This is a genomic window from Clostridium amazonense (genome assembly GCF_056431285.1).
Genome location: NZ_JBWKMH010000033.1, coordinates 172,512 through 287,854, shown reverse-complemented (window position 1 = coordinate 287,854; position 115,343 = coordinate 172,512). Strand labels below are relative to the sequence as shown.

Here is a 115,343-nt window from a genome sequence, read left to right as displayed (position 1 = left end):
GAGAAAACAGCTTATAAAATACTTACGGAAGGTTTGATATTTAATGATACTGAGTATTTACCACTTATAACAAGCCCTACACTAATGAAGCAAGAAAATACAGAGTGGGAAGAAGATAGTAAAATAAGCACTAAGTGTACATATTTATTTATTAAAAAAGAATACATAGAATTTAAAGAGATATTTGAAAATTGTATTTCGTTCGGAAAGTTAACTGACAAAAGAAATAAACAAGAAAAGTTATGTATAAACAAAGACATAATCGCACGTTTAAGTTTAGCATTATCAGGATCTTACAGAATAGCATATCAGCCTAACATAGTGATATTGAAAGAGAAAAAATATAAATACACAAGTAGATATGTGACTTTTAACCAAGACTTTGAATTAACACCAGTAGCAGACGAAGAAAAAGACACACTAACACAAGAGCATGCTTTTGCTGATGGAGCTGGTTTTATGAGTCCAGGCATGGCTAGAATAATTCAAAATGACCTACATGTAGATTATCCTGTAGATTTTGCAGTAATTAGACACTATGCAGGTTTGGCAGTCAAGGGATTGGTAGTAAAAGCAGACTTTGTTAAATACTTTAATGATAATTACACTAAAGATACAGATACTTTTTGGAAAGATGAAAAGGGGGATTTTTGGGTACTTGATTATTTCGGACAATCTAAAAATATAAGTAAAGCTGATTTAATTTTAAATGAAAGTCAAGTTAAGTGGGCCAAGTGGTGGAAAGAAGACAATAAAATAGTTGATATAGATAAAGAAATAAATAGATGCTTAGAAAATCCATACTGCGATAATTACAGAGGTCTATTAAATAGCTTATATGTTACTAAAATAAATAAGAAGGAACCTAAAAAATACAGTAGAACAAACTATCAGTTAATTTCAAACTTAGCACTTACACCAGCAGAATTAAGGCAATTATCAGAACCAACAGAACAGTATTTTAAAGATATAGTAAGTAATCAAGATATAGATAAAATGAGATTATTCCTTGGTGATATAGCAAGAAATGAAGAACAACAATTAAGTGCATCAACTAAAATTCACTATTTGCTTCAAGCTAATGAAGATTTTGCTAAGACTAAAATTTGTAATAACGTGATGAATAAATTAACTAGAAAAAAAATAAAACAGATACAAGGTGGTAAGTTCTATGTGCGAGGTAATTTTAAAATATTAGCACCAGATCCCATTGCATATTTAAACCTAATTATGGGAAATGCAGAAGAATATAAATTACATGGAGCATTAAAAGAGCATGAATTTTATGTACCACAAGAAACAGGAAAAAGAACCTTATCAAGAAATCCATTAAATTCATTTTCAGAGATTCAGAAAGCAAATTTAGTTAAAAATGAAACTTTAGATAAATATTTTGGCAATCATACAAGTGAATTATTGTTTTTAAATGCAGTAGATGATACAGCAATGTTGATGTCAGGTGCAGATGAAGACGGAGATATGGCACTTTGCGTAGATAATGATATTATTTACAATGCAGTGGTACCTAAATTAAATATAGATGGAAATGAATATGATTTTATAAATCCTGCAGATGGAGATAAAAAAGAAGAAATATTCACAGAACAACAATTATTAATAAGTTCATATATTGCAAGTGGAAATAAAATCGGCAAATTATCTAACCTGGGGATAGTTGTATCTAATGCAGCACAGGAATTTAGTTATAAGATAATTAAAGAAAATGGTGATATTGAATTTAGAACTTATAATCAGATGTATAAAAAATATTTGGAAAAACATGTAGATGATACTGATTATGATAGTTATAACAATGAAATAAAAAAATTAGCAAAAGAAATGCAACAGTATAACACTAAAGATGAAATAGAAAGATACACGGATAAAATATGTGATATTAAAGAAAAACGAGATAAAAAAATTAGAAAAGCATTTAGTAATAGAATTGAAAAATTAGTTGAAGTGGGAAGATTACATCAAATAGACACATTGTCAGATGATGAATATAAACAACAAATAATTAAACAATTCCATAAATATGCACCTATATCATATTATGCTTTAAAATTACAAATGATGGCTATAGATGCACCTAAAACAGGAAAATTCGATGAAGTAGCTGAAGGTGAAAAACTATTAAGCAATACAATTAAACAAGCCTTTGAAAAAATAACTAAACCTACTTTCATTCAATACAGTAAAGCTAAAAAAATATTAGATGAAAAAGAAAAAGAACGAGATAATAGAAAATACAGATATACACACTCTTTATTAAATATGAATATACCACAAGTAAGAAAAAATATTTATAATGCGGATATAACAGATGATGTTGCGGAAAAAATAAACAAAAAATCTAATGATACTAAAACAGAATTACATAAAACACTTCTATTTAATAATGCAGATATGGATTTTACTTGTTTAGCAGAAGTAAGACAAGCATTTGATAATTGGAAAAAGGCTAGAAATAAATGGACAACTAAACCAGTAAAATATAGAACTCAAGAAGATTTGGATAAAATTAAAGAAATAAAGGACAAGTATTTAATAGAAGATAGAAGCCAATACTTGGATATAATCGATTTGAACACAATAAAATTAGTTGATGCATTGCAAGAAAAATACAATATAAATCAAATTGCGAAAGGTTTAATAAATGCAGATGCAGATTCACAATTTATTTTAAATTGTTGCTGGGATACTTTAAAACCAAAAATAGATGAACAATATGATATTATTTCTCAATACATTGAAGATGAAAATGGTAAGTATGAATGGCTATTTAAAAAGTATAAAAAAATAGATGCAACTAGAAAAGGGGTAGATTTTACGAAAGAACAAATAGAAAAATTAGAAAAAAGGCTAAGTATCAAACTAAATTTTAAATTAAATAGCAATAAAGAACTTACACAATTAGAAAACATAACAGTAAAAGCAGAAGATGATAATTACAATGTGTATGTAGATTTAGAAAACGTAGGCACATTGTTTGAAGATCATAAGAAAAAATTCAATGTTGAATTACTAGACACCGAATTACAAATAAAAGAATTTAAAATGCATGAAAGTGTAAGTAGAAAAACAAATAAAAAATATTACTGGATTGAATGCTATTATTTATTATTAGATCAAGTAGCTTAATTGATATAAGGGGGTGTTGATTTAATGCCCCTTGCTAAAAATAAAATTGGTGATGGAAATAATATCCTTTTAGCGAAAATACAAATAAAAAATGGAGGATTATTAATATGGAAAATAAAGAAAGAAAATATTGTTGGATAACTGATAAATACCTAGCCGATTGTATAAAGTATATATCAAAAGAGAATTATTTTACTTTTGACGATAGGTATAATAAAGGTGAAAAAGTGTATAGTTTTAAAAATACATTTAAAGTTAAAAAAGCATTAGAAATAATATTAAATACAAAACAAGAATTAAATAATTAAGAAAGAGAAAGGATAGAGAAGAATTATGAGAGAAAACGTAACTAAAACAGTTGAAGTAGGTTTGAGTGGACATACAATAGTAACAGCAAAGAATACAACTTATAATGAGTTAATAACTATGAAAGAAATTGAATCATTTAAAAAAGATAAAGTACAAATTTTAATAGGTGGTACTGGAACTGGAAAAACATATTTTATAAATAATAAATTGGTTAATTTTTGTAGAAAAAATGATTATAAAATATTGTACTTATGCAACAGAAGAAGATTAAGAAAGCAAACAGAAGAAGATGTGAGAATGACTAATAATAGCGATATTATAACAGTTGTAAGTTATCAATGGTTAGAAAATAAAATAAATAATAGTGAAAGCATAGAAAAATATGACATAGTAGTTGCGGATGAATGTCATTATTTTACAAGTGATAGTCAATTTAATGATGTTACAGATTTAAGTTTTAACTGGATTTTAAATCAAACTAATTCAATTAAAATATTAATGAGTGCTACTTGTGAAGAATTACATAATAAGTTATACAATAAAGGATTAATTCAATATACATATAATATTAAAAAGAATTATAATTATGTTACAGAAATAGGATTTACAAAAGGTAAAAATAACATACAATATTCACTTGAATCATTATTATTAAATGCACCTGAGAATGAAAAAATAATTTATTTTTGTAGGACTAGCCAAGATGCTTATGATTTATATAGAAAATATGAAAAAGATGCTTGTTTTTATGTAAGTGAAAGTAATAAATATTCTAAATATAATACATATGTAAACAAAGAAAATAAAGACATATTTATAAGAACTAATACTGAAGATGGTAAGCAACTTATAACATTTTCTAAAAGACTTTTAATAACAACTTGTGTTTTAGATAATGGAGTGAACATTATAGATAGAAATGTTAAGCATTTAATAATAGATTTAGTTGACATAGAAAAATTAATACAATGTTTAGGAAGAAAAAGACCAATTGATAAAGAAGATACTTGTAAATTTTATATAAGAAATTGGAGCAAAGGAGAATTAAATCAATATAAAGGTGGACTTTTAAAAGATTTTTTACCTGCTGCTTGCTTTAAAAAAGATAAAGAAGAATTTTATTCTACATATTTAAAAACTGAAATACAAGCAAGAAAATTTAAAAATAGTTTAATGTATAACAATAAAGATGGTTATCAATTAAATGAAATGAAATATGATAAATGTAAACAAGATATAATTAATATATGTTTTATGACAAAAGACGATGAACATCATTCCTTTAAAAAAACTTTAATCAATACAATGGACAATGAACTATGGGATAGAGTTGTGGATTTTGATTTTATAAAAGATAAGGAAAAAAATGAACTGGAAAATTATTTAGAATCAATCACAGGTAAAAAATTATTTAAAGAAGAACAACAAGAATTGAGTAATTTAATAATAAAAGAATTAACAACTATAGGAAATAATGTTGATTACAGGACTAAACTTTTAAAACCTTCAAGTATAGAAACTTTATTAAGAGAACAATTAAAATTACAATATGCAGTAAGTAAATCAAAAAAAGAAAGTAAAGGTGAAAATCGTGGAAAAAGATATATAATGATAACAAAAATAAACTAAAATGTTCCACTTTTACTACAAAACTATATATAAGGTAAAACAGTAAAACTGGAACAAACTATAATTATAACATTTTAAATAATAATAAGTCAAGTATAATGAAGTTGATTAATAAAAAAAAGAAAATTAAATCAATATACGCGGGGGTGTGGGGGGTGCGTTGGTAGGCTATAATTTAGAGATTGTAGGAATGTTAATGACGTACAAGCTCTTTATAGGCTAGATGGTCAACCCCCCACTATATAAGTAAGCAAGTAAAAAAATAGTTTAAGAAGTGACAAGTTTTATTTAATAATCTAAGTCGATTTAAACGACCGAAATATTTCGTTTGATAGGTTTTTAAAGGAACTATCAAATAATAAACTCTTATAAATGGCTTAGATTGGTAGGGCAATCTCACGTACAGACGATATTAGAGTGCTTCAGTAATAAATACTCATAAAGGGTTAAAAGAATGGCTGTAAATGAGATATATTTTAATTGGTAACGGTGGTTTATATTCACCGTCTTTTAAATATATTAATTAGTCTTAAACCTTCCGAGGGTTTTATAGTCGTTTTAAAACGAACGCTTCATTGTATATTAGATAGATGGCACACCGCTTACGCTACGCTGCTAAGTGCCGTTATGTGAAAGATTATTGTGATGTTAAATTCTTTCAAAAATTATGTTGATATGATTGTCGTATATGAACTGGTTACGACTAATAAAATACTAGTTCTTTTTTTATTTATTTGTAAAAGCTTCAAAATATAATGGTATGCTTGTCCTTAAAGCACGAAAAGGAGAATGAATATGAAAAAAACAACTATTACAAAAATGACTAAAACAATTGAAGAATTAAACGAATTTTTTGATGCATTAGAAAAGCAAGAATTTACCAATTTTATAACTGTTTGCGATTATAATAAAAAAAATAATATATTTGAATTTGCAACTGCATATGATAGTGAACATACTTTTAAAACTGTAATTGAAAATGCGAATAATATGAACTTATATGAAATATTAAAAGAAATTATAAGTGAAATATATGATAATGAAATTAATATATTAAATAGATCAAATAAAGGTTATAATGCATTTTTAAGAAGAAAAGCTAAGTCATTAATTCTATGGAATAGTAGAAATAATCAAATTAAGGTATCTGGAATATTGACAGAAATAACTGAAATGACTAATAAAATAGAAGAAAATAAATCTGAAATTTGCATATGGAAAGATATTGTAAGATTATTATTTAAAACAATAGATGGATTTTGTGCTAAAGAAAAAATAGCAGATAAAAAATTAAAAGTGCAAAAACAAATAGATCAACTAGAACGTATAAAAGATAATGATGATATATATTTCGTAGGATAGGGTGTATCTTGATTGGTACATCCTTTTTTATTTGTAAAATTTTATAGATTAATTAAGATGGGGAGTGATTAATAATATGACTTATATATATGGAATAGTTCAATCAGGAAAAACAATTTACATAGGTAGTACAAATGATGTAGATAAAAGATTTAAACAACATAAAAAGGCATTAGAAAATGGAAAACATACAAATAAAACACTTCAAAAAAAGTTTGATGAAAATAATAATATTAAATTTGTTGTGCTTTATGAATTAAATACAGATAATACTTTAATTAAATTTTTTGTGGAGAGTTTAGTTAATAGTGTACATAAGCCAGTTTGCAATAAATGTATAATCGCACAAGGTAGGAACAGAGTTATATTGCAGAGATTGGAAATTAAACAAGCAAAAGAAATATTAAATAAAATTGTTAGTATGTATTAGATAGAAGGCACACCGCTACGTTACACTTCGCTTTCGTGCCGAGGTGTGAAAGATAATTATTATTAATTGTTATTTTTCATTTTTACAACATTCCTTTTTAAATTATTTTTATACAAGAGAGATTAGAACAGAGAAACAAGCTGATGAGTGAGAGAGTAATCAGCGTATTTTATGTATGCTTAATCAAGAATCTAAATTGATTTTTGAATTTATTTCATGATTTTCCTCCTGGGTGGTGAGTGATTATACTTGCCACTCTATTTCAATTATTTGGATTTTTAAATAAGTATATATACAGTATTTAACACTTTTATAAAGGTAGATTTCACCGTCTATCTTACCTTTCACATTCACTTTATTTTTGAGCGAAGGTAGGTAGGAGACATTTGAGCAGTTTCAATACTGCCTATCTTTATAAGAGTGTTATTTTAATGCTCAGAAATAAAAAATAAGAAAGGGTTCGATAGAAAATCGGACAAAGGTGAATTATTATGATAAACAAATTTACTAAAGGACATTTAATTAATGCATTACTATTTAACGAGGATGAAGCAAAAATAGTAATGAAAGCTCAAAGACAATTTCCAGAAACTTTAACACTTGATGTTGATATGGAAGGATTTATTGTAGATGCAAGAACATTATGGGTACAATTAGGGAAACCACAAGGTGAATTTAATAAGTGGAGTAAAAGAAAAATAGTTGAAAAAACATTCTTTGAGGAAAATAGCGATTATTTACGTGTAGACAGAATTGTCGACATGCCAAACAACGCTAAAAGATTAGATATGAATTATACACTTACATTAGATTGTGCTAAAAATGTATGCATGATGGAAAATACTGAAAATGGACAATTGTGCAGAAACTATTTTATTTTGATGGAGAAAGCTATTAGAAAAGGTATCGACTGGGAGAAGATAAGACATCCAGAGAAACAAAGTTATAAGGAAATGTGTAGAATATTGGATAAACAATACTTAGAAACACATCCCAATGTACAAAAAACACCACCATATATCTATTCAAATGATGCAGATATGATAAATAAAGCACTATTTGGATATAAAGCTAAACAGATTAAGGCAATATTTGGTGAAGAAGTTGGTGTTTATGAGGATGCAACTAGAGATAATTTACAACTGGAAGCAAATAAGGCTATTAATTATATACAAGAAAGAAACATTGATATGATTTTAGATGGAATTGCATTTACAGAAAGAAAAGAAACAATTGAACGTACTTGCAGAAGAAGATATGAAAATTTAAAAATGAATGTTATAAAAGAATTTAATAAAGAATTAAAAGTAGCTTAATTCATATAAGCTACTTTTTAATGATAATTTTATAATGTATATGTATAGTTATGTTATTTTCTACTTCGCAACTAGATTATAACATAACTATTTTTGGTATTCAATTTATTTTAATAGGATGGAGGAATGGTTATGTGTAAAAAAGCAGAAAATGGAACAAAAAGAATTGATGGAATTTATTTAATTAAAAATAATGTAACTTTAAGATGTAGAGTTGGTAGTGCTAAAGATATAAAAAAACGTTGGAGTAACTACTTAGCCAATCTGAGAGCAGGAAACGGAAATAAACTAATGCAGAAGGATTTCAACGACTGGGGAGAACAAAGTTTCGATTTTATAATTTTAGAAGAATGTAATGTAAAAGATTTACTAAGTAGAGAGAAGTATTGGCTAGAACAGTATTCAGATGTAGCTATGTACAATTCAAATAAAATACATAAAACTAAAAAATCATATAGGACAGGCAAAAAAGCTAAGGATTATAAAGAAAAGAGAAGTCAAATAACTTCTGGAGAAAATAACGGAAATAATACTAAACTGAGTGTAGAAGATGTAAAAGAAATTAAAATGTTATTGTTAAAAGGCTGTAGTATAAAAGAATTAGCAGATCAGTATTGTGTAAGTAAAACGTTAATTTACAATATTCAAAAAGGTAAAAGATGGGCTAGTGTAGAAATTGAGGAGGTGCAGTAATATGGATATGGAGATTTGGAAAAACATTAAATTATTTAATCCATCAATTTTTTGGGTGGCTTTTGTATTATTAGCATTTAACTTTACAATATTGGAAGCTGTAGAGAATAAGTATTATAAAAAGAAATAAACATACATAAAAGAAGAATAGTTCTAAATTGAATTGGTAAAAATATATATAATATTAGAATTAAATATATTTTTATTTTTGGTAATGAAGTTTGACAATAATAAAGAAAAGTGTATAATATATAGTAAGAAATGCAATTAAGCATTTTGATTATAGTAGATAATTACTATAACAATTACGCTTCACAATGTGCGACAAAGAAACATTGTTAGATACAATTACGTTTTTCGGTGTACGCCAATAAACACAGATTGACACAATTACGCTTCACAATGTGCGACAAAGAAACATTGTTAAACCTTATGTTTTTACATAGGGTTTTAATTTTGTAAAGGGGTATAAAATGGATAAAAATGGGATTTATTTTGCTAAAGCAGATATTTATAAAAAAATACGAGATTGCGATGGCAAATGGAATGATAGCAAAGAAAGACCAATTGTTTGTCTAATTAAATCATTAGAAAATGATAGATTATACTGGGCTATTCCTATGGGCATGTTAAGTCATAGAGATGAAAAAGCAATTAATAGAATAAAGTCTTATATGAATAAACCCAAGAGTTCAATAGAATCTTGCTATTACCATATAGGAAGAACAGATAAAAAATCTATATTTTTTATAAGTGATGCAATACCAATAACTGATAAATATATAGAAAGAAATTATAATATAAATGGCGATAATCATTTTATTATAAAAAATAAAAAACTAATAGATGAATTAGAACGTAAATTATTGAGAATATTAAGCTATGAAAATTCAAAACCAAATCATTTTAGACAACACATTACTAGTATAAAAAATGTTTTACTTAATGAATTAGAAAAGGATGCTAATTCACAAAATGAAGCAGCAATAGAAGTAGAATCAAATAATGAATAATACATATGAACTTAGTGGACAAACTAAGTTCTTTTTTATTGTCCAAAATTAGAATAAATATAGAAAGGAAAGTAAAAATTATGAGTTTTATGGGAGTGCTAAGTTTAATACTTATTGTTTTAAAATTATTAAAGGTTATTGCAATCAGCTGGTTATGTGTATTTATGCCTGTTTTAATTGAAGTAGTATTGTCTATTTTATTAGTAATAATAGCAGCGGTTGTAAGTTATAAAGTTAATCGATAAATATACATAATTATCTATTTAAACCTATTTTTTGAAGAAAATAAGTGATATAATATAGATATAAAGATACAGAAGTATAGAGATAATTTTCAATTAGGAGGTGGTAGTTATGGGATTACGATTTAATAGAAGAGTTAAAATCTGTAAAGGTGTTACATTAAACTTGGGTAAAAAGGGTGCTAGTGTATCAGTTGGAACTAAAGGTGCGAGAATGACGTTTGGGAAAAATGGAACTAGAACGACTGTGGGAATTCCTGGAACTGGCATTTCATATACAGACTATCAACCTCGAAAAAAGAAGTATAAATCAAAGAATAAAAATAGTTTAAAAAATGATTATGAAAATATTAAGGCAAATAGTAAAGAAATAAAGGCAACTATAGATAAGAAGATAGATAAATTTGAAACAGAAGCAAAAAGTCTAAAAGATACTACATTGCTAAAAGAATATAAAGTATTTTTAGCTTTAATGTTTAGTGGATTTGCTTGTGTAATACTTGGATTATTTAAAGCACAATTTGAACTAATAGCAATGTTACTATTAGTTGGTGGACTTATTTATATGTTAGTTAATAGACAAGTGTTGCAATGTCAATGTGCTATTTATTATTATAACTATAACAAGTTTGATAAGAGTTTGAAATATTGTAATAAGGTATTGAATCATAGAAATAGCAAAGAAGAATTAGTGAATAAAGCTAATGAGGTAAAAGATAAAGTAATTTTATTAAAAAAGAAATATAATTGTTAGAATACTAGGTGAATAATTTCATCTGGTATTTTTATATGTTGTAATAAGTTTTTATATGAAGAAAGTTTATCGATAAACGATAAAAAGTGTAATGTTGTTAACTGCTAATAAATATAAAATTTAATGAAAGTGAGGTGCAAATTTATGTTAGATGAACGTAAACGAAAAGTGTCTGAATTGGTTGCAAATGGTGAAACTATAATGAATGTAAGCAAGATAGTAGGCGTAAGTAGAAACACAGTTTATGATTGGCTTAAAGATAATGAATTACAGGCTGAGGTGGACAGGTTGATTGGAGAATTTAAAAAACACGCAGAAAGAAAAATTGATAGTAAATGTGACTTGTACCTCGGTGAATTAGAGAAGTTAGCATTAACAAGTAAGAGCGAAAAGATACGACTTGAAGCTACAACCTATTTAATTAATCGTATATATGGAACTCCTACAACTAAAACACAAGACATAACAGAGAATAAAGAAGGTATTAATAAAGTAATAGACTTAGATACTATAAAAAATGCTATCGTTAATGTAGAAAAGAAAGAGATCGTAGAAGCAGAGATAGTACAAGATACAGATAATAACCCAGCTGATAATAATAAGACTGAATAAAATGTTTGTTTTAATTCTATTACTTCATTAGTGTATTGCAATAGGATATATCTTAGTGAAATACTTTTAACTTATACTTAATGTATGTCAATAGAGTTGATTAATAGTAATTGAAATATTTCAAATAAAATAATAACTTCATTGACATACTTATGAGATTAGATTATAATAAAATTATAGATAGGGTGGGTATACTTCTAAATCTTAAAATGGCAAATACCAGTTTTTCGGTTCTATAATTTTTTTTATAATTTTTTAATCTCGGAGGTATGTTAAAAATGAAAGTAGGATATGTTAGAGTTAGCACAAAAGAACAGAATACTGCAAGACAAGAAGTTCTGATGAAAGAACTAGGGGTAGAAAAAGTATATATTGATAAAGCAAGTGGTAAAAACACCGATAGAAAACAACTAAATGAAATGATGAATTTTATCAGAGAAGGCGATGAAGTAATAGTAGAAAGCATAAGTAGATTTGCAAGAAATACAAAAGATTTATTAAATCTAGTAGAGCAACTAACAGAAAAGAGTGTAAAATTTATATCCAAAAAAGAAGCAATTGATACAAGCACAGCTAGTGGTAAATTTATGCTAACTGTATTTGGAGCAATGGCAGAACTTGAAAGAGAATACATCCTAGATAGGCAAAAAGAAGGTATAGAAATTGCTAAAGCAGAAGGTAAATACAAAGGTAGACAAAAAATAGAAGTAAATAATGATGAATTTGAAAAAGTTTATAAAAAATGGAAAAGTGGAGAGATAACAGGTCGTAAGGCTATGGAACTTTTAAACTTAAAACCTAATACTTTTTATAGAAGAATAAAAGAATATGAATCAGATAACGAATGTTCCATAAAGATGTAGAATAAAATTCTATGTCTTTTTTTTATTGTCTATAAATGGCTTAAAAACTATACCCAATCTCATCTACAGCCATTCTTTTAACACTTTACTTATAAATACTCATTTAGACCAAAAAGAATGAATTAAAACACACTTGTACGAGAGGAGGTAATAACATATTTGAAATAGATAAAAATGAATTTAATACTAATGATGAAATGAACTTATATTTGCTTTATAAATACTTACTATTGGACTTTGAAAAGCAAGGATTAACAAAAGAACAAGCACAGCAGGCAACAGATTTAACTATTAATCAATATAGTAGTAATTTGTGGGGAATGAATGGTGTAGCTTTTGAATTAGGTAAAAAGAACTTAGAATTTTTCTGTATGTATTTTTTGCAAGATACATTTATTCCTAAGCCTAATAATACCGCAAGACAACTAGGACAACTACACTTTGATGTATGGAAAGAATTACAGAAAATGTTTATACATGATTTATATGATAAAGAAGAATTTATTCAACCTCGTGGAAGTGCTAAAAGTACAGTTATAAATAAAGCTTTAAGTTGCTATTTGCATTGCTATAGGAAAAGTATTTATACAATTGTTCTAGGCAATAAATCAAGTGATGCAGAGCAGTTTATATTTGATACTAGAAAAATGCTAGAGAATAAATATATAAAGCAATGTTTTGGAGTCTTAATTGATAGAAAAAATAGGACTTTAAATAAACAAGAAATAGAACTTACAAATGATACTAAAATACAAGCATTCTCATGGGGAAGTTCTGTAAGAGGTACTACCTATAATGGAACTAGACCAAGTACAGTTATTTGTGATGATATTTTAAGTGAAGAAGACATTTTAAGTGATGGAGCTAAAGAAAAAGTAATAAATAAATTCTATAAGGAAGTTGCAGAGGTTGGAGATACAGAAGTAATAAGAAATGGTAATAAAATTAAAAGTGCTAGTAAATTTCTAATCTTAGGAACTCCACTTGCAGCAGATGATTTTATAAATACTATAAGACAAGATGCTACATTTAAAGTATTCCATAGGAAAGTTTGTGATTTTGATGTTGATGAATACTTTGAGAATAACCATCATTGGCAACACTATAGAAAAATTCTATTGAATAATAAAATTGATAAAGAAGAAAAAGATATAATGCTTAAAGAATACTATTCAACACATAGAACAGAAATGGAATTTAAGACAATATGGTCTAAATATAAATGTGATGAATTAGCACAGAAATATTTCACAAAACGTACTGCATTTATGCAAGAGTTAATGTGCGACTGTGAAAATATAGGTGAAAAGTGGTTTAAATCTATTAGAACCATGAGTGTTGAAGAAATTGAAAAAATTGCATTTGATAAAACTATGTTATGTGTCGATGTAGCTACAACAGTAAGTGCTAAATCTGACTATACTGCAATGGTAGTAGGTTCTGTTAGTAATTATACAGGCTTTAAATATGTAAGAAATATGGTGCTTGATAAACTAGAATTTAATGATTATTGCAATAAAGTCATAGAGTTACTTATAAAATATGAGGATATAACTCATATTTACATAGAAAAAAACAGTTATCAAGGTGCTGATGTAATTAAGATTAAAGAATTAATTAATCAAGAACCACTTCTAAGAAAAAGACGATTTGAATTTATAAATGAAATGCAAAAGAAAAATAAAGACAATAAAATAAGCATGATAGTGGATGATGTTAACTGTGGAAGAATTATTTTTGCAGATAATAACGAGGATTTTATACAACAAATACTTGATTTTAGTGGGCAATTGTATTCACTTCACGATGATGCTCCTGATATTGTAGCTGAGTTTATTGCACGTATTGATGATATTAACGTAATAAAAAAGATAACTTTTTTAGATAAAAGATTATTATTTTAATGAAAATTAACATTTTAGTTAGAAAGAGGTGATAATAATAGATATTGAATTGTTAAAACAAGCATATCAGGATTTTAATAGTAAAAAGGCTGAATATATAAAAGCATACAATTATTTTAAGGGCGATACTGACGCACTTAGAAATTACAAGATGGTAACACAAAGAAGTAATAATAAATGTAGAGTTAATTTTGTAAAAAAGTTAGTTAATGAAGAAGTATCCTATTGTTTTGGAAATGATATAACGTACATAAGCAATAGCAACGATAATGAAATATTAAATAGAATAAATAATGGGAATAAAAATATAAATGAAAACATAACAACAGATTTAGCTAAGTATATGTTAATTTGTGGTATTGCTTATGAAATAGCATACATAGATAAGAACGGTAATTTTAATCTTAAAACTATAAAAGGACATGAAGGTTATTACTATGCTGAAGGTGATGTTGAATTTTTCTTACATATATATAAGAAGAAACTAGACAATAAAACTTACATAGATGTTTACACTAAAAATGCAATATGCCACTATGATGAAGAGTTTAAAGAAATAGCACCAGCTTCAGTACATATTTTTAGTAGAGTTCCAGTAAGTGTGGCAGTATTAAGTGAAGAAGAAATAACTGATACTATTTATTGGGATATAAAAGGACTTCAAGATTCTTACGAAACTAATCTATCTGACATAAGCAATGAAATATCTGATTTTAGAAATGCTTATTTAAAAGTAATAAATGCACAGTTAGATGATGAACAATTACCCAAGATGAAAGAATTAGGAATTATACAGGCTGAAAGTGCAAACAACAATGTAACAATTGAATGGCTTATAAAAAATATAAACGATACTTTTATTCAAAACACTTTAAATACAGTAGAAGATAAAATATATCAAACTTCTTGCCATATTAACCATAACGAGAAATTACAAAGTAATCTTAGTGGTGTGACTTTAAGAAATAGGCTTATAAGTTTAGAAAATAAGTGTAAATTAATAACTAAAAGTTTAACCAATGCAATAAAAAGTAGACTGCAACTAATGATAGAATATATTAATCTAACAGAGAATAAAGAATATGATTGGAAAGACATTGATATTAAATTTACACCGAATATTCCTTCGGATGATCTCATGACAGCTCAAATAATTAGCCAATTAAACGGTCTAATAAGTGAAGATACTGCATTAAGTCTATTAAGTTTTATTAATAATCCAGCAACTGAAAAAGATAAAAAATCTAAGGAACAAGAAAATGATATAAATAACATAGGAAAGCAATTATTAGATAATGTAGGTGTAGAAGATGAACAAGCCGAAGATTAATAAGAAACTACAAGAATTATTACTATCTATAGTTACTGATAATGTGGCTTTAACAGAAAATCTGATGCAAGAAGTTTATAAACAGTATAAGATTACTAGAGATAATTTATTACAACTAATGTTTGAATTATATATGGAGTATGGCAAAGAAGGTTTTATTAACATAGCAACTAAGGATAAGAAAAAAGTAGATAATCTTATAAATGATACACTTGCAAAAGAAGTTAAAATCATAGGTATGCTGGAATTAAAGAAAGTAAATGAATTATTAGAGCAGGTTTATGAAGATACTTATTATAAGACAAGCTATATTTTAAAAAATGGTATTAAAAAAGCTGATAAATTGAAATTAGTTAAAAAAGAACATATAGAAAGTGTTGTAAAAACTAAATTCCATAATGAAATGTACTCAGATAGAATATGGAAAAATAAAGAACAAATGATTACAAGTCTAAAAAAAGAATTAGATAGTGTAATGACAGGTAAAAAGAATTTAGACCAAGTAATAACGAATATAAAAAAAGAATTTAATGTGAGTACGTATGAAGCTAGTAGACTTGCACGTACTGAAATGGCAAGAGTACAAACACAAGCAAATGAGGATATTGCTAGAGCAGAAGGTGTTGAATACCAAATGTATGATGCAACATTGGATGGAAAGACTTGTGATAAGTGTAGAGATTTAGATGGTAAGGTTTATAAAATTGATGATCCTAATAAACCTATTCCACCATTGCATCCATTTACGAGGTCACATTTACTTGATTTACCTTCTAAAGAATGGCGACCTACTGCAAAATGGGATAATGAAAACAGAAAAATTATTAATTATAAAAATTATAAAAACTGGTTAAAAGAGCAAGGTGTAGAGTAATTTATTCTATGTCTTTTTTTTATTACAAAAATTTAAAAAATATTATGTGTCGTGTGTCCAATATTGGGTACATGGGAAAGGAAGTAAAAACATGACAAAAAAAGAATTATTAAATTTATTAGAAACAGTAAAAGAGGAAGAAAGTATTGATGAATTAATTAAAGGCACAGATTTAGCTAAGTCTATGCTAAGCTTAGACAATTTTAAAGGATTAGTTGCAACTGACACTAATTTTAAATCTTTTATGGATAGTGAAAAGGATAAACACAGTAGTAAAGCATTAGAAACTTGGAAAGGTAATAACTTAAATAAGTTGATAGATGAAGAAATTAAAAAAAGATACCCTGAAAAATCTGAGAAAGATTTAGAGTTAGAGAAATTAAAACAAGAAATTGAACAAATGAAAACTGAAAAATTAAAAGAACAATTAACAAATAAGGCTTTAAAAATAGCAAATGAAAAGAAATTACCAGGAGAAATAATTGAATTTATGCTAGGTAATGATGAAGAAACAACAGTTAAAAATATAGAAAAATTTGAAACTATATTTAATAATAGTTTACAAAATTTAGTAAAAGAAAAGGTTAAAGATAATAGTTATACACCACCTAAAGATGGCGGTAATACAGGAGATAATCCATATTCAATAGCGACTTTTAACTTAACTAAACAAATGGAACTTGAAATGAAAGATCCAGAAAAGGCAAAACAATTAAAAGAACAAGCAAAAATACAATAATAAATTAAAATAAGAAAGGGTTCACATTGAGGATGTGGACAAAGGTGATTTAAATGAAAACTAAATTAGAAAATATGATAATTCCAGAAAATTTTACAGCTTATACATCAGAAAAGGCTACTGAAAAGAATGCATTTTTTAGAAGTGGAATAGTACAAGCTAACCCACAACTAGCAGAATTGTTAAGAATAGGTGGTAAAACAATAGTTATGCCATTCGTTAAGCCATTAAGTGGAGATTCTGAAATACCAACCGAAGATGGAGATTTAACAATAAATAATATTACTACTTCTGAAGATATTGCAAGAAGACAATTAAGAGCGAAAGTATTTGGAGAAAATCAACTAGCTTCTTTATTATCTGGTGATAATGTAATGGATAGAATAGCAGATGGAATAGGTGATTATTGGTCTACTGAATACACTAAAATATTATTAGCTACTTGTAAAGGTGTGTTTGCTAAATGTACTGGAAAAGTAAATGATATAACTGGTAAAACAGGTAATGCAGCTTTATTTAACACATCTGATGCAATAGATACTAAATTTTTATTAGGTGATGCAGCAGAAAACATAGGAGCAGTTGCAGTAAATAGTGCAGTATATGCTTATATGCTAAAACAAGATCAAATTGACATTGTTCCAGACTCTATGGGAAATGGAACTATAAAAGTATATAAACCATTGATGGCAGAAGTTATAATCGATGATGCTATACCATTTGACAATACTTCTAAGGTAGCAAGTATGTATATGTTTGGTAAAGGTGCTTTTGGATTCGTTGAGGATTTAACTGGAATAATTGGACATGAACTAGGTAGAGAAAAACTAAAAGGATTAGGTGATAATTACTTAGTTACTAGAAAACAATATGTATTACATCCATTAGGAATTAGCTGGAAAGAACCATCAACTAGCCCAGTATCTCCAACTAATGCAGATTTAGGTACAGCTGCTAGATGGGACATGGTTAAAGATGCTAAGAATATTTATTTAGCTGAATTTAAATTTAAAATTGCATAGTACATAAGGAAGGGTTAAGTCCCTTCTTTTTTGATTGGAGGGATAAAACTTGTTAGAAAAAATAAAGATTTTATTAGATTTAAATACAGATAAACAAGATAGTAAATTAAATTTATACATTGATATTGCAGTAGATAGTATTAAAAGCTATTTGAATAATTCTAAATTTGATAGTGATTTTATAAAAGAAAACTTCCAAAGTGCAATTATAGAATTGACTTGCAAGGCTTATATGAGTAAAAGCACAAAAAATATAAAACAAATGAGTCAGGGTAGTAGGAGTATAACTTATAGCGATACAAATTCTAATTTTAAAATAACAGATGATATAGCTGAATTACTTCCTAGTCCATATATAAAGTTGAGGTAGGTGATGCTATGTTTTACAATAAAGAAATTGAAATTTACAACAAAGGTAAGTATAAAGATGAATTTGGTATAACTCATAATGGTGGTTATAAACTTGCAGATACATTAATGGTAGATGTACAGCCTTATAGTTCAGAAAAATTAAAAAAAGATTATGGGTATGACCTAGAATGTACTAAAAGAATATTTTGCGATATGAATGAAAATATAAAAGAAAGTTCCATTATAAAATATCGTGATAAATTTTTTGATATTAAAAAGATTGTTGAATGGGATGATTATTTAGACATTGCAGTTATAGAGCATAAAGGAAGTGTTGAAATTGTCTGATAGTGAAATATATGGATTTGATGAAATATTAAAAGCATTAGAACAATGTGAGGTTGAATTTGATAAGGAAAGTGATAATTTATTAGATAATACTGGTAAGAAAATGAAGTGTGAAACGCAAAGTAGAACTGCAATAAAAAATAATAATTTAAGACCTAGTTGGGATTATGGAGATATAGAAGGTATTGGATTAGATAAAAAAGTGGAATTTGGATCTAATATAAATTATGCGATTCTATATGAGGAAGGACATAAAACTAAAAATGGTGGATTTGTAACTGGAAGATTTCCTGTGAGAGATTCATTTACTATTGTAGAAAAGGATTTTAAAAAGAGTTGTGATGATTTAATAAAACAAGTAATGGGAGGTTTTAGACTATGACATATGCAGATATTCAAAATTGGATTTGTAAAAAGTTATATGAGAATTTTCCCAATGCCGAGATAGTAGTTGAAAGAAATACAGAAGAAATTATTAAAAATAGTTTTTATGTAAGTCTAAGACCACTAAAATCTTATAACTTTAGTGAATGTATTCAAAATAAATTAGTTAACGTTGATATTTACTATTTTAACCAAAATAATACACACTTAGAAAACTTAGAAATGACTGATAAACTAGAAACTATTTTTAAGTCTGTAAAAGTTAATAAAGATGTATTTACAATTAGTGATATTACAAGTAAGGAAGTTGATGGAGTATTAATTGTTAGCTTTACATTAGATTATTACTTAGAAACTAAAGAATTAAATAAACCTAAAATGGGAGATTTAAATTTCAAATTAAATTAAAAAATAGAAAGGAAAGTGATATTTATGGGTATGCCTGAGATACTAGTAAACTATACAAAAAAAGCTATTCAAATAGCAAATTATAAGGGTACAGTTTGCATAATCGTAAAAGAAACAGAAACTAAATATAAAGAATATAGAAAGACAAAAGATATAAAGGAAAATGATTTCAAACCTGAAAATATAAAATATATAAAAATGACAATGGAAGGTAAAGTAGGTAAATGTATGGTAGTTGGTGCAGTTGATTTAGATACTGCCATAGGAATTATAAAAGATAAAAAATTTAGATACTTAGCAATGCCACAAGCTGAAGAGGGTGATATTACAAAATTAGTAGCTTTTAATAAGAAACGTAGAAGTGAAACAAGTAAAAAATTTAAATTCGTGATAGCCAATCAAAAAGCTGATTATGAGGGTGTGATAAATTGGACTGGTGAAGGTACTATTAGAAAAGATGGAACTGTTATAACAGCTCAAGAGTACACTTGTAAAATTGCTGGATTATTAGCAGGATTACCAGTTAATGAGTCTGCTACATATTATATTTTAGATGATTTAAAATCTTGTACAAATAAAGAAGATATGGACTCTTGCGTTGAAAATGGAGAGTTTTTTTGTTTTGATGATGGTGAAAAAATTAAATTAAGTAGAGCGGTAAATAGTAAAACTACTTTAAAACAAGATGAATCTAAAGAATTGAAAAAGATAAAAATTGTAGATGGCATGGATATATTGGAGGATGCTATAGTAACTAATTTTGAAGATTTTTATATTGGAAAAGTTGAAAATAATTATAACAATAAAATGCTTTACTATAGTGCAGTAACTAATAAACTATTGAAAGATTTAGCAAGACGTGGAATTTTAAACAAAGATGTAGAAAATATTTGTGAAATGGATTATGAAGCACAAAGACAATATTTAGAAGACAACGGAATGGACACAGATGAAATGGAAGAAATTCAAATAAGAAAAGCAGATACAGAAACTAACGTATTTGCTAGTGTGCGTGTTAGATTTATAGACTGTATGGAAGATTTATATGTAAATGTAAATATGTAAGAAAGGATAGTGATATAAATGCAAGATAATAGAGATGTATTAAATTTAATAAACGATCAAAAAGCTGTAATTTGGATTAATGGAGAAGAAATTGCAGAAGCTGTATCTTACGACTTAGAAGCAAGCGAGGAAATAGAAGATATCGATACTTTCGGTATGCACGGGGCAGTTTCTAAGGGTGTAAAATGTACGGGTAAATATAAAATATTAAAACGATACAGTAGAAGTTTAAAAAAAGAAGTAGAGAATATGAAAAATAGAAGACTTACATACTTCGATATAACTGTAAAAGTTGAAAATGATGAAGGAAAAGAAGAGAGAATAGTTGTTACTGATTGCTGGATGACAAAGCACGATTTAGCAAATATAGAAAAAGGTAAGGGAAAACAAGAGAAGGAAATTGCATTCGGCTTTATAATCGATAACGTAAGGGTAGAAAGTACAATAGATGCTTAATTAAAGGGTGTGTCCAATTTGGACATGCCTTATTTTATTAAAATTAAAGAATTAAAGAATTGAAAGGAAATGATAGTATGACAGATAAAAAAGAATTAGAAATAATGAATAAACAAAATAAAGAGAGTAAAAAGGATAATAGATTAACATTAGATTATTTTATTAAGAATAAAACAGATATTTTAAAAAGTAAAGAAAATGCCATTGAGACAGTAGAATTGGAATTAAAAAGACTAGGTAATAGAAAATTAACCGCAGAGATTCCAGATTTTGAACTTATGGAAGAAATACAAGAAATGGAGGAAGAAGAAGCACAAATACATATACTTTACAATTGTATAATCGAACCAAGCGTAAAATCTAAAGAATTACATGAAGCATATGGAATAGGAAAATACGATGGCAAAAAAATAATTAAAAAATTATTTAAAGATATTGAAATAAAAGCAATGGCTAATAATTTAGTTAGTAAAAGTGAAATTTTTAGCGTTAAGGTTGTAGAAGATATAAAAAAAAATTAAAAACAGATAATGATTTTGCACTTATAGGATGGATGATTAAAAAAGGACATAGTAAAAGCGATGTTGAGAATTTAACATATACAGAAAAACTAATGTACAAGGCATGCATGGAAGATGAAATAAAACAAGAAAATGAAAAAGTAAAGCTAATTATGTCCTGCCTAGGTGTAAAAGTAGATGAGTAAACTCCGATAGAAGGGAGGTAAATAAATGGCTTATGAATGTGGAGCTACGTTTAAATTAAAAGATGAAGTTACAAGTAAAATGACTGAGATTAAAAATAGTTTTAGTAATTGTAAAAGTGGAATAACTGATTTTAAAGGACATTTAGGTGGATTAACTGGAAAGTTTAGAGAACATAAGACGAATGCAGATAGCAGTAGCAGAAGTAATAGAGAATTTAATAATAGTTGTAGTGTAAATAACATAGATGCTTTAACAAGTAAATTGAAGGATTTAGCTAAAGGATATTTGGGAATTAAAGCTGCAACAAAAGTATTTAGAAGTGCTGTAGATGGTGCAGCATCATTTGAAGGTATGAGAAATACTTTAAATATAGTTATGAAAGACAGTAAATTAGCTTCTGAAAAGTTTAGAGAAGCTGTTGAATTTGCTAATGCTACACCTTTTGAAACAGAAGAAATAGTTAATGGGTTTGTTAAGCTTGAAAGTTATGGAGTTAAGACCACAAAAGAAGTAACTACAGCAGTAGGTGATATGGCTGGTGTTATGGGAAAAAGTTTCGACCAGGCAGTTGAAGCAATCGCTGACAGTCAGACTGGCGAGTTAGAAAGGTTAAAAGAATTTGGAATAACAAAAAATCAAATTATCGAGCATGGCAATAAAATTATGGCAGATAAAGAATTAGTTAACCAAAAAGGACAAATAGTAGATCAAGAAAATTTCAATAAAACATTATTTTCTTTAATGAAAGAACGTTATTCTGGTGGTATGGAATTACAGAGTAAAACTTTTAAAGGTGCTATGTCGACGATGCGTGGAGAAATTAAAAATACTATGGCAACACTTGCTGGAGTTGATATAGAAGGTAATGTAATAAGTGGTGGTCTATTAGATAAACTTAAAGATGGGGTTCTAGGAATTACTAGCGTAGTTAGAAGTTTTGCTAAAAGTAATGTATTTAATGTAATAGGAAATGGTATAAACAAGGTATCTAATATTGGGGCAAGTGTATTTAGTGGTATTAAAAGTATAGGAGTACCAGCTTTAAATACAATTAAAAGTGGTATAAATGCTTTATCGCCTTTTGTATTATCATTTATGCATTCTCTAAAAACAGGAGCTAAACAAATAAAAGGAACTTTAGGAGTTGAAGGTGTACTAGCATTTTATAAAATTAAAGAACATGCTAAAGATGCATTTAGTGTTATAAAAATAGAATTAGGAAAAGTTACTGCAGCTTTCGGAAAATTTGTTGCCAATGGCGGTATGGAGAAAATCGGAGAAGTTATAGGAAAAGCTATGGAAATAGCATCTAAGGGAATTGATTTTTGTTTTAAAAATATGGATAAAATAGTACCTGTTTTAAAAATAGCATTAAAAGGTTTTTTAGGATTTAAAGCTTTAGAGAAAACAGGAAGTGTATTTAACAATGTTTCAAATGGGATAAGTACAATGACTGGTGCTTTTAAAAAGGCACAAGGTGCTAGTAGGTTTATACATAGTGCATTTGATTTTAAAGGAATTAATATTGCATGTAAGGGACTTAGAACAGCAATAACCGGAACAGCTAAAGTAAGTAAAACAGCAATAATTGGAGCAACTAAAGGTATTAAAACTGGAGTAATAGGAACTGCAAAAGGAATTAAGATAGGAGTAGTGGGAGCGGCTAAAGGTATTAAAGTAGCAGTAACTGGTGCTTTTAAAGGTATCAAGTTAGCGGTAACTGGAGTTAAAATTGCATTTTCTATGTTAACACCTACTAAGCTTATTATAATGGGAATTGTGTTGGCTGGAGTATTGCTGTATAAAAACTGGGATAAAGTAAAAGAAATATGTAAACCCGTTACAGATGCTATAGTTAAAGGCTGGGGTAAAGTAAAAGAGTGTTGGGATTCCGTAAGCGAAGGTGTGAGTCATTTTTGTGATTTAGCGGTAAAAAGATGGGGTGAAATTAAAACTGCATGTTCGAATATAGTAGATTCTATAGTTAAAGGATGGAATAGTGTAACAGATTGTTGGGATAAAGTAAAAACAACGGTTGGCGATATGGTAGATAAAGCATTAGGAAAATGGAACGATATGAAACAAGCATGTAAAGATGTTGTCGATGATGTATTGCAGAAATGGCAATCTGTTAAAGATTTCTTTTCTGAGCCCATCGTAGGGACTATTAATTTTGTAAAAGATAAATTAGGTTTTGGTGGAGATGACACAGGTGGAAGTAAAGTAGATGGTATACATAAAACTGGATTAACAAGAGTTCCATTCGACAATTATACTGCTAAATTACACGAAGGCGAGAGAGTACTAACTAAACAAGAAACTAATTTGCTAGACCAGGGTAAACTAGGTGCTAACAATGGTGGAAGTTCTCCAACAATAAATCTAAATATAGCAAATATGACTGTTAGAGAAGAAGCTGATATAAATAAAATAGCAACTGCATTAGCAAGAATAATAAAAAATGATGGATTGAATTATGCATAATGATAAAAACTTAATAAAATTGATTATAAGACTAGGTAATTTGCAGAGATGTAATTATATTACTTAGTCTTTTATATTGCATTTAAAACGATTTTGTGGAGTTGATTTTAAGGAAGGGGGTGTCGAAAATAGCAAAAAGAGAAGTTTGGTTAAAAAACAATATTGAAACGTTCCAATTTCCAATTATAACTGGTGAGTTTGATGTAAGTTTTGGATCTATGAATAAAACTATAAATCTTTTAAATTTTGGTGAAGTAAATATAACTGGACAAGGAAACAAATTAAGAGAATGGTCTATACCTGGTATATTTCCATCGCAAGAAAGCCCAGCTTGTGCTTGTACACCTAAAAGTGATCCATACCAATATTGTAAATTAATCGACCAACTAAAATATAATAGTGAAATTTGTAGATTTATTATAACAGGAACTCGTTTAAATAATGCCTGTACCATAGAAGATTTCAACTATGGAGAAAAAGATGGAACGGGTAATGTTTATTTTACTATAAAATTTAAAGAACATAAGCTGGTAGGACAAAAGAAGGTGACTGCAATATGATTAGAATTTTTAATAATTATAAAGGTCAAGTTCAGGAGTTAACACAATTTTGTACCAGTGTGAATATAGGTGGAAGTCTAAGCGAGGTTGCTAGGAAACTAGAAGTTAACATGTTCTATAAAATTTGGGATAAACATCAGACAAACAAACAGGTTGGAGTTGGAAACATTGTTTGGGTAACTTTAGATAATAAAGAAATATTTCGAGGTGTTGTTATAGATAGAAGTATCGGTGCTAATGAAGAATTAAATTTTACTGCTTTGGATTTTGCTTATTATCTTACTAAAAATAAGGTAACTCGTAACTTTAAAAACACTACTGTAATGAGTGCAACTAGGGATATTTGCAAAGAAGTAGGTGTAAAAGTTGATAGTTTAAGCAATAGTAACATTAAAATTAATAGGTTAATAGCACAAAAAACGGCATATGATGCAATTATGGAATTGTATACCCAAGTAAGCAAACAAACAGGTAGACGTTTCTATATTCTAATGACTGGAGTAGGTCTTAATGTACCTGATATTGGGACTTTTAAAGCAGATAAAGTTATAAAACCTTGTCGTGATATTTATACAGCTGATGGAAATTTATTAAATCTACGCTTTAAAGACACGATGGGTGATATGATAAATCGGATTAAAGTCTATGATGATAAAAATAATTTAATAGATACTATTCAAAATGCCAATATGATAAAAGCTTATGGGATATTGCAGGAGAACTACGTAAAAGAAGAAGATAAAAACTATAAAATCGTTGCAAATAATATGATACATGGTGTTGATTATGAAATTGAATGTGAGGTGCTAGGAAATTATGAATATCTTACAGGCAAAGAAGTAACAGTACAAGTTCCTTTTATAAGTACACTCGCAAATAGAAAAATGTATATAAATGCTGATTCTCACACCTGGGATATTGAAACAGGTACATTTACAACTAATTTAACTTTAAGTTATACAAAGGATATGGATTTAAAGGAAGGTGATTAGATGAATGAACTGAGTAAAGTTTTATTTGAAAACATGAGAAGTAAAGGTGCTTTAGATAATCCATCAAGTTTACAACTAGGAGAAGTCATAAGTGTAAATCCATTGGTTATAAAAGTTGGTGAATTGCAACTAGATAAAGATAATTTATTGATTGCAGAGCATTTGTTAACACATAAAAGAAAATTTGCTTTAAATACAACAAGTGCAAGTGGTAGTGTGAGTTGTAGCAATGGAAGTGGAACATTAAATAACATATCTATACAAGATGGAGAATTTGCATTTCAAACAAATTTAGAAGTCGGAAATACAGTTGTTTGTTATCCTGTTTTAAAAGGACAAAAATATTTAGTTTTGGAGAAGGTGATATAGTGAGCATATTTCCAGAGTTGAACGCAGAAGAAATTTACATAGAAAACAATGAAGAATTACCAGTATTTCGAGAATATGCAATAGATTTCTCAACTGGTTCTTTTTTATATACTGAAGATGGAAAAAATATAATAGTTGAAAAAAATGAAGCACTTAAAGTATGGATATGGAAGGCTTTAAAAGTTAAGAAAAATAGATATGAAATTTACAGTAATGAATATGGACAAGAATTTGAAGAATTATATATGAGTAAAGAATATAGCAAAGATTTAATTGATACGGAAATGTTGAGGCTGGTTGAAGAGTGCTTGTTAATTAATCCTTATATAAAGTCAGTTGATGAACTAGAGAGTAGTTTTGATGATGAAATATTAACAATAAATTTAAAAATATTAACAATATATGGGGAGGTGGAACTAGATGTATAAATTTAAGCAGAGTAAAGAAGAAATTTTAAAACGTATGATTTCTAACATTGCCAATGAAGTAAATTGTAATGAAGGTACTTATACACAAGATGTACTTTCAGCAGGTGCTTGTGAATATGAAAAGCTACGGGAGGATTTAGATAATATACTTGATATAGTATTTATTCAAAATGCCTATGCAACTGGAAATTACAATGCAGTTGAAATGCGTTGTGCAGAGCAAGGAATATATAGAAAAAAAGGTAATAAAGCAATTGGAAATATAGATTTTAAAACTGTAGTTGGTACACAAATACCTAAGGATTTTATTGTACAAACCAAAGGTGGATTGCAATATAAAACATTAGAAGAAGTTACTACAACAACAGAGATAACAACAATAAAGGTAGAAGCTATAGAAGTTGGAAGTAAATATAATGTAATGGCTAATACAATTGTAGAAATGCCTATACAGTTAGTTGGCATATTGGAAATTAATAATGCTAATAACTTTACTAATGGAATTGATAAAGAAAGTATTGATGATTTATATGAAAGATATTTAGTTAAAATACGAACTCCTGCAACTTCTGGGAATAAGCATCACTATTATTTGTGGGCTATGGAAACTAATGGTGTAGGTGGTGCTAGAGTGCTGCCTGAAAAGGGAAAAGTAACAGTTGTAATAATAGATGGGAATAAAAGAAAACCAACTGAAGAAATTATAGAAAACTGTAAAAATCACATCAATGAAGAAAGACCAGTTCTTTCAGGACAACTTATTGTACAAGGTGCAGAAGAAGTGGCTATAAATTTAAGTGTACAGTTAGCAATAGATGCTAGTAGAAGTCTTGAAGATGTGAAAGAAGATATAGAAAACAATGTTAGTGAGTATATAAAATCTTTAGCATTTAAAGATAACACTATAAGATACAGTAGAATTTGCAATTGCGTATTAAATGTAACTGGTGTAAAAGACTATAGTAATTTAACTGTTAATGGTAAAACAGAAAATATAGTTATTACAGATATACAAGTTCCAATACTAGGTGAGGTGGTAGCAAGTGTTTAATGTTAAAATACCTCCATTTATAAGTGAGGAACGAGAAAATTTAGCAATTAAAAAAGCTACAGATATAGAAGATAAAGAGTGTAGGGAATTTATACAAGATATAATTAACCAATGTTTCATAGATACGGCTACATGGGGACTTAAATATTGGGAAGAGGTGTACGGTATACCGACAGATATAAACAAGCCTATTGAATTTCGTAGGACAGTAGTAAAGGCAAAAATAAGAGGTGCTGCAACAACTACAAGAAGCAATTTTAAAAATGTATGTGAGAGTTTTAGTAATGGAACAGTTGAAGTAATAGAAGATGAAACAGGGAATTTTGAATTAACAATTAAATTTGTAGGTACTGTTGGAATACCACCAAACTTAGAGGATTTAAAAGATGCAGTAGAAGAAAATAAACCATGTTATTTACAGATAAATTATCAATTTAAATATAATACTGTAAAAGATTTAAGAGAATTAGGAATAACTGTAAAGCAATTAGCAGATATGAATATAAGAGTTAAAGATTTAATAGAAACTAATTTACTAGAATTAAAATTTCAAATAACACAGAAAGAAGGTAGATAGAATGAGTAAAACAACAAATTATGGACTTGAAAAATATGATGATAATATGAATTGTGATTTTAGATTTATAAATGGTAGTTTAGATAAAATAGATGAAGAATTAAATAAAATAGATGAAAATTTAAAAGATGCTATAAAAATAATAAGAAATGTTACCTTAACATCATCAAATTGGACTTTAAATAGTTCAAGTAGACTTTATGAATACACATATAGCAACTCTAACATTACAAGTAATAGTATTGTAGATATAAATATACAATTAGATAGCTTAGAAATTGCTAAAAAAATAAAGCCAATAACAAACAGCTACACTGGATATATTAAATTATATGCAAAAGAAAAACCAACTAATAATATAATGTGCGATATTAAAATAATAAAGGAAGTGATCTAATTGGCTACTGGTAGAATTAATATAAACAATAGTGATTATAGTATTGGCGACATTGTAATAAATGAAAATTTAGAATCTTATTATGAAAAGAAAATTCAAGATTCAGTTCAATTGGCTAAAGACTTTAATATAGAAATATACTCTTCAATAAGTGATGAAGAAAATTTCTATATATCGACACAAACAAATAATTATTGTATTGATACTAATACAATGAATATTAAATGGCAAAATGATGCATCCATAGGAAAATTAAAATTATATGGAAATTATCTTTATTCAATTGCCGATGATAAAATATTAAGAAAATATAATAAAAACACTGGTAGCATTGTAAGTAGTTATGCATTAGCATCTATTATTACTGATTCTATAACTGATTATGTCATTTTGAATGAAAGCGAACTAGCTAAAACAGGACCATATAATTTTCAAAAAGTAAATTTTATAACTGGCAAAAGTGAATGGAGTGGGAGCCAAGGCAATTATACGGGATATTATATAGAATATCTTAATGGTTTTATTTATGAGGTTAGTAGAAAATCTTCCGGAAGTAATTATATAAATCGAATAACTATAACTAATGAAAAAGGTATTGATTTATATAATGGTAATCCATATGGAGAAATATCACTATATGTCACAAGTATTCAAGCTATAGATAACAATTATATTTTAATTTCGATTGGCACAACTTATTCAGGTTCAAGAGGAATTATTTCAAAAGTATATATTGAAAATGGTGAATTTAAATTTAATAATAAAAATATTCAACGTGGATATAATCAGATAATAAAAGATAGCAATAATAATATGTATGGTATATTTTTATTATCATTATATAAATTAGGCACTTTTGAATCTATTAATGAAGTTTTGTTGCAAGAGAGTGATTCCGATTTTAATAGAATTATAATTAAAGATAATGGAGCAGCTTCAATTGACCGAAAAGGTAAAATATATTCAAAATACAAAATTAATCAAATAGGATACAAAATATTAAGATAAGAAAAGAAAGGGTGATAAAATTGCTAATTATATATGATGAAACAGGAAAGATAATAACAGAACAAACAGAAAAGCATAAAATAATAGGACAGCTTAAAGCTATGGAATTGCCTGATGATAAAGATAAAATAGTACAAGCTATAGATGTAAGTGATGAATTGCATAAACCAATATATGTAGATGCTCCACCAATAAAGCTAGAGAATTTGCAGGAACAATTAAGTAGATCTACGCAAATGTTAGTGGCTAGAGATTTAGCACATGACAAATTAATAACTGATTTGCAATATAAATTAGAGCAATTAGATTTATTTATAAAACAGAATATAAAAATAGAAAATAAAGAAAGTGAGGTTAAATAGTATGGATTATTCAAATTTAGCATATTATAAATTCTTTTATGACATGGGAATTTTACATGACCAAGAGATTTATGATGCAACTAGAAATGGTGTATTAACTAAAGAAGAGTATAAAATAATAGTTGGAAAAGATTTTGTACAATAGAAAAATAAGACGACATAAAAAAGAATAAATTAAAAGGCAAAGTAGGGACTAGAGATTTTCAAAGAAATGATAGTCTTTTTATTTTGCCTTTTTTAAGATGAAAGCGAGGTAATGTTAATGGAAGAATTATTAAAAATGGCAATGTCACAAGGAATATGGTGTTTAGCATCGGTTTTATTGGTGGTGTATGCGTTTAAAACTAACCAAACCAGAGAAGAAAAGTATCAAAATACAATAGAAAATAATCAAAACGTAATATCAAACTTAACCAAAAATATAGACGTTGTGACAGAAATAAAAACAGATGTAGAAGAAATAAAAGAAAAATTAAATGTAAGTAAATAGGGGTGAGTAGATTGAAAATAGGATGTAGAAACGGACACAATGTAAATGTAAGTGGAGCAATTGGAATTGTATCTGAGGTAGTAGAAGATACTAAAATATTTAATGCTAGTAAAACATACTTAGAAAAATATAATGCTATTGTTGATTGTTCAAACACGATTGCAGATGTAGATAGTGAATTAATGTGGGGAATAAATAAAGCCAATGCAAACAATGTAGATTTATTTTATTCAGTTCATTTAAACAAAGCATATGATAGTTATAATGGTGCAATTGGTTCTGAAATATGGCTGCATCCATGTGCTAGTCAAGATACTAAAAATAAAGCTAATGCAATATTAAATAATTTAAATAAGCTAGGATTTATTAATCGTGGTATTAAATATAGTGATGGATTGGCAGAATTAAACTCTACCAATATGGAAGCAATGATAATTGAATGTTTTTTCTGTGAAGCAACTGGAGATGTAAATTTATATAAAAAACATGGTGCAGATAAAATCGGACTAGCAATTGCTAATGGTATAGATAGTAGAGTTAGTTTAAATAATAATGAGGTGAAAGTAGATATGAAAACAATAGTATTATATTTTGGAGATATGGATGCAAATGCAGCTATATATGTAGCTCAAAAGAATCAATGTCCTATGATGAAAAAAAGTGATTTTGAATCTAGTGAATTGAAAGCAGAAAAGATTATTCAAATAGGTGGAAAAGCTGGTAGTACTAGATATGATAGTTTAAAAGATGCAGGAAAGTTAGTATAGATTATAAGGTGAGGTGTAAAAACCTTGCCTAATTTTTTTCGATTTATTGGTGGTTAAAGTTAAGTCTTATATTTTCATAAATATTGAATATAAAAGGATAAGTTTACCAATAATTAAGTTATATTACTTGGAAAATAATACTAAATATAATATTGAAAATAAATTATGAAAATATAGGAAGGTTAGAATGATAGAATATTTAAATGAAAGTTTACTAGTAGAACAACGATTAGGTCAAATAGGAATTACCAATAGCAATGAAAAGGTTATAATTTTTGTATATAATAATTCATCTGATATTTATGTAAAATTTATACATAATTTAAAAGTAGTACATACAAATTATAATGCTTTTCTAAGAGGAGAAATAGCGAATCCATTATATTACAAAGAAAAATATGAAGGACAAATAAGAACCAATAATCAAGGACTATTAATACAATGTATTGAATATAATCAAGCGAGTAATATCACGGTAAAATTTTTAAATGATGGTACTATAATTCAGAATCGACAATTAACACACTTTTTGCGAAAATCAATTAAGAATCCAAATTATAAAAAACCTTCAGACAATGAATTTTATTATAACGGTAATTTAAAATGCTGGATAGGTATAACGAATAAAGGTGAAGAATTTATGTTTAGTCATCCTAATGAAAAGGTTATTGAAGAAATAAAAAAATATACATGGAGAATTTCAAATATAAATGGATATGTAATAAATGGTAAAGGAAGATTATTACATCGAGTTATAATGAACGAACAAAACCCATTTATATATATAGATCATATAAATAACAATCCTTTGGATGACAGATATGAAAATTTAAGATATTCCAATGCTATGCTCAATGCTAAAAATAGAAGTAATACAAATGGGGATATTGTTGGGTTAATATATAGGAAAAATAGAGAATCATGGTTAGGAAAATGTAAGGAAATTAAAACTAAACATTATAAAGATAAACAAGAAGCATTGATTGACTTACTTATATTACAAAGACATTTTAAAGCTACCCATAATGAGCATTTATTTTATATATTAGATAATATATCTCAAGAAAGAATTGATTATGTTGAAAATTATATAAAAGAAAAGATAGAAAAACAGAAGAACATTAAACATATAGTTAATTGTCATAACACTTTTGAGAGAATAGATGATGACACATATAAAATGTATGATTCTAAAGGTAGATGGTGTTTAGTTGATGCTGATGATATTGAAAAAATTAAATTAGGTAATTGGAACATGAAATTAAAATCTATTAATAAGGGATATGTTAGGGGACAAATTATCATAAATAACAAATCAATGGTAAAATTTTTACACAGATATTTATTTGATTTAATTGATATAAGATATAGGTGTGTTGTGATAGATCATTTAGATGGAAATGGGTTAAATAATAAAAAAGAAAATTTGATTATAACAGATAAAAGAGGTAATAACATAAATAGAGCACATGCTAAAAAGTATAGAAAAATACAAAGAAATATAAAAAAATACAATGGAAGAACCCTTATATCAAAAGAAATTTCACGTTCATTTAATAATGAAGAAGATGCTATTAAGTTTTATCTTAATTGTAAAAAATATCTTATGAATGGTCGTTTGCAATGGAGAACAAAAGAAGAATTAGACAAATGGTTAGAAAATATTGAAAAACAAGGATTAGATATTAATGATGTTATAAAAGAACATTATGAAAAATTATATAGACATGCTAGAGAATTAATTGAAAAAGAATATCCTAGTAAATAAATAATGAGAGATAGGGTTTAAATTAACTCTATCTTTTTTAGTTTTGAAAATATTTTATAAAATTATAGTTGAAATTATAATAATAAAGTAGTATTATGAATATATTAAAATATGAGAAATTACAACGTATATATATCAATAAACATTAAAGGTAAATAACGAAAATTATTTATACTGAAGTGTTTGGAATCAAGTTGTTTCAATGGTTATAAAATATTAAGTACAATACTAACTCAGAATTTATAGCAATGGTAGCAGACAAATTAAGATTAAGAAATAGAGTAAGCTAATTAAAGAATTATTAAGGAAATTAGCGTGAAAAGGTATACTTTTGTCGAAATGCTCTAATATTGTTTTGAATAGTATGAAAACAAGGAAAATTTATTATCGATATAAGTATTATAAAATCAATAAACATAATCTTAAAATAATAAACTTCATAAAAAGTTTGAAAAAAACCTTTGATGTAAAAAATAGCATTAGGGTTTTTTTTATTATAATGAAAAATAAATATGAAATATTGAATATGATTAATTAGCTACAAATTTATAACAAGTTTTATATATTTTATTTTTTTATATAAATTAAAATTTTATTATAGGGTTTCAATCTGAAAAATGAAATTATTCCAATATTAAATGAGAATAATGTTATTCCAAGAAACAGAAATTATTTAAAACGTTATTCATAAAAATTTCAAAGAAACTCTAATGAATTTGCCATTTTATTTCCAAGACTAAACGGCTATAAGTGAATTAAATTCTAGCCTATTTTTCATAACTCTTTGTCAGTAATTCACATTAATAAAATACCATTATTAATGTGAATTGCTTCCTTGATTTATAAAAAATATACATTGAATTTTTAATTTCATATTTCTAAATTTAGTTCACACGACGTCCTGTCTAGGCAGTCGCTGAACCCATTCTTGGGATCATGTCTTTAAAATAAAAAATAAATTAATAAGATTTTCTAAATAAACTTTTAAAGAAATAATTATTTAAATAATTGCTTTTAATGAATTTATGACAACGAATTTATAAACATAAAGAAATATAATTTAATAGAAAATACATGTATTATATGGCCATAAAATATTACATAAGAATATAATAATTAATTAATTAATTTTAATAAAATATTTGAAAAATAATTTTAAAAATGTTATGATTTAGTAAATAATATCAAAATTTAGGAGATGCAATAATGAAGAAAAAACAAATTAGTATAATGCTTACATCTGTAATTATGATGAATATGATTACTTGTATTAGTGTTTCAGGTATTGAAAACGATATCAAAAGCGATGTAAGTCAAACATCAAAAAGTCAAATAATTGAAAATATTAATGAAAGTAAAGCTATTAATAGTGTAACAGAGACTTATGTATCAAATGGAGCAAGTGAATCATTAAGACCATATGTGAAAGATATAAGTAAATCGATGATTTCTATGGGGGGGTTTTATAGAGCAAGTATAGGTATAGCAGGTAAAGCTATGCAAGGAAGTACTGTTTATATAAAATTAGGTGATGAAATTGCAGAACAACATATAGATGAAAGTAGAGACTTTGGCTTTAATATAAACACAGTAAGCAAAAGTATAACTGTTGAAATATATGCTATAGACAAAAATGGAAATCAATCAGATAGTGTTCTTGTAACGGTAACAGATGAAAGTGATGATATAGTTAACAATGGAATTAATCCTAATAGTACACCAGTAATTGAAGCAACTGACATAACATTAAATAAAGGAGATTCTTTTGATCCATTAAAAGGTGTAACAGCTTATGATGAAGAAGATGGATACATTACATATGATATAGAAGTAGTAGAAAACACAGTAAATGTAAATAAAGCTGGTAAATATAAAGTAGTATACAAAGTTAGTGATAGTGAAGGTCAAGTTACCAAAAAGGAAATAAAAGTAACTATTGTAAGTAATGAAAAGCCTGTTATAAATGCAAAAGATATTAAAATTACAGTTGGAGATTATTTTGACAAACTGAAAGACATAACAGCTTACGATGAAGAAGATGGAGATCTTACAAAGACAATAGTAGTATCTGGTGAAGTAGATTCAAATAAAGTTGGAAATTATACTTTAAATTATAGTGTAAAAGATAGTGATGGAAATATTGCAAGTAAAGATATAGTTGTATGTGTTGCTAATAAAGAAATAGTAGTTAAATCTGTGAGTGGTATTAATAGATATGAAACATCTGTTGAGCTTAGTAAATTACAATTTGAGTCAAGTGACACTGTAGTTATAGTTAATGGAGACTCTTTGGCTGATGGATTGGCAGTAACTCCACTTGCTGCATATAAAAAAGCTCCTATTTTGTTATCTACAAATGGAATTATACCAGAATCAACTAAAAATGAGATTAGAAGACTAGGTGCAACAAATGCTATTATAGCCGGAGGAATAGGAGTAATTCATAAAGATGTAGAAAATCAACTTAAAAAATTAGGAATAGCTAATATTGAAAGACTTGGTGGTAGCAATAGATATGATACATCATTAAAAATTGCTCAATATATAGATAAAAATTGTTATAGTGTAGAAAATATAGTCGTAAGTAATGGATTGGGAGAAGCTGATGCATTATCAATTTCAGCAGTAGCAGCAAGAGATAAAATGCCTATAATTTTGACTCAAAAAAATGCACTTGAAAAAGAGACTTATAATTGGTTACAATCAAAAAATTTAAAAAGTGCGTATATTATTGGTGGAGAGGGAATTATTAGTAATAGTGTGTTAAATCATGTAAATGAAATCACATCTGAAAATATATATAATAATAGATTAGGTGGAAGTAATAGATATGAAACTAATGCTATAATTATAGATAAATTTTTCAAAAATGATTTAAATAATGTATATGTGTCAAAAGGAATGCCATTAGTTGATGCATTATCAGCAGGCGTTGTAGCAGCTTTAAATGATGGACCTGTAATAATTGTTGGAAATGATTTAAGTCCAATGCAAAAAGATATAATTAATAAAAGAAGTGGTAACACAATAATTAAATCTGGTGGTGGAATTTCAGAAAAATCTATAACATCTTTAAAGAAAGGTCTTGAAAAGAAATAATAATTATAAATGGATTGATATTAAATTATCAATCCATTTTTTTATATAAATCAAAATTTTATTTTTGAATCATCAATTCATAATTTGAAATTAACATATAAACAAGCAATTCAAATTATTTTAAGAATATAAATAAAAAATGAAGTGTTGAAGAATACTAAGAGAGTTAGAAGTTTTTATTAAAGGAATATTGAAAGTTATGTAGAATGGTATAATTACTAATGTTATATGGAGGGATAAATATGTTGGTTAAAGATGTTATGGTTTGGGGCAGTAATTCTTGTAAGCCTAAGTATTATGAGTGTATTAATGTTAGAGAAGGAAATAATAATTATTTTGTAACTATTGAGAGTAATGGAAATGATGATTATGATTTAATTAATTTAGATACAGATGAATGGGTTCAATTAAAAAGAATGGTTAGTTTAGAGTATAAACAATTAGATGAGTGTAACATAAAAAAACCAGAGATTAGACATGATAGTCAAGGTGCTATATGTAAAAAAGTTTGGACACTAAATGTTAAATAGTAATATACAAAAGCTACTGAGTAAAATTTAAACTTAGTAGCTTATATATTTTATAGTATAAATTATTAATTGTTTTAAAAAATAATATTTATGTAAAGTCTAGTATTATTTGGATCAAAAAAATTATTGAAATAATTAAAAATGTAAAAATGATAATAGAATAAAGAATTAAGAATTTGAATTAACAATTTATTATAAATAGTACATGTAGAGAATTTAAGGTGAAATTCAGATTATTTAGGAGGATATGATGAATAAGAAAAAAATTGCTGGAGAAAAGGCAGTAGAGTATATAAAGGATGGGATGATATTAGGGTTAGGAACTGGTTCAACAGCATATTATATGATTAATAAAGTTGGAGAATTAGTTAAAAAAGGCATGAAATTAAAAGCAGTTGCAACTTCAAAAAGTACAGAAATTTTAGCAGAAGAGTTAAAAATTCCATTAGTTCCAATAGATGAAGTAGATAAAATTGATTTAGCAATAGACGGGGTAGATGAAATTGATAGAGAATTTAATGCTATTAAAGGTGGTGGGGGTGCATTGTTCAGAGAAAAAATTGTTGCTAATTTGGCTAAAAAAGTGATATGGATTATGGATGATAGCAAGCTTGTTGAGAATATTGGTGAATTTCCACTACCAGTTGAAATATTGCCATATGGCTGTAAACATACAATTAAAAAGTTAGAAAATTACTCTTTAAAGCCTATAATAAGAATAAAAGAAAATAAAATTTTTATAACTGATAATGGAAATTATATTGTTGATTTGCATATAGGAAAGCCTATAAATATTAGTGATATTTATAGTAAAATTAGCAGAATACCTGGAGTTTTAGAAATAGGATTATTTATTAATATGTGCAATTTTATTATAGTTGGAACTAATAACGAAGTAAAAGTTATTGAAAATAAAATTTAAAATTGATATTAATTATAAATTATAAGTAAAATAGAAAAGAGCTATTGCTCTTAACTAATTTCTAGTTATTGTGCAGTAGCTCATGTTTATATTTAAGTGCTTCTTTAGAGGTATTTACTAAGTAAGTCATGGCTTCAATAGGATATTTACCTATTGCAGTTTCCCCAGTGAGCATAAGTGACGATGCTCCATCTAAAGTTGCGTTGAATATATCTGATATTTCAGCTCTTGTTGGAACTGGAGAATTTATCATTGAGTGTAGTAGTTGAGTTACAACCATAAAATTTTTATTATGTTTATTACAAAGATTAGAAATGTTTTTTTGAGCTTTTAATAATGAGTATAGTCCAAGGGAGTTCCCAAGATCACCTCTTGCAATTATGACTTCATCTGTTAGGTCTAAAAAGCTTTCTAAATTATTTATTCCATCTTGATTTTCAATTTTAGCATGTATTGTAGTTTGGTTAGCATTAGCATCTTTTAGAGCTGATTTTAATGTAATTAAATCATGTCTGTTTCTTACAAAGGGAAGCATTATTCCTGTGATACCATATTGGTTGATTTTAGATATGCTATCATAGTCTTCTGATGTAAGAGTTTCATTATCTATATCTACACCAGATAATGCAATGCTTTTTCTTGAATTTAAAACACCGCCTCTAAGAATTTTACATTTAGCAGAATTATTATTAAAAGAAATTACTTGTAATAGTATTAGAGAATCATCTAAAAGAATTTCTTGGTTTTCTTTTAAATATGAGAATATAACTTTTGGAACAGGTATACCATTAGTACCTAAGTGTATGTAATCTTGACTTTTAAGTTCTAAAGGTTTACTTAAATCTCCAATTCTTAATTCAGGTCCTTGAATATCAATAAGAATTTTTTCTTTAATACCACAATTTTTAGAAGCCTCTTTAATATTTTTAATATAGCATTCACAGTCATCTATAGTTTTATGAGAAAGATTTATTCTAACACCGGTCATTCCTGCTCTAAATAATTTTTCTAGAATTTTAGTATCTTCGCAAGAAGGTCCTATAGTTCCATAATAATCCATAAAATTCACTCCTAACACAAGATTTATATGTTTATTTCTTTATATTCAATATTACTATTTAATTCATTAAAATACAATTTATGGCGATAAATTTGAATTTAAAAAATTATTATAATAATTTTTTTATTTATTCTTGAAATTTAATTATAAAAGAGTTATAATTAATAAAAAATATGAGAATCAGCAAAGATGAAAGCTACGATTTATAAATTTCTTTAGAGAGCCGATGGATGGTGCAAATCGGTGAAAGGTTAAATCTTTCCACTTTCGGAGCTGTCAATGATGAATTGAGAGGTTGGTAACCTTTATATTACTATTTGAGTGGTCAGCTTTATTTAAGTTGGCAATTTGGGTGGCAACACGGAATCTTTCGTCCCATATATAGGGAGTGAAGGATTTTTTTGTTATATAAAAATAAATTAAAGTTTTTTACTTATAGGAGGAGCAAAAATGTTAGATTTAAAATTTGTAAGAGAAAATCCAGAGATTGTTAAAGAGAATATTAAAAATAAATTTCAACTTAAGAAGTTAGAATTAGTTGATGAGGTAATTGCTTTAGATGTTGAAAATAGAGATGCTAAAACAGAAGCAGAAGCATTAAGAGCTAATAGAAATAAGCTTTCAAAACAAATAGGTGGTTTATTAAAAGACGGAAAAAAAGAAGAAGCAGAAGAAGTTAAGAGAAAAGTTGCAGAAAGTGCAGAACGTCTTGCAGCTTTAGAAGTTAAAGAAGCAGAATTAGAAGAGAAAATTAAAAAAATAATGATGGTAATACCAAATATTATTGATCCTAGTGTTCCAATTGGAAAAGATGATAGCGAAAATGTAGAAGTAGAGCGTTTTGGAGAACCTGTAGTTCCAGAATTTGAAGTACCATATCATACTGAAATAATGGACAAATTTAATGGTATTGATTTAGATGCTGCTAGAAAAGTTGCTGGAAATGGTTTCTACTATTTCATGGGAGATATTGCAAGACTTCATTCAGCTGTAATTTCTTATGCTAGAGATTTCATGATTGATAAAGGATTTACTTATTGTATTCCACCTTTCATGATTAGAAGTGAAGTTGTTACTGGAGTAATGAGCTTTGATGAAATGGAAGCGATGATGTATAAAATTCAAGATGAAGATTTATATTTAATTGGAACAAGCGAACACTCTATGATTGGTAAATTTATAGATACAATAGTTCCAGAAAAATCTTTACCACAAACATTTACATCTTATTCTCCATGTTTTAGAAAAGAAAAAGGTGCTCATGGTATAGAAGAAAGAGGAGTATATAGAATTCACCAATTTGAAAAACAAGAAATGATAGTTGTATGTAAGCCAGAAGAAAGTAAAGAATGGTTTGAAAAATTATGGCAATACACAGTAGAATTATTCCGTTCTTTAGATATTCCAGTTAGAACATTAGAATGTTGTTCAGGAGATTTAGCTGACTTAAAAGTTAAATCTATAGACGTAGAAGCATGGTCTCCAAGACAAAAGAAATATTTTGAAGTTGGAAGTTGTTCTAACTTAGGAGATGCACAAGCTCGTCGTTTAAAAATTCGTGTTAATGGAGACGATGGAAATAAATATTTTGCACATACATTAAATAACACAGTTGTTGCACCACCAAGAATGTTAATTGCATTCTTAGAAAATAACTTAAATGAAGATGGTACAGTGAATATACCAGTTGCATTACAACCATATATGGGTGGAAAAACTATAATTAAATAATTTCAATAAAAAGGCTATAAAAATTTATAGCCTTTTTTATATGCAATGGAAATTTCTCTATAGAAAATATAATTAGAATGTAAAAATTAATTTTATATAAGAAACTAGGTGAATACATACTTTGTTTTAAATTGAAAATTTAATTTGAATATTGAAGTATATTTTTTGTTAAAGTAGTATAGATGAACAACGAATTATATTATAAGAATGAAACAACTTAATATGTAAAGTAATTACTAATTTATGGTTGAAAGAAATTTTAATATAGTAGTATAATCATATTGAAGAATTAATAATGTTATAATTATTATTATAAATTGTAAATTTATTAAGATTAATTTTGCACAATATAATGTTTTGAAGAGAGGTGTACCTTTAGGCAGAATGTTTTTATATTCTTTTTAGGTATACTTTTTTCATATAGATTTTTAAAAACACATAAATATAAGAATATATATAAATAATTTACGTGGAGGGGAATTATTAAGTATGGAAGATATGAAACTATTTGATAAAACAGAGAGTTCTTTAGAGTTCTCTAGTAGTTTGGAAGGCGTTTTAGAAGTTTTAATTAGCAACAAGTATTTCTACGAAGAACAAATAAATATATTAAAGGAAGCTCTTATGAGTAGAGTTAGTGCTTCAGCAATTGCAGATCCAACTTTAGAACCTAAAATGATGAAATTGATGTTAGAAGGTTTAAAAGAAAACATAAATCTTTCAGAATATGTTAATGATGGATTTAAATTTGAACAGGTAGAAGAGTTATATAAAGGAATAAAAAAAGGAATAGATGTAAAGGCGTATACTAATGTAGAGTATAATCACTTTCAAATGTCAGTAATAAGAAATGCAATTGAAATGGGATTAAATATAGAACCTTTAAAAAATGCAGAATTAAGTCATACTCAAATGGCGTTAATATGTTATGGAATTATAAACAATTTAGATATATCTAAGTATTCTAATCCTAAAATAAGTGCAGAAAAGGCATTAGAAGTAATAAAGTCTTTAGAAAACAAAACATCTTTATATCTTGTTTTAAATGAAGAAGAAATTGCCAGTGAGTATAGTTTTTATCAATTACAACAAATCAGATTAGGTATGTTAAATAGAATTAACGTATGGTTATATAAAAATCCTAACATTAAATTAGAATGTATGAAATACATAAGATTTTGTTTAGAAAACAACATAGAAATTGATGGTATAAAGAATTATGACATAACTGGTGATGAAGGAGAAGCTTTAGTTAAAGATAGTGCATTAAAAATTGCTATGAAGAAGTTAAGAGATAAGAGAAGAGACATGAAAGATATAGATATGAGCAATGTAACAATAGAAGCTGATAAAAAGTTATGTACTGAATACTTAGAAATGCTTTATTCTAAATGGGAAAAACAAAACTTAAAAGTTCTTATGAATGAGGGAAAAGTACCTAATTATTGTAGATGTTTAGATTAAGTATTTTAGAATATTAACTTAAACATTTGTAAAAACTTTAAATATATAATATAAAAATTTAATTATTGCTAATAAGGGGTGTTTTTATGGAATTTTATGAAGAAACTTTAAATAGTAAGTGTATATATGATGGCAAAGTTATAAAAGTTAGGGTAGAAGATGTAAAGTTACCTAATGGGAAAGTAAGTAAAAGAGAAATTGTAGATCATGTAGGGGCAGTCGCTATAGTAGCATTTAAAGATGAAAATACTATAATTTTAGTTAAACAGTTTAGAAAAGCGTTAAATGAAATTTTAACAGAGATACCTGCTGGAAAACTAGAACTAAATGAAAATCCTAAAGAGGCTGCTATAAGAGAACTAGAAGAAGAAACTGGATATAAAGCAAAAAAACTAGAGTTCTTAGGTAAAATAGCTACAAGCGTAGGATTTTGCAATGAAATAATTCATATATTTAAAGCTACTGAATTATATGAAGGTAAACTAAATTTTGATGAAGATGAATTTATAGAATTAGAAGAAGTTAAACTAAATGAAGTTAAAACAAGAATTAGAAATGGCGAAATAATAGATGGAAAAACTGTTGCAGCCATGGCTTTAATCTAAAGATTTAAATGGAAGTAGATTTTGAAATTTACTTCCATTTTTCTATAGCTAAATAAATAAAATATTCATAGAATTAAACATTATATCATAACTATAGATAAGACTTATAAAATGATTATTTAACTAATTATAAAAAGCAGTTAAATTTTTAGGACAAGTAGTCCGTGATAAAAGGAGGATATCATGATTAACAAAGGTATATCAAAAAGTTTAGATGATAATAAAATATTTTATTTATTAAGTGCTATATTTATTGCTATTGGTGTAATTATGGGGATATATTGTGTTAAATATTTAAGCGCAAATGAAAATGAAAGTATTGCTAAATATATAGATACGGTACTTAAGGGATCTAGTGGTGAAATAAGAAATGCTTCTGTATTCTTTGAGGCATTAAAAAATAATATGATGTTTTTATTAGCTTATTTATTTTTAGGTATAACAGTAGTAGGAATTCCAATAATTTTAATTATAAATATAATTAAGGGGTTTACTATAGGCTTTTCATTTAGTTTTTTTATTTCTAAAGTAGCTGAAAAAGGCATTAGATTAGCAATATTTGCAATGATTCCACAAAATATAATATATATATCATGTATAACAGCAGCATCAGCAATAGCTATGAAATATTCTATAAATCGCATAAAAAGAAAAGGAACTGTTTGTGATTTAAGTATAAAAAAATATATAGGAAATATGATTGTATTTACTGGAATAATAATTTTAGGAGCAATTTTTGAATCTTTTCTTAGTCCATTTTTAATAAAAGTTATTTTGAAATAAAAGAATTGAAAATATAGACAAGTTTCTATATTTTCAAAGAATTATTTGTTATATACAACTAATTTATTTTGTAAAGCAAATTTAATGAAATTTTAATAAAAAAATGTACAATAATATTTAAATAATGAGCAAAAATCTTGATAAGCAGGATATGTTGTTATATAATTACATTTATAAATTTAAACTTTTTAAAAAATTTTTAATTAGAGGTATTATTATGAATAAGTTACTAAAACTATATGTAGAACAAATGCAAAATAAAAATTTATCATATAATACTATTGAAGCTTATGTTAGGGATATATCTAATTTTATTTCCTATTTAGAAGAGAGCGAAGAAAGTTTAGAATCTATTAACACGGATGCAATAATATTGTATGTTGAAAAACTAAGAAAAGAAGGAAAAGCTAACACTTCAATAATCAGAAATATTGTTTCAATAAGAAACTTTTATAAATATCTTGTTATAAATAAATTTGTAGATGAAGATCCTACTTTAGCATATGATTTGCCTAGAAATAAAAAAGAAATTCCAGAAATTTTAACTATAGAAGAAGTTGAAAGGTTATTAGAAGCACCAGATGATGATTATAAAGGGCTTAGAGATAAAGCAATGCTCGAGATAATGTATGCTACAGGAACAAAAGTAAGTGAACTTTTAAATTTAACTATGTATGATAAAAATTTAGAACTTTCATATATAAGAGTTAAAGAAAAACATGATGAAGAAAGAATAATACCACTTGGTAGGATAGCAGTTAAATATTTAAAAAAATATTTAGAAGTTAGAGATGAATTAAATATAAATAAATTAGATTATATATTTTTAAATAGTAAAGGTCAAAAGATGACTAGACAAGGATTTTGGAAAATAATAAAAAAATATGCAGAAGATGCAAGTATAAATAAACATGTAAATGCAAATACATTAAGACATTCTTTTGCAGTACATTTACTTCAAAATGGTGCAGATATAAAATCTGTTCAGGAATTGCTAGGACATAATAGTATGACGGCCACACAAATATATTCATTTATTTCAAGGCAAAATAAACTAGAAGAAGTATATAAAAAGGCTCATCCAAGAGCTTAATATACTATGAAATAGGACAGATACTGGTGTTATTTTAAAAACACAAACATTATTCGATATTTTTAAAATAATGTACTGTTCAATTTGGTTATTATTTGTATTAAAATAAGGGTATATTAAATATATTTTAAGAAAAATTAAAAATATATAACTTTTCAAATTTGTACATTATTAAACTAAAATGTTAAGATAATTTTACCTGTTTTACAAAATGTTAAAAATATAGGCAATCATATTAGTTTTAGTTTAAGGATAAATTAATATAAATTTTGATAACCATTTTAGAAAGGAGATATGAATGATGACAAAAAAAGTAACACTTGTTGTTTTAGATAGTGTTGGAGTAGGTGAACTTCCAGACGCTAAAGAATATGGAGATGTAGGTAGCAATACACTTGCTAACATTTCTAAAAAAGTAGAAAAATTTGAGTTACCTAATATGGAAAAGTTAGGATTAGGTAATATTATAGATATACATAATGTAAAACCAGTTGAAAATGCTTTGGGATGTTACGGAAAAGCAATGGAAAAATCAAAAGGAAAGGATACAGTTACTGGTCACTGGGAAATTGGAGGAATTGTTTTAGAAAAACCTTTAAAAACATATCCAGATGGATTTCCTAAAAATATTATAGAAGAATTTGAAAGCAAAATAGGTAGAAAAGTTTTAGGAAATAAGGTAGCATCAGGTACAGTTATTATTGATGAACTAGGTGAAGAACATCAAAAAACTGGTTACCCAATAGTATATACTTCAGCAGACAGTGTATTCCAAATAGCTGCGCATGAAGAGGTTATACCATTAGATAAACTTTATGAAATGTGTCAAATTGCAAGAGATATGCTTGTTGGAGATAAAATGGTAGGAAGAGTTATTGCAAGACCATTTTTAGGTTCTGAAAAAGGAGATTTTAAAAGAACTTCTAATAGACGTGATTATGCAATAGATCCATTTGAAAAAACAATGCTTGAGTATATAAAAGAAGATAATAAAGCTGTAATGGCTGTAGGAAAAATAGAAGATATATTTAATAAAAAAGGTATTACAGATGCAGTTCATACAAAAGATAATATGGATGGTGTTGAGAAAACTTTAGAATATATGAAAACTGATAAAGAAGGTTTAATATTTACTAACTTAGTTGATTTTGATATGAAATTTGGACACAGAAACAATGTAGAAGGATATGCTGAAGCATTAATGGAGTTTGATAAAAAATTACCAGAAATTATGGAAGCTATGGGTGATGAAGATATTTTAATATTAACAGCAGACCATGGATGTGACCCAACAACACCTGGAACTGATCACACAAGAGAGTACACTCCAATACTTGTATATGGAAAAAATTTAAAAAACAATGTTAACTTAGGAATAAGAAAAAGCTTTTGTGATATAGGAAAAACTGTATTAGATTTATTGAATGTGAGCAATGAATTAAATGGAGAAAGTTTTTTAAAAGAAATAATAAAATAATAGGTAATAATAAAAATTAATAATATTTAAAACATAAAACTGTTTTAGGAGGCAACAATAGTATGGAAATGAACAAAATAAGAGAAAGTGTTAGTTATATAGAAAGCAAATTAAACTTCAAACCAGAAATAGGAGTAATATTAGGTTCTGGACTTGGAGATATGGCAGACACAATAGAAGAAAAAACAGTAATAAAATATAGTGAAATACCAAACTTTCCAGTGTCAACAGTTCAAGGACATAAAGGACAATTTGTAATTGGAAAATTAAAAGGTAAAAACGTAATAATGATGCAAGGAAGATTCCATTTTTACGAAGGATATGATATTCAAACATTAGCATTACCTATATATGTTATGAAAAACTTAGGTGTTGAAACACTAATGGTTACAAATGCAGCAGGTGGAGCTAATACTTCATTTAAACCAGGAGATTTAATGATAATAAAAGATCATATAAACTTCAGCGGAGATAATCCACTAATAGGTAAAAATGATGAAGAAATAGGACCAAGATTCCCAGATATGTCAGAAGCATATAACAGAGAATATGCAAAAGTTGTTAAAAATATAGGTGAAAAACTTGGCTTAAAATTACAAGAAGGTGTATATATGATGTTCTCAGGTCCAACATATGAAACACCAGCAGAAGTAAAACTAGCAAGACTTTTAGGAGCAGATGCAGTTGGTATGTCAACAGTTCCAGAAGTTATAGCAGCTAGACACTGTGGAATGAAAGTAATAGGAATATCTTGCATAACTAACATGGCAGCAGGTATATTAGATCAGCCATTAAATCATGAAGAAGTTATGGAAACATCAGCTAAAGTTAAGAAAGACTTTACAGCTTTAGTTGAAAATATAATAGAAACTATATAATATATTTAAAATCAAGGTTCTAAGTTGACTTTTTAAACTTAGAACCTTATAAAATTAAGTTTAAGTTATAAATGAAACTGTAAATCAGTTTCTTTTAAATTTTAATATAAAAAATTTAAAGCTATTTTAAAATCAAAATAGTTAGCAGTTGGAGGAAATGCTTTATGAGAATGTATGATTTAATATTAAAAAAACGTAATGGAGAAGAGTTAACTACAGAAGAAATTAACTTTATAATAGAAAACTATACTAATGGAAGTATACCAGATTATCAAATGTCAGCATTATTAATGGCTATATACTTTAAAAAAATGAATGAGAGAGAAACAGCAGACTTAACTATGGCTATGGTTAATTCTGGTGATGTAATAGATTTAAGTAAAATAGAAGGAATAAAAGTTGATAAGCATAGCACAGGTGGAGTAGGTGATACAACTACTTTAATATTAACACCAATGGTAGCAGCAGTAGGAGTACCAGTTGCAAAAATGTCAGGAAGAGGTCTTGGACATACAGGTGGAACTATAGATAAATTAGAAACTTTTGAAAACTTCTCAGTAGCAATGAGTGAAGAAAAGTTTATAGATAATGTTAATACACATAAAATAGCTGTAGCAGGACAAACAGCTCATTTAGTGCCAGCAGATAAGAAAATATATGCACTTAGAGATGTAACTGCGACAGTAGATAACGTATCATTAATAGCTTCTAGTATAATGAGTAAAAAGATAGCATCAGGTGCTGATGCAATAGTTTTAGATGTTAAAGTTGGTGATGGAGCATTTATGAAAACAGTTGAAAATGCTCGTGAGCTTGGAAACGAAATGGTTAAAATAGGTAGAAGTGTTAATAGAAATACTATAGCAGTTTTATCTGATATGGATCAACCTTTAGGATTTGCAATAGGAAATGCCTTAGAAGTTGAAGAAGCAATAGAAACTTTAAAAGGAAATGGACCAAAAGATCTAGAAGAATTATGTTTAACATTAGGAAGTCAAATGCTAATTTTAGCAGAGAAAGCTTCAACTGAAGAAGAAGCAAGAAAAATGTTAGAAGAAGTTATAGAAAATGGTTCAGCTTTAGAAAAATTAAAAGAATTTGTAGAAGCTCAAGGTGGAGATACTTCAGTTATAGATGATACAACTAAACTTCCAAAAGCTAAATATGTAGTAGAAGTTAAAGCTACTGAAGAGGGTGTAGTTAAGAAAATACATTCTGATAAAATGGGAATTGTAGCTATGGAACTTGGTGCAGGAAGAGCGACTAAAGAATCAGAAATAGATTTAGCAGTAGGTATTGTTTTAAATAAGAAAAGAGGAGATAAAGTTAAAAAAGGAGATGTTTTAGCATATATTCACTCTAATAATGAAAGCAATATAGAAAAAGCTAAAAAAGGAGTAATAGAAAATTACGTTATAGTAGAAAACTATGAAAACAACATACCATTAGTGCATGACATAATAAAATAATTTAAATATGAATGAAAGCTATAAAACATGTAGCTTTCATTTTTTTATAGAAATTTTAAATTTTTAAATATAAAAATAATAGTATGACACTTACTTAAATTTATGAAATATTATATAAAAAAATACAGTTTAATATATATACATTGCATTAATAAATTAATTGATAATATTATAAATAAATTTTTCTTTTTAGGTAAAAATAAGCTTAAATAGTTAATCTTTAAGGAGGAGAAAAATGAAGCAAAGAGGAAAGATTATAAGTTTAGTTTTAAGCTTATTGCTATTATTTCAAATAACAATTCCAGTTAGCGTCAGTGCATTAGAAGATGGAAAAGAACAAAAGAAACAAGAAGCAACTACATCACAACCAATGGAAGTTGATGCAAGATCAGCACTACTTATAGAACCATCTACAGGAAAAGTAATATATGAAAAAAATCCTGATGAAAAATTTGCTCCAGCATCTGTAACAAAAGTAATGACAATGTTACTCACTATGGAAGCTATAGATAATGGAGATTTAAAATTAGATGATAAAATTGTTTGTAGTGCAAAAGTTAAAAGTATGGGCGGAAGCAGTATGATACTAGATGAAGGCGAAGTTAGAAGTGTAGAGGACATTTTAAAAGGAATAGCAGTAGCATCAGGAAATGATGCAGCAGTCGCTATGGCCGAACATCTTGGCGGAACTGAAGAAGCTTTTGTGGAAATGATGAATAAAAGAGCACAGGAACTTGGAATGAAAAATACAACCTTTAAAAATTGTACTGGTCTTCCAATAGAAGGACATTTAAGTACAGCAAGAGATATTGCTACAATGTCCCTAGAACTTTTAAAACATCCTAACATCCTAAAATATTCTTCAATATATATGGAAACTATAAGTGAAGGACGTAAAACACCAATTGAACTTGTAAATCATAATAAACTTGTAAGATTTTATGAAGGCTGTGATGGTCTAAAAACAGGATACACAGAGGAAGCAAAATACTGTATATCAGCAACTGCAAAGAGAAATGATGTAAGAATGCTTGCAGTAGTTATGGGATCACCTACCTATAAAATAAGAAATGCAGAAGCAAGTAAATTAATGAATTATGGATTTGCAAGATTTGAAAGTAAAAAAATAGTAGGAAAAGATGAAGAAGTAGAAACAATTCCTTTAAATAAAAAAGGTGATAAATTCTTTATAGCAAAATCTGTTGAAGAATTTAACTTAACTGTAGAAAAAAATTCACAAAATGAAATAAGCAAAAAAATAGTGTTAGATATGGACAAAAAACATTATAAAGAAGGCGATGTAGTAGGAGAATGTGAATACTATTTAGGAGATACACTAATTGGTAAAGTTCAACTATACACAGATAGAGAAATAAAACAGTCTCACTTCTTTAGAAATTTAAAAGATAACATAAGCAATATATTCGAATAAACAAAAAACTACCTTGAAAAATATTTTCCAAGGTAGTTTTTCATTATAAATAAATATAATAAAAATATAACTTTTGAGTTAAACCCTACAGTTCACTAAAGGACTTTACTATGATATAATAAAATGTATGTAAAAAATGTGTACATGCTAGAATTAAAATTAATTTTGAATTACCAAAACTAGAGGGAGCTTGTTATGTCATTAAATATAAAAATAACAAATTTTGAAGGTCCTTTTGATTTATTACTTCATTTAATAAAGAAAAATGAGATGAGCATTTATGATATAAAGATATTAGAAATTACAAATAAATATTTAGATTATTTAAAAGAAATGAAAGAGATGGATCTTGATATAACATCAGAATTTATAGTTATAGCTGCAACATTAATAGAAATTAAGTCAAAACTATTATTACCTAAACCTAAGGTAGAAGAACCAAATGAAGAAGATGCAGCAAAAGAACTTATTGAAAAATTAATTCAATATAAAAAATATAAACTTGTAGCTTCATTTTTAGGTGAACGTCAGTTAGAAACAGGTGCTGTTTTTAGTAAAAAACCAGAAATTATAGAAGAAAGAACTCCTAAAAAAGAAAATATTAAAGACATTTTAAAAAATGTAACAATGCTAGATTTATATAATTTATATAATGAGCTATTAAATAATTTTTTAAATAAGATGAATGAAAGTGAAACTTTCTTTGAAGATAAAATAAAAATAGAAACTTTTAAGATAGAAGATAAAATGACAGAGCTTACCACATTAATGAGAAGTTATCCTAAAATTCATTTTACTAAACTTATAAAGAAATATAATTCTAAGGGAGAGGTAATAGTTACATTTTTAGCACTTTTAGAATTAATAAAAATAAAAACTGTAAAGGTTACTCAAGAAAAAAGTTTTTCGGATATATACATAGAAAAAATAGATGAAACTGAAGGGGAAGATTTAGATAATGAGTAATGAGTATAGAGAACAAATAGAAATAGAAGAAGTTTCACGAAAAAAAATATATTATTCAATCATTGAATCATTATTATATGTAACGGGAGATCCTGTGAGTATAAACACAATAGCATCAATAATAGAATGTTCTATTGATTTCACTGAAAGCATAATGAAAGATATGATAAAGCTTTACAAAGAAGATGAAAGCAGAGGACTTAAGATAATAAAGAATAATAAGGAATATCAATTTGTTACTAAGCCAAGAAATTCAAAATACATGGAAAAACTATTAAAAACTAATGTAAGACAGTCATTATCACAGGCTGCATTAGAAACACTAGCTATAATAGCATATAGACAACCTATAACGAGAGTTGAAATAGAGGAAATAAGAGGTGTTAAGAGTGATAGAGCAATCTACACACTTTTAGATAAGAACTTAATAAAAGAAAGTGGAAAAAAAGAAGTAGTAGGTAGACCAAATCTTTATTCAACAACTGATGTATTCTTAAAATATTTTGATTTTGGAAATATTGAAGAATTACCTGACTTAGAAAGTTTTAATATAGAAGAAGATGCTCCAAATGAAAATATTGAGAAAGAAGTAGAGAATAATATTACTAATTAGTTTATACATGAATACAGAATGAAAATGAAGTTATTTATTAAATTTTTAGAGTAATTTAGTTGAATATTATATATAAAATAAGGGAAGTCACATGACTTCCCTTAAGTTTTAATAAAATTATAAGAAAGTAGATTTATAAATTAAATATCTAAATCCTCTTCTGTACTTTTATACTCAGGTTCTATTTTGTCGGCACAACAACATTCACTTTCATGAGAGTGAGAAGAAGGCTTAGATTCTTTTTCATCTTTATTAAAGAAATCTTTTATCATATCAAAAAATTGTGGTACACTTTCGATAAGTTTGTCATAGTTATCTGTGTGTTCAACAGACAATAATCTAACAGATTCACCTTTAACAATTAAAAAACTTACTGGTTTTATACTTATACCAGCACCAGAACCCCCTCCAAAAGGATGAGTTAAAGAATCTTTTGAATTTTTAGATTCAAACTCAGAACCCCCAGAACCAAAACCAAAAGATACTTTAGAAACAGGGATTATAACTGTTCCATCATATGAAGTTACAGGGTCGCCTATTATAGTGTTTACATCAACCATATCTTTAATATTTTCCATAGTACTTCTCATTAAATTTTCTATTGGATGTCCATTCATTTTAAATATCCTCCTTAACGGTATGTAAATTTGTTACTTGTTTTTTATCAGTTTTAGTGCTTTTTATTGCTAAATAACATATATAGATAATCTTTGCAAAACTTATAAAAAATATACCCTCTATTTCCACATTAATGTAATTTTTATTAAACTCGTAATTTACATCATATTTAAAATCATTAACATTAAAAAATAATTTTAAAAGACCATAAATTAAAACAAAAAGTTGATGACTATAACCAAATGCAATAGCGGTAAATGCAGCATCGGGAAAAGAGTAATTTAAATTGCAATTAAATCTAAGGTTTATTTTAAATCTGTTATTTATAAGATTTTTAATAAATGATTTAACATCTATATTAGAAAAAAGTTTTTTACTCACTTTTTCATCTTTAGATGTAGATTTATGTTCAAGTTTTTCTTTATTTAATTCTTTCTTTTGATTTAATTTATCTAAATTCAACTTCTTTTTATATATGTAAATTTCTAATTTTTTATTTATATAATTTAGTTTTATTTTTAGAGGAATAGGACAAAATAATATCAGTATGATAACTAGTAAGATTAATAAAAAAATTTTCATTATACTCCTCCAATCTTATTAGTAATAAGACTAACCATATTAAAGTAAAATATTCATAAATTTTTTATCTTTATAAAATAATTATTGTCATTTTGAAGAATAATAATCAATTATAAAAAAGTATTTAGAGGTGAATTTAGATGAAGAAAAAATACATAAGAATTATATCTATTTTTATGATATCAATGATGATGTCCATAAATTTTACAAAAGTTGCTTATGCTAAAGATTTAAGGGTAGATGCAGTAAGTGCAATTGCGATAGATAGTATAAGTGGTAGAGTGCTATTTGAACAAAATGGGTATTCTATTGTACCTATGGCCAGCACAACAAAAATAGTAACTGCATTAGTTGCATTAAATTGTGGTAATTTAGATGATGAATTTACAATATCTAAAAATTCAGCATCGGTTAGAGGTTCTACTGTAGGATATAAGGCTGGAGAGAAGATTAAGCTACATGAACTCTTATATGGACTTATGTTTAAATCAGGGAATGATGCAGCCATAGCAATAGCAGAAGGAATTGGTGGTTCTGTAGAGGGATTTTGCAAATTGATGAATGAATATGCATTAACCATTGGAATTTTAGATTCACATTTTGAATCACCTCATGGACTAGATAGTCAAAATCATTATTCCACAGCATATGATTTAGCATTAGCCACAAAAAAGGCTAAAGAAAATCCTAAATTTCATGAAATAGTTTCATCAAAAACAATTTCAAAAGATAAATATGGTTTTACAAGAGACTATCAAAATATAAATAAACTTTTATATCAAATGCCTAATGCTAATGGTGTAAAAACAGGATATACAGGTGGAGCAGGAAAATGTTTAGTATCTTCAGTTAATATGGGAGAGGGAGACATAATAATAGTCACATTAAACTGTACACCAAGATGGGAAGAAACACGCAAAATATATGAATATGTAGAAAAAAATTATGACTATAAAAAAGTAATATCACAAGGAGAAACATTAAAAAATCTTCAAGTGGAAAATGGAAAAGAAGAGTTAAAGCTAGTATGTCAAAAAGACATAGTACTACCTGTAAAAGAAAATGAAAAACTAAACATAGAAGTTGATGCACCAACAAATTTAAAAGCGCCTGTAGAAAAAAACAAAAAAATAGGTAGTGTAAAAATAAGTGATGAAAAAGGAAAAATACTATATGAGGAACTATTATCAGAAAATGAAGTAAACAAAAACCCATTATTTAAAGTAATAAAAGATAAAATATTTAAGAAATAGACAGAATTTAATCCAATGTCATTAGTTTATAAAATGACATTGGATTTTGTTTAATTTGTCTTTATTAAATAAAATTAAAAGTATAGTCATCTAAAACCCATTTATCAGTTAAATCACGAGGATGTCTATTTTTTTTGCCGTGATCATCTTTAAAGCATTTTAAATTTATCTCATTATATTGAACGAGAATTTTTTCTAATTTTCTTTTTTCAGTAATATATTTTTTATTATCGCTTCCCCAAGCAATTATAACTGTATTACATTCTTTTAATGATCCGATTATATAATCTATATTTTTCAATTCATACTGATTTTCACGTTTTGAAAGCTCAGTGGTATAAGAAGACATGTATGCGAAAAGATTTAAAATAATTAATCCACCATAGTCATGGTCTACTAAGAAATTAGTTACGTTAGTCACAGTTCTATCACTCTTTAATTCACTAGCCTTACTTGGATTTACCATTATAATTATAGCTTTCTTTTTATGTTCATCCCAAATTTTAGTTAACTTATACCTATATTTTTCATTATCAGAAAAAATAGCTTCATTACAAATAATAGATTTTTTAATTTTCATAATTATCACCCCTAATTAAATTATAATTTATTATGTGATTTTATCAAATTTAAATTATTGTATATTCTTTTATTAAAGTAAATTATCATAGTAAATTAGTATAACACTTATAGAAAAATCTCTTAAAAGTTTGTTAATTTGAAGATAGAAAATATAAATTATTATTTAAGGTATAAAATGTAACAAAATACTTCTATTGTAAATATTCTAATAGTAGAGTATTACAGGAGGTTTACCGTATGAGTTATGAACCTTATACTTGCATAGACTGCGGTAGTGAATTTTGTCCTTGCCATTTAGCTGAATCAGGAAATTGTATTCTTTGTTCACATTTGGATGGTAAGGATTTTTGTGACTGTTGCAATTGGAATGGGGTTTGTATATACCATGAATTTGTTACAAATAATTTTGAAAGCAAACCAGGCAGAAAATATCAAAAGTGTAACGTTGTATCAAAGAAAATAATAGATGATAAATTATTAATTTTAAAAATATCTGCTAGTGAAAAATTAGTTAGTGAACTTGTTAATCCTGGAAGTTTTGTTTTCTTAAGAAAGGAAGATACTGAGAGCACTTATAACACACCAGTATCTGTTATGGAAAATGACCCTATAAATGATACATTAACTTTTGCAATAGAAATAAAAGGACTGAAAACAAAAGAGTTAGGCAAAATAAATGAAAATGAATCACTTTTAGTAAAAGGTCCTTTTTGGAATGGAATATTGGGACTTAATCCAATTATGGAGTGTAAAAATAAAATATGTTTACTTATAGCTCGTGGAATTGGTCAGGCACCATTATTACCAGTTATGGAGAAATTAAAACACAATAATAATAAACTTATAGTTATGATAGATAAGGCTCCTTTTGAAAATATATTTATAAAAGAGGAATTAGATAAATATGCAGATGAAGTAATAGAATGTAAAACTATTATAGATGGTGGTTTATTAAGCGGAAAGTTTAAAAAAAGTTTAGAACATGTATTAATGGAACATGATTTTGCCATTGTTCATTGTGATGCTGCAGATATTTTAAATTATCAAGTTATGAGAATAGTAGAAGCTCACAATAAAGATATAAAATTTTCTTGTTGCAATAATGAAAAAATGTGTTGTGGAGAAGGCGTTTGTGGATGCTGTACTATAACAAACAATGATGACAAATTAAGAAGACTTTGTAAACTACAAGCTGATCCTAAATACATTTTGGAAGGGAGGAGAAATCTGTGAGGGTTGTCGTAATTGGTGGTGGATGGTCTGGTGTAGCTTCTGCTATAACTGCAAAAAAAGCTGGAGCAGATGTAACATTAATTGAAAAAACTGATTTATTATTAGGTCTAGGCAATGTTGGCGGTATAATGAGAAATAATGGAAGGTATACTGCTGCTGAAGAATTACTAGCACTAGGTGCTGGTGATTTAATCAATATAACAGATAGAAATACTAGACACAAAAATATAGATTTTCCAGGTCATAAACATGCCTGGCTTTATGATGTTAACAAAATAGAACCTGATGTTAGAAGATATGTTAAAAGTTTAGGAATAGATGTAAGATTAATTACAAGAGTCGTAGATGTAGAAAAAAGTGAAGATAAAATAACAGGTGTATATATAAGTGATGGAAGTTTTATAAGTGGTGATGTATTTGTTGAAACAACTGGTTCAACAGGACCTATGGGTAACTGCTTAAGATATGGTAATGGATGTTCAATGTGTATATTAAGATGCCCATCTTTTGGACCAAGGATTAGTGTAAGTTATAGAGCCGGTGTTGAAGATATTAAAGGTGAGAGAGATGAAGATGTATTTGGAGCATTTAGTGGTTCATGTAAGCTTGCAAAAGAAACATTATCTGATGAAATTGTAAAACAACTAGATGAAACTGGAGTTGTAGTGTTAACAGTTCCTAAAGAAGATGTAAACTTAGATAAATTAAAACAAAAAGTATGTCAACAATATGCACTAAAAGAATTTGCAGAAAATATAATTCTTTTAGATACAGGACATGCAAAACTTATGACTTCATACTATCCATTAGAGAAATTAAGAAAAATTAAAGGACTTGAAGATGCTAAGTTTGTAGATCCGTATGCTGGTGGAAAAGGAAACTCCATAAGATATCTATCAGTTGCTCCACGGGGTGATGATATGAAAGTTGATGGAATATCCAACCTATTCTGTGGTGGAGAGAAGAGTGGACTATTTGTAGGTCATACCGAGGCAATATGCACTGGTAGTCTTGCAGGTCATAATGCTGTAAGAAGTTATCTTGGAATGCCACTTTTAATACTTCCAAGAACTATTGCTATAGGAGACTTAATTGCATATGCAAATGAAAAAGTTAAAACTAAAGAAGGTAGAAGAAATAGATACACATTTGCAGGTGCAGAATATTTTAAACGAATGGAAGAAACAGGACTTTATTCAATTGATAGTGAAGAAATTTATAATAGAGTAAAAAAAGTTAATTTGGATGATATATTTAATCAAAAACTAATATAGAAATAAAGAGCTGCTTTAATTAAAATGTACCCTTTGTCAAGGACAGTTTAAAAAAAGTCTAGGCAGAACTAAGAAGATGATTTCTGTATTTAACAGGAGTCATCTTTTTTAAATGCCATTGGCCTCGATAATTATTATAGTAATTAACATAATCATCTATTTCACATAATAATTCCTCAAATGTATTACAATTTTTAATATTTGTTTCATCTTTAAAGTGTCCCAAAAATGATTCCTGCGGAGCATTATCCCAGCAGTTTCCCCTTCTAGACATGGATTGTCCTATATTATAACTTTTTATTAGTTTCTGAAATATAGGACTAGTGTAATGAACTCCTTGATCTGAATGAATAAATGTATCTGACGATAATAAATTATTAGTTGAAGCCATAAGTTTTTCAATAGTATCTGTCACAATTTCTATCTTGAGACTCTTTGATAAATTATAACTTAATATTTCATTGGTAGAAGCATCTAAAATGGTGGACAAATAAGCCTTTTGACCATTATTGTAAAATAGATATGTTATATCTGTAAGCAGCACCTTTCCAGGTGTTTCTTGCTTAAAGTCTCTATTTAACAAGTTTGGCAAGACTGAATGTTCTTTAGTAGATTTCATCATTCTTCTATATGGATTAGGTTTTCTATGAGGACAAAATATATTATACTTTTTCATTATTCTTCGAATGCGTTTTAGATTGTAAATAATATTGAATTCATTTTCTAAAGTCATCTTAATCTGTTTGGCACCTTTTCTACGATTTTTGAAATTGAATGCCATTAATATATTATTATAACTTTCTAAATCATGCTCTTCGCATGATACACGATTAGTGTGTGACTTTGGAGAAAAATAGCTATAGTATCCAGAACGAGAAACATTAGATAATTCACATAAATAACTAACCATATTTTTAAGTTTATATTTCTCAATTATTGAATTTATAATGATATATTTTTCTTGAGTTAGCAATCTTACTTCTGAACACTCACTCCCCTCTCTAGCTGTTCTAACTTTTTTAACAATTCATTTTCAGCTTGTAATAGTTTAATCTTAGCTTGTAACTTTTCATATTTTTCTTCAATAGATAGATTTCGCTCACTAGGCCTTCCAGTATTGAACTTTCGAGTATCTTGGAGTTGAGACACCCCACTTTTTTGATAAGTCGTACGCCATCTATTTGCTGACGATTTAATACGATTCATACCTATAATATCTATATCAAATCCACATTCTTCGAATATTTGTCTTGGAAGTTTTCCTTTTTCATTTTCAGCTATAAATAATCTTTTAAATTCATCTGAATAAGTAATTCCTTTAGCACTAATCTTTTTTACAAATATATTATTAGATAGTATTTCTATTTCTTCTTTAGTAAATAATTTTTTGCTCATTATATTTCGCCTAATTTAAGACATTCTTAATTAATTATACACAAAAGTACCCTATAGGATAGACTTTTTTTATATTGTCTATCCTATAGGGTACATTTTAAACACTTATAATCTACCTTTATTTTTTATTTATTCAGAATCAATTACATCAACTCTATTAAGCATGTAATGCCCTTTCCAATGTACTCCAGGTTGTAGTGCAAGAGAAAATCTAGGATTACCTCGTGGATCTATTTCAGCTTTTAATGGTTCATTTAAAGAACCACAATCAATAATTATTGTTGTTGTTTTGCTTAAATCTAATTCTGCAATTTGTCCTAATTTACCACTCCAAAGTATATTTCCTGAACTATCTGATATTTTAGCTGATGTAAAAAATATAGTATCAGCTTGTGGCAATTTAATTTTTACATGACCATTTGCTTTTTCCATTTCAAGTGGACAGCCACAATTTATACATACTTTTGCTTTATCAGATACATCATTGCTACAATCGGGACATTTTATTAATGCCATCTTCATCCCCCTTAAATCATACATTGTTATATTAACATAATATTTAATAAATTGTAAATATTAAAATTAAATGTAATATTGAATTTTATTCTAGGATTGTAAAGTAAAAGCAAGGTTATTTTATATGTTGAAAAAGAAAAGATGAACTAATATTTGTACTTGATATAAAAATAAGTCACATTAGCTAAACTATATGATTTTTATAGAATATATAGTTTGTCTAATAATAGATATTTAATTCTAAGTTTGTCGAATTTGTGTACATTAATATCCTAAAGAGTTAAAATTTTCATGAGAGAAATAATTTTTTACATAAAGGGGGAGACAACTTGGAAATAGATATAATTTGTTTGTGTATTGTAATTCCAATTAATGGAGTATTAGCAATTTTACCAGCTAATGTTGCAAAAAGAAAAGGAAAGAAATTTAGAACTTGGTATATATATGGATTTTTCCTTTGGATTATAGCAATGCTTCATGCTATATCATTACCAGAAGAGAATAATATAAATTATAATAGTAATACCAATATAAGCAATAATAATAGTGTTGCAAAAAAATCAGAATATAAGATTGTAAGTAGCAATTCTTTTGAGGGTATTTTTGACTTAAATTCACCAGTTGAAATTTTGAGATATGAAATACTATCAAAGGACAATGAGAATGTATATTTCAATATTTCATTTAGAAATTTAAATCAAGGTGTAATTTCAGCTATAATATTAGAGTTACAGGGATTTAATTCATTTAATGAGTTAATAAAGGTTGATGGGAATGATAAATTTACATGTTGTATACAAGATTTGAATGGACAATTAGGAAGTAGTTTTAAGAATATGTATCCTGTATTGTTACCTAAAAAGGATATAAGAAAATTAGATATTACAATAAAAGAAGTTTCCTTTAATGGAGGAAAATTTATTTATAAGAATGAAGCAAATAAAATAGAAGTAGAAGTTGAAAACATAAAAGAAGAGGATGAAATTAGAGTATTAAGAAAACATACACAGGATGGAATTTGTTATGCTAAGGAATATAATAACTTATGGGGGTGTGTATGTGGAAGACCTAATCATGAAAATGTAAAAAAATGTGTTCGTTGTGGATTAGATAAAGAATATGTATTTACAGCATTATCTAGAGAAAAAATTCTAGAAGAAATTAAAGAAGAAAAAAGGATTGAAGAAGAAGAAGAAAAAGAAAGAGTATTAAGAGAACAAGAATTAGAAGAAAAACAAAAGGAGCATCAAGAGAAACAACGAAAAGTTAGAAAAAAGCATATGATATTTGGTAGTTTTATAACAATAGGAATAATTGTTGGTATAGTAGGATTAGTTGATATAAGTCAATATAAAAATAAACCATTATCATATTTTATAATAGAAGGTGATGTAAGAAAAATAAAGAATTCAATAAAATTTGGAGCTGATATTAATGGTATATATGGAGATGGAGAGAAGCTATTTGGAGAAACACCATTAAATATTGCAGTAAAAGAAAAAAATATTGAAGTAGTTAAATTATTAATAGAATTAGGAGCGGATGTTAATAAAAAAGATAATTATGCAGAAACACCTTTTCAAATCGCTGACAGATTGAAAGAAAAGGAAATAGTAGATATATTGGTAGAGAATGGTTCAAATGGATTGAAGGAAAAAGAGCAAGAGAAAAAAGATGAAGAAGCTAAAAGACAAAAAGAAATAGAAAAACAAAAACAATTAGAAGCAGAACAGGCTGAGCAAGAAAGACAACAACAAGAACGAATAGAACAAGATCAAAAACAATATCAATCTTCAATTATTTCAGATGAACAAATTAAAGAAATAATATTAAGAGCAGTATATAGTTATAATGATCCTCCGTTTATACGTACATTAGATGGAATGCGTAAAAATGGAAATCCGAAAGTTGAAGAAACATTAAATGGATGCTTACAAGCTGTAAAAATGACATATGAATATCAAAATAATCAATTAGAGGCTTTGAAAATGTATATATATAACCAATCACCGGCATATTTCATAACTAATCTAAACTAAAATATAATTAAAGTGTAATGAGGAGAATTAATTAATGAGTATTATTTTAATATAATATGTATATCAGTTAGGATAAAACATCCTAACTGATTTGAAAATTAAAAAGTAAAAATTATAATTGTATATATAATGTATAAAAAATAGAAGGTATTGTAGAGTTTCTTTTGTATAAATAAAATTTAGTTTAATTTAAAATAGGAAATTTATATTTTACTATTGATAAATATTTTTAACATATAAAGAGCCATTTGATAGAGTAAATTTGAGAATTTAAGGGTTACTAATAAAGGAAGTTTAAAAATGAATAAAAAAACAAAGATATTAATAATATTTATAGTTATTGCTGTAATTATAATTGGAGTGATAAGTTATGGTGTAAGTATATATGTACAAAATGCAGAACGAAAAGCCATTGAAGAAACTAAAATAGCAATGCAAAAAGAACAAGCAGAAAAAGCGAAGCAAGAAAAGAAGAAAGAGGAAGAAGTTAAAAAGCAACAAGAAATTGAAAAACAGAAGCAATTGGAGGTAGAACAAGCAAGAGAACAAGGATTGCAAGAGAATCAAGAAGAAGAATCACAACTTGTACAGGATGAAGAAGAAAAAAGAGTTATTGGTGAAGAAATAAGAGAACAGATTAATAATGGATATTTTCCATCTGATGAAGAATTTAAAAGTTTTATATTAAATTCTTTTGCAAATTATATGAGAAATAAAGAATTACAATTTGCACAAATAGCTAAAGCAAATAATAAAACAATTACAGATAGAAGTTTTGATGATTTAGCTAATCAGTTTTTTCAAGAAATTAAAAGTACGGAATATTATAAAGCAAGAAATGTGAAACAAATTATGGGTTATATTCTAGAGCAAACACCTAATTTTATCCTAAATAACTTTTTAGTAGATAAATATTAAAAATTATAAACACGTTGAGAGATTATGGTAAGAAATTATAATAGAGTAAAAAGGTTAATTTGAATGATATATTTAATCAAAATAATAATATTTTTTAATTATATGCAAATAAATAAATGTATATTCGTATACATTTGTAAGCATTCAACCGAAGTTAAGTGTTTCGCAATTTATGGTATATTTAAAGGAGGAAAAGTTTGGAACTGGTGATATACTAGTAATGAAAGATACAACTAGTATTGTATCGACATATGGATTAATTTATTGCTTTAATAAAGGGTATGTACCTGATTTGGAGGTAATATATGCATAGTATTATAAAATGGTATAATCAATTAAAGTATAAAAGAAAGAAAATAATAACATTCATAACAATTTCAATTTTAATTTTAATTTCAATTATAATATGGATTTGTACAAGAAGGTATATTGCTAAAAAAGCTATTTTTGATTATATAGATAATCAAGGAATATCTAGGAATGACATTGTAGTTGAAGATTTTGGTAAAGATTGGAAAAATGGCGGGTATAATTATATGATTTCAATTAGAGATGAAGACCCAGAAATCTATTATAAGTTTGATTATTATAAGGGTAACATTGGTTTTTCGGCTTCTAAAATGAATGCTCAGTGGATAAAAGAAAAAACCTGGGGTGGAAATTTTTTAAGCGAATATGAGGAAAAAAATTTAAAATACCCACCATTAAAAGATTAATATACATTAAGTCGCATTAGCTAAACAAGGTAACTCTCAGTAGTTGCCTTTTATTTTTTGTAATAAATTATTTGAAGCAATCACTATTTACTACGATATGTATAATGTGGAATGAATTTACATAGGGGGCGTTAATATGACAAATCTAACCATACCAAGTTTTTTAAGAAGTTTAATTGATACAAACAATAATAAAAATATAAGACCTAAAGGAAAGATAAATAATATAAATACAAATAATCATATTCAAACTAAGAATAATATTAAAAATAAAAATTTTATAGGTAGAAGTGTTGCTTCATTCTTCAAAGGGGGATTAACAGAACTAAAATTTGAAAATAATGTACTGAATATTAAAGAGGGTGTTAATTATAAAGCCAAAACCTTTTTTAGTGGAGATGCAGAATTTACAATAAAGGATTATAAACTTACTAAGCTTATGCAAGTTATTGGAATTGATGATTCAGAAATTTTTTCCAATCAAGAATTAGATGATATAGGAAGAACAGAGCAATTTATTGAGCTTTTAGCAGGAGAGTATCCAATTGATAAAAAGCTTATGCTACTTAGAACATTTTATCCTAATCCATTAGATAGGAAAATTAGGCTTGAAAAATTAGGAGCAGAATGTAATAAGGAAATATCTTTTAATGGCTGTAGTGAAAACTTATATTTTGATGAGAGTGGATGGTTATATACTAAAGAGGAATTAAAAAATCTTAGAGGTGCTTATTTAGAAAGAAATTTTTTTGAATATGGATATAATGAAAATTCTGAAATTATAATAGACGGCAAGGAATATAAATTAGATGAAACAGGACATATATCAGGAATACCAGAAGATGCTATATGTATTCATGGAAAGGTAAAATTAATAAAATAATTTCATATTAGCTTAAAAGATAGTTCTTAGGAGTTACCTTTTATTTTTATTATTAGAATCAATACAATCATTTAATAGATTCTTTTCATATAAGTATGTAATTTCGTCTTGATAATTCTTAGATTGAATATCAGTTAAAAAATAAACAGAAAGATAATAAATAAAAAAATAAGCAAACCTAAGTGAGTTTGCTTATTTCTTAAACAATTTATTTGAAAGATAATGTGACAACATTATAGATATAGGCAATAATACAAGCATTATTAAAAGTACTGATAATATACTTAATAAAGTTATATACTTAGGGAAAATATTCATTAATACATCTTCAACAAAGAAACCTGTAATTTTATATAAAATGTACCAAAACAGTAATGTTGTTAAAATAAAAAATATGTTAGATTTTACTTTATTCATAAAACACCTCATAATAATTTTTAAAAATTATATGCACATAAATAGTTGTATATTCGTATTATCATTATATTTGATAACAGAATTATACGGTATACATTAATGCTATGGATTTTAATTCATTTAAAATAAGTATATTCTAAAAAAATGTATTAGATATTAATTCATAGTTAATATATTTTTTTAGATGTATTAATTATATATACACGTCCAAATTAAGAGGATTTCGAGATAGTACTACTCTTGAGTGGGTCCAAGTTTTGAAATTAATGATTTTGAAGGTGAATTTGGAAACTTATATAAAATACAAAATCAAATTCTAAGAAGATTTTATAAATCAATGAGTTAGTTAAAGTATAATTTTAATAAGCAATAAATTGAATACATAAGAAGAGGATTATTAATATTTATACAGAATATAAATGTTAAATAAGCAATTTAGAAAAAGTAGATAAGAAATGTCATGAGTAGTACCTATTTTTATAATGAGAAAAGGGGAATATTAATGAAAGAAAATTTTAAAAGAGTATGTTTATCAATTTATGATAGATCAGTTTATAAAGAGGCATATCTATATATAAGACAATTTAAAACTTTAAGGTTTATATGAATATATTAAAGAAAAATAAAAAAGTTAAATTATTGATTCTAACGTTCTTAATAGTTATAGTGTTAGTTTTTGTTCTTCCATTTTATATGCCTTTTATGCCACAATATTCTATAAGATTATACTTCAACAGTTATAATACAAAAAACTATGAATTATATAAAAAAGTTACTGCTAGAAATATGGCTTGTGATATAGATACGTTTAATGAAAAAGGTAAATCATATGTATTTTTTACTAAAAGAACTAAAATGGATAAAGAAACTTTAGAATCAAATATATATGAAATTAAAAGATATAATGATATTTTAAAAAAGTATACAGACAAAGATATACTTTTTTATAACATATATGGTATAAGTAATGACATTGATGAAGTTGTTGGTCCATATATAACATTAATAAGATCTAATAACAAAAATAAAGCAAAGTGGATTGTTCAAGGAATAGGATATTAATAGAGAAAATTATAAAATCTAGAATAATACATTAAATATTAATTTATAAAATAGGGATTACACATATACTAATTTGTGTAATTCTTATTTTATATTTAAAGAAATTATATAAATTTAAGAACTAAATTACAATTATCTTAAAAAATATAAAAGTAGTTGGTATAAGAGTATAGTTTTCAGGTGTTTTTGAAAGTATAAAGTATAGATGAAAAATTATTATTAGGAGGAGTATAAATGGAAAATAATATGGCTATGGAATATCCAATGTTTTGTTATCAATGTGAGCAAACTGCAGGGGGAAAGGGATGTACGAAATTAGGAGTTTGTGGGAAAACACCTGAGGTTGCAGCATTACAAGATTTATTGATTTATCAGATTAAAGGAATTAGCTGTTATGCTAATAAATTAGTTGAAAAGGGTGAAAATGTAGATAAAAATATAGTGAGTTTTATCGAAAATTCACTGTTTACAACATTAACAAATGTAAATTTTGATGCAGATGTTCATATTGAAATGTTAAAGGAATCTCAAAAAATAAAAGAAAAATTAAGGAAAAGTGTTGGTAAAATTGGAAATGACACTGAACATGCTACATATAATTTAAGTGATACTAAATCAGAAATGTTACGAGATGCAAAAAAGGCAGGAATAATGTATGACCAAAATCTTGATCCAGATATACGATCATTAAGACAAACAATAGTTTATGGATTAAAAGGAATAAGTGCTTACGGACATCAAGCAAGGGAATTAGGATATTACGACAATCAAGTTGATAATTTTTATATAAGAGCATTAGAAGCAACTACAGATGATACTCTATCAGTTGAAGAGTTAATAAGGTGGACGATGAGAACAGGGGATATGAGTGTTGCTGTGATGAAAAAATTAGATGAAGCGAACACTACAGTTTATAAAAATCCTTCACCACATAAAGTAAATGTACATATTAAAAAGGGACCATTTATAATTGTATCAGGACATGACTTAAAAGATCTTGAAATGCTATTACAACAAACTGAAGGAAAAGGGATAAATATATATACACATGGAGAGATGATACCTAGTCATGGTTATCCTGAATTAAAAAAGTATTCTCATCTTGTTGGAAACTTTGGTGGAGCTTGGCAGGATCAACAAAAAGAGTTTGATGATATTAAAGGCTGTATACTTATGACAACTAATTGTCTTATGAGACCAAGGGATTCTTATAAAGATAGAATATTTACAACAAGTGTCGTTGGCTGGGATGGAGTTAAACATATAGGAAAGAATAATGATGGTAAAAAGGACTTTAGTGAAATAATTAATAAAGCTTTAGAACTAGGGGGATATGAAGAGGATCAAGAGCCATATGAAATATTAGTTGGATTTGGACATCATGCAACTTTGAGTCATGCAGAAGATATAGTTAATGCAGTAAAGGAAGGAAAAATAAGGCACTTTTTCTTAATAGGTGGTTGTGATGGAGCAAGACCAGGAAGAAACTATTATACTGAATTTGCTAAGAAGGTTCCAGAAGATTGTATAATATTAACATTAGCTTGTGGAAAATATAGATTCAATAAATTAAAATTTGGTGAGGTTGCAGGACTTCCGAGGTTATTAGATATAGGACAATGCAATGATGCATATTCTGCGGTGAAAATTGCAACAGCACTTGGAGATGCATTTGGAACAGATGTTAATGGATTGCCATTATCAATTATTTTATCATGGTATGAACAAAAAGCAGTTGCAGATTTACTTGCTTTATTATCATTAGGAATAAAGAGTATATATCTTGGACCATCGCTTCCAGCATTTTTAAGTCCAAATGTTCTTCAATATTTAGTTGATACATTTGATTTAAGAGCAATAAGCACAGTTGATGATGATCTAAAGTCTTGCTTAAAACAGAATATTTAATATAATAAGTTAACTTTTAAAATGAATGTTTAAGTAGAATTGTATTAAAAGAATAAGGTGATTTATTTACAACAAATTGTTTTGATTTAAGTAGCAATATTAAATAAATTAGATAGTTTAAATTATTTAATATATAAATAAATAGATTTTAGAGAATGTAATTACAAGGTGAAAAAGATGTTTTATGTAATATTGATTATTAAATTATGGAAGTTTAAGAAATATTACTAAATTAACATGTATAATTTACACAAGTAATAACAATTTTTTGCGTCACATGATCCAAAGACCCTTAAATATTAACTTGGACAATAAAAAGATGTATCACCCTTTTTATTGTCTTTTTTTTATAATTGTAATTAAGATTTTAGATTGAGAAAATGCAATTAAATTTATATTAGTATAATGATCAAAAAGCTTTTTTGATAAAGAAATTATTTTTAAAAGAAAATCTTCATTCTAAATTTAATATTTATATGTGCATATAAAATAAGCAGTAACAAACAATATATTTGAAATATATTATTTGGAGGTGCTGTTAATGTTTGAACACAAAAAACAATTACTACACGATGTTAAAGTTGAAAAGCCTAATCCTCAATATGCAGTTTTAATGCAAGAGCAGTTAGGTGGTGGAAATGGTGAGCTTAAAGCAGCAATGCAATATATGGCTCAAAGCTTTAGAATAAAAGATCCAGAAATAAAAGATTTATTTTTAGATATAGCAGCAGAAGAGCTTAGTCACATGGAAATGGTAGCGCAAACGATAAATTTATTAAATGGTCATGATGTAAATATTAATGAAGTTAATAGTGGAGAGGTGCAAACACATGTTCAATGTGGTTTATCACCAGTATTAATTAATTCATCAGGTGCACCATGGACTGCTGATTATGTCACTGTGACAGGTGATTTAGTTGCAGATTTATTATCTAACATAGCATCAGAGCAAAGAGCAAAAGTTGTATATGAATATTTGTATCGTCAAATTGATGATAAAGAAGTTAAAGCAACTATAGATTTCTTACTTAATAGGGAAGAGGCTCATAATGCATTATTTAGAGAGGCATTAAATAAAGTACAAAATACTGGATCAAATAAAGATTTTGGAGTTACTGAGGATTCTAAATTATACTTTAATTTATCTAATCCAGGACCTTCTCATGAAGCACCTAACCCTACTCCGCCTTCATTTGAGAATCCACGAAGATAAAAATATATACGAAATATTTAAAAGCTGTTTATATAATCTAATTAATGATATATAAACAGCTTATTTTTTATATGATGTTTATGAAGTAATTTTATAAAAATGTGTTTACATTAATATATAAGATTATAAAAAAATTGAACTGATACTTAATAAGTATATTGTAAAAATACGGAGTGCTTTAAAATATATCAATTTATACTTTTGTTATTATAAATAAAAAAATATTTAGAAAAATTGATTTAGGTTTAATTAAAATGGTATTTTATACAAATAATTTTAAAAAAAATTAACAAATGTAAAATTTTTTTAAAAATATAGTAAAGTTTTTAAAAAATAATACGAAAATAATGTTGTAATTATATGTTTTAAGTAGAATAATATATAAAAAATAGTAAAAAATATATTAATTGGATTATATTATATAATCATTATTTAATGTATAAATTGATATGAGGGGGACTTAAATATGTATGGAAAAACATTGAAAAAACATATACGTACAACGATATTGTCTATTATAATTGTAGGTGTTTTAGTGTATTTAAAAGGTTTTATGATAAACTTTGTAGATGCTAAAATTATTAATCTTTTAATATTACCTTTTTTAGTTAGTGTTGTTGTAAATGTTATAAAATGGGTGGCCTTTTTTGCTGTGCCATTTATTTGGAAATCAAGTACAATTTCATTTGAAAAAGCTATCAATAAAAATATTCACTTTAAATGTACAGATGAAATTTCTCAATTTATAGTTAAAGTGGGAGCATTATTTTCAATTAGTGAAGCAACTGTGGATAAACACAACAAAAATGAAAAAGGTAAAAAAGGATTTATTAACTGTTTAGAAGTAAGAGATTATGAAAGTAAAGAAGAGAAGGAAATGGTTCTTGCATCACTTGGTGCTAGTTGGAATATTCAAACTAAAAATGAACTTTATGAAACATTAAATCAATTAATAGATGAAAATAATTTTTCAGATGTGGAATTTGATATAAATAACAATAAGTGGTTTGTAAAAATGTTAGAAAAAGAAAATTTAAAGTTTGAAAATCTTAAAAACAAAAGAAGTTCAAAGCATCAAACAGCTTTTAATCTTCAAAGGGCAGTCTTATTATTAAGAGAAGCATTAACTTGTGATTTAATAACTATAGAAGAGTTTGAAGAATTTAAAGCTAATATATATAATCTTATTAAAAAAGAATTTAAGTCAATGGAAGATTTGATTATAGATTATTTAATTGGAGTAGCTTATTTCTATGAAGAAAAAATAATTTTTGGACCTGTAACAATAAATGATAGAATAAAAGGTATAAAAATTTTAATTAAAAACAACTACTTTGATAAAGATTTAAATGATATATAAGATTAATACTTAAGTAGTTTCGGCTATAATGTATAATAAAATAATGAAAAATAATAAATTATAAGAAATACCATATTATTTAAAAATAATATGGTATTTCTTATAATTTAAAATGAACCTTTTATTAAATATATGCGTCTAATTAGTGTAAAGCAAAAAAGTAGCGCTACAATTTGCAAGGAAAGGTAGGAAGTCAATTGAATAAAGAAACGTTTAAAGAAAAAGTTCTTGAGACTGAATCTACTTTGTATAATGTATCTAAATCAATTCTTAGTAATGATAAAGATTGTGAAGATGCAGTTCAAGAAGCAATCCTAAAGGCTTATAATAAATTGAAAACATTAAAAGAAGAAGAATATTTTAAAACATGGCTAATTAGGATATTGATAAATGAATGTTATAGTTTGAAACGCAAAGAATTGAAAACATTATCTTATGAAGAATGTTTTGATATTACTGCTGATAATAATAAAGATGAATATAGTGAATTGTATTTTGCAATTCAAAAATTACCAGAACGCATTAGGATTACAATTGTTCTTTATTATGTAGAAGGGTACTCTATAAAGGAAATTAAAAAAATTTTGAAGATACCTGAAGGAACTGTAAAAAGTAGATTAGCAAAAGGGCGAAAATTGTTAAAAATAAAATTAGAATACATGGAGGAAATCTATGAATAATTATAATTGGAATGATGCCTTTCCAAATACACCTAAGAATTTTAAAAGTAAGGTAAGTATGACATTAAATAGCTTACCAGATGAAAGGGAGCAGGGTATAATGAAAGGTAAAATGATAAAAAGCAAAATTATGGTTGCGTTAGTAGCTACTATGATATTAGGAACAACTGCATTTGCAGGAGGAAAAGTAATATCTATAAATTCAAGTTCAAGTAATATACCAACATATACTAAAATGCCTACAGCAGAAAAAATAAATAATGATTTTGGATTTAATCCTAAATTAGTTGAAAAGTTTGAAAATGGGTATGTATTTACAGGTGGGTATGTTGTAAATAATGAAGGTAAAGATGAAAAAGGAAATTCTATAATGAAAACCAAATCTCTTGATTTTGATTATGAAAAAGGTGATGATAAAATAGGTTTTTATATGGAAAATAAAGAAATAGATGAAGAAACAGAAAAAATACAAGCTGTTGATACGTATAAAAATGTAGAGTTATATTATAATTCTTATGATAATAAAGTTGTTCCAGGAGATTATGAGATGACAGAAGAAGATAAACAAGACAAATTATCTGGAAAATATGTTTTTAGTTTTGGATCTGACGATGTGAGAATTTCCAAGGTTCAAGGATTAAGTTGGAAAGAAAATGGAATTAGATATGGATTTACAGCTATTGACTCCGAAATATCACAAGATGAATTAGTTGAAATGGCTCATCAAGTTATTGATAGTAAATAGAAATATATCATAGATAAAAAATGCCACAATATTTATAAAGAATTTTGTGGTATTTTTTTGTTTATAGAAAATTTAACTATTTAAATAAGAGGTAATAGTTAAATATTAACTAATTGTAAAATAAAACATAAAAATACAAAATAATGCAAATAAATAAATGTATATGATATAATTTTATTGATTTATTAGGAATGTTTAAGGGGGAATAATTTTGGGGTATATTAAAAATCAATGGGAAATTATTAAGATTAATTTTAAAATTAATAGATTATATTGTTTAATATATGTTTTTATGAGAATGATAATTGCATTTATTCCAGCATTTTATGTGGTAGCGTACTCAAAGTTTATTGATAATGTACTTAATTTATATGAAGGTTTATCAAATTATAAGTCATTATTATCATCTTTTATATGGATTACAATATTGACTTTTATAAAATACTTAAGCATAAGTTTTAATGAAGTCATTTCTAATAAAATAAAAATCAACTTATTAAAGGCATTAAAACTTAAAATAGTTGAAAAAAAGGCAAAGCTTAAATATGAACTTATAGAAAATAAAGAAGTTTGGGATTTGATTTATAGAACTTCAAAAGGAATTCCAGATAAGATAAATGTAGGGTTTGTAAGTTTTTTTGATCTTATGGAAATTACTATAAAGATTTTTTCAGTTGTTTTAATATTAGGGAATTTTTCTAAGACAATTGCTGTAATAGTATTTATATGTTTTATTCCTGTTATCATTGTATCTATAAAATCAGGGAAAAATGATTATAGCGGGTATGTAGATATAGAAAAGATTGAGAGAAAAATTGGAAGTTATGAAGAGATTCTTACATCAAAAGAATATGCAGAAGAAAGAAAAATATTTAATTACACTGAATGGTTTTCAAAAAAATGTAAGGATACTTATAATACTATGATATCTATGTTTTTAAAATTTAAGATTAAATTTTATATGAAAGTGAAAATTACTAGCTTTATTATTACATCTATATTATTTATTATAATTTTTCTTCTTATGAATTTAACAATTAATAAAGTTATAACAATAGGGTTATTTACATCTATGGTTGCACAACTTATGGAAATATCTAATAACATAGCTTGGCAACTTTCAGGTATTGTATATAAACTTACTAATAGCAATTTGTATATGAATGATTATTTAAACTTTTATAATCTAGAAGAAACAACTTGTAAATCTTTTCCTAATAATTATTTTGATAGAATTAAAACTATTGAATTTAAAAATGTAAATTTTAAATATCCAGGAAATAGTGAGAATACTCTTAAAAATTTAAATTTAAAACTAGAGAATAATGAAAATTATGCTATTGTAGGAGAAAATGGAGCAGGAAAATCTACAATAACTAACTTTTATTAAAACTTTATGATAATTATGAAGGAGAAATTCTTATAAATGGTATAGAGTTAAAGCAAATAAAAAATGTAACATCGTTATTTGCAGTAGTATTTCAAGATTATGCTAAATATGAAATTAGCATAAGAGATAATATACTTTTTGGTGATAATGATAAAGTATCAGAAAAGATTTTATACGAGTATTTTAATTCTGTAAACTTTAATATAGACAAGAAAAGGTTTGATGAAGGTTTAGATACCGAATTAGGAAGACTTACAAATAAGAATACAGATATGTCAATAGGACAGTGGCAAAAATTAGCTATGATTCGCTCCTTATGTGAAAAAGGAAGTTTTTATATATTGGACGAGCCAACATCTGCATTAGATCCTGTAACTGAAACTATTATATATAAGGATTTTATTAAAATATTAAGTGAAAATCCTGCAATAATAATAACTCATAGACTAGGAGCTGCTAAACTTGCAGATAAAATTATAGTAATTAAAGATGGAACTAATGTTGAATTTGGAAGTCATGAAGAATTGATGTCAAAAGAAAGTTTATATAGAAATATGTATGAAAATCAGAGCAGGTGGTATAGTGATGAAAAGTCAGAATGCATTTAAAATAATGTTTAAAGAAGTAAAAAGAATAGGTTATAAAAACCCAGGTATTACTATAATGATTCTTGTAGCAAGTTTTATTGAAGCTTTATTACTTCTAGGGAATACTATGGCTTTAAAAAACTTTTTTGAAAAAATCACATATGCAGTAAAAAGTAATGCAGGAGTAAGTTACACATTAAGAGCATTTATAATATTATTTATCATTGTAATATTAAGTGATTTTTTTAATGCTTTAAATAATTTTCTTGCAGATAAACAAGCAATGATATCTAGAAAAATTATAATGGAAGAATTTTATATAAAAATGAAAAGTATGAAGCTGTTATATTTTGAAAATCCTAAATTTCTCGATACTTTAGATAAGGCAAAAGCAGGAATGGATGGTAGTATAAATGCAGTTATTTCATTGGAATTTATTTTAGGAAAGCATATTATTTATTTTGTGATAATAACTATATATTTATATAAACTTCATCCACTTTTAAGTTTAACAATTTTTTGTACATTTATTCCTACATTTTTTAGTTATGTACTAAGAAATAGAATTAAAAGTAAATTAGAAAATAGTATTGCATTGCAAAGAAGAAAAGTTAGTGCTTATGAAGATTATATAGGACATAAAAATTATTTTAAAGAAAGAAGACACTTAGGTGCAGTTAAGTTTTTTAAACTGAGATTAGAAAATTCTTTAAATGAACTTACTAAATTAAGTATTAAATCATTCAAAAAAATAAGTATTATAAAATTAATTATTAATTTTATTTATTTTTTAGGTTTTATATTAATAATAGGAATCATATATTATCTTACTTTAATAAAATCTATTTCAGTAGCAGAAACAGGTGCAATTTTAACTACAGTTATTACTATGTATAATCAAATGGATAATCTATTTAATTTTCAGATAGCAGGTGTTTCGGAAAGTTATAATAGTCTTTATAATCTTAATAAAATACTAGATTATGAAGAGGATAACAGTGGAGAACAAATTTGTGAAGACGAAAAAAATATTAATATATCAATGAAAAATGTAGATTTTAATTATCCTAACTCTGAAAAAAAAGTTCTAGAAAATATATCAATAGACATAAATTCTGGAGAAATAATTGCAGTAGTAGGTGAAAATGGCTCTGGGAAAACCACATTATCTAAAGTTATAACAGGCCTTTATGAACCTACAAAAGGAGATATATTTTATAATGGAAAGTCATTTAGAAATATAGATATGACGTCTATTTATAAGAAAATTTCTATAGTATTTCAAAAATTTAATCATTATCCAATAACTGTTAAAGAAAATGTTGCATTAGGAAATATTGATAATTTAGATGAATTAAAAGTATGTAAAGAACTTGAAAAAGTTAATCTTAATTATATTAAGGAAAAGCTTCATGATGGTATAAATACATTACTCTCAAAAGAATTTGGTGGTACAGATTTATCAATTGGACAATGGCAAAGAATAGCTATAGCAAGAGCAAATTATAAAGATGCTTCATTAATTGTATTTGATGAACCCACTGCATCACTAATCCATTACAAGAAATGGATATAATGAAAAACTTTATTGAGACTACAAAAAATAAAACTAGAATACTTGTAACTCATAGAATTGGTGCAGCAAGACTTGCTGATAGAATTATAACTATGAAAGATGGAGAAATCATTGAAGTGGGAACTCATGATGAACTTATTAACATGAATGGAGAATATGCTTATTTATACAATAGTCAGAAGCAATGGTACAATAATTAACTAAGTTATTTAAAATGAATAATTTTTATGAAAAATATGTTATTATTATTTAAAAGATAAAGAAAATTTACAAAATGGAGGAGCATATATCATGATTGAATATAAATTTGATACTCAGTTATTAATTGAAGGAGAAAATCTTTCAGAAGATGGAATTAATGAATATATAAAAAAAAATATTGAAGGGGATTGTTTACTTGCTGTTGGAGATGATGAACTTATTAAAATTCATTTTCATACAAATACTCCATGGAAAGTACTTGAATATTGTGCTTCATTAGGGGAGATTTATGATGTTGTTATTGAAAATATGGAACGTCAAGCTGAAGGACTTAAAGGTTAAGAAATAGATTGTTATATAAATATCGCATTATTCAAGATTTTTGAATTTGCGATATTTTTTATGTGCTTCTATTTTTAGATATTAGGAATAAAGTGAGTAATAACTATTCACTCTTACTTTTTACTTGGTTCCAATATAAAAATAGCATGTAACTTTAGTAGTATCATTTGATAAAGAGATTACTTTAAACTCAAATTCAAAATAACATCTTTCTCAAATAATAATACTAATCTTAAAGTTTATTGCTATATTTATATTTGGAACCAGTTGACAATTGAAAATTGACAATTGACAGTTATGGTTAATATTACTCATTTCATTCCTAATATTTAAAATAGAAATATATAAAAACTACGTTTTTATATTGTTTTCAACTAATTTGCTAGCAAATTTAATAAAAAATCATTCTTTAAAATTGGAAATCCAATTTTCACATCGGATTGGCCCCATAAAAGTAGACTCTAAATGCTAATTACTAGATTATTCTTAAAATTACTATTTTTTAGATTATAGAACTCATTTGGGGTTCTATAATCAACCGAAGAATGTATTCTTTTAAAATTATAGTTATCTACGTATTTTTCAATAGTGTTAATTGCATCTTTTAAATTTTTAAACAGCCTGCCGGCAAGGCATTCTTGTTGTAAATATCTATGGTATGACTCTATATGAGCATTGTAATTAGGACTATGAACAGGTATTCTTTCATGTATTACATTCTCTTGAATACACAATTTTTCAAATTTACTAGCTATGAATTGTGAACCATTATCAGTACGAATTGTTAATTCAGATGTTTTTCCTTTAATACCTCTATTATAAAGAGCCTTTATTAGCACAATCTTAGCTTGCTCTGCATTAGCAGAAAGTGACATATCATATGCTAATATACTTCTATCAAATACATCAATAATAGATGTTAAATATCCTACTTCCTTTGTTTCAGCTATATAAACATATTTCATATCCATTTCCCAAAGTTGATTTGAATCTGTAATTGTGTGATTTTTGCATATTTTAGAATATCTCTTAATACCTCTTCTTTTAACTTCTAATAAATTCATAGCTTTCATTAATCTATAAACCTTTTTCTTATTAATTTTTAGGCTATATTTATTTTTCAAAAGTGCACTAACCTTCTTATAACCATAAAACTGTCCTACTTCATCTTTTTTTATTTGTATTATATGTTTTTGAATTTCTAAGTCAGAAATTTTTTCACCATGTACATTTATACTATATCCTGGAATGTTTCCTTCGGATTGATTTAATGGTTTATTTCCACTTTTAATTAATAACTGTTGTTTATAATAAGTAGATTTTTTTAGTCCTAATATCTTTAATATAGTCTTAGTAGGTGCTCCTATAGAAATCCATTCGGATGCATAAGAGTATAAATTAAGGTCTTCATTTATTTCTTTTTTTTTAATAAATCCCGAAGAACAGCAACTTCTAATTCAAGATCTCTACACTTTTCTTGGGTTTTTTTATACTCTTTTTTGTAGTCTACAATTATTTCTTCATTTTTAAATTGCGTAGCATTCTTAGGTTTTAAAGTTTGTTTATATCTTCTATAATTACATTTCCAATTAGATATTAATCCACTATTTATATTATACTTTGCTGCAACTAGCGAATTGCTTCCAGATGATAAAGCCTCTTCCACAATTTTCACTCGTTCTTCTTCAGTATATTTTCTAATAAAATTTCCACTCATAATGCACCCCTCCATTCATTAATCCTAGTATAATTCCATTTGAATTATGAGTCTACATTTCTATAGGGGCCTATGAGACATTCACTGTCCACCGTCAATTGTCCATTGTCAATTTTTAAAAATATAGATTAAAACTTAAAATTAAAATTCTCAAATAAAACATGAATAACTTAAAGTTTTAACTTGGATTCCTATAGTTGTTGACAACTTAAACTTATAAATGTATTATATGAGTATAAACGCATATACTCATATAAGGCTGGTGATAAATACAATGGATATAATACAAATGTTAAAAGTTTTAGGTGATGAAAATAGAATTAGAATATTAAATTTATTGAAAGATGGGGAACTATGTGTATGTGAGATTGAATATATATTAGGAATTACACAATCTAATGCATCAAGACATCTTACTAAGTTAAATATATTTAACTTAATTATAGCTGACAAAAAAGCTCAGTGGGTTTACTATAGATTAAATAAAAATACATTAGAAGAATTCCCTTTTATAAGAGAACTTTTAGATAATGAATTAAATAAAATGGAGATATGCAATAGTGACAGAGATAACTTAATAAAATATAAAAAAAGTGGAATGAATTGTGAAACATTAAGAGAATATAAAAATGATATTAAAAGCAGTTGTATATGTAATAAATAATTAATGGAGGCAGAAAATGAGTGATTTTAAAAAAGTAGATGTTAGAGATGCTGTACGTAATAGTTATGGGAAAATAGCTATTGAAAATGTAACTAAAAATGGATGTTGTAGTGGTGGAATTAAGTTAAAAAAATCCTCAATAGAAATATCAAGTAAGATTGGATATTCTGATGAAGATATGTCAAATGCCCCTCAAGATGCTAATATGGGCTTAGGTTGTGGAAATCCACAGTTAATAGCTAATATAAAAGAAGGAGAAACAGTTATAGATCTTGGAAGTGGAGCTGGATTTGACTGTTTTTTAGCTTCAAAGAAGGTTGGAAGCAATGGCCATATTATTGGTGTTGATATGACACCTGAGATGATTAGTAAATCAAGAACTATGACTAGAAAATATAAATATAAAAATGTAGAATTTAGATTAGGTGAAATTGAAAATCTTCCAATTGCAGATAATACAGCAGATGTAATTATTTCAAATTGTGTTATAAATTTATCTCCAAATAAACAAAGAGTATATGATGAAGCTTATCGTGTATTAAAAAATGGTGGTAGAGTAGCTATTTCAGATATAGTTCTTATTAGAGAACTAACAGAGGAAATGAAACAAGATGAAAAACTTTACTGTGGCTGAGTTACAGGGGCATCTTCAGTTGAAGAGTTAGAAATATATTTAAAAAAAGCTGGTTTTAGTGAAATTAAAATTGAAACTAAAGAGGTATCAAAAGAATATGCAGAAAAATGGGCACATAATTTAAAAGTTGGTGAATATATTATGTCTGCATCTGTAAAAGCAGTAAAAATTAAAAAATAAAAAACTTATTAAAACATCACAGTGTGGAAGTTAAAGTTCTGTGATGTTTTTTATTATATATGAATTTAAATTTTGTTTAATTAAAAATCATAAATTATAAGCAATATTGAAAATATAGCTAAAACGAAAATAGTATTTAATAATCAATATTTAGAGTTTAAAACTTATCTTTTTGAAGTTTATAAGAAAGAATTAAGTAGAAAAATATATCAGAAATGATACAAATTTATATTTAAAAAGAATCATATACAATATATAACATATATGATACAATTTTCAATAAATATGCAGAAAAATCAGAAAATAAGGAGGGGGAATGTATATGTATGATTTTAGTGTAATAATTCCAGTTTTTAATACAGAAAAATATTTAAGGGAATGTATAGATAGTATTTTAAATCAAGATAATAAAAATTTGGAAATTATTTTAATTGATGATGGATCTACAGATGAAAGTGGTGAAATATGTGATTTATATCATAAAAAAGAATCAAGAATTAAGGTAATTCATCAAATAAATGGAGGACCTTCAAAATCACGTAATTGTGGGCTTGATATTGCAAATGGCAAATATATAATGTTTGTAGATAGTGATGATTATCTTGCAAATAATAATGTTATATCTAAGTTTTTTAGCATATTTGAAGAACATGATTGTGATATTATATACGGAGTTTATAAGGGTTTTATAGATAAAAATTATAAATCATGTACATATGAAATTTATCCAAAAGTATTACGAGTAAAAAATGAAGATATAAAAACATTAAGTACAGAAGAAGTTATACAATTGTTATTTGACAATGAAAACTACTATGTTTCTCCAACAATTAAAATTTATAAAAAGGAATATTTAGATAGAAATAACTTTAGATTTAAAGAAAATGTGTATCTTGAAGATGAAGAATGGACTCCAAGAATACTTTTAAACTGTAAAAAAATATATTTATATAATGATAAATTTTATATGAGAAGAATTAGAGAAGATTCAATAATGACAACAATTAAAGATGAAAAGAGATTAAAAAAAATAGAAGATTTAATTGAAATTTCTAAGGATATGACAAAATATATAGAAACTAATTGTAAAAATAGTAAATTAAAAAATACATTTGAAGATTATTATAAATCATTTAAAAATATTTATATAAGATTATACAATGAAATTACAGATAATAATATTAAAGTTAAAGCAAAAGAGATAATAGAAAACGATCTAAAGGGAAGTGAGTTTTTTGAATAGCTTTGATGAAAGATAAATGAAAAAACGGATTATGTTAAAGAATATTATAAGATTAAGTAATTTGGGGTGGGGGTATGGAGAAAAACAATAGTTTTTACTGGCTTGGAAGTGATGATATGTCTCTTAACAAAGATACAATTAAAAATTGTGGGGAAATAGTTATTGGGTATTATGGTGGTAACACTGAGAGTGGTGCAGATAAGAATGAAGATGCTACATTTTTACTTTGTGATAAAAATAGTAAATGGAAATTTGCCGTCTTACTTGATGCACATGGAACAAGTGAAAGTGCTAAATTAGTTATTGAAAATATAAAAAAAGAACAATGTTCCATAGAAAAAAATTTAAATATGTTTATAAAAAATGCTTTTATACAGTTACATAAATTGTTTTTTGATATGTTTAACAATGAAGATTTTAAAGAAAAGTGTAAAAATGTAAATGGAGAAACAGCATGTTTAATAGTTGCTCAAAAAGAGGAGTATCTTTGGTGGATGTCTATAGGTGATAATCGTGTGTATTTATTACATCCTGAACTTATGGAGTTAAATCAATTTGCATTAAATGAAAGACAATTTTATGAATGGATTGGAAAAGTTAACACTTTTGATTGTGATATTCCTTGTTATACAACTGGAACTAGATTACTAAGAGAAGGAAAAAATTATATATATTTAATTACTGATGGAGTATTAGAGTGTGGAAATAGAAAATTTGAAGATGATAGAGAGTTATGTAATATGTTAGTGGATAATGGTTATATATCAGGAAATATATCAAAAGTTCTTAATGAAGTTCATAAATTAAAGGGAAGAGATAGTGCTACAATGATAGGTTGGAGTTATTTTAATAATAAAAAAGCTCCTAGGCCAACAAGATAAATTTAAATTACAAAATATAAAAAAGACTAGGTTATAGAGATAGGAAGGCAAATTTTATGATTAGAAAAGTTAAAAAGGAAGATTTACAAACTATAAAAGATTTAATGCAATCAATACCTTATTTTTGGCATGAGTGCTGGAACGATGAAATATTAGAGAAGGCATGTAGTTCTGCTAGTGCTCTTCCATTTGTATATGAAGAAAATGGTGAAATTTTAGGAGTAATATTTGCATATGACTTTGGATTTAGAGGATATATTGCTAAACTTGCAACTGCAGAAAAGGCAAGAGGACGAGGAATAGGAAAAAGTCTAATTAAGCATGTTGAAAATATTCTAAGGGAAAATGGATGTGAACTAATAATTACAGACGTATTAGAATCAGCAGAATCATTTTATAAAGAATTAGGGTTTGACTATCCTAAAGCAATATTATTAAGAAAAAGGTTAATGAATTAAATTTTATATAGTAGTTATTTAAGCTAATAAAAAAGAAAGAACTGTTTGCTCTTTCTTTTAGTAATAATCATCCATTTACAATTTCGCCACCATTAACATGTATGGTTTGACCTGTTATATATGAAGCTTCATTACTTGCTAAAAATACGTATGCACCAGCACATTCTAATGGTTGCCCAGGTCTTTTCATAGGTGTCTTATTGCCAAATTGAGAAAGTTGTTGAGAGTCAAAACTACATGGTATTAATGGTGTCCATATAGGACCTGGAGCTACAGCATTAACTCGTATTCCTTTAGGAGCTAATTGCATAGATAGTGATCTTGTAAAAGATACTAAAGCACCTTTAGTCATAGAATAATCTATTAAAGTTTCATGTCCATGATAAGCAACAACAGAGGCTGTATTTATTATACAATCACCACATTTTAAATGAGGAAGAACAGCTTTAGTTAAATAAAATGCTCCATAAACATTGGTTTTAAAAGTTTTATCAAATTGCTCATCAGTTATGTCAGTTAAGTTTTTTTGGACATATTGAACTGCTGCATTATTAACTAAAATATTAATTTGGTTGAACTCACTTAAAGTAGAATCTACAGCTTCTTTGCAAAAAGTACTGTCTTTTATATCACCTTTTATTAAAAGACAGTGTGCGCCTTCAGCTTCTATAAGTTCTTTTGTATTTTTAGCATCTGTATCTTCATTAAAATAAATTATACTAATGTTACATCCAGATTTTGCAAAGGCTATAGCCACAGCTTTACCAATACCACTGTCTCCACCAGTAATTAAAGCTACTTTGTCTTTTAGTTTGTTGTTTGACTTATTATATAAGGGATCATCATATATAGGATTTGGTTTCATTTCATACTCAAATCCAGGTTGATGATTTTGATATTGATTAGGAAATGAATTTGGAAAAATCATAAATTAATGCTCCTTTTTTTATATTTTAATTATACAGTTATGATTTCCTTGTAAGGTGAATTTATACTTTTTATTAAGGGGGTTAAATATAAAAAGTAATGAAAGTATAGGATAAGTGGATTATTTTCAATACATAAAAATGTTTAAGGTTATTATATAAATAAAGTAAGTTGTATAATTTAGTAAGATGGTTAGTTTAAAGAGATAGGGCGATAAAATACTAAGGGGGTATATTTAATGATAATTTTAAATGAATGTGAATTTGGTAATGTTGTTGAATTATTAAACCAAGAAAAGGTACACTCTACATTTGCATATGCAGTTGTAGAAGGAATTCAAAAGGGAAAGATTTATGTAGATACCAATATGAACCCTAAATGTTGTTTGATAGTTTGTGAAAGTGGAAAATACTTAGTGGCAGGAGAAACAATTAATGATGATTTTAATGAATTCATACAGGAATATTTATTGAATAGAAAAAATCATAGAAACTACTTCGATTTATATTGTTCTTCTACAAAGTGGATTGTTAAATTAAATAAAATGCTTGGTAATAATGCAGCTAAATTGAGTAGAGAATTATTTGTATGGGATTATTCAAAACTATCATCAATTTTAAAATGGAGTGAAATAAAAGAAAATGGAGATGGATTTGAAGTAAAAAAGATGAATTCTACATTATTTGAAAAATATATAAAAGAAGTAGATTCATCATATAAAAATCTATGGGGATCATCAGATAACTTTCTTAAAAATGGATTTGGATTTTGTGTATTAAAAGATAATAAATTTGTGAGTGTTTGTAATATATATTATGTAAGACAAGGAGTTGCTGAAATTGATATTATAACAATGGATGAATTTAGAAGCAAGGGATTTGCATTATTGGCTTGTTCAGAATTTATAAAACATTGTGTAAAAAATGATATTAAACCTGTGTGGGATTGTGATAAGGGCAATGAGAATTCTAAAAAGCTGGCTCTTAAACTAGGGTTTAAGATAGTGGAAACTTATGAAATGTATTGGTGGCATGAAAATAGAAAGTTTGTTGAAGAATATCTAAATAAATTTAATTATAACACTAAAAAATATGAAGGAGAGATTTATGAAGTTAATTGATATTACTAAAAACAATTGGGAAAAGATTGTATGTCTAACTACAAATAAGGAAAATATGCCTACACTTTGTGAAGAATATGTTGCATCAAATGCTTTCTCAATTGTACAAGCTAAGTATGAAGAAACATGGATAACTAAGGCAATTGAACATGATGGAGAGATTATTGGATTTACAATGTATGGATATTGTGAAGAGCAGAAGTTTTATGAGCTTTGTAGGATTATGATTGATAAAAAATATCAAGGACATGGTTTTGGAACAAAGGCAATAAAAATGGTATTGGAAGAAATGAAAAACATTAAGAATTGTAAAGAAGTTTTCTTGTCAACTGACTCTGAAAATATGAGAGGAAAGCATATTTACGAAAAGATAGGATTTATTAATACTGGAAAAAAGATTGATGATGAAGAGTTATATTATTATAAATTTTAATGTTTTTGATAAAAGATATTAAAAATAACTATATTAATGGCATAGGCCTAATGGAATTATAAATTAAATAAAGGAGATAGAATGAAAAGAGAATTAGGAATTGCACGTTGTGGACTTGCTTGCTCATTGTGTTCTGAAAATACAAAATGTTCTGGATGTGACTCAGGAAACTGTACAGGTAAAGAATGGTGTGAAAATCGTAAATGTTCTATAAAAAAATGTATAGATGCTTGTTATTCCTGTAATGAAGAATGTCATAAAGGATTATTAAACAAAATAAAGCCTTATGGATTTACGTTGTTTATACAAAGGTATGGAATAGAGAAACTTCTTGATTGCTTAGAACAAAATGAAAAAAATGGTGTTGTATATCATAGAGATGGGATAAATGGAGATTATGATGATTTTGATGATGTAAATAAATTAATAGAGTTTATTAAATCAGGCAAGAAATAATATTTATATAAGGTTGGAAATTGTATGAGAATAGAAGCAAAAGAAATAGTAATTAGAGATTTTGAGAGAAAAGATGCAGATAATCTTTATAGAATTGTTAGAGAAAATAATATTTTAAGATTTATGCATGATTGGTCAGAAGCTGGAGATTCAAAAGAAGCATATTTTGAGTATATTGACTGGCATCAAACTCAAAAAAATTCAATTGATATTTATGAGAACAAAAGATATGTGATTGCGTTAAATGACACAGATGAGATGATTGGTATGGTTGGCATGGGTATGGAAGACACATTAAATGAAGTTGAAGTAGCATATTTTATGTCAGAGAAATATCAAAGAAAGGGTTATACATTAGAAGGAGTAAATCAATTGGTAAAGTGGTGCTTTCAGGTATCAGATATAAAATACCTTATTCTAACTATAGACTGTGCAAACATAGCATCATGTAAACTTGCAGAAAAATGTGGCTTTGAGCTTTTTGAAAAAAGGACTCCTATTAGTCATAAACAACCTAATATGGAAAGTGACAGTTATTTTTATTATAGAAAATATAGAAAGGGGATGAATAAGAGTGAAAAATGAAATTAAAAAAGAGGGTGTAATAAATAATGAGAAGTTAATAATAAGACAAGCTGTAGATGCTGATTTAGAAGAAATTAAATCTGTAGTAAAATCAGCTTTTTATTGTGATGGAGACAATGATGAGTTTAATGAATGGGAATTTGTAGATAAGGTTAGATGTGATAAAGGATTTGTAAAAGAATTATCAATAGTAGCTGTGATAGATAATAAAATAGTGGGATATATTTTATTATCAGAAGCTCATATTGGAAATAATAAAGGATTATCTTTAGGACCATTAGGGATAGAACCTAAACATAAAAATATGGGTATAGGAAAAGAACTTGTAAAAAATGGGCTAGAAAAGGCAAAAGAATTAGGTTATGAATGGGTAGCATTAACAGGGGGAAATTATTATCTCCAATTTGGATTTGAGCCTGCATTAAAGCATAATGTAATATTGTCAGAAAATAATCCTGAAAATGATTATCTAAAAATTATATTTTTAAGTAAGAATAATATAAATCAAATCAATGGAATTATGAAATTTTGCGATTCATTTTATAATGAAAAAGGAGAATTACTTTAAAATCATATATATATAGGCTGGAGAAAATATAATGAAAATAAGAAGAGTTATGCAAGATGAAATAAATATTTTTTATGAACTTATTGGTGAAATAGAATATAGTATTTTCAATGTGAAAAATGAAGAACATCTTGATTGGTTGAAAAAGAGGATTGATAGATTTTATTATAGTGGAGCTGAATTTTTTGGAGCATTTAGTGAAAAAAATAATATATTAGGTGTTATTGCTATATTAATAGATGTACCTCCAAAAGGAATTAATGATGGTTATAATAGCTGTGAAGTTATAGAAATGGGAGTACAAAAAGACGTTAGAAATAATGGATGTGGATCACAGTTATTGAAATATGCTGAAAATTATGTAAAAGGTCACAATGTATATTGTATGTACATGCATACATATGCTGGTGATTATGATGTAATAGCGTTTTATGGTAAAAATGGTTTTATTCCAGTAGGATGCATTCCTGATATATATGGTCCTGAAAATGAAGGTATGTTATACATGAGAAAAATAATAAAATATAATAAATAATTTTCAATGTGAATTTATTTACATTAAATATATAAAGATTATAAGGAGGATTTATGATAGAAAGCAGTAGATGCAAAATGCACATACTGAAAAAGAATGATCATGACCAAGTTAAGGAATTATTTATAAATGAAAAAGTAAGAAAATTTCTTGGGGGAATTGTTAACTCTGAAAATTTTGATAGAAGTTTTCATAATATGATTACTTGTAGTAATGATTCTTTTTACTGGATTGTACGACTAAAGTATACCAATGAAGTAATTGGATTGGTATCTCTTGATAAACATCATGATGGATTTAATACAGAGTTATCATATCAATTTATGCCTAAGTATTGGGGATATGGTTATGCAGAAGAGGTTATTAGAAAAATTATTGATTATGCATTTTATGAATTAGATCTAAATAAGATTGTTGCTGAAACACAATCTGCTAATACAGCATCATGCAATCTTCTTAAAAGGGTTGGTATGCATTTAGAACAAATACTTTCAAGATTTGGAGCTGAGCAGTATATATTTGGAATTAATAAACCTATTTAACAATAAAATAAAAGTTTATTTACAATGAGGGGGAAATGATGGGAAATAGAGTTGAAGTTTTAAGAAAGTATATTGATGAAATAATTTTAAACATGACAGATGTTGAGGAAAGAAGATGTGCTTATATGCATTTATATGGGGTGTCACAATTTTGTGTATTAATTGCGTTAAAACGTGAAGAAAATTCAGAACTTGCTACAATGGCAGGTATGTTACATGATATATATTCATATGCAACTATGGATTCAAATAATCATGCACATAAAGGAGCTACAATGGCAAAGGAAATTTTAGCAAAACTAAATTTAACAAGTGATGATGAAAGTAAACTAATTTGTGATGCAATTTACACTCATAGTGATAAAAATTTAATTCATTCTAATTTTAATGAAGTCTTAAAAGATGCAGATGTACTTCAACATTGTTTATATAATACTATGCTTGAAATAAAGCCACATGAAAAAGAGAGATATGAAAAACTAAAAAGAGAATTTGGTATTTTATAAGTTAAAAATGAAGGTGATGTGCTAAATGATTTTAGAAACAGATAGACTTATTATTAGAAAATTTACACATGAAGATATTGATTTGCTTTATGATATAAATAACAATCCAGAATGCATTAGATTTAATAGCTGGGATTCTATGAGTTATGAAGATTGTAAAAGTGATATAAAAAAGTGGATTAATCAGTACTCAAAGTTTCCAGGAACAGGAGCATTTTGTGTAGAGAATAAAGACGAAAAAGTTAAAATTGGTATGGCTTTTATAGTTCCAACTGATAAATATGGAGAATTTGAAGTTGGATTTAGATTACGTAGAACATATTGGAATAGAGGATATGCAAAAGAAATCACTTGTGGATTTATAAATTATTCAAAACAGAAATTAAATGCAAATACTATTATTGCAGAGGTTTATGTAGATAATTTAAGATCCAGAAATGTATTTGAAAAATTAGGATTTTTAAAGTTTAAATATCCCAATAGTGAAGATGGATTAATTTATAAATATGATATGAGAAATGCATAAATTTATTTGTAAAATATTGTATATTAAAATATAATCTTGAGGTGAAATCATGGAATATAGAAAACTTCAAACAAGTGATATTGATGCTTTTGTTGAAAATAGAATTGAATTTGTTACACTAATAAGAAATATTGAGAATGTGGAGTTATTTAGAGAGAAAACAAGGGAATATATTGAAACTTATATAAATAGTGATAATTTGATAATATACATTGCTATGGAGAATAAAAATATAGTTGCATCTTGTATGTTGTGCATATTTCAAACAATACCGCTTCCATCCAATTATAGTGGTAAAGTAGGTGAACTACTAAATGTATATACTAAGCAAGAATATAGAAAACAAGGGCATTCAAAAAAATTAATAAAATTATTAATGGATGAAGCAAGAAAAAAAGGAGTTTCAAAAATTATTTTGAATTATACAGATGAAGGTTATCATTTATATAAGTCTTTAGGTTTTAAAGAAATATACACACAAATGGAATATAAATTATAACTTTAAATTTTATTTTGTAGTAAAACAGTAATTTATGTAAGAAATGACTACTTTATATAGAATTTAGATAAAATATATATAAATAATATTTATAATAATAATGTAGAATTTTTAAGCATCACATTATTTATTTTTAGAGATAAATCTCATAATTTTGTTTTAAGCAATAAGGATTGGAGTTTTTATTGCTTATTTTTTATATAATTTTTAATAACTATAGGAGATTATTATGGTAAATGTAGAAACAATTTTAGCAGATAAAGATAATATAATTAGAAATATATATCCATTATACTTGTATGATTTGTCTGAAATCTATGGAAATATTCCCAATAAATATGGAATTTATGAATATGAATCGGTGAAAACTTTAGATGAACAATATCATATATAAGATGTATGGTTTAAGAAACAAGGAGAACTATTTCCATTTATAATTTTTGTAGATAAAAATCCAGCAGGATTCATATTAGTGTCTACTGGTAAGTTTGCACCAAAAATGTTGAATACTATGTACATGAGTTCTTCTTGATGCGACCATATAGGAGAAAAAACATTGCTGAAATTGTAGCTAAACAAGTTTTTAATAGATTTCAAGGCAAATGGGGAGTTTATACAAATGGTACAAATTCAAATAAAAAAGGACAGGCATTTTGGAATAAAACTATAAATAATTACACATTAGGAAACTTTGAAAAAACATTTGATGGGAAAAAATTAATCTTTAAATTCGATAATAAGAAATAAAAGTAAAATATGCTCTTTAAAAATTGAATAATGAGTATTATAAGATATCATGATTTATATAAAATTATGAAAATGTAAGTATGTTATGGTATAATTTTATATTAATTAAATAATAAGCTTAGTTCTATAATAAACAATGGAGGTATGTTTTGAAATATAAAATATTATTCTTAGTTGGGTTTCTTATGTTTATTCTTGGAATATACTTTTCAAGCAAATCTAATTTCATGATTATAATAGGAATATTAGGTGGTGGTATAATAGGGTGCATGTCAGCATTTATAGGATATTCATTAACAAGAGAAAATAAAGGTAAGAAAGGTCGTTCATAATATTTATAAAGGAAACAATTAAATAAATTATTTATAATACTGTATTATTCAAAAGTGAATATACGGTATTTTTTATATTGAAATATAAATATATTGATGAATAGGGGGAAAAAATGAAAGTATCAATTTTAACAAGTGGTTTTCCTAATGGATTCACAGAGGAATTTATTCAATATATAAAAAAATATTATAATAATAATGGTGTATTTGTATTTATTGCATCTGACTTTAATATGCACTCAAAAACAGATAAATATATAAATGTATTTATAAATATGTTTAATGAATATAACATTACATTTAAAAAAGTATATTGTATAGATAGTAGAGTTACAAAGAAAGAGGCACAACAATATATAGAAAAAGCAGACATTGTATGGATTTCTGGAGGGGACACACTTAAACAAATTAAACATATAAATGAATACGATTTAATTTCTGATTTGCAAAATAGAGAAGGTATCACTATAGGTATGAGTGCAGGGTCAATAAACATGGCTAAAAAAGTTATTCTTGCAAAAGACATAGAAGACAACATCCCAGAACTATCTATATATGAAGGCATAGGACTTGTAGATATAAATATTGAACCGCATTTAAATGAAGCAACTGAAGAACATATTAATGAAATTTATAAAGCTGCAAAATATAATGATATTTATGGAATCCATGATAACTCATTTATTACAGTTGTTAATAATAAAACTGATATTTATGGTAATTATTTTAAATATAAAAAACATTAAAAGTTCATTATATTATAAGCAAATTTATAATAATGTCATTATATTTAAATATTGTGCCACATGAAAGATATTAGCATAAAGTATATATTGAGATAAATAATTAAAAAGTTTAAAGAAGAAAATAAAATTTAAAAATAGGGAGAGAAAAGCAATGGATGAGACAATGCGAGACTTCCTAAAAACTTGTTTAGAATTAGGAAAAGAATTACTAGAGAAAAATAAATTAAGTGATAAAGAAAAATTATTCTTAAAAAAGTTAGATATAATTGTAAATAATTATGTTAAATAATTTAAACTTGCCTTTATTAGGTGACAGTCATAAATAAAAGATCAATACAATAAAAGGTGACAGTCACTAATATAAATGACTGTCACCTATATTTTATTGCTATTTAATAGGGGAATATCATGAATGATGATTAATATGTGAAATGTACTATATAAATATATTTTTATTAGTGATTAATACAATGCTTGTACAATATCTTAATACTAAAAAAGAAATGAGAAATTAAATTTAAAAAATTTTGATTTTATTTAGCTTGATTATAAAATTTTTCAATTATATTTTTATAATCTAATTTATTGAGAACTAATGAAATTCCATCATTACATAAAGAACTAACTTGTTCAATTGATATATTACCTAGTATATGACCTATTTCATAACTGCTTTTTCTTGTGTATATTCCCATTAGTAGTGCAAAAATGGCTTTGGGTATTTTTACCTCCCTTGAATCTTTAATTAAAAATGAATTTCGTGATATACCAGTTTCTTGTTCTATAAAGGCTAGGATTTCTTCTACTTCAAAGTTTCTTTTTAAAATACTGCGAGTTACTTCAAATTCCATATCATCAATGTCTAATTTTATGTATTGATTTTTGATTTTTATTGGTATGGAAATGTCTAAGTCTTTAAAATGAGTTGCTTTTTGTTCTAATGTATATTCAAATAATTGTGCATATGATTCAGTAGCATATAGTATTTTTTTGGATAAAATGCTAAGGATAAAACTTGTATCAATTATTTCAAGTTCATCTTTTTCACCTAAATAAAACCTTATACTTGAATATTTATATGAAGCTAGATTTGTGCTATATCTAATCATATCCTTAGGATTAGCATGAATGTATAATGAGGCTTTTAATAAATATTCATCTGAAGTTATAAGCTCACTAAAAAAACGTTCTTTTAATAATTTACCATCTGTATTGTGTTCTTTATTGTAATATTTAGAATATCTAAGGTTAATATTTTTCATTATATCTGAAATTTCTTCTCCATTAGAGTCAATTATAAAATGAGCATGGGTATCCATTAAACAATATGAATATACTTTGAATTGATATTTTGTTTTACTTTCTGTTATTTTTTCTAGAAGTTTCTTTTTATCAGCTTCCTTAGGAAACAATGGTTTTGATTTAGATTGTTTAATAACTATATGATATATTCCATTTATATCAGTTATTCTTGCATGACGTGACAAGATAATCTCTCCTTTTTTTATAATATTATCTGTAATTATTGACTGTTAAGATTTATTTAGACAATATTTATAAAAACAAAAAATTTAGGTGACAGTCATGTAAAAAGTGATGTATATAAATTTAAGGTAGGTGACAGTCATGTACAAAGCATTATACAAAAATATGTAAAAAAAACCATAAAGTGATTTATTGTGTGATATAATATGTTTAAAAATTAATTTCAATTATTGGGGGGAGCTATGTGGGAAAAGTGTGAAGAAGTTGAAAAAATGTGGAAAGATTATTTATTACATATAGGTGAAAATGTAAATAGTACTAATAAAAAGTATGACTCATGGTATTTTTGCGATAATGAAGAGAGTGCTAATGATTTAGCAGAGTTGACAAAGAAAGGCATAAAAAGGGGAACAACATCTCTTTATTTTTTATATGAAATAGAAAATGAGAAATTGCCCAAGGTTAATGAGTATAATGTAATTACAGATTGGTATGGAAATCCCAAGTGTATTATCAAAACTAAAAATGTAACTATAATACCTTTTAAAGATGTAGATGATGAGTTTGCAGCGATAGAAGGGGAAGGAGATAAATCCTTAGAGTATTGGAGAAAAGTTCATATAGAGTTTTTCTCAAAAGAATTAAATAGGTTAAATCTTAAGTTTACAGAAGATATGTTAGTTGTATTTGAAGAGTTTGAAGTTGTTTATAGAGATGTTGAAAGTAGTAGTTAAATATTAAAACAAATAAAAAGACAGAATGTTTTGAGAAAGAAGATGTGAAAAATGTCGGATTTAAAGTTATCGGATATTATAACTATGCAAAATGAATTACAAGAGAGATATAAGGAAAAATGGGCACCGCTTACACCTGAAAATGGCAGAACCAGTTTGTTATGGATGATTGAAGAAATTGGAGAAGTCATATCTATAATAAAGAAGCGTGGTGAAGATGACATTATGGATAATGAGAAAGTTAGAATGGCATTTATTGAAGAACTATCGGATGTAGTAATGTATTATAGCGCTGTTTTAATTTCTTATGGAATTAGTTCAGAAGAGTTATCAGAAATCTTTATTAAAAAACATTTAAAGAATATGGAAAGAGATTTTGAAGAGGAGTATAAAAAAATGTTTACATAGTATGTACTGATAATTAATTGTTGTTTCATAATATTATAAGAATTTCAAAAGGATGATGATATAAAATGAAAGTTCCAAAATTAATGTTAGTTATAATGTTAGTCTGTTCAATGGTTATAGTGGGAGTTGGATGTTCTAATAGTAACAATACCTCTAGTAAGGAAGAAACTAGAAGTTCTAAGGCTATAGAAAAAACTGAAAGCACTAAGAAAACTAAAGATAATAATAAGGTTGTAGCTACACCAGATAAAACTAATACTGAAAACAAAAATGAGACTGAGAGTACATCTACAGAGGATAAAAAAGTAGTAGTAAATAATACAAAAAAGGTAGAAGAAAATAGTAAATCAAGTGAATCTTCTAGTAATAGTATGAATGATAATATTGCAGAAAAAGTTAAAAGTTATATTATTAGTGGTCAAGAAAATAAGTCAGAGGCAGAAAAAATAAAATGGAGCAATACATTTTTAAATAAAGTTGATATTGAAGGATTATATAAAAATTATATAGCTAATGGAGGAAAAGCAGATGATGTAGAAAGTTTTGCAAAATATATAACCTCAAATGCAGCTATCTCCAATGATTGGAAAGATATGTTTGGAAAAGACTTATATAATGCATATGGTGAGAATGTAGTTAGAGTAGAACCATTAGAAGGAGATTTATATCAAGCATATATTAAAAAAGATGGAAAAGAAGTTCCTTTTGTTGTAGTTTCAGCAAGAACTGGGTATTTTCATGGTTAAATAAACTAATATCGGTATTAATAGTAATGCCGATATTTATTTATATAGTATTTTATGAAAGTGGTGATAAATATAAATTTAATTATAAGTAACAATGATATAAGAAACTTAATTAGAAAGATTTACGACATTTCTGAAATAATAGACTGTAAATTTATTAGAAGAAGTTTTAATGATCATTATTTAATAGAGACTAAAGATAATAAATATATTTTAAGAGTATATTTAAATAATAAGTATTATATTAATGATATAGATGATTTTAAGTTGGAATTAGATTTATTGAGTTTTCTTAATTTAAAAAAATTACCAGTTTCTTACCCAATAAAAAATATAAAAGATGAAGTTCTAAGCAAAATAATTTATAAAAATGAAGTAAGATTCATAACTATGTTTTCTTTTGCACAAGGTAAGCCTGTTGATACTAAGTTAAATAAGGATATAGCTATAAAGTTTGGACAAGATATAGCCAAAATACATAAAGAATCTACTGAATTTAGAAGCATTTATAAAAGGTACAAAATAGATGCAGATTATCTTATAAAAGAACCTATTGAAATGCTAAGAAAATATTCAAAAAAATATAATTTAAATTCAATTAATTTTTTAGACTTAGATATTAGATATTTATATAAGAAAATAGAGGAAATACCTTTAAATGATGAAACATATGGAATAATTCATGGAGATTTGAATCCATCAAATATACACTTAGATAATGAAAAAAATATAACTATATTTGATTTTGATCATTGTGCATATGGATTTAGAATACATGATTTAGCAGTTATAAAGCTTTGTTATGAGAATATCACTTATGAACATATATTAAAAGGATATAAATCTATAAGAATTTTATTAAATAATGAAGAAGAAATGATTGATTTATACTCAAATATATTGCTTATAAGAAAATATAAAGATGTATTAAGTATGTTAAAAATTAGTGATAATGAAATAAATAAAAATTTTAATGAGCAAGAATTTATTACAAGTGGAATTAATGAATTAAATTGTTTAATTGGAAAGATTAATTAAACAAATTTAAAGATAATATTACAAATGTGTTTTTTAGTTTTGGGGGATAAAAGTGATTATTATACGTGAGTTAAGAGATATTGATATGAGACAGGCAATTGAATTAAAGGCTTTATGTTGGCCAGAAGAATTAGGTGGTTTATCAAATAATAAGATAAATATAGATAAAGAAATAAAATTTTGGTTATCATGGATGCATGAAGGCGTAGAAAATAATGATGTTAGAGTAATATTAGGAGCATTTGAAAATGAAAAATTGTTAGGGGTGGCGTTTACAAGTTTTGCTGAAATAGATGATATTTTAGAGCGTGGGATTGAATTAAATGGATTGTGGGTATATCCAGAATATAGAAATAAAGGAGTTTCTTTAATGCTTGTAAACAGGCTATTGTCATATTATAAGAATTTAGGAATGAAACAAATTGTAATTTATAATCTTCATTATTCATCATCAAATTCATACTACAGAAAATATGGTGCAACTGTTATGAGAATAGATAATCAATTAGAAGAAAAGCTTCCAGTGGATGTTTTTATTTGTAATATAGATGAAATGAATAAGAATATAATGAAAGTATTAAATAAATATGACATTATATAATTGAAATAAAGTTAAAAAAGGTGGGGAGTAAAATGAAAATAGGGGTAATTGGACCTAGTGATAAAGAGATAATGGAGTTTATAAATAAAATATGTGATGTAAAAATAGTAGAATATGCTATGTTAAAGTTCTATGTTGGAAATTATGAAGGTGTTGAAGTTGTAGCAGTAATTTGTGGTGTATGTAAGGTAAATGCAGCAATAACTACTCAGATATTAATCGATAAATTTGAAGTTACGCATGTTATCTTAACTGGAGTAGCCGGTGGATTAGATAAAAAGCTTAAAATAGGTGATACTATTATTTCAAATGATATTGCACATCATGATGTATCAAAGGAAATTTTAATAGAATATCATCCTTATATGAAGGATATATATTTTAGAGCAAATAGTCAACTTATAAATATATGTGAGAAGATTATGAAATCAAAAGATATTTCTAACAAATGCTATGTTGGAAGAATTATTACAGGGGAGAGGTTTATTACAAATAATGAAAGAGAAGAATTAATAGAAAGATTTAATCCATTATGTGTGGATATGGAAAGTGCAAGTGTTGCACATGCATGCTATGTAAATAATATTCCTTTTGTAGTTATTCGTTCAATTTCAGATAATGCAGATGAAGATGCATCTAATTCATTTAAAAACAATGTGAATATAGCAGCTTTAAATTCTATGAAGATAACAGAAGAAATTATAAAAGAATTGAAATTCATAGGGTGTAATTAGGAGGGAAGATTTTGAGAAGTGAAAAAGAGATTATGGATTTAATACTTAATATTGCAAGGGAAGATGAAAGAATTAGGGCTGTATATATGGGTGGATCTCGCACTAACCCTAATGTGGAAAAGGATATTTATCAAGACTATGATATTGTATATGTGGTTACAGAAACTAAATCATTTTTAGAAGATAAGAATTGGATTTCTATGTTTGGAGATATAGCAATTGTTCAAGAACCAGATTTAATTGATGTTGCTTTTGGTAAAGAAGGAGATTTTAGTCGTTCATATACCTGGTTAATGCTTTTTAAAGATGGAAATAGAATTGATCTAGGTATAAAAATCAAAGAAGAAGTATTAAAAGAATATAATAATGATAAACTTAATTTGAAATTATTAGATAAAGATAATATTATACCTAATTTATCCAAGCCAACGGATATAGATTACTGGATAAAGAAGCCTACAGAAGCAGAATTCAAAGGTTGTTGCAATGAATTTTGGTGGTGTTTAAATAATGTAGCAAAAGGTATTGCTAGGGATGAACTTCCATATGCTATGTGGATGTTTAATGTGCCAGTAAGAGATATGCTTGTAAAAATGATAGAGTGGCACATTGGTGTTAATACAAAGTTTTCGTTATCAGCAGGAAAAATGGGTAAGTACTTTAAGAAATATCTTTCAGATGATTTATATGAAATGTATGCAAAAACTTATTCCAATAGCGATTATGATAATTTTTGGATTTCAGTATTTAAAGCCTGTGAATTGTTTAGGATTGTGGCAGATAATGTCTCTAGTAAACTTGGATATAAGTATAATCAAATGGAAGATAAAAATATGACAGATTATTTAATAAAGGTTAAAAATAACACTTTAGAATAAATTATACAAATGAGAAGTGAAATTAGATAGACAAAGGAGAAAGTGAATTTATGAAAGAAGAATTGAATCTAATTATAAAAAAATGGCCTAAAATAGTAGGATTGTTTTATTTATTAGTATTTGTACCAGCAATATTTGTAATTATAACTGCATATGAACTTTTAAAGGCAATTAAGGATAAAGACAGTAAAAGAGCATTGCCACTTGTTTTTGGTATATTTATGATTATAAATTGTAATTTTTTTAGCTTTAGCAATTGGTTTAGATTAGATTATCCAGTGGCTTTGTTTATACAAAAACCATTATCAATAAGTGAAAATATGCAACTTAAAACAGTGGAAGTTGATGGGTATGAGAAAATAAGTAAATCAGGAAAATATGGCTTAGTTAAATATGATAAAGATAAGTTAACTGATAGAGAATTGAATAAGTTTTATAAAGAAGTAGTGGACAAGCATTTTGTTACCAATGAAGATGGGCTAGAGTGGATTACACTTATAGATGAAAGTGATAATACAGGAATTTGCTTTTATGCATGTACAAATGGATTTATTACAGGGAAAATTTCAAAAGAAACAGGAAGACTGATAGATGGATCTGAGGCTAAACAAGGAATTTTAAAAGTAGATAGAAAAATTAAATATTATGATTATAAAGAAATTCAAGATAAATGTTATGATGGGAAAAAATTTTTTAACTGTTCTAATGAAGAGATTTAGAGATTGACTTGGCTCGTGCAGTTTTTTACTTAATGTAAATATTTTTACATTAAGTAAGCACAAGAAAATGCAATATATTTTGCAAATATAAAATAGTTTGAGTAGGGAGGTTTGAAGAATAATGGAATGTAAGATTTATCCACTAAATGAGTTGAAAGAGTATAAACATGTGGTAATTCTTTCTAAATATAAGGGTGAAATTATGTTAAGTCGCCATAAAGAACGTTCTACATGGGAAACTCAAGGAGGACATATAGAAAAAGGTGAGACCCCACTTGAAGCAGCAAAAAGAGAATTATTTGAAGAGTCTGGAGCTGTAAAGTTTAAAATAACTCCAATATTTGATTATTGGGCAGGTGATGATAATTCTGGTGGAAATGGAATGGTATTTATGGCTGAAATAAAAGAGTTAGTAGATATTCCTAATAGTGAAATGCAAGAAGTTAAAATTTTTAAGGAATTACCTAAAAACCTAACATATAAAGATATAACTCCTGTATTATTTGAAAATGCTAAGATTTGGAACTCACAAGATAACCATTAGATTTTTATAAGAATAAGGAGGAACTGTAATGTTTTTATTGCAAATGGCTGGACATCCAGGGAGTGGAAAATCTGCCTTATCAAAAAAGATTGCTAAAAGAACAGGTGCAATTGTAATAGATAGAGACATAATAAAAAGTTCAATGATTAATTTAAATATTAAAGAAGATATTGCAGCTAGTGTTTCATATGATATAGTTTTTGATTTAGCTGAATTCTATTTAAATATGGAACTAAGTGTAATTATTGATACACCATGTTTTTATGAAGGAATTTTAAAAAATGGAATTTCTATAGCAGATAAATGTGGTGTAAATTACAAGTATATTGAATGTAGAGTAGAGGATTATTCGATTATTAAAAATAGAATTCAAACAAGAGATAGAGTTGTAAGTCAGATTGAAAGTATAAACGAAGAAAAATTTAATAGTGTTCTAAATACAACAATTAAACCAGTTGATAAAGAAATTTTAGTTTTAGATACAAGCACAGAAAATAGTTATGATATGAAATTAATTTATGAATATTTAATGTAAAAAATATATTTAAAGGTGGTAATTTGAATTTGAAAAAAATAATGATATATGTGAAAGTATAAATTATATAGAAAAAATAGAAGAGAACTTTGAGGATATAGTAGAATTATCAAAAAGGTGTAAGTTTTCTAATTGTACGCATACAAATGAGCTGAAATGCGAAGTAGGAGAAGCAATTGATGATGGAAGTCTTTCAGAAGAAAGATTTAATAGTTATTATAGTCAAAAGAAAGAAATTGAATATGTTTTCAAAGAAAAAAATAAAACTAAGGCAATAGATTATATGAAACAAAAAAGGCTTTTTCAAAAGTAAGAATATAAAACTTTAAGAGTATTAAAACTAATAAACATAAGATATGAAAAGCTTAAATATAAAATAGAAATATAATTAAAGGATGTGTTATATAATGCCATTTCAAATGACTCATTTAGAGATTGCATACAATATAGTAAAAAATACATCAGAAATAAAAAATCCAGGTGATTTCATTTTAGGAGCTATAGCACCTGATTCAGTACATTTAAGAGAAGGTTATAATAGTGATATGAAAAAGAAAAGTCACTTATGTTTTGGAACTGAAAAATGGGGTGAAACAAAAGATAATAAAAAGTGGTTAAATGATGTATATAAGTTCTTAGAAGAAAATAAAAATCAAGAAAATTCAGATTTTATAAAAGGATATTGTTGTCATGTAATAACTGATATACAAAATAATATAAAATTTTGGACACCATTTTTATTAGAAAATAGCATTGATTTAGATAGTAAAACCCAACGTGATTATAATAAAGAATCTTATAATATGGATTATGAGTTATATTTAATAAATAAAAATAAAAAAACAATATGGAAAATGCTTAAAGACGCAAAAGCATATAACGTTACTAATATTGCATTTGCTAGTGATATAGAAAAAATGAGAAATGATATATTATTTAATAATTTTGTAAATAGAAAACATCATGCAGATATATCTTTAAATAAGTACATTACATTGCCTAAAATGCAAGAGTTTATTTGGGAGGAATCTAAATATATTAAAAAGTTGTTATATAAATAGAATTAAAAGTATTTCCAAAGAAATATCAGAAAAAATAGAAAAATAAAAAAACGAATTTAAATTTATTATAATATTATTAAAAGGAAGATTAAAGATGAAATTATTGAAAGAGCAGATATTAAAATTAGAAAATGATTTATTAAAGTCAGATACTAGGAAGTCAGCAGAAAAAATAAGTGAAATAGTGAGCAATGATTTTGTAGAGTTTTGTAGTTCAGGATTTGAATACCATTATAAATATGGTGATATTTATCAGGATAAGGAAGACAATACAGAACTGAACTGGGAAATAGTAAATTTTGAAATAAAAAAGTTATCTGATGATTGTGTTTTAGCAATGTATAAGGTAATAAAGCATAATGAATTAAATGAAAATAAAAAGTATACATTACGTAGTTCTATATGGAAATGTGATGATAAAAAGTGGAAGATGATTTTTCATCAAGGAACATTAACATCTAAGTTTTGAAATTGATAATTATGAAAAAGACAAAAAGTTATTAAAAACGTAATTTATATGTTATAAAGGTTTTGTAATGGAAACAAAGTTTAGAGAAATTAAAAACAAAGATGAAGAATATAACGCAAAAAAAGTTATATCAAGTATTGATAGAGGAGAAAAAGAAATATTTGAGAATAATGAAATAGAAAATAAAAAGTGCTTGTATTACTCAGAAAATCACACTATAGGTGTGTATTGTGAATATATAATTAAAGATGAAATTCACATACAAATAGGATTTAATGAAGATATGCCAGAAGAAGTTAATGATGAAGTGTTAAATCTTATTAAAAGTGACAGTCATGATAACTATAATATAAGGATTTGGTATTCACCAAGAAATAAAAAGCTTGAAGAGTTTTTACTTAAAAAATTAATATATAAAGAAAAAGGTGAAGAAATTTATGAATTTACACTACAAAAGAAAATGTTAAAAAATGAAGAGTGTACTTATATAAATAATTTAGAAATTGTGCCATTTAAAGAAAAACATATTAATGATGTATGTAATATGTTTAATAAATCGTTAGCTCATACATTTGATAATCCTAATGAAAAAGTATTTTTAAATAGCAAAAATACTTTTTTACATGAATGGATAGATAAGTCAAATCGTAGTGAGTTTTATGTAGTTATAGAAAAAAATAATATTATAGGAGCATATATATTAGATGGATTAGAAATAGATATACTTGCAGTTGCAATAAATAAGCAAGGTAAAGGAATTGGAAAATATATGTTAAATCATGCAATGAAACATATATTAGAATTAAATAGAGGTAATCCTTATTTATATTGTATGAAAAGCAATTTAAATGCTGTGGAATTTTATAAACATGAAGGCTTTGAAATGACAGGTTATTCTAGTTATATAGCACTAAAATAAAAATATATATAATTAATTTATAGTAAAATGGAGAATTTTTATGAAGAATTTAATACTTAGTGAGCCTAATAAGATATATGAAAAAAGTTTTAAAGATTATGCTCAATCATATAAAGATATAAATGATCATCATTATTTCCATAAATATAAGAAATCACTAGAAAATTTTGATGAATATTTAAATGATTTATGTGATCATGCAAATGGAATTAATTTATTAAAAGATGAAGTTACAACTTCAACATTTTGGATGATTTTTGAAAATCAAGTTGTAGGAGTTGTTAGAATTAGACATAAAGAAGTAGATTGTGCTGGACATATAGGTTATGATATATCACCATATTATAGAAACAATGGATATGGATATGAAATTTTAAGACTTGCATTAGAAAAGGCTAAAAATATAGGAATAAGAGAAGCAATTTTAACTTGTAATGTAGATAATATATCATCAAAAAAAATTATAGAAAAGAACAATGGAAAACTATTAGGGACGATTTTTGATAAAGATGAAAATGAGTATTTATTTAAGTACAGTATTATGATTGAGTAGTTTAAAAAATGGGGGATTTATGAATAGTGATTTTATTGAAGCATTAAAAAATAAGGATTTAGCGAAAATAAGAAAAATATCTAAAAGTGATTTGCATAATCATGCTCCAAGAGGTGGAAATAAAAGATATATAGAAGAATGGAAAGGTATAAAAATACCAGATGCTCCTATTTTTAAAAATCTTAATGAAATGAATGAGTGGAATTTAAAAAATATAAAACCATTTATAAAAGGTGTTAAGGGTTATGAAAAGAGGATAGAAGCAGCTTTTGTTCAAGCTAATATGGATGGCGTTAGATTGTTAAATATGAGCTTTAATATAGATGAGGTTTCTGAATATGCAAACTCTGTGGAAAATATGATTAATTCATTAAAAAAAATTCATCTTAAATTTGCACCTAATACTGTTTTTATACCTGAAATTGCACTTGGTTCATATATGGATATTGATGAAGTTAATGAAAAATTAAATGAGTTTTTACACTATGATTATTTTAAATCTATAGATATTTATGGTGATGAAAATAATTTATTTAAATTTAAAAAAGTGTTTAAAAAGGCAAAGAATAATGGATTAATTTTAAAAGCACATGTTGGTGAGTTTGGATGTGCTGAGTTAGTTCAAAGAGTTGTAGAGGAATTAGAGTTAAATCAGGTTCAACATGGCATTTCAGCAGCCAACTCTAAAAGCGTAATGAAATGGCTTGCAAATAATAAAATTCAACTAAATATCTGTCCAACAAGCAATATTTATCTTTCAAGGGTAGAGAATTATAGTAATCATCCAATCAGAAAATTATATGATAATGGTGTTAAAGTTACAGTAAATACAGATGATATGATTATTTTTGATAAAAGTGTATCAGAAGAATTCTTAAATCTTTATAATGCAGGTGTTTTTAACTGTGAAGAATTAAATGAAATAAGAGAAAATGGTTTAAAACTACTTCACAATGTATAGGTTAAAAATAGGACAAGTCTTAAAAATTATATTAATATTTTGAATATTAAATATAATATATAGTTTTGAATGTAAAATCATTTTGTTATTTTAAGTATGAGGAGGAATAAATAAAAATGATAAAAGAAGTTAAAGAAATTAATGAAGTTTTAGATTTTGCATGGAATATATGCCAAGATAATACAAAAAGTAGTTATCCTAAATATAAGACAAAAGAGGATTTAAAAAGTAACATTGAAAGAGCAATTAATTCAGATATACGAAAAATTATTGCTTGTTATAAAAATAATGAACTTAAAGGAGTTTGTATTTATTTTTGGATAAATGAAGATAAGTATTCGCAAACTGAAGCACTATTAATAGAGGATGATTATGATGTAGTTGCTGATGAATTTATGGATTATATTGGTGATGAATTGAAAGAATATGATTTTTTTATAGGAATAACAGCATATAATGAGAAAGCAATTCAATATTTAGAAAATAGAAAGATGGAATGCATAGAGTCGAGCATAGTTACTTTATTATATAAAAAGAACTATAAACCACATCATATTAAAACCTCAATAAGTTTATTAGATTTTAATGAGTTTGATGAATATGCTAAATTTCACGATAAATATGCAGGGAATATGTATTGGGACAGTAAGCATATTAAAAAAGATTTTGATATATTTGATATTTATATATACAAAGAAAATGGAATTATTAAAGGAAGTATATTTGTCAGAAAAATTAAAAAACAAAATCAGAAAGAAGTAGTTGGATTATTTCTTGATGATGATGTAAGAAAAAAGAATATAGAAAGTGACTTAATTAGTGAGATGCTTAAAGATGTCTATAAAGAATATTCTGGTATAGATAGTGTTCTTTATTTTATTGAAGAAAAAGATGAAGATGAACTAAAAGCTGTAATAGATTGTGGATTTGAAATTCAGGATAGATATAAATGTTATAAGTGCATCTTATGATAAAAGTCTGGAATTTTTATCTAAATATAATATCCATCAATTTTAAAAGAAATACTTATTTAAATAATTCCTGTTCTTTGATGAAAGAAAAAAGTTTTTTAACTGATGATAAATTTATTATTTTAAATTTGAAATTGGATACCTTTAAGAGTGAGACTAGCTCGGAATCGTTTTAAATTCGAGCTTGTTTCACTATATGAATTTTGTTGTAGCATTGTATATGAAGGTATTAGTTGAATTTTCAAAGTTATTAAAGTGAAGGGAGAAATATAAATGACTTATGATATTAAGATAAATTATAATTTAGATGGAATATATGATTTTATGGAGATTTTTAGTTGTAAAGATAGCATAGACAAAGGTAAAATAGAAAAATTATTTGAGAAAAATTCATATAAAAAATTAGTAGGGTGTGTTGGACAAGATTTTGATATGGAAGAGAGTTATAAGTGGGTAGATTTATTTTATGAAGCATATGAATTATTGAAAAATGATAAGGAATATGAAGGATTCAATCCAATAAAGAAAAACGTAATAAATTCAGTGATGAGTGCTATAAAAAATGTTGATAAATTAGAAGAATATTGTGAGAATATTATAGAAGTTATTAAAACCAAAGAATTTATAAAAAAAGCTATGTACTATTTGCCAAATTTAAAAACTAAAACTATAGAACTTAATATAAATTTTTATGTATTTATGTACAATGCTGCAGTAGAAAATTTACAAGTATTTATAGATATAATGTTTGCAAATTTATTAACAGTAGAGCAATGTACTGATTTACTTGCTCATGAAATGCATCATTATTTACAACGATATATAGACAATGAAGAGCTCATTTTAAAAGATGATTATAAAGATATAAAAAGAATGCTATTTGTAATTTCTAATGAAGGAACAGCTGATATGTGCAACTTTATAAGTACGAATGAAATATATGAAAAGTTTGGGTGGATGGAAAAGGGATGTCTAGATAGCATGATGGAGAATGTAGAGTTTCATATGAAGAAGTTAAATAATCTTTTAGAAAAAAGATTAGATGAAAGAAATAAAAATGTTGACATTATTAGCTTTATAAATGAAAATCACAAATATCATGTATTGGGGTATCATATGGCCAAAACTATAGAAAAAGGTATAAGTATAGAAGAGTTGAGGTCATGTATAGGAAAGCCTTTAAGATTTATTTTGAGTTATAACGAAGCATATAAAAAATTATATAAAGAATATATGTTAAGCGATTTTGTTGTAGATAGATTAAAAAATGTATATTAAATTTAGAAAATGTTAGGAGGATTAATGATAATGATTTTGTATTTTAAAATAGAGGTGGGAAGTGATGAGAGATATTATATTTAAAACAGAGGAGTATGTTTTTAGTTATAGAGTAGCAGGTATATTAATATATAATGATAAAATTTTATTGCAAAAAATTGATGATGATACAGCTTATGCAATTCCAGGTGGACATGTAAATTTAGGTGAAACAAATGAAGAAGCATTAATACGTGAATTTAAGGAAGAAATTAATTCAGATATAAAAGTAAATGATCTTATGTGGATGGGTGAATTGTTTTTTCCATGGGGAGAGAAACAGTGTCATCAAATATGTATTTATTATAATATATCTTTAAATCAAAACACCAATATTCCATTTGATGGTGTATTTTATGGAAAAGAGGAATTAGAAGAAAAATCATTTGAACTAAAATTTTCTTGGATTAATATTAAAGATATAGAAAATATAGATTTGTATCCTATTCAAGCCAAAAAGTATATTTTAGAAGGAATGAATAAAACAGAACATTTTGTTTATAAGGAATGATAAGAATTACAAGTTGTAACTCTTCTAAGTTAATGAATAACTTAAGAATGGGGGGAAGGCAAATAACATGATATTAAATGATGAAATTATTGTTGATTATCTAAAAGAACCAAGTTCAAATAAGTATCGTAATCATTGGATTTTTTATAATATTGAACCTAATAAATATATGTATGATACGCCAAGTAGAGAAAATGTTGAAGTTGTTAAAGAAATATATATAAAAATAAAAATAATTTTAATGAACTTTAAGCCAATAAATGAAGATATATTTAAAGTGTTATTTCCTAATTATAAAAATGTGTTTGAAAGCACTAAAGTTTTATTAGTAGTTGGATGTCCCAAAATGTATGATGCCATGTTTATAGAACATGAAGATGAAGAATATATAATATTTGATTTGATTAATTTAGTTAATTATATAAAACATGGACATGATATAGAAAAAGTTTTAAAAAATTTACTAACACATGAATTTGTGCATAGATGTGTAAAAGAAAAATATCCTTTAAAAGAGAACTTACCTTATGTGGAGAAACTAAATTATATTGTTTTTAATGAGGGTTTTGCACATCTTTTAGCATATAAAGATAATATTAAAGAATACGATTTTAATTCTAAGTTCTATTTAGATAAATATGAAAATGCAAAATTAAAATTAAGGAATGCAATTAAAGAAAAAAATGAAACAAAGCAAGAAAAATGCCTTAAGGAAGCAGATGTGGGAAATTATTGGGACAAGTTTGGAGCTATAAGTGGCAAATTGTATTTAGCACAGCATATTGACTTATTAATTGAAATATATACAAATGGATGGAGAAATATAATCTTTAATATTATAAGGGAATAAAAATTCAGAATATTAAATTAAAAAAGTTTATTTATTATGGTATAATTACTAAAAATAGGTAAAAGGGGTGATTGTTTTGAATATTTTATTAGATAAGTTAGATTTTAATGAAAGCTGGGCTTATGATACATTAAAAAATATAATTAAACCAGAATATAAAGTTTGTATAATACCTTTTGCATTTCATGATGATTGGATAAAAAATAAAGTTGAATGGGATGAATGTTATAACAAATCCTATGGAAAATATTACAAAGAGATGATGATACCTTTTTATGATTATGGAATAAATGATAACAATGTAGAATTAATAAATTACTTTGAAGATAGTACAGATAATGCTAAAAAGAAAATAAATAATAGTAATATAATCCTTTTTACAGGTGGATTTCCAGAGAAAATTATGCAAAGGTTAATAGAATTAGATTTAGTTAGTATTGTAGAAAATTACAAAGGTATAATAATGGGATGGAGTGCAGGTGCTATGATTCAGTGCCATGATTATTATATTTCACCAGATGAAAAGGATTATTTTAAATTTGTTTATGAAAAGGGATTAGACTTTATAAGGAATTTTGCAGTTGAAGTTCATTATAAAAAGTCAAATGTACAAAATGAAAGTATTGAAAAATATATAAATGAAACAGGTAAAAATGTTTACACTACAGAAGCTAAAAGTGCAATAATAGTTGATAATGATGAAGTTATATTACTAGGAAATGCAAAACAGTATAAATTGAAATAATAAAAGTGAGTTAATGAGGGGGCAAGTTATGAAAATAGAATTAAGAAAGATTACATCTAATAATTTTGATGAATGCACTAATTTAGAACCAAATGAAAATCAAAAAAACTTTGTAGCAACAAATGTATCTAGTTTAGCTGAGGCATATGTTGCATTAACTAACAATGAGTGCATTCCAATGCCATTTGCTATTTATAATGATGATAATATGGTTGGTTTTATAATGCTTTCATATATGGATTCCAATGAAAAGGATTATCCAAACACTTATTGGGTATGGAGATTAATGATAGACAAGCATTATCAAGGAAAAGGTTATGGAAGAGAAACAATGAACAAAGCAATTGAACTTATAAAAACTTTTCCATATGGTAAGGCTTCAGCAGCATTTATTTCTTATGAACCAGAAAATATAATTGCAAAAACACTTTATGCATCATTAGGATTCATAGAAACTGGTAAGATTGAATATGGTGAAGCAGTAGCAAAATTAGATTTGTAAATAGGAGAAATATTTTATTATGAAAATTGAAATAAATTTAGCAAATGAGAAAACTGCTAATATAATTAGAAATATATATCCTTTATATCTACATGATTTATCTGAATTTTCTGGAGAAACTCCTAATAAATATGGAATTTATGAAGATGAAGAAATAAGGACTTTAGATGAACAATATCATATACAAGATATATGGTTTAACAATCCAGAAGCATTATTTCCATTTATAATTAGTGTAGATGAAAACCCGACAGGATTTGCATTGATATCTACTGGAAAGTATGCACCTAAAAGCACAGATTATTATATATATGAATTTTTTATACTTAAACCATATAGGGGAAGAAATATTGCAGAGCTTGCAGCAAAGGAAGTTTTTGATAGATTTAAAGGTAAATGGGAACTTGATACTCATCCTTCCACATTGAATCAAAGAGCACAGTCATTTTGGACTAAAACTATAAAAAATTATACTTCAGGAAATTTTGAAAAAGCATTTGGGACAAACTTTAATGGAGAAAGGTTAATATTTAGATTCAATAATAATTAATAAATATTTAATGTATAAGTAGGTATTTTATGTATATAAATGAATATTTATTATTATGAATATATGCACATAAAAGCAAGTAATGACACATGATTACTTGCTTTTATATAGGGTTTCAAGCTCAAGTTTTAATTGTAAATTGTTAAATTCAACAATAATATTACTAGTTAATAATTGTATAAACTAAAATATTAGCTTGTAAGTCTATATTTTTCTATTAACTTCTTATAAAGAAGGAGGAGTATATGAATATATTAAAATATAATGAAGATTCATGGAATAAAAAAGTTGAAGATGGATGTATGTGGACTAAGGCTGTTAGTAGTGAGATTATAGAGAAAGCTAAAAATGGTGAATGGTCTATTGGTGTTACTGCTGGCAAAAGTATACCTAGAGAGTGGTTTCCCGATTTAAAGGGATTGAAGGTTCTTTGTTTAGCATCAGGTGGTGGTCAACAAGGACCAGTTTTAGCAGCGGTAGGTGCTGATGTTACGGTAGTTGATATTTCAGAAAAACAATTAGCAAAAGACATTTATGTTGCAAAAAGAGATTATTTGAAAATTAAAACTATCAAAGCTAGTATGACGGATTTGAGCATGTTTGAAGATGAAAGTTTTGATTTAATTATACATCCAGTATCTAATTTATTTGTAGAAGATATTATATCAGTTTGGAATGAAACTTTTAGAGTTTTAAAGTATGGAGGAACTTTAATTTCAGGATTTTGTAATCCAGTTTTATATTTATTTGATGATGATGAAAGTAATGGAATTTTGCAAGTGAAAAATTCCATTCCATATACCACTATGAAAGCATTATCAAAAGAAGAATTAAATAGGTATTTGGAAAACAAAGGACCAATAGAGTTTGGACATACTCTTGAATCACAAATTGGTGGGCAAATAGAAGCAGGATTTACAATTACAGGATTTTATGAAGATGATTTTGGTGGAGGAAGATTGATTGATAAGTATATAAAATCATTTATTGCTACAAAGGCTTTAAAGATTAAATATTAAATTTATTTTTAATAATATGGGGGTTAGTAGTATGATAATTTTAAGAAATATGACAGATGAAGAATTTAAAGAGTATTTAGAAGTAAGCATCAAAGAATATGCAGAAGAAAAAGTTAAAGCTGGTAATTTAAAAAAAGAAGGATCATATGAAAAAGCACTAAAAGAATTTAATGGATTACTTCCAAATGGTAAAGAAACAAAGGATAATTATTTATTGTCTATAGTAGAAGAAGATAAAAATGTAGGAATATTTTGGCTAAGTAAAAAAGATGAACATACTGGTTTCATCTATGATATAAAGATTTTTGACAGATATCAGGGCAAAGGTTATGGCAGACAAGCAATGGAGTCAATTGAAGTTTTTGCTAAAAAAATAGGTATAACAGAAATAGGGTTGCATGTATTTGGTCATAATAAACGAGCTTTTAATTTGTATAAAAGTTTAAAATATGAACCTATCAATATAGTGATGAGTAAAAAATTATTAGATTAGGAGATTTTTATATGACTTATAAAGCAATATTTTTTGATAGAGATAATACATTAACATATGCAAATGAAGAAATTAAAAATAGAAAAAAGCAGTTAATTGAAAGTTGGATAGGAAAAGAATTTAAGTTAGATTATGATAGAATGATGAATTTGTTTGAAAAAGCTAATTATCCTAAGGATGGACTTAAAAGTGTAGAAGATGAAATAATATTTTGGAAAAGATATTATTATGAGCTTTTAAAAGACGAAGGAGTATTAGAAAATATTGAAGAAAAATCTGAAATAATTCATAATGAATTATGGCTTAAGGAAAAAGCACTTTTTCCAGAAGTTATTGAAGTACTAGAATATTTTAAAACACATGGATATAAGATTGGAGTAATTTCAGATACATCACCATCACTACAACTTACATTAGAAACATTAGGGATTGGGAAATATTTTGATTGTTATATATGTTCTGATTTAGTTGGAGTTATGAAACCTGATGAAAAGATTTATAAGGCAGCATTAAATGCTTTAAATGTAGATGCTAAAGAAAGTATATATGTGGATGACTATGATGTAGAAGCTGATGGGGCAAGAATATTAGGATTTACTTCATTTCATATTGATAGAAAAAATTCACCTAAATCTCAGTGGGATATTAATTCACTTAAAGAAATAATAAATTATGTAGAAAGTAAATAGATAATTTGCAAATCAAATTAATTAATTAATTACTTTATATAAATTATACTATAGATGATAGATACCGTAGTATTCTTGAAAAGAATTTTACGGTGTTTTTTACTATATAGAAATTTAAAGTTTTTTATAAAGAATTATATTTTGCAATGTTAGGAAGGATTTATCTATTTTATATAGAAATATTACTATAACTTAATTATTTAAATAAGTTAAAAATATAGGTTTGAACCTTACAAAGAGGTAATGTTAATGAGGGGAAAGACAATAAAGATAATAAAAAATGATTTTGAGAGAAATAAATGTAAGAAATTCAATAAACTTTTATATTCTATCAAAAGTGACTATAAGGTTAACTTCAAAAATGATTTAGAAAAGATACAAATTGAAAAAGAAAGATTAGAAGTAGAACTAGAATGTATAAAAAGTCCAAGTACACAATATGCATTAACTATAGGACTTTTTGCAGTAGGTACTGGGTTAGACAATTTAATTGAAACAATGGCTAAAGACTTAAGATTTATTGTTGCCATAGCTTATTGTTTTATAATAATTGTTGTACTAGGAAAATTATTTATTAGTGAAGCTAGAAAAGAAAAAGCATATAGATGTGCATTAGTAGCATTGAAAAGATTAGAAGAAGAAATTAGAGAAGAAGAAATAGAAAAGCAGTTAAAACCTAAATTAATTAGAGTTCAAAAAATATAATTTAATTTTTTAGACACTTACAAATGTAAGTGTCTTTTTAGTTTAAAAATGCTTTTACATATAATAAGTTTATGTAATAATTATTATATTAAATAATTTACATTGAGCAAGGGGGAATATGATGAAGAGTAAAAAGAGCAAAGGGCTATTAGCTTTTATAGTTGCAGGAGCATTATCATTTAGTGCCATTCCAATAAAAAATGTTAATGCAATTCATAAGGTAGATAGACTTTATGGGAGTGGAAGGTATGAAACAGCAAAGGCAATTTCAGAAAAATTTACTAAAGCTGATATTGCTATTTTAGTTACTGGTGAAAATTATCCAGATGCATTAGCAGCAACACCATTAGCTAAAAAGTATAATGCACCAATATTACTTACAGAGAAAAACAATTTAAATGTAAACACTTCAGAAGAATTACAAAGATTAGGTACTAAAAAAGTATTTATTGTAGGTGGAGTTGATGTAATAACTGAAAATGTTGAAGAACAACTAAAGTCTATAGGTCTTGAAACAGAAAGATTACAAGGAAAAACAAGATATGAGACATCTGTTAAAGTTGCAGAGAAAGTTGGCTTAACTAAAGGAATTTTTTTAACAACAGGAGAAGGATTTGCAGATGCATTAGGGGTTGGACCAATAGCAGCAAATTTAGGCATGCCAGTAGTCTTAACAACTAAGGATGTATTAAACTCAAGTACAGAAAAGTTATTAAAGGAAAACTCAATACCTAAAACTTATGTAGTAGGTGGACGAGGTGTTGTAGCAGATAGTGTTGCAAATAAATTTTCAAATTCAGAAAGAATAGAAGGATTGAATAGATATGCTACAAACAAAGCATTAATAGATAAATTTAAAAATAATTTAAGTTTTGATAATACATATGTAGCTACAGGTAACAATTTTCCAGATGCATTAGCAGGTGGAGCTTTAGCTGCAATAAATAATAATCCAATAGTTTTAACTGACTTAAATCCAGCAAATGAAACTATGACTAGTCTAGAAAATGTTAAAAAGATGACTATCTTAGGTGGAGATGGGGTTATAACTAAATTTACTGAAGATAAATTAATTGGAAAAAATGTAACCGATTTAAAAATGCATTTTATAAATGTTGGACAAGCAGATGCTATTTTAATAGAAAACAATGGAGAAACAATGCTTGTAGATGCAGGAAATAATGATGATGAAACTGTTATAAAAAATTATTTAGAGAGTCAAAATGTGTCTTATATTAATTACTTAATAGGGACTGATCCACATGAAGATCACATAGGTGCAATGGATTATGTTATAAATTCATTACAAATAGGAAAAGTGTACATGCCAAAGACAGTTTCGAATACACAAACATATAGAGATGTTATAAGTGCTATTAGCAATAAAGGAATGGAAATAACTCCACCTACAATTGGAGAGAGTTTTTATGTTGGTAGTGCAAAATGTACTATATTAGGGCCTAGAAGAGAGTATGAAAATACTAATGATAACTCTATTGTAATCAAAGTTGAGTTTGGAAATAATTCATTTTTATTGATGGGTGATGCAGAAGCTACATCAGAAATGGATATGGTAAATGGTGGAGCATATTTAAAATCAGATGTTATAAAACTAGGTCATCATGGATCAAAAACATCAAGTGTTCCCAATTTTTTAAGTAAAGTTAGTCCTAAATATGCAGTTGCAAGTGTTGGAAAAGGAAATAGCTATAAACATCCATCACAAAGTGTTATGGATAGATTAAATAGTAGTAAAGTTCCAGTTTATAGAACAGATGAATCAGGAACAATTATCTCAACAAGTAATGGAAGTATTATATCATTTAATACAAAACAAGGAAGCTATGTTGGTGGAGATTATGTGAATCCAACACCACCAAGTACATCAAATCCTGATAAACCTCCAATAAATCCACCAACAGTTGCACAAACTGTATATGTAACTAATAGTGGTAAATCATTTCATAGAACTTCTACTTGTAGCAATATGAAATCACCTATTGCAATGAGTAGACAAAATGCTATAAATAAAGGTTATAAGCAATGTAGTAAATGTAAACCATAAAATAATTTTGGAAGATAGTTTTAGCTAATAACTAAAACTATCTTTTTTTATGAAGGACTTTGAACTTAAGTTATAGAATAATTGAATTTAAGGATATTATGAATAAAAAAAGATTAGTAAATGGAAGTTTTAAATTTGATATGGAGGAAGTTTTTTTATGGAAGTTATTTTAAGAAATTTAGTAGATTCAGATAGAAGTTATTTCTTTTCATGGGTAAAAGATAAAGAGGTTATAAAATACTCACGATCAATATTTCAAAGGATTAAAACGGATGAAGAAATATCTAGGTGGTTTGATAGTATTTTAAAGGATAATACTTCTTATAACAAAGCAATTATAGATAAGTCAACTGGAATTTTAATAGGATATGCAGGCATAGCTAACTTAAATGAAACAAATTTATCTGGTGAGTATTTTATATTTATAGGAAATAAAGCTTATCATGGAAAAGGCATAGGGACATTTGTAACTAAGAAAATTGTTGAATTTGGATTTTCAGAATTGAAGCTTAATAGAATAATGCTTACAGTTTCAGAGGAGAATACTTGGGCAATTAGAGCATATGCAAAGGCAGGATTTAAAACAGAAGGTATAATGAGACAAGGGTTCTGTAGAAATGGAAGTTTTCATGACAAAGTTATTATGAGCATTTTAAGAGATGAGTGGACTGAAATGAAAAATGATGTTGTTAAAATACGTTTAGCAAATATTGAAGATGAAGATAAGGTGTCAATTTTAATATCTCAGTTTAGAATGGAATTAAAAAAGCTTAAAAATATAGAAATTACGCCCAATATAGAAAAATCAAAAGAAGAATTCAAAGAATATTTAGAAAAAAATTATCCTATTTTTGTTGCTGAAGATTACTATAAAAATGTTTTAGGATATATAGTTTGTAGAATTGAAGAAGGCGTTGTATGGGCTGAATCTTTATTTGTCTTAGAAGAGGCAAGAAGACAAGGAATAGCATACAAATTATATGAAAAGGCAGAAAATGTTGCAAAAGGATTTGGAGAAGATATGGTATACTCTTTTGTTCATCCTAATAATGATAAAATAATAAATTTTTTAGCTAAAAAGGGATATGATGTACTAAATCTTATAGAAATAAGAAAACCTTTTAAAAATGAGATGTTTAATGGAAAAATACAAGTAGGAAATTATAAATATAATTATTAAATTTATAATTTATAAATCAGATATAATTAAAAACAAATAGTATATCTTAATTACTATTTGTTTTCTAATTATAGTAGAATATTTTGAATAATATTCAATTAATTATCACTATTATTATCAGAAACATATTCTAAAATATCACCTGGTTGGCAATCTAATATTTTACATAAAGATTCTAAAGTTGAAAATCTTATGGCTTTCGCTTTATTGTTTTTTAAGATAGAAAGATTGGCCATGGTTATACCTAGTTTTTGAGATAACTCAGTAGAACTCATTTTACGTTTTGCCATCATCACATCTAAATTCACTATAATTGACATATTACACCTCTAAATATTTATATTGTTGCATCATTTTCATTTTTTATCGCTGTAGCTTCCTCAAAGACATTAGATAGCACTAAGCATAGGAAGCTTATAGCTAAACATATAAATGATACTATTATCATAGACATCACAGTAAAAGCATATAAAAATAAATCATGAAAATACACAAGATATAATGAACATCCATTAAATAATAATAGTTCAAAAAAGGCACAAAATGCAATGCTTTTAAGTAATTTACTTGTATTTGTAGAAAATGGTGTATTTTTTATAACTAAATTGCTTAAGCTTTTCAACTTAAATAATGCAATTATATAAGGTATTGAACAAAGATATATGCATGAGCTTATAATTATAACTAATTTACGATTGATTATAGAGTATGTACTTTTAAGAAATGCTGTTAGAACTAAGGGTGTACATAATAGCATTAAAACAGTAACTATGATAGCTAATATTGTTAGAAATTTTAATGTTTTAGATGTTCTATTTATTGTCATTTAAAATTACCTCAACTTTCTTTTTAAAGTTATGCTTTAATTTTAAATGCATATTTATTGTTTGTCAATAAATATACATTATTTAAAAATAAAAATGCAATGGGAAAAGATAAAAATAGAATTATAAATAGAGAGTGAATATAAAAATTAAGTATACATTGAAATTTTATGATAAAACGTAACATATAAAAATATATATAATACAAGTAAAATATTATTAAAAGGAGTGATTTTTTAGTGGAGAAGAAGTTTAAAGTATCAATAATTTTCTTTACTTTAGCAGTATTACTAGAATTTATAAGTTTATATCATTCAGAGTTTTTTATTAATAATTTCAGTGTTAATAAACCTGCAATATTTATTATGATTTTACAAATGATTTTTGCTATTGTAAGTTTAATATTAGGTGGAATAGGATTATTTAAAGCGAGAAATGAAGGTATGAAGGTAAAACATATTGTTGTTATAATTTTTTTAATAATGAATTGTGCAATTATATTTAGAGGAGCTACTGGGATTGTTCTAGTTTTGAAATTTTTAAATATGTAGTTTTGAATGATTAAACTAATAATGATTATGCAGAAAATAAACATAAAACATGAACTAATAAGAAAAAAGTGATATAATACATGTATAGTATAATAAAATTATTGCTAGTTAATGAACAAATTCAATAAGTTTTTTAGAAAAAATTAGCATTAAATATTCTTTTTAGAAAAATATTTAATTATATTAAACACAATTTAATATAATTTTTCAAGTGAAATATAAATAATTTGAACGTGCTTTCCTATATTTATAATTTTTAAATTTAGCCAGCTTAAGACATTATTTTATATTTAAAAGTATATTAACTGATTATAAAATAAAAATTAAAAAGCAAGATTAAAAGTATTAGTATCTTTAAGTTTTAGGAGGCGTAAGATGAAGTTAGTATTAGTAGATATATGTGATAGATTTAGCAGAGATGTAGTTGTTCTTAATTCCTTTGCAAAGATATTAGATGGATTAAATATTGAAGAAGAAAAATATTATAATCATGTAAAAGAAATAAGCGATGATGTATATGGAATTGCAAAGCAATTTAGGGATTTTAAAAGAAAATATGATATTATTAGTTATAATATAGAAGTAGCAAAGATGTATGAGAGTTTGTATGACAAGTTATGTGATATATCAGTGGCTTGTGCTAGATTTAGTAAAATTAGAATAGAAGAAAGTATTCATAAATTTGATGTTGCGGTAAATGATTTTAAAATAGCAATATATGATTTATAGATAAGTAAAGAGAGTATTAGACTGAAAATCTAGTACTCTTTTATAATTTTATAATTTTAAATTATTTAAAAAGTTATTCATAAAAATTTCAAACAAACTCTAATAAATTTGTAACCCTATATAGGAAAATTATATGTA

136 protein-coding genes and 1 other annotated feature (1 of these 137 only partly in view) are annotated in these 115,343 nt (G+C 26.2%); of the genes, 123 read left to right on the top strand and 13 right to left on the bottom strand.

What is annotated here, in order from left to right:
* From AC07E4_RS16025 to rpiA, 43 genes are all read left to right on the top strand, one after another.
* Positions 1 to 3,144 carry the 3' portion of a hypothetical protein gene (locus tag AC07E4_RS16025; protein ID WP_478216978.1) on the top strand. 243 nt of this gene lie to the left of the window's left edge, so only the last 3,144 of its 3,387 coding nucleotides appear in the window; its start codon lies beyond the left edge, outside the window; the stop codon is at positions 3,142 to 3,144.
* Between the two features lie 107 nt (positions 3,145 to 3,251).
* Positions 3,252 to 3,452 carry a hypothetical protein gene (locus AC07E4_RS16020; RefSeq protein WP_478216977.1) on the top strand — a complete coding sequence of 67 codons (201 nt, stop codon included), beginning with the start codon at positions 3,252 to 3,254 and terminating at the stop codon, positions 3,450 to 3,452.
* Between the two features lie 25 nt (positions 3,453 to 3,477).
* Complete coding sequence (locus AC07E4_RS16015) at positions 3,478 to 5,082, top strand: DEAD/DEAH box helicase family protein (RefSeq protein WP_478216976.1); 1,605 nt, start codon at positions 3,478 to 3,480, stop codon at positions 5,080 to 5,082.
* Between the two features lie 795 nt (positions 5,083 to 5,877).
* Positions 5,878 to 6,444 carry a hypothetical protein gene (locus AC07E4_RS16010; RefSeq protein WP_478216975.1) on the top strand — a complete coding sequence of 189 codons (567 nt, stop codon included), beginning with the start codon at positions 5,878 to 5,880 and terminating at the stop codon, positions 6,442 to 6,444.
* Positions 6,445 to 6,520: 76 nt separating this feature from the next.
* Positions 6,521 to 6,874 carry a GIY-YIG nuclease family protein gene (locus tag AC07E4_RS16005; protein ID WP_478216974.1) on the top strand — a complete coding sequence of 118 codons (354 nt, stop codon included), beginning with the start codon at positions 6,521 to 6,523 and terminating at the stop codon, positions 6,872 to 6,874.
* A 491-nt stretch (positions 6,875 to 7,365) separates the two neighbouring features.
* On the top strand, positions 7,366 to 8,190 hold the full coding sequence (locus AC07E4_RS16000) for an antA/AntB antirepressor family protein (RefSeq protein ID WP_478216973.1): 825 nt from the start codon (positions 7,366 to 7,368) through the stop codon (positions 8,188 to 8,190).
* Between the two features lie 132 nt (positions 8,191 to 8,322).
* Entirely contained in the window at positions 8,323 to 8,883 is a 561-nt protein-coding gene (locus tag AC07E4_RS15995; RefSeq protein WP_478216972.1) for a GIY-YIG nuclease family protein, read from the top strand.
* A gap of 1 nt (position 8,884) precedes the next feature.
* The gene (locus AC07E4_RS15990; protein WP_478216971.1) at positions 8,885 to 9,013 is read left to right on the top strand and encodes a hypothetical protein; all 129 of its coding nucleotides are present in this window, start codon (positions 8,885 to 8,887) and stop codon (positions 9,011 to 9,013) included.
* Positions 9,014 to 9,356: 343 nt separating this feature from the next.
* On the top strand, positions 9,357 to 9,896 hold the full coding sequence (locus tag AC07E4_RS15985; RefSeq protein ID WP_478216970.1) for a hypothetical protein: 540 nt from the start codon (positions 9,357 to 9,359) through the stop codon (positions 9,894 to 9,896).
* An 80-nt stretch (positions 9,897 to 9,976) separates the two neighbouring features.
* Positions 9,977 to 10,141, top strand: coding sequence for a hypothetical protein (locus AC07E4_RS15980; protein WP_478216969.1), 165 nt, complete (start codon positions 9,977 to 9,979; stop codon positions 10,139 to 10,141).
* A gap of 109 nt (positions 10,142 to 10,250) precedes the next feature.
* A complete protein-coding gene (locus AC07E4_RS15975) occupies positions 10,251 to 10,892 on the top strand; it encodes a DUF4236 domain-containing protein (protein ID WP_478216968.1) in 642 nt (213 codons plus the stop codon).
* Between the two features lie 144 nt (positions 10,893 to 11,036).
* The gene (locus tag AC07E4_RS15970; protein WP_478216967.1) at positions 11,037 to 11,504 is read left to right on the top strand and encodes a helix-turn-helix domain-containing protein; all 468 of its coding nucleotides are present in this window, start codon (positions 11,037 to 11,039) and stop codon (positions 11,502 to 11,504) included.
* 278 nt (positions 11,505 to 11,782) lie between these two features.
* Positions 11,783 to 12,367 carry a recombinase family protein gene (locus AC07E4_RS15965; protein WP_478216966.1) on the top strand — a complete coding sequence of 195 codons (585 nt, stop codon included), beginning with the start codon at positions 11,783 to 11,785 and terminating at the stop codon, positions 12,365 to 12,367.
* Between the two features lie 197 nt (positions 12,368 to 12,564).
* A complete protein-coding gene (locus tag AC07E4_RS15960) occupies positions 12,565 to 14,271 on the top strand; it encodes a terminase large subunit (RefSeq protein WP_478216965.1) in 1,707 nt (568 codons plus the stop codon).
* A gap of 28 nt (positions 14,272 to 14,299) precedes the next feature.
* Positions 14,300 to 15,601: a phage portal protein gene (locus AC07E4_RS15955; RefSeq protein ID WP_478216964.1), complete on the top strand. Its 1,302-nt coding sequence runs from the start codon at positions 14,300 to 14,302 to the stop codon at positions 15,599 to 15,601.
* Positions 15,582 to 16,475 carry a minor capsid protein gene (locus tag AC07E4_RS15950; protein ID WP_478216963.1) on the top strand — a complete coding sequence of 298 codons (894 nt, stop codon included), beginning with the start codon at positions 15,582 to 15,584 and terminating at the stop codon, positions 16,473 to 16,475. Before AC07E4_RS15955 ends, AC07E4_RS15950 begins: the two co-directional genes overlap by 20 nt.
* A 91-nt stretch (positions 16,476 to 16,566) precedes the next feature.
* On the top strand, positions 16,567 to 17,214 hold the full coding sequence (locus AC07E4_RS15945; protein ID WP_478216962.1) for a DUF4355 domain-containing protein: 648 nt from the start codon (positions 16,567 to 16,569) through the stop codon (positions 17,212 to 17,214).
* A 53-nt stretch (positions 17,215 to 17,267) separates the two neighbouring features.
* The gene (locus tag AC07E4_RS15940) at positions 17,268 to 18,236 is read left to right on the top strand and encodes a major capsid protein (RefSeq protein ID WP_478216961.1); all 969 of its coding nucleotides are present in this window, start codon (positions 17,268 to 17,270) and stop codon (positions 18,234 to 18,236) included.
* A gap of 49 nt (positions 18,237 to 18,285) precedes the next feature.
* On the top strand, positions 18,286 to 18,606 hold the full coding sequence (locus tag AC07E4_RS15935; RefSeq protein WP_478216960.1) for a head-tail connector protein: 321 nt from the start codon (positions 18,286 to 18,288) through the stop codon (positions 18,604 to 18,606).
* A gap of 8 nt (positions 18,607 to 18,614) precedes the next feature.
* Positions 18,615 to 18,935, top strand: a complete 321-nt coding sequence (locus AC07E4_RS15930; RefSeq protein WP_478216959.1) for a hypothetical protein — start codon at positions 18,615 to 18,617, stop codon at positions 18,933 to 18,935.
* Complete coding sequence (locus tag AC07E4_RS15925; protein WP_478216958.1) at positions 18,928 to 19,317, top strand: HK97 gp10 family phage protein; 390 nt, start codon at positions 18,928 to 18,930, stop codon at positions 19,315 to 19,317. Before AC07E4_RS15930 ends, AC07E4_RS15925 begins: the two co-directional genes overlap by 8 nt.
* Positions 19,314 to 19,727: a phage tail terminator family protein gene (locus tag AC07E4_RS15920; protein ID WP_478216957.1), complete on the top strand. Its 414-nt coding sequence runs from the start codon at positions 19,314 to 19,316 to the stop codon at positions 19,725 to 19,727. The genes AC07E4_RS15925 and AC07E4_RS15920 overlap by 4 nt, the downstream gene beginning before the upstream one ends.
* Before the next feature lie 24 nt (positions 19,728 to 19,751).
* On the top strand, positions 19,752 to 20,792 hold the full coding sequence (locus AC07E4_RS15915; protein ID WP_478216956.1) for a phage tail sheath subtilisin-like domain-containing protein: 1,041 nt from the start codon (positions 19,752 to 19,754) through the stop codon (positions 20,790 to 20,792).
* A gap of 18 nt (positions 20,793 to 20,810) precedes the next feature.
* Positions 20,811 to 21,248: a phage tail tube protein gene (locus AC07E4_RS15910; RefSeq protein ID WP_478216955.1), complete on the top strand. Its 438-nt coding sequence runs from the start codon at positions 20,811 to 20,813 to the stop codon at positions 21,246 to 21,248.
* A gap of 77 nt (positions 21,249 to 21,325) precedes the next feature.
* Positions 21,326 to 21,769: a hypothetical protein gene (locus AC07E4_RS15905; RefSeq protein ID WP_478216954.1), complete on the top strand. Its 444-nt coding sequence runs from the start codon at positions 21,326 to 21,328 to the stop codon at positions 21,767 to 21,769.
* Between the two features lie 32 nt (positions 21,770 to 21,801).
* Positions 21,802 to 21,954 carry a hypothetical protein gene (locus tag AC07E4_RS15900; RefSeq protein ID WP_478216953.1) on the top strand — a complete coding sequence of 51 codons (153 nt, stop codon included), beginning with the start codon at positions 21,802 to 21,804 and terminating at the stop codon, positions 21,952 to 21,954.
* 25 nt (positions 21,955 to 21,979) lie between these two features.
* Complete coding sequence (locus tag AC07E4_RS15895) at positions 21,980 to 24,439, top strand: hypothetical protein (protein WP_478216952.1); 2,460 nt, start codon at positions 21,980 to 21,982, stop codon at positions 24,437 to 24,439.
* Positions 24,440 to 24,558: 119 nt separating this feature from the next.
* Positions 24,559 to 24,999 (top strand): phage baseplate protein, encoded by a 441-nt coding sequence (locus AC07E4_RS15890; RefSeq protein ID WP_478216951.1) that lies wholly within the window; start codon positions 24,559 to 24,561, stop codon positions 24,997 to 24,999.
* Positions 24,996 to 25,991, top strand: a complete 996-nt coding sequence (locus tag AC07E4_RS15885) for an XkdQ/YqbQ family protein (protein WP_478216950.1) — start codon at positions 24,996 to 24,998, stop codon at positions 25,989 to 25,991. The genes AC07E4_RS15890 and AC07E4_RS15885 overlap by 4 nt, the downstream gene beginning before the upstream one ends.
* Positions 25,992 to 26,360: a DUF2577 domain-containing protein gene (locus AC07E4_RS15880; RefSeq protein WP_478216949.1), complete on the top strand. Its 369-nt coding sequence runs from the start codon at positions 25,992 to 25,994 to the stop codon at positions 26,358 to 26,360.
* Positions 26,360 to 26,788, top strand: a complete 429-nt coding sequence (locus AC07E4_RS15875) for a DUF2634 domain-containing protein (protein WP_478216948.1) — start codon at positions 26,360 to 26,362, stop codon at positions 26,786 to 26,788. The genes AC07E4_RS15880 and AC07E4_RS15875 overlap by 1 nt, the downstream gene beginning before the upstream one ends.
* Positions 26,781 to 27,839, top strand: a complete 1,059-nt coding sequence (locus tag AC07E4_RS15870) for a baseplate J/gp47 family protein (RefSeq protein WP_478216947.1) — start codon at positions 26,781 to 26,783, stop codon at positions 27,837 to 27,839. Before AC07E4_RS15875 ends, AC07E4_RS15870 begins: the two co-directional genes overlap by 8 nt.
* Positions 27,832 to 28,416, top strand: coding sequence for a putative phage tail protein (locus AC07E4_RS15865; RefSeq protein ID WP_478216946.1), 585 nt, complete (start codon positions 27,832 to 27,834; stop codon positions 28,414 to 28,416). Before AC07E4_RS15870 ends, AC07E4_RS15865 begins: the two co-directional genes overlap by 8 nt.
* 1 nt (position 28,417) lies before the next feature.
* Positions 28,418 to 28,813, top strand: coding sequence for a hypothetical protein (locus AC07E4_RS15860; RefSeq protein WP_478216945.1), 396 nt, complete (start codon positions 28,418 to 28,420; stop codon positions 28,811 to 28,813).
* Complete coding sequence (locus tag AC07E4_RS15855) at positions 28,814 to 29,821, top strand: hypothetical protein (protein WP_478216944.1); 1,008 nt, start codon at positions 28,814 to 28,816, stop codon at positions 29,819 to 29,821.
* A 20-nt stretch (positions 29,822 to 29,841) separates the two neighbouring features.
* Positions 29,842 to 30,183: a hypothetical protein gene (locus tag AC07E4_RS15850; protein WP_478216943.1), complete on the top strand. Its 342-nt coding sequence runs from the start codon at positions 29,842 to 29,844 to the stop codon at positions 30,181 to 30,183.
* A 1-nt stretch (position 30,184) separates the two neighbouring features.
* Entirely contained in the window at positions 30,185 to 30,328 is a 144-nt protein-coding gene (locus AC07E4_RS15845) for an XkdX family protein (protein WP_478216942.1), read from the top strand.
* Positions 30,329 to 30,445: 117 nt separating this feature from the next.
* Positions 30,446 to 30,673, top strand: a complete 228-nt coding sequence (locus tag AC07E4_RS15840) for a BhlA/UviB family holin-like peptide (RefSeq protein ID WP_478216941.1) — start codon at positions 30,446 to 30,448, stop codon at positions 30,671 to 30,673.
* An 11-nt stretch (positions 30,674 to 30,684) separates the two neighbouring features.
* The gene (locus tag AC07E4_RS15835; RefSeq protein WP_478216940.1) at positions 30,685 to 31,440 is read left to right on the top strand and encodes an N-acetylmuramoyl-L-alanine amidase; all 756 of its coding nucleotides are present in this window, start codon (positions 30,685 to 30,687) and stop codon (positions 31,438 to 31,440) included.
* A gap of 187 nt (positions 31,441 to 31,627) precedes the next feature.
* Positions 31,628 to 33,208, top strand: a complete 1,581-nt coding sequence (locus AC07E4_RS15830) for a hypothetical protein (protein ID WP_478216939.1) — start codon at positions 31,628 to 31,630, stop codon at positions 33,206 to 33,208.
* A gap of 1,206 nt (positions 33,209 to 34,414) precedes the next feature.
* Positions 34,415 to 36,307, top strand: a complete 1,893-nt coding sequence (locus AC07E4_RS15825) for a cell wall-binding repeat-containing protein (protein ID WP_430829750.1) — start codon at positions 34,415 to 34,417, stop codon at positions 36,305 to 36,307.
* 242 nt (positions 36,308 to 36,549) lie between these two features.
* Positions 36,550 to 36,837, top strand: a complete 288-nt coding sequence (locus tag AC07E4_RS15820; RefSeq protein ID WP_430829751.1) for a hypothetical protein — start codon at positions 36,550 to 36,552, stop codon at positions 36,835 to 36,837.
* 250 nt (positions 36,838 to 37,087) lie between these two features.
* Positions 37,088 to 37,759, top strand: coding sequence for a ribose-5-phosphate isomerase RpiA (gene rpiA, locus AC07E4_RS15815; protein WP_430829752.1), 672 nt, complete (start codon positions 37,088 to 37,090; stop codon positions 37,757 to 37,759).
* 61 nt (positions 37,760 to 37,820) lie between these two features.
* On the opposite strand, the gene AC07E4_RS15810 is transcribed toward rpiA, so the two are convergent.
* The gene (locus AC07E4_RS15810; RefSeq protein ID WP_430829753.1) at positions 37,821 to 38,819 is read right to left on the bottom strand and encodes a pyruvate kinase; all 999 of its coding nucleotides are present in this window, start codon (positions 38,817 to 38,819) and stop codon (positions 37,821 to 37,823) included.
* Between the two features lie 177 nt (positions 38,820 to 38,996).
* Positions 38,997 to 39,200, top strand: a binding site (T-box leader).
* 69 nt (positions 39,201 to 39,269) lie between these two features.
* Between AC07E4_RS15810 and serS the strand changes: the two genes are divergently transcribed.
* From serS to scpB, 11 genes are all read left to right on the top strand, one after another.
* Positions 39,270 to 40,550, top strand: a complete 1,281-nt coding sequence (serS, locus tag AC07E4_RS15805; RefSeq protein ID WP_040329323.1) for a serine--tRNA ligase — start codon at positions 39,270 to 39,272, stop codon at positions 40,548 to 40,550.
* Positions 40,551 to 41,039: 489 nt separating this feature from the next.
* Positions 41,040 to 42,014, top strand: a complete 975-nt coding sequence (locus AC07E4_RS15800) for a hypothetical protein (protein WP_478216938.1) — start codon at positions 41,040 to 41,042, stop codon at positions 42,012 to 42,014.
* A gap of 86 nt (positions 42,015 to 42,100) precedes the next feature.
* Positions 42,101 to 42,619: an NUDIX hydrolase gene (locus AC07E4_RS15795; RefSeq protein ID WP_040329321.1), complete on the top strand. Its 519-nt coding sequence runs from the start codon at positions 42,101 to 42,103 to the stop codon at positions 42,617 to 42,619.
* Positions 42,620 to 42,802: 183 nt separating this feature from the next.
* Entirely contained in the window at positions 42,803 to 43,402 is a 600-nt protein-coding gene (gene spoIIM, locus AC07E4_RS15790; RefSeq protein WP_040329320.1) for a stage II sporulation protein M, read from the top strand.
* 217 nt (positions 43,403 to 43,619) lie between these two features.
* A complete protein-coding gene (gene xerD / locus AC07E4_RS15785) occupies positions 43,620 to 44,495 on the top strand; it encodes a site-specific tyrosine recombinase XerD (protein ID WP_040329318.1) in 876 nt (291 codons plus the stop codon).
* Positions 44,496 to 44,796: 301 nt separating this feature from the next.
* Positions 44,797 to 45,972: a phosphopentomutase gene (locus AC07E4_RS15780; protein ID WP_478216937.1), complete on the top strand. Its 1,176-nt coding sequence runs from the start codon at positions 44,797 to 44,799 to the stop codon at positions 45,970 to 45,972.
* Between the two features lie 62 nt (positions 45,973 to 46,034).
* Positions 46,035 to 46,850 carry a purine-nucleoside phosphorylase gene (locus tag AC07E4_RS15775; protein WP_040329314.1) on the top strand — a complete coding sequence of 272 codons (816 nt, stop codon included), beginning with the start codon at positions 46,035 to 46,037 and terminating at the stop codon, positions 46,848 to 46,850.
* A gap of 164 nt (positions 46,851 to 47,014) precedes the next feature.
* Positions 47,015 to 48,319 carry a pyrimidine-nucleoside phosphorylase gene (locus tag AC07E4_RS15770; protein WP_478216936.1) on the top strand — a complete coding sequence of 435 codons (1,305 nt, stop codon included), beginning with the start codon at positions 47,015 to 47,017 and terminating at the stop codon, positions 48,317 to 48,319.
* Between the two features lie 235 nt (positions 48,320 to 48,554).
* On the top strand, positions 48,555 to 49,751 hold the full coding sequence (locus AC07E4_RS15765) for a D-alanyl-D-alanine carboxypeptidase family protein (protein ID WP_478216935.1): 1,197 nt from the start codon (positions 48,555 to 48,557) through the stop codon (positions 49,749 to 49,751).
* Positions 49,752 to 49,946: 195 nt separating this feature from the next.
* Positions 49,947 to 50,717: a segregation/condensation protein A gene (locus tag AC07E4_RS15760; RefSeq protein ID WP_040329310.1), complete on the top strand. Its 771-nt coding sequence runs from the start codon at positions 49,947 to 49,949 to the stop codon at positions 50,715 to 50,717.
* On the top strand, positions 50,710 to 51,330 hold the full coding sequence (scpB, locus tag AC07E4_RS15755) for an SMC-Scp complex subunit ScpB (RefSeq protein WP_040329309.1): 621 nt from the start codon (positions 50,710 to 50,712) through the stop codon (positions 51,328 to 51,330). Before AC07E4_RS15760 ends, scpB begins: the two co-directional genes overlap by 8 nt.
* A 140-nt stretch (positions 51,331 to 51,470) precedes the next feature.
* Here the strand turns inward: scpB and ytfJ are convergent, their stop codons facing one another.
* Entirely contained in the window at positions 51,471 to 51,947 is a 477-nt protein-coding gene (ytfJ, locus tag AC07E4_RS15750; RefSeq protein WP_040329308.1) for a GerW family sporulation protein, read from the bottom strand.
* A gap of 1 nt (position 51,948) precedes the next feature.
* On the bottom strand, positions 51,949 to 52,530 hold the full coding sequence (locus AC07E4_RS15745; RefSeq protein WP_478216934.1) for a DUF2953 domain-containing protein: 582 nt from the start codon (positions 52,528 to 52,530) through the stop codon (positions 51,949 to 51,951).
* 140 nt (positions 52,531 to 52,670) lie between these two features.
* Between AC07E4_RS15745 and AC07E4_RS15740 the strand changes: the two genes are divergently transcribed.
* Positions 52,671 to 53,783 carry a D-alanyl-D-alanine carboxypeptidase family protein gene (locus AC07E4_RS15740; protein WP_040329306.1) on the top strand — a complete coding sequence of 371 codons (1,113 nt, stop codon included), beginning with the start codon at positions 52,671 to 52,673 and terminating at the stop codon, positions 53,781 to 53,783.
* Between the two features lie 64 nt (positions 53,784 to 53,847).
* On the opposite strand, the gene AC07E4_RS15735 is transcribed toward AC07E4_RS15740, so the two are convergent.
* Positions 53,848 to 54,363: a DUF1643 domain-containing protein gene (locus AC07E4_RS15735; RefSeq protein WP_051540420.1), complete on the bottom strand. Its 516-nt coding sequence runs from the start codon at positions 54,361 to 54,363 to the stop codon at positions 53,848 to 53,850.
* A gap of 239 nt (positions 54,364 to 54,602) precedes the next feature.
* Between AC07E4_RS15735 and AC07E4_RS15730 the strand changes: the two genes are divergently transcribed.
* Entirely contained in the window at positions 54,603 to 55,598 is a 996-nt protein-coding gene (locus tag AC07E4_RS15730; protein ID WP_040329305.1) for a sulfide/dihydroorotate dehydrogenase-like FAD/NAD-binding protein, read from the top strand.
* Positions 55,595 to 56,872: an FAD-dependent oxidoreductase gene (locus AC07E4_RS15725; RefSeq protein ID WP_478216933.1), complete on the top strand. Its 1,278-nt coding sequence runs from the start codon at positions 55,595 to 55,597 to the stop codon at positions 56,870 to 56,872. Before AC07E4_RS15730 ends, AC07E4_RS15725 begins: the two co-directional genes overlap by 4 nt.
* 58 nt (positions 56,873 to 56,930) lie before the next feature.
* Here the strand turns inward: AC07E4_RS15725 and AC07E4_RS15720 are convergent.
* Together AC07E4_RS15720 and AC07E4_RS15715 are read right to left on the bottom strand one after the other, a co-directional pair.
* Positions 56,931 to 58,267, bottom strand: a protein-coding gene (locus AC07E4_RS15720; protein WP_478216932.1) for an IS3 family transposase whose coding sequence is annotated in 2 segments (ribosomal slippage) — positions 56,931 to 57,868 and positions 57,868 to 58,267 — 1,338 coding nt in all. Because the reading frame shifts where the segments join, the coding sequence is not laid out codon by codon here.
* Positions 58,268 to 58,396: 129 nt separating this feature from the next.
* On the bottom strand, positions 58,397 to 58,783 hold the full coding sequence (locus tag AC07E4_RS15715; protein ID WP_478216931.1) for a hypothetical protein: 387 nt from the start codon (positions 58,781 to 58,783) through the stop codon (positions 58,397 to 58,399).
* A 329-nt stretch (positions 58,784 to 59,112) separates the two neighbouring features.
* Here AC07E4_RS15715 and AC07E4_RS15710 point away from each other — a divergent pair, with 329 nt between their 5' ends.
* The 5 genes from AC07E4_RS15710 to AC07E4_RS15690 all read left to right on the top strand — a co-directional run bounded on the left by AC07E4_RS15710 (position 59,113) and on the right by AC07E4_RS15690 (position 63,339).
* Positions 59,113 to 60,822 carry an ankyrin repeat domain-containing protein gene (locus AC07E4_RS15710; protein ID WP_478216930.1) on the top strand — a complete coding sequence of 570 codons (1,710 nt, stop codon included), beginning with the start codon at positions 59,113 to 59,115 and terminating at the stop codon, positions 60,820 to 60,822.
* A 300-nt stretch (positions 60,823 to 61,122) separates the two neighbouring features.
* Positions 61,123 to 61,740 carry a hypothetical protein gene (locus AC07E4_RS15705; protein WP_478216929.1) on the top strand — a complete coding sequence of 206 codons (618 nt, stop codon included), beginning with the start codon at positions 61,123 to 61,125 and terminating at the stop codon, positions 61,738 to 61,740.
* A gap of 172 nt (positions 61,741 to 61,912) precedes the next feature.
* Positions 61,913 to 62,053: a hypothetical protein gene (locus AC07E4_RS15700; RefSeq protein ID WP_478216928.1), complete on the top strand. Its 141-nt coding sequence runs from the start codon at positions 61,913 to 61,915 to the stop codon at positions 62,051 to 62,053.
* A complete protein-coding gene (locus AC07E4_RS15695) occupies positions 62,046 to 62,456 on the top strand; it encodes a DUF3139 domain-containing protein (RefSeq protein WP_478216927.1) in 411 nt (136 codons plus the stop codon). Before AC07E4_RS15700 ends, AC07E4_RS15695 begins: the two co-directional genes overlap by 8 nt.
* Positions 62,457 to 62,592: 136 nt before the next feature.
* A complete protein-coding gene (locus AC07E4_RS15690) occupies positions 62,593 to 63,339 on the top strand; it encodes a hypothetical protein (RefSeq protein ID WP_478216926.1) in 747 nt (248 codons plus the stop codon).
* A gap of 192 nt (positions 63,340 to 63,531) precedes the next feature.
* On the opposite strand, the gene AC07E4_RS15685 is transcribed toward AC07E4_RS15690, so the two are convergent.
* The gene (locus tag AC07E4_RS15685; protein ID WP_478216925.1) at positions 63,532 to 63,756 is read right to left on the bottom strand and encodes a hypothetical protein; all 225 of its coding nucleotides are present in this window, start codon (positions 63,754 to 63,756) and stop codon (positions 63,532 to 63,534) included.
* Between the two features lie 603 nt (positions 63,757 to 64,359).
* Between AC07E4_RS15685 and AC07E4_RS15680 the strand changes: the two genes are divergently transcribed.
* The 11 genes from AC07E4_RS15680 to AC07E4_RS15630 all read left to right on the top strand — a co-directional run bounded on the left by AC07E4_RS15680 (position 64,360) and on the right by AC07E4_RS15630 (position 74,820).
* Entirely contained in the window at positions 64,360 to 64,818 is a 459-nt protein-coding gene (locus tag AC07E4_RS15680; protein WP_478216924.1) for a hypothetical protein, read from the top strand.
* Positions 64,819 to 65,052: 234 nt separating this feature from the next.
* Positions 65,053 to 66,726 (top strand): hydroxylamine reductase, encoded by a 1,674-nt coding sequence (hcp, locus tag AC07E4_RS15675; protein WP_478216923.1) that lies wholly within the window; start codon positions 65,053 to 65,055, stop codon positions 66,724 to 66,726.
* Positions 66,727 to 67,267: 541 nt separating this feature from the next.
* A complete protein-coding gene (locus tag AC07E4_RS15670) occupies positions 67,268 to 67,939 on the top strand; it encodes a manganese catalase family protein (protein WP_040329297.1) in 672 nt (223 codons plus the stop codon).
* Between the two features lie 466 nt (positions 67,940 to 68,405).
* Positions 68,406 to 69,299: a DUF1266 domain-containing protein gene (locus tag AC07E4_RS15665; protein WP_478216922.1), complete on the top strand. Its 894-nt coding sequence runs from the start codon at positions 68,406 to 68,408 to the stop codon at positions 69,297 to 69,299.
* A gap of 197 nt (positions 69,300 to 69,496) precedes the next feature.
* Entirely contained in the window at positions 69,497 to 69,979 is a 483-nt protein-coding gene (locus AC07E4_RS15660; RefSeq protein ID WP_478216921.1) for an RNA polymerase sigma factor, read from the top strand.
* A complete protein-coding gene (locus AC07E4_RS15655; RefSeq protein ID WP_478216920.1) occupies positions 69,972 to 70,724 on the top strand; it encodes a hypothetical protein in 753 nt (250 codons plus the stop codon). Before AC07E4_RS15660 ends, AC07E4_RS15655 begins: the two co-directional genes overlap by 8 nt.
* 211 nt (positions 70,725 to 70,935) lie before the next feature.
* Complete coding sequence (locus AC07E4_RS15650) at positions 70,936 to 72,114, top strand: ATP-binding cassette domain-containing protein (protein ID WP_478216919.1); 1,179 nt, start codon at positions 70,936 to 70,938, stop codon at positions 72,112 to 72,114.
* Between the two features lie 26 nt (positions 72,115 to 72,140).
* Complete coding sequence (locus AC07E4_RS15645; protein WP_478217275.1) at positions 72,141 to 72,722, top strand: ATP-binding cassette domain-containing protein; 582 nt, start codon at positions 72,141 to 72,143, stop codon at positions 72,720 to 72,722.
* On the top strand, positions 72,700 to 74,277 hold the full coding sequence (locus AC07E4_RS15640) for an ATP-binding cassette domain-containing protein (RefSeq protein ID WP_478216918.1): 1,578 nt from the start codon (positions 72,700 to 72,702) through the stop codon (positions 74,275 to 74,277). The genes AC07E4_RS15645 and AC07E4_RS15640 overlap by 23 nt, the downstream gene beginning before the upstream one ends.
* A complete protein-coding gene (locus AC07E4_RS15635) occupies positions 74,277 to 74,477 on the top strand; it encodes a hypothetical protein (protein ID WP_478216917.1) in 201 nt (66 codons plus the stop codon). Before AC07E4_RS15640 ends, AC07E4_RS15635 begins: the two co-directional genes overlap by 1 nt.
* 91 nt (positions 74,478 to 74,568) lie before the next feature.
* Positions 74,569 to 74,820 (top strand): kinase to dihydroxyacetone kinase, encoded by a 252-nt coding sequence (locus tag AC07E4_RS15630; protein WP_478216916.1) that lies wholly within the window; start codon positions 74,569 to 74,571, stop codon positions 74,818 to 74,820.
* Positions 74,821 to 75,281: 461 nt separating this feature from the next.
* On the opposite strand, the gene AC07E4_RS15625 is transcribed toward AC07E4_RS15630, so the two are convergent.
* Positions 75,282 to 76,187, bottom strand: coding sequence for an IS3 family transposase (locus AC07E4_RS15625; RefSeq protein WP_478217274.1), 906 nt, complete (start codon positions 76,185 to 76,187; stop codon positions 75,282 to 75,284).
* Positions 76,188 to 76,231: 44 nt separating this feature from the next.
* Positions 76,232 to 76,537 (bottom strand): helix-turn-helix domain-containing protein, encoded by a 306-nt coding sequence (locus tag AC07E4_RS15620; RefSeq protein ID WP_478216915.1) that lies wholly within the window; start codon positions 76,535 to 76,537, stop codon positions 76,232 to 76,234.
* Between the two features lie 274 nt (positions 76,538 to 76,811).
* On the opposite strand from AC07E4_RS15620, the gene AC07E4_RS15615 reads away from it, so the two are divergent.
* From AC07E4_RS15615 to AC07E4_RS15595, 5 genes are all read left to right on the top strand, one after another.
* Positions 76,812 to 77,201 (top strand): ArsR/SmtB family transcription factor, encoded by a 390-nt coding sequence (locus AC07E4_RS15615; protein ID WP_040329288.1) that lies wholly within the window; start codon positions 76,812 to 76,814, stop codon positions 77,199 to 77,201.
* Positions 77,202 to 77,217: 16 nt separating this feature from the next.
* Positions 77,218 to 78,015 (top strand): arsenite methyltransferase, encoded by a 798-nt coding sequence (arsM, locus tag AC07E4_RS15610; protein ID WP_158644496.1) that lies wholly within the window; start codon positions 77,218 to 77,220, stop codon positions 78,013 to 78,015.
* A 322-nt stretch (positions 78,016 to 78,337) separates the two neighbouring features.
* Positions 78,338 to 79,258: a glycosyltransferase family 2 protein gene (locus tag AC07E4_RS15605; protein WP_478216914.1), complete on the top strand. Its 921-nt coding sequence runs from the start codon at positions 78,338 to 78,340 to the stop codon at positions 79,256 to 79,258.
* Positions 79,259 to 79,332: 74 nt separating this feature from the next.
* Positions 79,333 to 80,139, top strand: coding sequence for a PP2C family serine/threonine-protein phosphatase (locus AC07E4_RS15600; protein ID WP_478216913.1), 807 nt, complete (start codon positions 79,333 to 79,335; stop codon positions 80,137 to 80,139).
* Between the two features lie 56 nt (positions 80,140 to 80,195).
* Positions 80,196 to 80,597, top strand: coding sequence for a GNAT family N-acetyltransferase (locus AC07E4_RS15595; RefSeq protein ID WP_040329282.1), 402 nt, complete (start codon positions 80,196 to 80,198; stop codon positions 80,595 to 80,597).
* A 67-nt stretch (positions 80,598 to 80,664) separates the two neighbouring features.
* On the opposite strand, the gene AC07E4_RS15590 is transcribed toward AC07E4_RS15595, so the two are convergent.
* Positions 80,665 to 81,525: an SDR family oxidoreductase gene (locus tag AC07E4_RS15590; protein ID WP_478216912.1), complete on the bottom strand. Its 861-nt coding sequence runs from the start codon at positions 81,523 to 81,525 to the stop codon at positions 80,665 to 80,667.
* 237 nt (positions 81,526 to 81,762) lie between these two features.
* Between AC07E4_RS15590 and AC07E4_RS15585 the strand changes: the two genes are divergently transcribed.
* The 15 genes from AC07E4_RS15585 to AC07E4_RS15515 all read left to right on the top strand — a co-directional run bounded on the left by AC07E4_RS15585 (position 81,763) and on the right by AC07E4_RS15515 (position 89,408).
* Entirely contained in the window at positions 81,763 to 82,644 is an 882-nt protein-coding gene (locus AC07E4_RS15585; RefSeq protein ID WP_478216911.1) for a GNAT family N-acetyltransferase, read from the top strand.
* Complete coding sequence (locus tag AC07E4_RS15580; protein ID WP_051540415.1) at positions 82,631 to 83,077, top strand: GNAT family N-acetyltransferase; 447 nt, start codon at positions 82,631 to 82,633, stop codon at positions 83,075 to 83,077. The genes AC07E4_RS15585 and AC07E4_RS15580 overlap by 14 nt, the downstream gene beginning before the upstream one ends.
* A gap of 81 nt (positions 83,078 to 83,158) precedes the next feature.
* Positions 83,159 to 83,533, top strand: a complete 375-nt coding sequence (locus AC07E4_RS15575) for a hypothetical protein (RefSeq protein WP_040329277.1) — start codon at positions 83,159 to 83,161, stop codon at positions 83,531 to 83,533.
* A 24-nt stretch (positions 83,534 to 83,557) separates the two neighbouring features.
* Positions 83,558 to 84,118 carry a GNAT family N-acetyltransferase gene (locus tag AC07E4_RS15570; RefSeq protein WP_040329276.1) on the top strand — a complete coding sequence of 187 codons (561 nt, stop codon included), beginning with the start codon at positions 83,558 to 83,560 and terminating at the stop codon, positions 84,116 to 84,118.
* Positions 84,108 to 84,686, top strand: a complete 579-nt coding sequence (locus AC07E4_RS15565) for a GNAT family N-acetyltransferase (RefSeq protein ID WP_478216910.1) — start codon at positions 84,108 to 84,110, stop codon at positions 84,684 to 84,686. Before AC07E4_RS15570 ends, AC07E4_RS15565 begins: the two co-directional genes overlap by 11 nt.
* A gap of 31 nt (positions 84,687 to 84,717) precedes the next feature.
* The gene (locus tag AC07E4_RS15560; protein ID WP_478216909.1) at positions 84,718 to 85,221 is read left to right on the top strand and encodes a GNAT family N-acetyltransferase; all 504 of its coding nucleotides are present in this window, start codon (positions 84,718 to 84,720) and stop codon (positions 85,219 to 85,221) included.
* A gap of 53 nt (positions 85,222 to 85,274) precedes the next feature.
* The gene (locus AC07E4_RS15555) at positions 85,275 to 85,763 is read left to right on the top strand and encodes a GNAT family N-acetyltransferase (protein ID WP_040329271.1); all 489 of its coding nucleotides are present in this window, start codon (positions 85,275 to 85,277) and stop codon (positions 85,761 to 85,763) included.
* 38 nt (positions 85,764 to 85,801) lie between these two features.
* Positions 85,802 to 86,269: an HD domain-containing protein gene (locus AC07E4_RS15550; protein ID WP_478216908.1), complete on the top strand. Its 468-nt coding sequence runs from the start codon at positions 85,802 to 85,804 to the stop codon at positions 86,267 to 86,269.
* 25 nt (positions 86,270 to 86,294) lie between these two features.
* Positions 86,295 to 86,795: a GNAT family N-acetyltransferase gene (locus tag AC07E4_RS15545; RefSeq protein ID WP_478216907.1), complete on the top strand. Its 501-nt coding sequence runs from the start codon at positions 86,295 to 86,297 to the stop codon at positions 86,793 to 86,795.
* 49 nt (positions 86,796 to 86,844) lie between these two features.
* Positions 86,845 to 87,294, top strand: coding sequence for a GNAT family N-acetyltransferase (locus AC07E4_RS15540; protein ID WP_478216906.1), 450 nt, complete (start codon positions 86,845 to 86,847; stop codon positions 87,292 to 87,294).
* A 229-nt stretch (positions 87,295 to 87,523) separates the two neighbouring features.
* A complete protein-coding gene (locus AC07E4_RS15535; protein WP_478216905.1) occupies positions 87,524 to 87,688 on the top strand; it encodes a hypothetical protein in 165 nt (54 codons plus the stop codon).
* A 137-nt stretch (positions 87,689 to 87,825) separates the two neighbouring features.
* On the top strand, positions 87,826 to 88,041 hold the full coding sequence (locus AC07E4_RS15530; RefSeq protein WP_478216904.1) for a hypothetical protein: 216 nt from the start codon (positions 87,826 to 87,828) through the stop codon (positions 88,039 to 88,041).
* Between the two features lie 149 nt (positions 88,042 to 88,190).
* Positions 88,191 to 88,373, top strand: coding sequence for a hypothetical protein (locus AC07E4_RS15525; RefSeq protein WP_040329267.1), 183 nt, complete (start codon positions 88,191 to 88,193; stop codon positions 88,371 to 88,373).
* 113 nt (positions 88,374 to 88,486) lie between these two features.
* Positions 88,487 to 89,119 (top strand): Type 1 glutamine amidotransferase-like domain-containing protein, encoded by a 633-nt coding sequence (locus AC07E4_RS15520; RefSeq protein ID WP_478216903.1) that lies wholly within the window; start codon positions 88,487 to 88,489, stop codon positions 89,117 to 89,119.
* A 151-nt stretch (positions 89,120 to 89,270) separates the two neighbouring features.
* The gene (locus AC07E4_RS15515) at positions 89,271 to 89,408 is read left to right on the top strand and encodes a hypothetical protein (protein WP_158644494.1); all 138 of its coding nucleotides are present in this window, start codon (positions 89,271 to 89,273) and stop codon (positions 89,406 to 89,408) included.
* A 244-nt stretch (positions 89,409 to 89,652) separates the two neighbouring features.
* Here AC07E4_RS15515 and AC07E4_RS15510 read toward each other — a convergent pair whose 3' ends face one another.
* Positions 89,653 to 90,606 carry a transposase gene (locus AC07E4_RS15510; RefSeq protein WP_478216902.1) on the bottom strand — a complete coding sequence of 318 codons (954 nt, stop codon included), beginning with the start codon at positions 90,604 to 90,606 and terminating at the stop codon, positions 89,653 to 89,655.
* A 240-nt stretch (positions 90,607 to 90,846) separates the two neighbouring features.
* Here AC07E4_RS15510 and AC07E4_RS15505 point away from each other — a divergent pair, with 240 nt between their 5' ends.
* From AC07E4_RS15505 to AC07E4_RS15370, 28 genes are all read left to right on the top strand, one after another.
* Positions 90,847 to 91,338 (top strand): ASCH domain-containing protein, encoded by a 492-nt coding sequence (locus tag AC07E4_RS15505; protein ID WP_478216901.1) that lies wholly within the window; start codon positions 90,847 to 90,849, stop codon positions 91,336 to 91,338.
* Positions 91,339 to 91,389: 51 nt separating this feature from the next.
* Complete coding sequence (locus tag AC07E4_RS15500; RefSeq protein WP_430829799.1) at positions 91,390 to 91,746, top strand: MazG nucleotide pyrophosphohydrolase domain-containing protein; 357 nt, start codon at positions 91,390 to 91,392, stop codon at positions 91,744 to 91,746.
* Between the two features lie 65 nt (positions 91,747 to 91,811).
* On the top strand, positions 91,812 to 92,492 hold the full coding sequence (locus AC07E4_RS15495; RefSeq protein WP_478216900.1) for a hypothetical protein: 681 nt from the start codon (positions 91,812 to 91,814) through the stop codon (positions 92,490 to 92,492).
* Positions 92,493 to 92,546: 54 nt separating this feature from the next.
* Entirely contained in the window at positions 92,547 to 93,530 is a 984-nt protein-coding gene (locus tag AC07E4_RS15490) for a phosphotransferase (RefSeq protein WP_478216899.1), read from the top strand.
* A gap of 52 nt (positions 93,531 to 93,582) precedes the next feature.
* Complete coding sequence (locus tag AC07E4_RS15485; RefSeq protein WP_478216898.1) at positions 93,583 to 94,131, top strand: GNAT family N-acetyltransferase; 549 nt, start codon at positions 93,583 to 93,585, stop codon at positions 94,129 to 94,131.
* A 32-nt stretch (positions 94,132 to 94,163) separates the two neighbouring features.
* A complete protein-coding gene (locus tag AC07E4_RS15480) occupies positions 94,164 to 94,865 on the top strand; it encodes a 5'-methylthioadenosine/adenosylhomocysteine nucleosidase (RefSeq protein ID WP_478216897.1) in 702 nt (233 codons plus the stop codon).
* Between the two features lie 11 nt (positions 94,866 to 94,876).
* Positions 94,877 to 95,743 (top strand): aminoglycoside 6-adenylyltransferase, encoded by an 867-nt coding sequence (locus AC07E4_RS15475; RefSeq protein WP_478216896.1) that lies wholly within the window; start codon positions 94,877 to 94,879, stop codon positions 95,741 to 95,743.
* 50 nt (positions 95,744 to 95,793) lie between these two features.
* A complete protein-coding gene (locus AC07E4_RS15470; protein ID WP_040329258.1) occupies positions 95,794 to 96,462 on the top strand; it encodes a hypothetical protein in 669 nt (222 codons plus the stop codon).
* A 121-nt stretch (positions 96,463 to 96,583) separates the two neighbouring features.
* Positions 96,584 to 97,006 (top strand): NUDIX hydrolase, encoded by a 423-nt coding sequence (locus tag AC07E4_RS15465; RefSeq protein ID WP_478216895.1) that lies wholly within the window; start codon positions 96,584 to 96,586, stop codon positions 97,004 to 97,006.
* A 28-nt stretch (positions 97,007 to 97,034) separates the two neighbouring features.
* On the top strand, positions 97,035 to 97,541 hold the full coding sequence (locus tag AC07E4_RS15460; protein ID WP_478216894.1) for a P-loop nucleotide/nucleoside kinase family protein: 507 nt from the start codon (positions 97,035 to 97,037) through the stop codon (positions 97,539 to 97,541).
* A gap of 407 nt (positions 97,542 to 97,948) precedes the next feature.
* Positions 97,949 to 98,602 carry a zinc dependent phospholipase C family protein gene (locus AC07E4_RS15455; RefSeq protein ID WP_478216893.1) on the top strand — a complete coding sequence of 218 codons (654 nt, stop codon included), beginning with the start codon at positions 97,949 to 97,951 and terminating at the stop codon, positions 98,600 to 98,602.
* Positions 98,603 to 98,696: 94 nt separating this feature from the next.
* Positions 98,697 to 99,071, top strand: coding sequence for a nuclear transport factor 2 family protein (locus AC07E4_RS15450; RefSeq protein WP_478216892.1), 375 nt, complete (start codon positions 98,697 to 98,699; stop codon positions 99,069 to 99,071).
* A gap of 67 nt (positions 99,072 to 99,138) precedes the next feature.
* Complete coding sequence (locus AC07E4_RS15445; protein ID WP_478216891.1) at positions 99,139 to 99,990, top strand: GNAT family N-acetyltransferase; 852 nt, start codon at positions 99,139 to 99,141, stop codon at positions 99,988 to 99,990.
* A 40-nt stretch (positions 99,991 to 100,030) separates the two neighbouring features.
* A complete protein-coding gene (locus tag AC07E4_RS15440) occupies positions 100,031 to 100,543 on the top strand; it encodes a GNAT family N-acetyltransferase (RefSeq protein WP_478216890.1) in 513 nt (170 codons plus the stop codon).
* A gap of 19 nt (positions 100,544 to 100,562) precedes the next feature.
* The gene (locus tag AC07E4_RS15435; RefSeq protein ID WP_478216889.1) at positions 100,563 to 101,504 is read left to right on the top strand and encodes an amidohydrolase family protein; all 942 of its coding nucleotides are present in this window, start codon (positions 100,563 to 100,565) and stop codon (positions 101,502 to 101,504) included.
* 116 nt (positions 101,505 to 101,620) lie between these two features.
* Complete coding sequence (locus AC07E4_RS15430; RefSeq protein WP_478216888.1) at positions 101,621 to 102,475, top strand: hypothetical protein; 855 nt, start codon at positions 101,621 to 101,623, stop codon at positions 102,473 to 102,475.
* Positions 102,476 to 102,748: 273 nt separating this feature from the next.
* The gene (locus AC07E4_RS15425; protein ID WP_478216887.1) at positions 102,749 to 103,753 is read left to right on the top strand and encodes a DUF5700 domain-containing putative Zn-dependent protease; all 1,005 of its coding nucleotides are present in this window, start codon (positions 102,749 to 102,751) and stop codon (positions 103,751 to 103,753) included.
* Between the two features lie 64 nt (positions 103,754 to 103,817).
* Positions 103,818 to 104,303 (top strand): NUDIX hydrolase, encoded by a 486-nt coding sequence (locus AC07E4_RS15420; protein ID WP_430829815.1) that lies wholly within the window; start codon positions 103,818 to 103,820, stop codon positions 104,301 to 104,303.
* A 67-nt stretch (positions 104,304 to 104,370) separates the two neighbouring features.
* Positions 104,371 to 105,153 carry a hypothetical protein gene (locus AC07E4_RS15415; protein WP_478216886.1) on the top strand — a complete coding sequence of 261 codons (783 nt, stop codon included), beginning with the start codon at positions 104,371 to 104,373 and terminating at the stop codon, positions 105,151 to 105,153.
* Positions 105,154 to 105,229: 76 nt separating this feature from the next.
* A complete protein-coding gene (locus tag AC07E4_RS15410) occupies positions 105,230 to 105,898 on the top strand; it encodes a Type 1 glutamine amidotransferase-like domain-containing protein (protein WP_051540403.1) in 669 nt (222 codons plus the stop codon).
* A gap of 28 nt (positions 105,899 to 105,926) precedes the next feature.
* Positions 105,927 to 106,400 carry a GNAT family N-acetyltransferase gene (locus AC07E4_RS15405; RefSeq protein WP_430829818.1) on the top strand — a complete coding sequence of 158 codons (474 nt, stop codon included), beginning with the start codon at positions 105,927 to 105,929 and terminating at the stop codon, positions 106,398 to 106,400.
* Positions 106,401 to 106,419: 19 nt separating this feature from the next.
* Complete coding sequence (locus AC07E4_RS15400) at positions 106,420 to 106,950, top strand: GNAT family N-acetyltransferase (protein WP_478216885.1); 531 nt, start codon at positions 106,420 to 106,422, stop codon at positions 106,948 to 106,950.
* Between the two features lie 245 nt (positions 106,951 to 107,195).
* Positions 107,196 to 107,969: a class I SAM-dependent methyltransferase gene (locus AC07E4_RS15395; protein WP_430829819.1), complete on the top strand. Its 774-nt coding sequence runs from the start codon at positions 107,196 to 107,198 to the stop codon at positions 107,967 to 107,969.
* Positions 107,970 to 108,000: 31 nt separating this feature from the next.
* Positions 108,001 to 108,462: a GNAT family N-acetyltransferase gene (locus AC07E4_RS15390; RefSeq protein WP_040329243.1), complete on the top strand. Its 462-nt coding sequence runs from the start codon at positions 108,001 to 108,003 to the stop codon at positions 108,460 to 108,462.
* An 11-nt stretch (positions 108,463 to 108,473) separates the two neighbouring features.
* Positions 108,474 to 109,151, top strand: a complete 678-nt coding sequence (locus AC07E4_RS15385) for an HAD family hydrolase (protein WP_478216884.1) — start codon at positions 108,474 to 108,476, stop codon at positions 109,149 to 109,151.
* A gap of 249 nt (positions 109,152 to 109,400) precedes the next feature.
* Positions 109,401 to 109,856 (top strand): hypothetical protein, encoded by a 456-nt coding sequence (locus AC07E4_RS15380; protein ID WP_478216883.1) that lies wholly within the window; start codon positions 109,401 to 109,403, stop codon positions 109,854 to 109,856.
* 121 nt (positions 109,857 to 109,977) lie between these two features.
* Positions 109,978 to 111,921, top strand: coding sequence for a cell wall-binding repeat-containing protein (locus tag AC07E4_RS15375; RefSeq protein ID WP_478216882.1), 1,944 nt, complete (start codon positions 109,978 to 109,980; stop codon positions 111,919 to 111,921).
* Between the two features lie 157 nt (positions 111,922 to 112,078).
* Positions 112,079 to 113,101 carry a GNAT family N-acetyltransferase gene (locus AC07E4_RS15370; RefSeq protein ID WP_203226300.1) on the top strand — a complete coding sequence of 341 codons (1,023 nt, stop codon included), beginning with the start codon at positions 112,079 to 112,081 and terminating at the stop codon, positions 113,099 to 113,101.
* Positions 113,102 to 113,199: 98 nt separating this feature from the next.
* Here the strand turns inward: AC07E4_RS15370 and AC07E4_RS15365 are convergent, their stop codons facing one another.
* The gene (locus tag AC07E4_RS15365; protein WP_040329237.1) at positions 113,200 to 113,421 is read right to left on the bottom strand and encodes a helix-turn-helix domain-containing protein; all 222 of its coding nucleotides are present in this window, start codon (positions 113,419 to 113,421) and stop codon (positions 113,200 to 113,202) included.
* A gap of 17 nt (positions 113,422 to 113,438) precedes the next feature.
* Complete coding sequence (locus tag AC07E4_RS15360; RefSeq protein WP_040329235.1) at positions 113,439 to 113,927, bottom strand: DUF2975 domain-containing protein; 489 nt, start codon at positions 113,925 to 113,927, stop codon at positions 113,439 to 113,441.
* 237 nt (positions 113,928 to 114,164) lie between these two features.
* Here AC07E4_RS15360 and AC07E4_RS15355 point away from each other — a divergent pair, with 237 nt between their 5' ends.
* Together AC07E4_RS15355 and AC07E4_RS15350 are read left to right on the top strand one after the other, a co-directional pair.
* On the top strand, positions 114,165 to 114,476 hold the full coding sequence (locus tag AC07E4_RS15355) for a hypothetical protein (RefSeq protein WP_040329234.1): 312 nt from the start codon (positions 114,165 to 114,167) through the stop codon (positions 114,474 to 114,476).
* 375 nt (positions 114,477 to 114,851) lie between these two features.
* Complete coding sequence (locus AC07E4_RS15350) at positions 114,852 to 115,205, top strand: hypothetical protein (protein ID WP_040329233.1); 354 nt, start codon at positions 114,852 to 114,854, stop codon at positions 115,203 to 115,205.
* Positions 115,206 to 115,343 lie beyond the last annotated feature (138 nt).

Bases quoted from the DNA above. Each gene is read 5' to 3' on its own strand.
- AC07E4_RS15860 (WP_478216945.1), top strand. From the start codon at position 28,418: ATGAGTAAAACAACAAATTATGGACTTGAAAAATATGATGATAATATG.
- rpiA (WP_430829752.1), top strand. From the start codon at position 37,088: ATGAATAAGAAAAAAATTGCTGGAGAAAAGGCAGTAGAGTATATAAAG.
- AC07E4_RS15670 (WP_040329297.1), top strand. From the start codon at position 67,268: ATGTTTGAACACAAAAAACAATTACTACACGATGTTAAAGTTGAAAAG.
- scpB (WP_040329309.1), top strand. From the start codon at position 50,710: ATGAGTAATGAGTATAGAGAACAAATAGAAATAGAAGAAGTTTCACGA.
- hcp (WP_478216923.1), top strand. From the start codon at position 65,053: ATGGAAAATAATATGGCTATGGAATATCCAATGTTTTGTTATCAATGT.
- AC07E4_RS15920 (WP_478216957.1), top strand. From the start codon at position 19,314: ATGACATATGCAGATATTCAAAATTGGATTTGTAAAAAGTTATATGAG.
- AC07E4_RS15545 (WP_478216907.1), top strand. From the start codon at position 86,295: ATGATTTTAGAAACAGATAGACTTATTATTAGAAAATTTACACATGAA.
- AC07E4_RS15375 (WP_478216882.1), top strand. From the start codon at position 109,978: ATGAAGAGTAAAAAGAGCAAAGGGCTATTAGCTTTTATAGTTGCAGGA.
- AC07E4_RS16020 (WP_478216977.1), top strand. From the start codon at position 3,252: ATGGAAAATAAAGAAAGAAAATATTGTTGGATAACTGATAAATACCTA.
- AC07E4_RS15450 (WP_478216892.1), top strand. From the start codon at position 98,697: ATGAAATTATTGAAAGAGCAGATATTAAAATTAGAAAATGATTTATTA.
- AC07E4_RS15430 (WP_478216888.1), top strand. From the start codon at position 101,621: ATGATAAAAGAAGTTAAAGAAATTAATGAAGTTTTAGATTTTGCATGG.
- AC07E4_RS15985 (WP_478216970.1), top strand. From the start codon at position 9,357: ATGGATAAAAATGGGATTTATTTTGCTAAAGCAGATATTTATAAAAAA.
- AC07E4_RS15480 (WP_478216897.1), top strand. From the start codon at position 94,164: ATGAAAATAGGGGTAATTGGACCTAGTGATAAAGAGATAATGGAGTTT.
- AC07E4_RS15695 (WP_478216927.1), top strand. From the start codon at position 62,046: ATGCATAGTATTATAAAATGGTATAATCAATTAAAGTATAAAAGAAAG.
- AC07E4_RS15380 (WP_478216883.1), top strand. From the start codon at position 109,401: ATGAGGGGAAAGACAATAAAGATAATAAAAAATGATTTTGAGAGAAAT.
- AC07E4_RS15900 (WP_478216953.1), top strand. From the start codon at position 21,802: ATGATTAAAAAAGGACATAGTAAAAGCGATGTTGAGAATTTAACATAT.
- AC07E4_RS15655 (WP_478216920.1), top strand. From the start codon at position 69,972: ATGAATAATTATAATTGGAATGATGCCTTTCCAAATACACCTAAGAAT.
- AC07E4_RS15365 (WP_040329237.1), bottom strand. From the start codon at position 113,421: ATGTCAATTATAGTGAATTTAGATGTGATGATGGCAAAACGTAAAATG.
- AC07E4_RS15540 (WP_478216906.1), top strand. From the start codon at position 86,845: ATGGAATATAGAAAACTTCAAACAAGTGATATTGATGCTTTTGTTGAA.
- AC07E4_RS15830 (WP_478216939.1), top strand. From the start codon at position 31,628: ATGATAGAATATTTAAATGAAAGTTTACTAGTAGAACAACGATTAGGT.
- AC07E4_RS15910 (WP_478216955.1), top strand. From the start codon at position 20,811: ATGCAAGATAATAGAGATGTATTAAATTTAATAAACGATCAAAAAGCT.
- AC07E4_RS15500 (WP_430829799.1), top strand. From the start codon at position 91,390: ATGTCGGATTTAAAGTTATCGGATATTATAACTATGCAAAATGAATTA.
- AC07E4_RS15705 (WP_478216929.1), top strand. From the start codon at position 61,123: ATGAATAAAAAAACAAAGATATTAATAATATTTATAGTTATTGCTGTA.
- AC07E4_RS16005 (WP_478216974.1), top strand. From the start codon at position 6,521: ATGACTTATATATATGGAATAGTTCAATCAGGAAAAACAATTTACATA.
- AC07E4_RS15825 (WP_430829750.1), top strand. From the start codon at position 34,415: ATGAAGAAAAAACAAATTAGTATAATGCTTACATCTGTAATTATGATG.
- AC07E4_RS15350 (WP_040329233.1), top strand. From the start codon at position 114,852: ATGAAGTTAGTATTAGTAGATATATGTGATAGATTTAGCAGAGATGTA.
- AC07E4_RS15780 (WP_478216937.1), top strand. From the start codon at position 44,797: ATGACAAAAAAAGTAACACTTGTTGTTTTAGATAGTGTTGGAGTAGGT.
- AC07E4_RS15595 (WP_040329282.1), top strand. From the start codon at position 80,196: ATGATTAGAAAAGTTAAAAAGGAAGATTTACAAACTATAAAAGATTTA.
- AC07E4_RS15700 (WP_478216928.1), top strand. From the start codon at position 61,913: ATGGTATATTTAAAGGAGGAAAAGTTTGGAACTGGTGATATACTAGTA.
- AC07E4_RS15895 (WP_478216952.1), top strand. From the start codon at position 21,980: ATGGCTTATGAATGTGGAGCTACGTTTAAATTAAAAGATGAAGTTACA.
- AC07E4_RS15530 (WP_478216904.1), top strand. From the start codon at position 87,826: ATGCGACCATATAGGAGAAAAAACATTGCTGAAATTGTAGCTAAACAA.
- AC07E4_RS15605 (WP_478216914.1), top strand. From the start codon at position 78,338: ATGTATGATTTTAGTGTAATAATTCCAGTTTTTAATACAGAAAAATAT.
- AC07E4_RS15740 (WP_040329306.1), top strand. From the start codon at position 52,671: ATGAAGAAAAAATACATAAGAATTATATCTATTTTTATGATATCAATG.
- AC07E4_RS15370 (WP_203226300.1), top strand. From the start codon at position 112,079: ATGGAAGTTATTTTAAGAAATTTAGTAGATTCAGATAGAAGTTATTTC.
- AC07E4_RS15590 (WP_478216912.1), bottom strand. From the start codon at position 81,525: ATGATTTTTCCAAATTCATTTCCTAATCAATATCAAAATCATCAACCT.
- AC07E4_RS15600 (WP_478216913.1), top strand. From the start codon at position 79,333: ATGGAGAAAAACAATAGTTTTTACTGGCTTGGAAGTGATGATATGTCT.
- AC07E4_RS15960 (WP_478216965.1), top strand. From the start codon at position 12,565: ATGAACTTATATTTGCTTTATAAATACTTACTATTGGACTTTGAAAAG.
- AC07E4_RS15795 (WP_040329321.1), top strand. From the start codon at position 42,101: ATGGAATTTTATGAAGAAACTTTAAATAGTAAGTGTATATATGATGGC.
- AC07E4_RS15990 (WP_478216971.1), top strand. From the start codon at position 8,885: ATGGATATGGAGATTTGGAAAAACATTAAATTATTTAATCCATCAATT.
- AC07E4_RS15640 (WP_478216918.1), top strand. From the start codon at position 72,700: ATGAAAAGTCAGAATGCATTTAAAATAATGTTTAAAGAAGTAAAAAGA.
- AC07E4_RS15690 (WP_478216926.1), top strand. From the start codon at position 62,593: ATGACAAATCTAACCATACCAAGTTTTTTAAGAAGTTTAATTGATACA.
- AC07E4_RS16010 (WP_478216975.1), top strand. From the start codon at position 5,878: ATGAAAAAAACAACTATTACAAAAATGACTAAAACAATTGAAGAATTA.
- AC07E4_RS15390 (WP_040329243.1), top strand. From the start codon at position 108,001: ATGATAATTTTAAGAAATATGACAGATGAAGAATTTAAAGAGTATTTA.
- AC07E4_RS15665 (WP_478216922.1), top strand. From the start codon at position 68,406: ATGTATGGAAAAACATTGAAAAAACATATACGTACAACGATATTGTCT.
- AC07E4_RS15555 (WP_040329271.1), top strand. From the start codon at position 85,275: ATGATAGAAAGCAGTAGATGCAAAATGCACATACTGAAAAAGAATGAT.
- AC07E4_RS15535 (WP_478216905.1), top strand. From the start codon at position 87,524: ATGGTAAATGTAGAAACAATTTTAGCAGATAAAGATAATATAATTAGA.
- AC07E4_RS15995 (WP_478216972.1), top strand. From the start codon at position 8,323: ATGTGTAAAAAAGCAGAAAATGGAACAAAAAGAATTGATGGAATTTAT.
- AC07E4_RS16015 (WP_478216976.1), top strand. From the start codon at position 3,478: ATGAGAGAAAACGTAACTAAAACAGTTGAAGTAGGTTTGAGTGGACAT.
- AC07E4_RS15435 (WP_478216889.1), top strand. From the start codon at position 100,563: ATGAATAGTGATTTTATTGAAGCATTAAAAAATAAGGATTTAGCGAAA.
- AC07E4_RS15490 (WP_478216899.1), top strand. From the start codon at position 92,547: ATGAAAGTGGTGATAAATATAAATTTAATTATAAGTAACAATGATATA.
- AC07E4_RS15945 (WP_478216962.1), top strand. From the start codon at position 16,567: ATGACAAAAAAAGAATTATTAAATTTATTAGAAACAGTAAAAGAGGAA.
- AC07E4_RS15630 (WP_478216916.1), top strand. From the start codon at position 74,569: ATGATTGAATATAAATTTGATACTCAGTTATTAATTGAAGGAGAAAAT.
- AC07E4_RS15730 (WP_040329305.1), top strand. From the start codon at position 54,603: ATGAGTTATGAACCTTATACTTGCATAGACTGCGGTAGTGAATTTTGT.
- AC07E4_RS15915 (WP_478216956.1), top strand. From the start codon at position 19,752: ATGGGTATGCCTGAGATACTAGTAAACTATACAAAAAAAGCTATTCAA.
- AC07E4_RS15550 (WP_478216908.1), top strand. From the start codon at position 85,802: ATGGGAAATAGAGTTGAAGTTTTAAGAAAGTATATTGATGAAATAATT.
- AC07E4_RS15385 (WP_478216884.1), top strand. From the start codon at position 108,474: ATGACTTATAAAGCAATATTTTTTGATAGAGATAATACATTAACATAT.
- AC07E4_RS15515 (WP_158644494.1), top strand. From the start codon at position 89,271: ATGGATGAGACAATGCGAGACTTCCTAAAAACTTGTTTAGAATTAGGA.
- AC07E4_RS15820 (WP_430829751.1), top strand. From the start codon at position 36,550: ATGTTGGTTAAAGATGTTATGGTTTGGGGCAGTAATTCTTGTAAGCCT.
- AC07E4_RS15400 (WP_478216885.1), top strand. From the start codon at position 106,420: ATGAAAATTGAAATAAATTTAGCAAATGAGAAAACTGCTAATATAATT.
- AC07E4_RS15970 (WP_478216967.1), top strand. From the start codon at position 11,037: ATGTTAGATGAACGTAAACGAAAAGTGTCTGAATTGGTTGCAAATGGT.
- AC07E4_RS15585 (WP_478216911.1), top strand. From the start codon at position 81,763: ATGATAATTTTAAATGAATGTGAATTTGGTAATGTTGTTGAATTATTA.
- AC07E4_RS15465 (WP_478216895.1), top strand. From the start codon at position 96,584: ATGGAATGTAAGATTTATCCACTAAATGAGTTGAAAGAGTATAAACAT.
- AC07E4_RS15470 (WP_040329258.1), top strand. From the start codon at position 95,794: ATGAAAGAAGAATTGAATCTAATTATAAAAAAATGGCCTAAAATAGTA.
- AC07E4_RS15775 (WP_040329314.1), top strand. From the start codon at position 46,035: ATGGAAATGAACAAAATAAGAGAAAGTGTTAGTTATATAGAAAGCAAA.
- AC07E4_RS15840 (WP_478216941.1), top strand. From the start codon at position 30,446: ATGGAAGAATTATTAAAAATGGCAATGTCACAAGGAATATGGTGTTTA.
- AC07E4_RS15715 (WP_478216931.1), bottom strand. From the start codon at position 58,783: ATGGCATTAATAAAATGTCCCGATTGTAGCAATGATGTATCTGATAAA.
- AC07E4_RS15950 (WP_478216963.1), top strand. From the start codon at position 15,582: ATGAACAAGCCGAAGATTAATAAGAAACTACAAGAATTATTACTATCT.
- AC07E4_RS15505 (WP_478216901.1), top strand. From the start codon at position 90,847: ATGTGGGAAAAGTGTGAAGAAGTTGAAAAAATGTGGAAAGATTATTTA.
- AC07E4_RS15405 (WP_430829818.1), top strand. From the start codon at position 105,927: ATGAAAATAGAATTAAGAAAGATTACATCTAATAATTTTGATGAATGC.
- AC07E4_RS15770 (WP_478216936.1), top strand. From the start codon at position 47,015: ATGAGAATGTATGATTTAATATTAAAAAAACGTAATGGAGAAGAGTTA.
- AC07E4_RS15965 (WP_478216966.1), top strand. From the start codon at position 11,783: ATGAAAGTAGGATATGTTAGAGTTAGCACAAAAGAACAGAATACTGCA.
- AC07E4_RS15360 (WP_040329235.1), bottom strand. From the start codon at position 113,927: ATGACAATAAATAGAACATCTAAAACATTAAAATTTCTAACAATATTA.
- AC07E4_RS15930 (WP_478216959.1), top strand. From the start codon at position 18,615: ATGTTTTACAATAAAGAAATTGAAATTTACAACAAAGGTAAGTATAAA.
- AC07E4_RS15765 (WP_478216935.1), top strand. From the start codon at position 48,555: ATGAAGCAAAGAGGAAAGATTATAAGTTTAGTTTTAAGCTTATTGCTA.
- AC07E4_RS15620 (WP_478216915.1), bottom strand. From the start codon at position 76,537: ATGAGTGGAAATTTTATTAGAAAATATACTGAAGAAGAACGAGTGAAA.
- AC07E4_RS16000 (WP_478216973.1), top strand. From the start codon at position 7,366: ATGATAAACAAATTTACTAAAGGACATTTAATTAATGCATTACTATTT.
- AC07E4_RS15520 (WP_478216903.1), top strand. From the start codon at position 88,487: ATGAAAGTATCAATTTTAACAAGTGGTTTTCCTAATGGATTCACAGAG.
- AC07E4_RS15440 (WP_478216890.1), top strand. From the start codon at position 100,031: ATGAAGAATTTAATACTTAGTGAGCCTAATAAGATATATGAAAAAAGT.
- AC07E4_RS15880 (WP_478216949.1), top strand. From the start codon at position 25,992: ATGAATGAACTGAGTAAAGTTTTATTTGAAAACATGAGAAGTAAAGGT.
- AC07E4_RS15415 (WP_478216886.1), top strand. From the start codon at position 104,371: ATGATATTAAATGATGAAATTATTGTTGATTATCTAAAAGAACCAAGT.
- AC07E4_RS15760 (WP_040329310.1), top strand. From the start codon at position 49,947: ATGTCATTAAATATAAAAATAACAAATTTTGAAGGTCCTTTTGATTTA.
- AC07E4_RS15870 (WP_478216947.1), top strand. From the start codon at position 26,781: ATGTATAAATTTAAGCAGAGTAAAGAAGAAATTTTAAAACGTATGATT.
- AC07E4_RS15580 (WP_051540415.1), top strand. From the start codon at position 82,631: ATGAAGTTAATTGATATTACTAAAAACAATTGGGAAAAGATTGTATGT.
- AC07E4_RS15885 (WP_478216950.1), top strand. From the start codon at position 24,996: ATGATTAGAATTTTTAATAATTATAAAGGTCAAGTTCAGGAGTTAACA.
- AC07E4_RS15800 (WP_478216938.1), top strand. From the start codon at position 41,040: ATGGAAGATATGAAACTATTTGATAAAACAGAGAGTTCTTTAGAGTTC.
- spoIIM (WP_040329320.1), top strand. From the start codon at position 42,803: ATGATTAACAAAGGTATATCAAAAAGTTTAGATGATAATAAAATATTT.
- AC07E4_RS15560 (WP_478216909.1), top strand. From the start codon at position 84,718: ATGAAAATAAGAAGAGTTATGCAAGATGAAATAAATATTTTTTATGAA.
- AC07E4_RS15685 (WP_478216925.1), bottom strand. From the start codon at position 63,756: ATGAATAAAGTAAAATCTAACATATTTTTTATTTTAACAACATTACTG.
- xerD (WP_040329318.1), top strand. From the start codon at position 43,620: ATGAATAAGTTACTAAAACTATATGTAGAACAAATGCAAAATAAAAAT.
- AC07E4_RS15575 (WP_040329277.1), top strand. From the start codon at position 83,159: ATGAAAAGAGAATTAGGAATTGCACGTTGTGGACTTGCTTGCTCATTG.
- serS (WP_040329323.1), top strand. From the start codon at position 39,270: ATGTTAGATTTAAAATTTGTAAGAGAAAATCCAGAGATTGTTAAAGAG.
- AC07E4_RS15460 (WP_478216894.1), top strand. From the start codon at position 97,035: ATGTTTTTATTGCAAATGGCTGGACATCCAGGGAGTGGAAAATCTGCC.
- AC07E4_RS15395 (WP_430829819.1), top strand. From the start codon at position 107,196: ATGAATATATTAAAATATAATGAAGATTCATGGAATAAAAAAGTTGAA.
- AC07E4_RS15845 (WP_478216942.1), top strand. From the start codon at position 30,185: ATGGATTATTCAAATTTAGCATATTATAAATTCTTTTATGACATGGGA.
- AC07E4_RS15420 (WP_430829815.1), top strand. From the start codon at position 103,818: ATGAGAGATATTATATTTAAAACAGAGGAGTATGTTTTTAGTTATAGA.
- AC07E4_RS15940 (WP_478216961.1), top strand. From the start codon at position 17,268: ATGAAAACTAAATTAGAAAATATGATAATTCCAGAAAATTTTACAGCT.
- AC07E4_RS15635 (WP_478216917.1), top strand. From the start codon at position 74,277: ATGAAAAACTTTATTGAGACTACAAAAAATAAAACTAGAATACTTGTA.
- AC07E4_RS15680 (WP_478216924.1), top strand. From the start codon at position 64,360: ATGAATATATTAAAGAAAAATAAAAAAGTTAAATTATTGATTCTAACG.
- AC07E4_RS15615 (WP_040329288.1), top strand. From the start codon at position 76,812: ATGGATATAATACAAATGTTAAAAGTTTTAGGTGATGAAAATAGAATT.
- AC07E4_RS15905 (WP_478216954.1), top strand. From the start codon at position 21,326: ATGACAGATAAAAAAGAATTAGAAATAATGAATAAACAAAATAAAGAG.
- AC07E4_RS15495 (WP_478216900.1), top strand. From the start codon at position 91,812: ATGAAAGTTCCAAAATTAATGTTAGTTATAATGTTAGTCTGTTCAATG.
- AC07E4_RS15810 (WP_430829753.1), bottom strand. From the start codon at position 38,819: ATGGATTATTATGGAACTATAGGACCTTCTTGCGAAGATACTAAAATT.
- AC07E4_RS15570 (WP_040329276.1), top strand. From the start codon at position 83,558: ATGAGAATAGAAGCAAAAGAAATAGTAATTAGAGATTTTGAGAGAAAA.
- AC07E4_RS15425 (WP_478216887.1), top strand. From the start codon at position 102,749: ATGACTTATGATATTAAGATAAATTATAATTTAGATGGAATATATGAT.
- AC07E4_RS15745 (WP_478216934.1), bottom strand. From the start codon at position 52,530: ATGAAAATTTTTTTATTAATCTTACTAGTTATCATACTGATATTATTT.
- AC07E4_RS15975 (WP_478216968.1), top strand. From the start codon at position 10,251: ATGGGATTACGATTTAATAGAAGAGTTAAAATCTGTAAAGGTGTTACA.
- AC07E4_RS15445 (WP_478216891.1), top strand. From the start codon at position 99,139: ATGGAAACAAAGTTTAGAGAAATTAAAAACAAAGATGAAGAATATAAC.
- AC07E4_RS15980 (WP_478216969.1), top strand. From the start codon at position 9,977: ATGAGTTTTATGGGAGTGCTAAGTTTAATACTTATTGTTTTAAAATTA.
- ytfJ (WP_040329308.1), bottom strand. From the start codon at position 51,947: ATGAATGGACATCCAATAGAAAATTTAATGAGAAGTACTATGGAAAAT.
- AC07E4_RS15735 (WP_051540420.1), bottom strand. From the start codon at position 54,363: ATGAAAATTAAAAAATCTATTATTTGTAATGAAGCTATTTTTTCTGAT.
- AC07E4_RS15455 (WP_478216893.1), top strand. From the start codon at position 97,949: ATGCCATTTCAAATGACTCATTTAGAGATTGCATACAATATAGTAAAA.